The organism is Bradyrhizobium sp. RP6, assembly GCF_003837805.1.
Classification (GTDB): domain Bacteria; phylum Pseudomonadota; class Alphaproteobacteria; order Rhizobiales; family Xanthobacteraceae; genus Bradyrhizobium.
The window spans coordinates 171,271-283,979 of sequence record NZ_RQIT01000004.1 but is presented as its reverse complement, the minus strand read 5'-3'; the positions used below and the strand labels follow the sequence as shown (position 1 = coordinate 283,979).

The 112,709-nt window shown below is 61.9% G+C and carries 104 protein-coding genes, 1 tRNA gene, 3 pseudogenes and 1 riboswitch (1 of these 109 running past the window's edge); of the genes and pseudogenes, 50 read left to right on the top strand and 58 right to left on the bottom strand.

What is annotated here, in order from left to right; genetic code table 11:
* Positions 1–160, top strand: the 3' portion of a protein-coding gene (locus EHH60_RS12280) for a hypothetical protein (RefSeq protein WP_124159719.1). The gene continues 62 nt to the left of window position 1, outside the view; 160 of the gene's 222 nt are visible here — the last part of the coding sequence; the start codon falls outside the window, past its left edge; it ends in the stop codon at positions 158–160.
* On the opposite strand, the gene EHH60_RS12275 is transcribed toward EHH60_RS12280, so the two are convergent.
* Both EHH60_RS12275 and EHH60_RS12270 read right to left on the bottom strand, forming a co-directional pair.
* A complete protein-coding gene (locus EHH60_RS12275; RefSeq protein WP_124159718.1) occupies positions 157–1,644 on the bottom strand; it encodes an HWE histidine kinase domain-containing protein in 1,488 nt (495 codons plus the stop codon). The two genes, EHH60_RS12280 and EHH60_RS12275, sit on opposite strands and share 4 nt — an antisense overlap.
* 13 nt (positions 1,645–1,657) lie before the next feature.
* Positions 1,658–7,954: a HAMP domain-containing protein gene (locus EHH60_RS12270; protein ID WP_124159717.1), complete on the bottom strand. Its 6,297-nt coding sequence runs from the start codon at positions 7,952–7,954 to the stop codon at positions 1,658–1,660.
* A 290-nt stretch (positions 7,955–8,244) separates the two neighbouring features.
* Between EHH60_RS12270 and EHH60_RS37505 the strand changes: the two genes are divergently transcribed.
* A complete protein-coding gene (locus EHH60_RS37505) occupies positions 8,245–8,538 on the top strand; it encodes a hypothetical protein (protein ID WP_199751421.1) in 294 nt (97 codons plus the stop codon).
* Positions 8,539–8,543: 5 nt separating this feature from the next.
* Here EHH60_RS37505 and EHH60_RS12260 read toward each other — a convergent pair whose 3' ends face one another.
* On the bottom strand, positions 8,544–9,056 hold the full coding sequence (locus tag EHH60_RS12260) for a DUF4142 domain-containing protein (protein ID WP_124159715.1): 513 nt from the start codon (positions 9,054–9,056) through the stop codon (positions 8,544–8,546).
* Between the two features lie 93 nt (positions 9,057–9,149).
* On the opposite strand from EHH60_RS12260, the gene EHH60_RS12255 reads away from it, so the two are divergent.
* The 3 genes from EHH60_RS12255 (at position 9,150) to EHH60_RS12245 (ending at position 9,869) form a co-directional block, all read left to right on the top strand.
* The gene (locus EHH60_RS12255) at positions 9,150–9,344 is read left to right on the top strand and encodes a hypothetical protein (protein WP_124159714.1); all 195 of its coding nucleotides are present in this window, start codon (positions 9,150–9,152) and stop codon (positions 9,342–9,344) included.
* A 13-nt stretch (positions 9,345–9,357) separates the two neighbouring features.
* The gene (locus EHH60_RS12250; RefSeq protein WP_124159713.1) at positions 9,358–9,594 is read left to right on the top strand and encodes a hypothetical protein; all 237 of its coding nucleotides are present in this window, start codon (positions 9,358–9,360) and stop codon (positions 9,592–9,594) included.
* 71 nt (positions 9,595–9,665) lie between these two features.
* The gene (locus tag EHH60_RS12245) at positions 9,666–9,869 is read left to right on the top strand and encodes a hypothetical protein (RefSeq protein ID WP_124159712.1); all 204 of its coding nucleotides are present in this window, start codon (positions 9,666–9,668) and stop codon (positions 9,867–9,869) included.
* 146 nt (positions 9,870–10,015) lie between these two features.
* On the opposite strand, the gene EHH60_RS12240 is transcribed toward EHH60_RS12245, so the two are convergent.
* Positions 10,016–10,264, bottom strand: coding sequence for a hypothetical protein (locus tag EHH60_RS12240; RefSeq protein ID WP_158626729.1), 249 nt, complete (start codon positions 10,262–10,264; stop codon positions 10,016–10,018).
* A gap of 169 nt (positions 10,265–10,433) precedes the next feature.
* Here EHH60_RS12240 and EHH60_RS37500 point away from each other — a divergent pair, with 169 nt between their 5' ends.
* The gene (locus EHH60_RS37500) at positions 10,434–10,601 is read left to right on the top strand and encodes a hypothetical protein (protein ID WP_199751420.1); all 168 of its coding nucleotides are present in this window, start codon (positions 10,434–10,436) and stop codon (positions 10,599–10,601) included.
* A gap of 69 nt (positions 10,602–10,670) precedes the next feature.
* Here EHH60_RS37500 and EHH60_RS12235 read toward each other — a convergent pair whose 3' ends face one another.
* From EHH60_RS12235 to EHH60_RS12205, 7 genes are all read right to left on the bottom strand, one after another.
* Positions 10,671–11,156: a DUF3147 family protein gene (locus tag EHH60_RS12235; protein ID WP_124159711.1), complete on the bottom strand. Its 486-nt coding sequence runs from the start codon at positions 11,154–11,156 to the stop codon at positions 10,671–10,673.
* The gene (locus tag EHH60_RS12230) at positions 11,156–11,503 is read right to left on the bottom strand and encodes a DUF3147 family protein (RefSeq protein WP_124159710.1); all 348 of its coding nucleotides are present in this window, start codon (positions 11,501–11,503) and stop codon (positions 11,156–11,158) included. The genes EHH60_RS12235 and EHH60_RS12230 overlap by 1 nt, the downstream gene beginning before the upstream one ends.
* Positions 11,500–12,087 (bottom strand): phosphatase PAP2 family protein, encoded by a 588-nt coding sequence (locus tag EHH60_RS12225; protein ID WP_124159709.1) that lies wholly within the window; start codon positions 12,085–12,087, stop codon positions 11,500–11,502. The genes EHH60_RS12230 and EHH60_RS12225 overlap by 4 nt, the downstream gene beginning before the upstream one ends.
* A 96-nt stretch (positions 12,088–12,183) precedes the next feature.
* Entirely contained in the window at positions 12,184–13,074 is an 891-nt protein-coding gene (locus EHH60_RS12220; protein WP_199751419.1) for an SDR family oxidoreductase, read from the bottom strand.
* A 202-nt stretch (positions 13,075–13,276) separates the two neighbouring features.
* On the bottom strand, positions 13,277–13,828 hold the full coding sequence (locus EHH60_RS12215; RefSeq protein WP_124159707.1) for a DUF4142 domain-containing protein: 552 nt from the start codon (positions 13,826–13,828) through the stop codon (positions 13,277–13,279).
* A gap of 87 nt (positions 13,829–13,915) precedes the next feature.
* The gene (locus EHH60_RS12210) at positions 13,916–14,143 is read right to left on the bottom strand and encodes a hypothetical protein (protein ID WP_124159706.1); all 228 of its coding nucleotides are present in this window, start codon (positions 14,141–14,143) and stop codon (positions 13,916–13,918) included.
* A gap of 8 nt (positions 14,144–14,151) precedes the next feature.
* Positions 14,152–15,939 (bottom strand): thiamine pyrophosphate-requiring protein, encoded by a 1,788-nt coding sequence (locus EHH60_RS12205; protein ID WP_124159705.1) that lies wholly within the window; start codon positions 15,937–15,939, stop codon positions 14,152–14,154.
* Positions 15,940–16,085: 146 nt separating this feature from the next.
* Here EHH60_RS12205 and EHH60_RS12200 point away from each other — a divergent pair, with 146 nt between their 5' ends.
* The 4 genes from EHH60_RS12200 (at position 16,086) to EHH60_RS12190 (ending at position 19,602) form a co-directional block, all read left to right on the top strand.
* Positions 16,086–16,460 (top strand): PRC-barrel domain-containing protein, encoded by a 375-nt coding sequence (locus EHH60_RS12200; protein ID WP_124159704.1) that lies wholly within the window; start codon positions 16,086–16,088, stop codon positions 16,458–16,460.
* Positions 16,461–16,479: 19 nt separating this feature from the next.
* A complete protein-coding gene (locus EHH60_RS37495) occupies positions 16,480–16,638 on the top strand; it encodes a hypothetical protein (RefSeq protein WP_194389111.1) in 159 nt (52 codons plus the stop codon).
* 196 nt (positions 16,639–16,834) lie between these two features.
* Positions 16,835–17,986 carry an HlyD family secretion protein gene (locus EHH60_RS12195; RefSeq protein ID WP_124159703.1) on the top strand — a complete coding sequence of 384 codons (1,152 nt, stop codon included), beginning with the start codon at positions 16,835–16,837 and terminating at the stop codon, positions 17,984–17,986.
* Positions 17,983–19,602, top strand: a complete 1,620-nt coding sequence (locus tag EHH60_RS12190; RefSeq protein WP_124159702.1) for a DHA2 family efflux MFS transporter permease subunit — start codon at positions 17,983–17,985, stop codon at positions 19,600–19,602. The genes EHH60_RS12195 and EHH60_RS12190 overlap by 4 nt, the downstream gene beginning before the upstream one ends.
* A 31-nt stretch (positions 19,603–19,633) precedes the next feature.
* Here EHH60_RS12190 and EHH60_RS12185 read toward each other — a convergent pair whose 3' ends face one another.
* Positions 19,634–20,116, bottom strand: coding sequence for a winged helix-turn-helix transcriptional regulator (locus EHH60_RS12185; protein ID WP_124159701.1), 483 nt, complete (start codon positions 20,114–20,116; stop codon positions 19,634–19,636).
* A gap of 174 nt (positions 20,117–20,290) precedes the next feature.
* Here EHH60_RS12185 and EHH60_RS12180 point away from each other — a divergent pair, with 174 nt between their 5' ends.
* The 5 genes and pseudogenes from EHH60_RS12180 (at position 20,291) to EHH60_RS12160 (ending at position 25,270) form a co-directional block, all read left to right on the top strand.
* On the top strand, positions 20,291–21,028 hold the full coding sequence (locus EHH60_RS12180) for an SDR family oxidoreductase (protein ID WP_124159700.1): 738 nt from the start codon (positions 20,291–20,293) through the stop codon (positions 21,026–21,028).
* A 62-nt stretch (positions 21,029–21,090) separates the two neighbouring features.
* Positions 21,091–22,092, top strand: a complete 1,002-nt coding sequence (locus EHH60_RS12175; protein ID WP_124159699.1) for an NAD(P)H-dependent flavin oxidoreductase — start codon at positions 21,091–21,093, stop codon at positions 22,090–22,092.
* Between the two features lie 109 nt (positions 22,093–22,201).
* Positions 22,202–22,621: a hypothetical protein gene (locus EHH60_RS12170; protein WP_124159698.1), complete on the top strand. Its 420-nt coding sequence runs from the start codon at positions 22,202–22,204 to the stop codon at positions 22,619–22,621.
* A gap of 120 nt (positions 22,622–22,741) precedes the next feature.
* A complete protein-coding gene (locus EHH60_RS12165) occupies positions 22,742–24,307 on the top strand; it encodes an alkaline phosphatase D family protein (protein ID WP_124159697.1) in 1,566 nt (521 codons plus the stop codon).
* A gap of 148 nt (positions 24,308–24,455) precedes the next feature.
* Positions 24,456–25,270: pseudogene (locus tag EHH60_RS12160) on the top strand (aldo/keto reductase).
* A gap of 162 nt (positions 25,271–25,432) precedes the next feature.
* Here EHH60_RS12160 and EHH60_RS12155 read toward each other — a convergent pair.
* The gene (locus EHH60_RS12155; RefSeq protein WP_124159696.1) at positions 25,433–25,663 is read right to left on the bottom strand and encodes a hypothetical protein; all 231 of its coding nucleotides are present in this window, start codon (positions 25,661–25,663) and stop codon (positions 25,433–25,435) included.
* A gap of 97 nt (positions 25,664–25,760) precedes the next feature.
* A complete protein-coding gene (locus EHH60_RS12150; protein WP_124159695.1) occupies positions 25,761–26,213 on the bottom strand; it encodes a hypothetical protein in 453 nt (150 codons plus the stop codon).
* 159 nt (positions 26,214–26,372) lie between these two features.
* Between EHH60_RS12150 and EHH60_RS12145 the strand changes: the two genes are divergently transcribed.
* Positions 26,373–26,645, top strand: coding sequence for a helix-turn-helix domain-containing protein (locus EHH60_RS12145; RefSeq protein WP_124159822.1), 273 nt, complete (start codon positions 26,373–26,375; stop codon positions 26,643–26,645).
* Positions 26,646–26,793: 148 nt separating this feature from the next.
* Here EHH60_RS12145 and EHH60_RS12140 read toward each other — a convergent pair whose 3' ends face one another.
* A complete protein-coding gene (locus EHH60_RS12140; protein ID WP_124159694.1) occupies positions 26,794–28,026 on the bottom strand; it encodes an aminotransferase-like domain-containing protein in 1,233 nt (410 codons plus the stop codon).
* 52 nt (positions 28,027–28,078) lie between these two features.
* Complete coding sequence (locus EHH60_RS12135; RefSeq protein ID WP_199751418.1) at positions 28,079–28,606, bottom strand: DUF3124 domain-containing protein; 528 nt, start codon at positions 28,604–28,606, stop codon at positions 28,079–28,081.
* 67 nt (positions 28,607–28,673) lie between these two features.
* Between EHH60_RS12135 and EHH60_RS12130 the strand changes: the two genes are divergently transcribed.
* The 4 genes from EHH60_RS12130 (at position 28,674) to EHH60_RS12115 (ending at position 34,055) form a co-directional block, all read left to right on the top strand.
* On the top strand, positions 28,674–30,401 hold the full coding sequence (locus EHH60_RS12130; protein WP_124159692.1) for a cation:proton antiporter domain-containing protein: 1,728 nt from the start codon (positions 28,674–28,676) through the stop codon (positions 30,399–30,401).
* 190 nt (positions 30,402–30,591) lie between these two features.
* Positions 30,592–31,668: a 3,4-dihydroxy-2-butanone-4-phosphate synthase gene (gene ribB / locus EHH60_RS12125; protein WP_124159691.1), complete on the top strand. Its 1,077-nt coding sequence runs from the start codon at positions 30,592–30,594 to the stop codon at positions 31,666–31,668.
* A 123-nt stretch (positions 31,669–31,791) separates the two neighbouring features.
* On the top strand, positions 31,792–33,006 hold the full coding sequence (locus EHH60_RS12120; protein WP_036004014.1) for an acyl-CoA dehydrogenase: 1,215 nt from the start codon (positions 31,792–31,794) through the stop codon (positions 33,004–33,006).
* Positions 33,007–33,137: 131 nt separating this feature from the next.
* Positions 33,138–34,055, top strand: coding sequence for an MBL fold metallo-hydrolase (locus EHH60_RS12115; RefSeq protein WP_124159690.1), 918 nt, complete (start codon positions 33,138–33,140; stop codon positions 34,053–34,055).
* Between the two features lie 67 nt (positions 34,056–34,122).
* On the opposite strand, the gene EHH60_RS12110 is transcribed toward EHH60_RS12115, so the two are convergent.
* Both EHH60_RS12110 and EHH60_RS12105 read right to left on the bottom strand, forming a co-directional pair.
* A complete protein-coding gene (locus tag EHH60_RS12110) occupies positions 34,123–34,977 on the bottom strand; it encodes a DUF1499 domain-containing protein (protein ID WP_124159689.1) in 855 nt (284 codons plus the stop codon).
* Between the two features lie 198 nt (positions 34,978–35,175).
* Positions 35,176–36,804, bottom strand: a complete 1,629-nt coding sequence (locus EHH60_RS12105; RefSeq protein ID WP_124159688.1) for a fatty-acid--CoA ligase — start codon at positions 36,802–36,804, stop codon at positions 35,176–35,178.
* 65 nt (positions 36,805–36,869) lie between these two features.
* Between EHH60_RS12105 and EHH60_RS12100 the strand changes: the two genes are divergently transcribed.
* Complete coding sequence (locus EHH60_RS12100; protein ID WP_124159687.1) at positions 36,870–37,952, top strand: extensin family protein; 1,083 nt, start codon at positions 36,870–36,872, stop codon at positions 37,950–37,952.
* Positions 37,953–37,988: 36 nt separating this feature from the next.
* Here the strand turns inward: EHH60_RS12100 and EHH60_RS12095 are convergent, their stop codons facing one another.
* On the bottom strand, positions 37,989–38,675 hold the full coding sequence (locus EHH60_RS12095) for a L,D-transpeptidase (protein ID WP_124159686.1): 687 nt from the start codon (positions 38,673–38,675) through the stop codon (positions 37,989–37,991).
* Between the two features lie 331 nt (positions 38,676–39,006).
* On the opposite strand from EHH60_RS12095, the gene EHH60_RS12090 reads away from it, so the two are divergent.
* Together EHH60_RS12090 and EHH60_RS12085 are read left to right on the top strand one after the other, a co-directional pair.
* Positions 39,007–39,984 (top strand): magnesium transporter CorA family protein, encoded by a 978-nt coding sequence (locus tag EHH60_RS12090; protein WP_124159685.1) that lies wholly within the window; start codon positions 39,007–39,009, stop codon positions 39,982–39,984.
* A gap of 201 nt (positions 39,985–40,185) precedes the next feature.
* Positions 40,186–40,404, top strand: a complete 219-nt coding sequence (locus EHH60_RS12085; protein ID WP_124159684.1) for a hypothetical protein — start codon at positions 40,186–40,188, stop codon at positions 40,402–40,404.
* A gap of 207 nt (positions 40,405–40,611) precedes the next feature.
* On the opposite strand, the gene EHH60_RS12080 is transcribed toward EHH60_RS12085, so the two are convergent.
* Together EHH60_RS12080 and pdxH are read right to left on the bottom strand one after the other, a co-directional pair.
* Entirely contained in the window at positions 40,612–41,364 is a 753-nt protein-coding gene (locus EHH60_RS12080) for an SDR family NAD(P)-dependent oxidoreductase (RefSeq protein ID WP_124159683.1), read from the bottom strand.
* A gap of 50 nt (positions 41,365–41,414) precedes the next feature.
* Positions 41,415–42,056, bottom strand: coding sequence for a pyridoxamine 5'-phosphate oxidase (gene pdxH / locus EHH60_RS12075; protein ID WP_124159682.1), 642 nt, complete (start codon positions 42,054–42,056; stop codon positions 41,415–41,417).
* 113 nt (positions 42,057–42,169) lie between these two features.
* On the opposite strand from pdxH, the gene EHH60_RS12070 reads away from it, so the two are divergent.
* Both EHH60_RS12070 and EHH60_RS12065 read left to right on the top strand, forming a co-directional pair.
* On the top strand, positions 42,170–42,577 hold the full coding sequence (locus tag EHH60_RS12070) for an RT0821/Lpp0805 family surface protein (RefSeq protein ID WP_199751417.1): 408 nt from the start codon (positions 42,170–42,172) through the stop codon (positions 42,575–42,577).
* A gap of 165 nt (positions 42,578–42,742) precedes the next feature.
* Entirely contained in the window at positions 42,743–43,708 is a 966-nt protein-coding gene (locus tag EHH60_RS12065; protein ID WP_124159680.1) for a DnaJ C-terminal domain-containing protein, read from the top strand.
* Between the two features lie 361 nt (positions 43,709–44,069).
* On the opposite strand, the gene EHH60_RS12060 is transcribed toward EHH60_RS12065, so the two are convergent.
* Positions 44,070–44,840 (bottom strand): anti-sigma factor family protein, encoded by a 771-nt coding sequence (locus tag EHH60_RS12060; protein ID WP_124159679.1) that lies wholly within the window; start codon positions 44,838–44,840, stop codon positions 44,070–44,072.
* Between the two features lie 105 nt (positions 44,841–44,945).
* Positions 44,946–45,434, bottom strand: coding sequence for an RNA polymerase sigma factor (locus EHH60_RS12055; protein ID WP_124159678.1), 489 nt, complete (start codon positions 45,432–45,434; stop codon positions 44,946–44,948).
* Positions 45,435–45,606: 172 nt separating this feature from the next.
* Here EHH60_RS12055 and fabI point away from each other — a divergent pair, with 172 nt between their 5' ends.
* The 4 genes from fabI to EHH60_RS12035 all read left to right on the top strand — a co-directional run bounded on the left by fabI (position 45,607) and on the right by EHH60_RS12035 (position 49,545).
* Positions 45,607–46,422 carry an enoyl-ACP reductase FabI gene (gene fabI, locus EHH60_RS12050; protein ID WP_124159677.1) on the top strand — a complete coding sequence of 272 codons (816 nt, stop codon included), beginning with the start codon at positions 45,607–45,609 and terminating at the stop codon, positions 46,420–46,422.
* A gap of 13 nt (positions 46,423–46,435) precedes the next feature.
* The gene (locus EHH60_RS12045) at positions 46,436–47,035 is read left to right on the top strand and encodes a histidine phosphatase family protein (RefSeq protein WP_124159676.1); all 600 of its coding nucleotides are present in this window, start codon (positions 46,436–46,438) and stop codon (positions 47,033–47,035) included.
* Between the two features lie 141 nt (positions 47,036–47,176).
* Positions 47,177–48,265 (top strand): chorismate synthase, encoded by a 1,089-nt coding sequence (gene aroC, locus EHH60_RS12040; RefSeq protein ID WP_124159675.1) that lies wholly within the window; start codon positions 47,177–47,179, stop codon positions 48,263–48,265.
* Positions 48,266–48,327: 62 nt separating this feature from the next.
* Positions 48,328–49,545: an adenylate/guanylate cyclase domain-containing protein gene (locus tag EHH60_RS12035; protein WP_124159674.1), complete on the top strand. Its 1,218-nt coding sequence runs from the start codon at positions 48,328–48,330 to the stop codon at positions 49,543–49,545.
* Here EHH60_RS12035 and clpS read toward each other — a convergent pair.
* The 5 genes from clpS to EHH60_RS12010 are packed head-to-tail and all read right to left on the bottom strand — an operon-like array spanning position 49,523 to position 52,264.
* Positions 49,523–49,828: an ATP-dependent Clp protease adapter ClpS gene (gene clpS, locus EHH60_RS12030; RefSeq protein ID WP_124159673.1), complete on the bottom strand. Its 306-nt coding sequence runs from the start codon at positions 49,826–49,828 to the stop codon at positions 49,523–49,525. The genes EHH60_RS12035 and clpS overlap by 23 nt on opposite strands.
* A gap of 45 nt (positions 49,829–49,873) precedes the next feature.
* Positions 49,874–50,215 (bottom strand): DUF190 domain-containing protein, encoded by a 342-nt coding sequence (locus EHH60_RS12025; RefSeq protein ID WP_124159672.1) that lies wholly within the window; start codon positions 50,213–50,215, stop codon positions 49,874–49,876.
* Between the two features lie 2 nt (positions 50,216–50,217).
* The gene (gene crcB / locus EHH60_RS12020; RefSeq protein ID WP_124159671.1) at positions 50,218–50,646 is read right to left on the bottom strand and encodes a fluoride efflux transporter CrcB; all 429 of its coding nucleotides are present in this window, start codon (positions 50,644–50,646) and stop codon (positions 50,218–50,220) included.
* Positions 50,647–50,652: 6 nt separating this feature from the next.
* The gene (gene crcB, locus EHH60_RS12015) at positions 50,653–51,042 is read right to left on the bottom strand and encodes a fluoride efflux transporter CrcB (RefSeq protein ID WP_245454471.1); all 390 of its coding nucleotides are present in this window, start codon (positions 51,040–51,042) and stop codon (positions 50,653–50,655) included.
* A gap of 16 nt (positions 51,043–51,058) precedes the next feature.
* Positions 51,059–52,264 (bottom strand): MFS transporter, encoded by a 1,206-nt coding sequence (locus EHH60_RS12010; protein WP_199751431.1) that lies wholly within the window; start codon positions 52,262–52,264, stop codon positions 51,059–51,061.
* A gap of 122 nt (positions 52,265–52,386) precedes the next feature.
* Positions 52,387–52,464: riboswitch (Fluoride riboswitch) on the bottom strand.
* 255 nt (positions 52,465–52,719) lie between these two features.
* Between EHH60_RS12010 and EHH60_RS12005 the strand changes: the two genes are divergently transcribed.
* Both EHH60_RS12005 and EHH60_RS12000 read left to right on the top strand, forming a co-directional pair.
* Positions 52,720–53,589 carry a DUF1194 domain-containing protein gene (locus EHH60_RS12005; protein ID WP_124159668.1) on the top strand — a complete coding sequence of 290 codons (870 nt, stop codon included), beginning with the start codon at positions 52,720–52,722 and terminating at the stop codon, positions 53,587–53,589.
* 163 nt (positions 53,590–53,752) lie between these two features.
* Positions 53,753–54,388 carry a hypothetical protein gene (locus tag EHH60_RS12000; RefSeq protein WP_199751415.1) on the top strand — a complete coding sequence of 212 codons (636 nt, stop codon included), beginning with the start codon at positions 53,753–53,755 and terminating at the stop codon, positions 54,386–54,388.
* Positions 54,389–54,392: 4 nt separating this feature from the next.
* Here the strand turns inward: EHH60_RS12000 and EHH60_RS11995 are convergent, their stop codons facing one another.
* Entirely contained in the window at positions 54,393–55,223 is an 831-nt protein-coding gene (locus EHH60_RS11995) for a nucleotidyltransferase domain-containing protein (RefSeq protein ID WP_245454470.1), read from the bottom strand.
* Between the two features lie 127 nt (positions 55,224–55,350).
* Here EHH60_RS11995 and EHH60_RS11990 point away from each other — a divergent pair, with 127 nt between their 5' ends.
* Entirely contained in the window at positions 55,351–55,950 is a 600-nt protein-coding gene (locus tag EHH60_RS11990) for a hypothetical protein (RefSeq protein WP_124159666.1), read from the top strand.
* On the opposite strand, the gene EHH60_RS11985 is transcribed toward EHH60_RS11990, so the two are convergent.
* From EHH60_RS11985 to EHH60_RS38550, 9 genes are all read right to left on the bottom strand, one after another.
* On the bottom strand, positions 55,947–56,873 hold the full coding sequence (locus EHH60_RS11985) for an Acg family FMN-binding oxidoreductase (protein WP_245454469.1): 927 nt from the start codon (positions 56,871–56,873) through the stop codon (positions 55,947–55,949). The genes EHH60_RS11990 and EHH60_RS11985 overlap by 4 nt on opposite strands.
* A gap of 262 nt (positions 56,874–57,135) precedes the next feature.
* Complete coding sequence (locus EHH60_RS11980; RefSeq protein WP_124159664.1) at positions 57,136–58,383, bottom strand: class I SAM-dependent RNA methyltransferase; 1,248 nt, start codon at positions 58,381–58,383, stop codon at positions 57,136–57,138.
* On the bottom strand, positions 58,376–59,110 hold the full coding sequence (locus EHH60_RS11975) for a TlyA family RNA methyltransferase (protein WP_124159663.1): 735 nt from the start codon (positions 59,108–59,110) through the stop codon (positions 58,376–58,378). Before EHH60_RS11975 ends, EHH60_RS11980 begins: the two co-directional genes overlap by 8 nt.
* Positions 59,111–59,137: 27 nt before the next feature.
* Complete coding sequence (locus EHH60_RS11970; protein WP_124159662.1) at positions 59,138–59,692, bottom strand: nucleoside 2-deoxyribosyltransferase; 555 nt, start codon at positions 59,690–59,692, stop codon at positions 59,138–59,140.
* A 181-nt stretch (positions 59,693–59,873) separates the two neighbouring features.
* Complete coding sequence (dxs, locus tag EHH60_RS11965) at positions 59,874–61,802, bottom strand: 1-deoxy-D-xylulose-5-phosphate synthase (RefSeq protein WP_124159661.1); 1,929 nt, start codon at positions 61,800–61,802, stop codon at positions 59,874–59,876.
* A 584-nt stretch (positions 61,803–62,386) separates the two neighbouring features.
* Entirely contained in the window at positions 62,387–62,638 is a 252-nt protein-coding gene (locus EHH60_RS11960; protein WP_008132970.1) for an exodeoxyribonuclease VII small subunit, read from the bottom strand.
* A 73-nt stretch (positions 62,639–62,711) separates the two neighbouring features.
* Positions 62,712–63,641, bottom strand: coding sequence for a histone deacetylase family protein (locus tag EHH60_RS11955; protein WP_124159660.1), 930 nt, complete (start codon positions 63,639–63,641; stop codon positions 62,712–62,714).
* A gap of 121 nt (positions 63,642–63,762) precedes the next feature.
* Positions 63,763–65,412: a bifunctional metallophosphatase/5'-nucleotidase gene (locus tag EHH60_RS11950; protein WP_124159659.1), complete on the bottom strand. Its 1,650-nt coding sequence runs from the start codon at positions 65,410–65,412 to the stop codon at positions 63,763–63,765.
* Between the two features lie 31 nt (positions 65,413–65,443).
* Positions 65,444–65,578 (bottom strand): hypothetical protein, encoded by a 135-nt coding sequence (locus EHH60_RS38550; protein WP_283811822.1) that lies wholly within the window; start codon positions 65,576–65,578, stop codon positions 65,444–65,446.
* A 184-nt stretch (positions 65,579–65,762) separates the two neighbouring features.
* Between EHH60_RS38550 and EHH60_RS11945 the strand changes: the two genes are divergently transcribed.
* Entirely contained in the window at positions 65,763–67,004 is a 1,242-nt protein-coding gene (locus EHH60_RS11945) for an MFS transporter (RefSeq protein ID WP_124159658.1), read from the top strand.
* A gap of 31 nt (positions 67,005–67,035) precedes the next feature.
* On the opposite strand, the gene EHH60_RS11940 is transcribed toward EHH60_RS11945, so the two are convergent.
* Complete coding sequence (locus EHH60_RS11940) at positions 67,036–68,814, bottom strand: acyl-CoA dehydrogenase family protein (protein WP_124159657.1); 1,779 nt, start codon at positions 68,812–68,814, stop codon at positions 67,036–67,038.
* A gap of 267 nt (positions 68,815–69,081) precedes the next feature.
* On the opposite strand from EHH60_RS11940, the gene EHH60_RS11935 reads away from it, so the two are divergent.
* From EHH60_RS11935 to EHH60_RS11900, 8 genes are all read left to right on the top strand, one after another.
* A tRNA-Gln gene (locus EHH60_RS11935) sits at positions 69,082–69,156 on the top strand.
* Between the two features lie 97 nt (positions 69,157–69,253).
* On the top strand, positions 69,254–71,254 hold the full coding sequence (locus tag EHH60_RS11930; protein ID WP_124159656.1) for a site-specific integrase: 2,001 nt from the start codon (positions 69,254–69,256) through the stop codon (positions 71,252–71,254).
* A gap of 432 nt (positions 71,255–71,686) precedes the next feature.
* Entirely contained in the window at positions 71,687–72,283 is a 597-nt protein-coding gene (locus tag EHH60_RS11925; protein WP_158626728.1) for a DUF3102 domain-containing protein, read from the top strand.
* 575 nt (positions 72,284–72,858) lie between these two features.
* Positions 72,859–73,509: a thermonuclease family protein gene (locus EHH60_RS11920; RefSeq protein WP_245454468.1), complete on the top strand. Its 651-nt coding sequence runs from the start codon at positions 72,859–72,861 to the stop codon at positions 73,507–73,509.
* Positions 73,510–73,527: 18 nt separating this feature from the next.
* The gene (locus EHH60_RS11915; RefSeq protein WP_124159653.1) at positions 73,528–74,976 is read left to right on the top strand and encodes a hypothetical protein; all 1,449 of its coding nucleotides are present in this window, start codon (positions 73,528–73,530) and stop codon (positions 74,974–74,976) included.
* Complete coding sequence (locus tag EHH60_RS11910; protein WP_124159652.1) at positions 74,969–75,805, top strand: hypothetical protein; 837 nt, start codon at positions 74,969–74,971, stop codon at positions 75,803–75,805. Before EHH60_RS11915 ends, EHH60_RS11910 begins: the two co-directional genes overlap by 8 nt.
* A 2-nt stretch (positions 75,806–75,807) precedes the next feature.
* The gene (locus EHH60_RS11905; RefSeq protein WP_124159651.1) at positions 75,808–76,827 is read left to right on the top strand and encodes a hypothetical protein; all 1,020 of its coding nucleotides are present in this window, start codon (positions 75,808–75,810) and stop codon (positions 76,825–76,827) included.
* 18 nt (positions 76,828–76,845) lie between these two features.
* Entirely contained in the window at positions 76,846–78,030 is a 1,185-nt protein-coding gene (locus tag EHH60_RS11900) for an OmpA family protein (protein ID WP_124159650.1), read from the top strand.
* A gap of 781 nt (positions 78,031–78,811) precedes the next feature.
* Here EHH60_RS11900 and EHH60_RS11895 read toward each other — a convergent pair.
* Together EHH60_RS11895 and EHH60_RS11890 are read right to left on the bottom strand one after the other, a co-directional pair.
* Complete coding sequence (locus EHH60_RS11895) at positions 78,812–79,363, bottom strand: hypothetical protein (protein WP_124159649.1); 552 nt, start codon at positions 79,361–79,363, stop codon at positions 78,812–78,814.
* A gap of 899 nt (positions 79,364–80,262) precedes the next feature.
* On the bottom strand, positions 80,263–80,877 hold the full coding sequence (locus tag EHH60_RS11890; RefSeq protein ID WP_124159648.1) for a hypothetical protein: 615 nt from the start codon (positions 80,875–80,877) through the stop codon (positions 80,263–80,265).
* Between the two features lie 334 nt (positions 80,878–81,211).
* On the opposite strand from EHH60_RS11890, the gene EHH60_RS11885 reads away from it, so the two are divergent.
* Positions 81,212–81,817, top strand: a complete 606-nt coding sequence (locus EHH60_RS11885) for a recombinase family protein (protein WP_124159647.1) — start codon at positions 81,212–81,214, stop codon at positions 81,815–81,817.
* Positions 81,814–82,038, top strand: coding sequence for a WGR domain-containing protein (locus tag EHH60_RS11880; protein WP_124159646.1), 225 nt, complete (start codon positions 81,814–81,816; stop codon positions 82,036–82,038). The genes EHH60_RS11885 and EHH60_RS11880 overlap by 4 nt, the downstream gene beginning before the upstream one ends.
* An 89-nt stretch (positions 82,039–82,127) precedes the next feature.
* Here EHH60_RS11880 and qatD read toward each other — a convergent pair whose 3' ends face one another.
* The 5 genes from qatD to EHH60_RS11855 form a co-directional block, all read right to left on the bottom strand.
* Positions 82,128–82,862, bottom strand: coding sequence for a Qat anti-phage system TatD family nuclease QatD (gene qatD / locus EHH60_RS11875; RefSeq protein ID WP_124159645.1), 735 nt, complete (start codon positions 82,860–82,862; stop codon positions 82,128–82,130).
* Entirely contained in the window at positions 82,859–84,139 is a 1,281-nt protein-coding gene (gene qatC, locus EHH60_RS11870) for a Qat anti-phage system QueC-like protein QatC (protein ID WP_124159644.1), read from the bottom strand. Before qatC ends, qatD begins: the two co-directional genes overlap by 4 nt.
* On the bottom strand, positions 84,136–84,825 hold the full coding sequence (gene qatB / locus EHH60_RS11865; RefSeq protein ID WP_245454467.1) for a Qat anti-phage system associated protein QatB: 690 nt from the start codon (positions 84,823–84,825) through the stop codon (positions 84,136–84,138). Before qatB ends, qatC begins: the two co-directional genes overlap by 4 nt.
* Positions 84,826–84,965: 140 nt before the next feature.
* The gene (locus EHH60_RS11860) at positions 84,966–86,813 is read right to left on the bottom strand and encodes a KAP family P-loop NTPase fold protein (RefSeq protein WP_124159642.1); all 1,848 of its coding nucleotides are present in this window, start codon (positions 86,811–86,813) and stop codon (positions 84,966–84,968) included.
* Between the two features lie 222 nt (positions 86,814–87,035).
* On the bottom strand, positions 87,036–88,214 hold the full coding sequence (locus EHH60_RS11855) for a Fic family protein (protein WP_124159641.1): 1,179 nt from the start codon (positions 88,212–88,214) through the stop codon (positions 87,036–87,038).
* A gap of 268 nt (positions 88,215–88,482) precedes the next feature.
* On the opposite strand from EHH60_RS11855, the gene EHH60_RS11850 reads away from it, so the two are divergent.
* The gene (locus tag EHH60_RS11850) at positions 88,483–89,892 is read left to right on the top strand and encodes a DUF2130 domain-containing protein (RefSeq protein ID WP_124159640.1); all 1,410 of its coding nucleotides are present in this window, start codon (positions 88,483–88,485) and stop codon (positions 89,890–89,892) included.
* Positions 89,893–90,029: 137 nt separating this feature from the next.
* On the opposite strand, the gene EHH60_RS11845 is transcribed toward EHH60_RS11850, so the two are convergent.
* The 4 genes from EHH60_RS11845 to EHH60_RS11835 all read right to left on the bottom strand — a co-directional run bounded on the left by EHH60_RS11845 (position 90,030) and on the right by EHH60_RS11835 (position 93,167).
* Positions 90,030–90,386: a hypothetical protein gene (locus EHH60_RS11845; RefSeq protein ID WP_124159639.1), complete on the bottom strand. Its 357-nt coding sequence runs from the start codon at positions 90,384–90,386 to the stop codon at positions 90,030–90,032.
* A 133-nt stretch (positions 90,387–90,519) separates the two neighbouring features.
* Positions 90,520–90,672 (bottom strand): hypothetical protein, encoded by a 153-nt coding sequence (locus EHH60_RS37100; RefSeq protein WP_158626727.1) that lies wholly within the window; start codon positions 90,670–90,672, stop codon positions 90,520–90,522.
* Positions 90,673–91,052: 380 nt separating this feature from the next.
* Complete coding sequence (locus EHH60_RS11840; RefSeq protein ID WP_124159638.1) at positions 91,053–92,471, bottom strand: SEC-C domain-containing protein; 1,419 nt, start codon at positions 92,469–92,471, stop codon at positions 91,053–91,055.
* An 18-nt stretch (positions 92,472–92,489) separates the two neighbouring features.
* Positions 92,490–93,167, bottom strand: coding sequence for a hypothetical protein (locus tag EHH60_RS11835; protein ID WP_245454466.1), 678 nt, complete (start codon positions 93,165–93,167; stop codon positions 92,490–92,492).
* Positions 93,168–93,514: 347 nt separating this feature from the next.
* Between EHH60_RS11835 and EHH60_RS11830 the strand changes: the two genes are divergently transcribed.
* Positions 93,515–93,913, top strand: coding sequence for a hypothetical protein (locus EHH60_RS11830; protein WP_124159636.1), 399 nt, complete (start codon positions 93,515–93,517; stop codon positions 93,911–93,913).
* A gap of 293 nt (positions 93,914–94,206) precedes the next feature.
* On the top strand, positions 94,207–95,157 hold the full coding sequence (locus EHH60_RS11825) for a hypothetical protein (RefSeq protein WP_124159635.1): 951 nt from the start codon (positions 94,207–94,209) through the stop codon (positions 95,155–95,157).
* A 3-nt stretch (positions 95,158–95,160) separates the two neighbouring features.
* Here EHH60_RS11825 and EHH60_RS11820 read toward each other — a convergent pair whose 3' ends face one another.
* Complete coding sequence (locus tag EHH60_RS11820) at positions 95,161–98,943, bottom strand: anti-phage protein Upx-like protein (RefSeq protein WP_124159634.1); 3,783 nt, start codon at positions 98,941–98,943, stop codon at positions 95,161–95,163.
* Positions 98,944–99,766: 823 nt separating this feature from the next.
* Between EHH60_RS11820 and EHH60_RS11815 the strand changes: the two genes are divergently transcribed.
* Entirely contained in the window at positions 99,767–100,825 is a 1,059-nt protein-coding gene (locus EHH60_RS11815) for a hypothetical protein (protein WP_124159633.1), read from the top strand.
* 121 nt (positions 100,826–100,946) lie between these two features.
* On the opposite strand, the gene EHH60_RS11810 is transcribed toward EHH60_RS11815, so the two are convergent.
* The 7 genes and pseudogenes from EHH60_RS11810 to EHH60_RS37485 all read right to left on the bottom strand — a co-directional run.
* A complete protein-coding gene (locus EHH60_RS11810) occupies positions 100,947–102,221 on the bottom strand; it encodes a DUF2130 domain-containing protein (protein ID WP_124159820.1) in 1,275 nt (424 codons plus the stop codon).
* A 154-nt stretch (positions 102,222–102,375) separates the two neighbouring features.
* On the bottom strand, positions 102,376–103,950 hold the full coding sequence (locus EHH60_RS11805; RefSeq protein WP_245454465.1) for an AAA family ATPase: 1,575 nt from the start codon (positions 103,948–103,950) through the stop codon (positions 102,376–102,378).
* Positions 103,951–104,008: 58 nt separating this feature from the next.
* Entirely contained in the window at positions 104,009–104,602 is a 594-nt protein-coding gene (locus EHH60_RS11800; RefSeq protein ID WP_124159632.1) for a hypothetical protein, read from the bottom strand.
* Positions 104,603–104,708: 106 nt separating this feature from the next.
* A complete protein-coding gene (locus tag EHH60_RS11795) occupies positions 104,709–105,551 on the bottom strand; it encodes a hypothetical protein (protein WP_124159631.1) in 843 nt (280 codons plus the stop codon).
* 130 nt (positions 105,552–105,681) lie between these two features.
* Positions 105,682–105,930: a helix-turn-helix transcriptional regulator gene (locus EHH60_RS11790; RefSeq protein WP_124159630.1), complete on the bottom strand. Its 249-nt coding sequence runs from the start codon at positions 105,928–105,930 to the stop codon at positions 105,682–105,684.
* 388 nt (positions 105,931–106,318) lie between these two features.
* Positions 106,319–106,498: pseudogene (locus EHH60_RS38775) on the bottom strand (Lrp/AsnC ligand binding domain-containing protein); the annotation flags it as partial.
* Positions 106,492–107,400, bottom strand: a pseudogene (locus EHH60_RS37485) (NtaA/DmoA family FMN-dependent monooxygenase); the annotation flags it as partial. The pseudogenes EHH60_RS38775 and EHH60_RS37485, both read right to left, overlap by 7 nt.
* Between EHH60_RS37485 and EHH60_RS11780 the strand changes: the two are divergent.
* From EHH60_RS11780 to EHH60_RS11770, 3 genes are all read left to right on the top strand, one after another.
* A complete protein-coding gene (locus EHH60_RS11780; protein ID WP_245454464.1) occupies positions 107,387–107,866 on the top strand; it encodes an LLM class oxidoreductase in 480 nt (159 codons plus the stop codon). The pseudogene EHH60_RS37485 and the gene EHH60_RS11780 overlap by 14 nt on opposite strands.
* 1,594 nt (positions 107,867–109,460) lie before the next feature.
* Entirely contained in the window at positions 109,461–110,675 is a 1,215-nt protein-coding gene (locus EHH60_RS11775) for a cytochrome P450 (protein WP_124159629.1), read from the top strand.
* Between the two features lie 562 nt (positions 110,676–111,237).
* The gene (locus EHH60_RS11770; protein ID WP_124159628.1) at positions 111,238–112,647 is read left to right on the top strand and encodes a Do family serine endopeptidase; all 1,410 of its coding nucleotides are present in this window, start codon (positions 111,238–111,240) and stop codon (positions 112,645–112,647) included.
* Positions 112,648–112,709: the final 62 nt, after the last annotated feature.

The following is a 112,709-nucleotide window of genomic DNA, read 5'->3' as shown; positions in this document are numbered from 1 at the left end:
GCGCAAGGCCCGCAGGCTACCGCGCGGAGCAGAGCGAAGCGCGGCGCGCCGTTACGCCAGGGCGTTGCGCGATCTCGCCCGAACGGAAGCCTGGCTGGAAGGGCGGGTGCCGCGCGAAGCGCGGATGGCCCAGCGCATGACGAGCGCGGTGTCCGGTTAGCCGGATGCGCGCTGCAATTCGGCGGAGCCGCCGGTGTCGAACTTGCCGAGTCCGGCCGTCGCCGTCTTTCGCGTCAGCGGCACCTCCAGACGGCACAACAGGCCCTCGGCGCGCCAATCGAACTGCGCCTGTCCGCCAAGCTGGGACTCGACGCTCGCAAGCAGGCTCCGCGTGCCGAAGCCGCGAGATTTCGGTGTCATGACCAGCGGACCGCCGGATTCCTCCCAGCTCAGCGTGAGCAGCTCGTCCTCGACCTGCCAATCGATCGCGAGCCGCCCCGATCGAGTCGAGAGCGCGCCGTACTTGGCCGAGTTGGTGAAGAGCTCGTGCAGTGCGAGCGCCAGCGTCTGGGCCGTCGCGGGCAGCAACTGAACTTCGGGACCTTCCAATCTGATCTGGTCGCCGAGCGAATAGGGCGCAAGCTCCTCGTCGATCAGCCTGGAGAGTTCGGCGCCCTGCCAGCTGGACAGCGACAGAATGGTGTGCACGCGCGCCAGTGCATTGATGCGTCCCTCGACCGCGTTGACATAGTCCTTGACCTCGTCGGCCCGGGTGAGGCGCACGATGGACTGGGCCAGCGCCAGTGCGTTCTTGGCGCGATGATCGACTTCCCGCGCCAGGAGATTCTGCCGCTCCTCGGCGCGCTTGCGTTCGGTGATATCGACGGTGACGCCGCTCACGCGCACCACGCGCCCGCGCTCGTCGACTGTCGCCGCCGCCGTGCCGACGCACCAGCGCACCTCGCCATCGGGCCGCACAATGCGGAATTCCGTTTCATAGGCGCGCGTGCCCTTGTTGAATTCGGCGATCGCCTTGCGCAACTGATCGACGTCATCGGGATGCAACAGCGCCTGGACGTTGGCCGGATTGACCTCGAAACTGTCCGGGTCGACGCCGAAGATGCGGTATTGCCCGTCGTCCCACATCCAATCGCCGCTGCTCCAGTCCCAATCCCAGGATCCCATCTTGCCGGCAGAGATCGCCATGCTGCGCCGCTGCTCGCTCTCGCGCAGCTTCGCGGTGGAGCTCTCCAGCTCCGCGGTGCGTGCGCGGACGCGGTCCTCGAGTTCGTGGTTCAGCCGTTCGAGCTCGCGCGTCTTGCGGTAGAGCTCGGCAAATACCCTGATCTTGGCACGCAGCACCTCCGGCACGACCGGCACAGGCACGTAGTCGACCGCGCCCATCTCGTAGCCGCGCAACCGGTCGATGTCGCTGACCTGGATCGCAGAGATGAAGATCATGGCGGTCTTCTGGAAACGCGGATGCGAGCGGATCATTGCGGCGAGTTCGAAGCCGTCGAGTTCGGGCATGCAGACGTCGACCAGGATCACCGCGATCTCGGTCTTGAGCAGCACCTCCAGCGCCTCGCGTCCCGATGAGGCGATCACGAGGTTCTCGCCGAGATCCTTCAGGATCACCTCATAGGCCAGCAGCTTGGCCGGCTGATCGTCGACGAGCAGGATGTTGACCTTTTCCTGGTCCATACGCGGGCCCAACTCAGCGGTGCAGCCACATGCGGATCGCAAGCAGCAATTGGTCGGTGTTGACCGGTTTGGCGAGGTAATCGGACGCGCCGGCTTCGAGGCATTTCTCCCGGTCGCCCTTCATCGCCTTGGCGGTCAGCGCGATGATCGGAAGACGGGCGAAGGCCGGATTCTCGCGGATCACGCCGATGGTCTGATAGCCATCCATCTGCGGCATCATGATGTCCATCAGCACGATCGCGATCTCCGGATTGGAGTCGACCAGTGTCACAGCCTCGCTCCCGGTCGTCGCCGTCAGCACTTTCATGCCGCGTCGTTCCAGCACACTCGACAGGGCGAATATGTTGCGGGCGTCGTCGTCGACGAGCAGGGCGGTCTTGCCGATCAAGTCCTCGTCGGAACTGTTCAGCTTCTCCAGCATGCGCTGCTTCTCGATCGGCAGCTCCGTGATCACGCGGTGCAGGAACAGTGCGGTCTCGTCGAGCAGGCGCTCCGGCGATTCCACGCCCTTGACCACGATGCTGCGAGCCATGGTGTGGAGTTCCGCGTCCTCCTCCGCCGAAAGCTCGCGGCCGGTGAAGACCACGATCGGGATGTTCGACAGTCGCTCGTCGTTGCGGACTTGGTCCAGCACCTCGAAGCCGCTCATGTCGGGAAGCCTGAGATCGAGCACCACGCAGTCACACGGCTGCTCGCGCAACGTCGAAAGTGCGCCCGCGCCGGTGGCCGTCGTCACGATCTCGATGTCGTCGTGGTGGAGCAGCTCGCGGATCGAAAGCTGCTCGGCCTCGTTGTCCTCGACGATCAGCAGCCGCTTGCGCCGCGGCCGGGCATATTCCTTGATTTGCGTCAGCGCGGCCGCGACGCCTTCAGGCGTGGTCGGCTTGTTGACGAATGAGAACGCGCCACGCGCCAGCGCATGCTGGCGGTCTTCGTCGAGCGTGATGATCTGCACGGGGATGTGGCGGGTCAACGGATTGTGCTTGAGCTGGCTCAGTACGGTCCAGCCGAGCATGTCGGGCAGGAACACATCGAGCGAGACGGCTCTCGGCTGATACTGCTTGGCGAGCTCCAGCGCCTCCGCGCCCCGCGCGGTGACCAGCACCTTGAATCCCTTGTCGCGCGCGAGATCGACCAGCACACGCGCGTAGTGCGGGTCGTCCTCGACGATCAGGAGGATGCTGTCGCCGGGCTCGAGGTTCAACCGGTCGTCGGGAAGCTGCTCGATGGCACGCTGTTGCTCCGGCGCGGCCGGCTGCAGCGCGGGCGGCTGGCTGTATTGCTGCGGCGCCGGCGCGGCCCGCGGCGCGAGCGTCGGACCGGAATATTTCAACGGCAGATAAATCGTGAAGGACGAGCCCTTGCCCGGCGCGCTGCGCAGATGGATTTCGCCTCCGAGCAGGCTCGCGAGTTCGCGGCTGATTGCGAGTCCTAGTCCGGTGCCGCCGTATTTTCGGCTGGTGCCGGCATCCGCCTGCTGGAACGCCTCGAAGATCAGCTTCTGCTTCTCCAGCGGAATGCCGATGCCGGTATCGGATACTTCGAACGCGATCACGGCCGGCGCGGAGTTCAGCACCGGGTGATCCGTTCCCCAGCCGCCGATCGCGCCCGCGACCTTCAGGCGCACTTCGCCTTCGGCGGTGAACTTGAAGGCGTTGGAGAGCAGGTTCTTCAGGACCTGTTGCAGGCGCTTGGAATCGGTGACGATGCTGCGTGGCAGGTTCGGATCGACGTCGATCTTGAACGACAGATTACGGTTGTCCGCCTCGTGCCGGAAGGGCCGCCCGACGGTCTCGAGCAGGTTCGCGGTCAGGATCTCCTCGGCGTCGACCGTCACCGTGCCGGACTCGATCTTGGAGAGATCGAGAATGTCGCTGATGAGGTTGAGCAGATCGGTGCCGGCGCCGTGGATGGTGCGGGCGAACTCGACCTGCTTGGCCGAGAGATTGCCGTCCGGATTATCGGTGAGCTGCTGACCGAGAATCAGGATCGAATTCAGCGGCGTACGCAACTCGTGGCTCATATTGGCGAGGAATTCGGACTTGTACTTCGAGGTCAGGGCGAGCTCGGTGGCCTTTTCCTCCAGAGCGCGCCGGGCCTGCTCGATCTCCTGGTTCTTGCGTTCGACCTCGACGTTGCGCTCGGCGAGCTGCTGCGCCTTCTGCTCGAGCTGGTCGTTGGTCTGTTGCAATTCGCGCTGCTGGGTCTGTAGCTCGCCGGCGAGCTGCTGCGACTGTTTGAGCAGGCCTTCGGTCTGCATCGTCGCCTCGATCGAGTTCAGAACGATGCCGATGGAGTCGGTGAGCTGCTCCAGGAACGTCATCTGCGAGGTCGTGAAGGAGACGAGAGAGGCGAGTTCGATCACGGCCTTGACCTGGCCTTCGAACAGGACAGGCAGCACGACGAGATTTTTCGGCGCGACGCGGAGCAGCGCCGAGTTGATCGGCACAACGTCGGACGGGATGTCGGAAACCATGCGCGGCCGCTTGTCGAGGGCGCACTGGCCGACCAGTCCTTCGCCGAACTGGAGCACGCTCTGGTAGGGATAGATGCCGTCGCTGGCGTAGGACGCGAGCAGCAGCAGCTGGGAATTGTCCTCGTTCTCGACCTGGTAGATCACGCCGGTATGGGCATTCACCAGCGGCGACAGCTCGGTGAGCAGCAGCCGGCCGACGGTGGCGAGATCGCGCTGGCCCTGGAGCATGTTGGTGAATTTGGCGAGGTTGGTCTTCAGCCAGTCCTGCTCGGTGTTCACGTCCGTCGTCAAACGGAGATTCGTGATCATCGTGTTGATGTTGTCCTTCAGCTCCGCGACTTCCCCGCGGGCGTCGACCTGGATCGACCGCGTTAGGTCACCCTTGGTCACGGCGGTCGCGACTTCCGCGATCGCGCGCACCTGCGAGGTGAGGTTGGCAGCCAGAAGGTTCACGTTGCCGGTGAGATCTTTCCAGGTGCCGGCAGCACCCGGCACGTTGGCCTGGCCGCCGAGCCGGCCTTCGACGCCGACCTCGCGTGCCACCGACGTCACCTGATCGGCGAAGGTCGCCAGCGTCTCGGTCATGTTGTTGATGGTGTCGGCGAGAGCGGCGACCTCGCCGCGAGATTTCATCGTCAGGTTCTGCTTGAGATCGCCGTTGGCGACCGCCGTCACCACCTTGACGATGCCGCGCACCTGCTCGGTCAGGTTCGCAGCCATCAGGTTCACGGTGTCGGTGAGGTCCTTCCATGTGCCGGCAACGCCGGGCACCTGCGCCTGGCCGCCGAGCTTGCCTTCGGTGCCGACCTCGCGCGCCACGCGCGTCACTTCGCCGGCGAAGGCGTTGAGCTGGTCCACCATGGTGTTGATGGTGTTCTTGAGCTCGAGGATTTCGCCCTTCACGTCGACGGTGATCTTGCGGGACAAGTCGCCGCGCGCCACCGCGGTCGTCACTTCGGCGATGTTGCGGACCTGCGTGGTGAGGTTCGCCGCCAGGAGGTTGACGTTGTCGGTCAGATCCTTCCAGGTGCCGCCGACGCCAGGCACGACGGCCTGACCACCGAGCCGGCCTTCGGTGCCGACCTCGCGGGCGACGCGCGTGACTTCGGCGGCGAAGGAGCGGAGCTGCTCGACCATGGTGTTCAGCGTGTCCTTCAGGAGAAGGATCTCGCCGCGCACGTCCACCGTGATCTTCTTCGAGAGATCGCCGCCGGCGATGGCGGTCGCGACCTCGGCGATGTTGCGGACCTGCGCCGTGAGGTTCGATGCCATGAAGTTGACGTTGTCGGTGAGGTCCTTCCATGTGCCGGCAACGCCGGGCACTTCGGCCTGACCGCCGAGCTTGCCTTCGGTGCCGACCTCGCGCGCCACGCGCGTGACTTCGCCGGCAAAGCCGTTGAGCTGGTCCACCATGGTGTTGATGGTGTTCTTGAGCTCGAGGATTTCGCCCTTCACGTCGACGGTGATCTTGCGGGACAAGTCGCCACGCGCCACCGCGGTCGTCACTTCGGCGATGTTGCGGACCTGGGCGGTGAGGTTGCCCGCCATCGAATTCACGCTGTCGGTGAGATCCTTCCAGGTTCCGGCGACGCCGGGCACGTTGGCCTGACCGCCGAGACGGCCTTCGGTGCCGACCTCGCGCGCCACGCGCGTCACCTCACCCGCGAAACGGTTGAGCTGGTCGACCATCGTGTTCAGCGTGTCCTTGAGCTGCAGGATCTCGCCGCGCACGTCCACGGTGATCTTGCGCGACAGGTCGCCGCCGGCGATCGCGGTCGCCACTTCGGCGATATTGCGGACCTGGGCGGTGAGGTTGCCCGCCATCGAGTTCACGCTGTCGGTGAGATCCTTCCAGGTGCCGGCGACGCCGGGCACGCCAGCCTGGCCGCCGAGCTTGCCGTCGGTGCCGACCTCGCGCGCGACGCGCGTCACTTCGCCAGCGAAGGCGTTGAGCTGGTCCACCATGGTGTTGAGCGTCTCCTTCAGCTGAAGGATTTCGCCCGACACGTTCACCGTGATCTTCTTCGACAGATCGCCCTTGGCGACCGCAGTTGCGACTTCGGCGATGTTGCGGACCTGGCCGGTGAGGTTCGAGGCCATCGAGTTGACGCTGTCGGTGAGGTCCTTCCATGTGCCGGCGACGCCGCGCACGACGGCCTGACCACCAAGCTTGCCTTCGGTGCCGACCTCGCGCGCCACGCGCGTGACTTCGCCGGCGAAGGCGTTGAGCTGGTCCACCATGGTGTTGATGGTATCCTTCAGCTCCAGGATTTCGCCGCGCACGTCCACGGTGATCTTCTTGGAGAGGTCGCCGCCGGCGACCGCGGTCGTCACCTCGGCGATGTTGCGGACCTGCGCGGTGAGGTTCGAGGCCATCGAGTTGACGCTCTCGGTGAGGTCCTTCCAGGTTCCGGCGACGCCGAGCACGTTGGCCTGGCCGCCGAGCCGTCCCTCGGTGCCGACCTCGCGGGCGACGCGCGTCACTTCGCCGGCGAAGGCGTTGAGCTGGTCGACCATGGTGTTGAGCGTCTCCTTCAGCTGAAGGATCTCGCCCGAGACATTCACCGTGATCTTCTTCGACAGATCGCCGCTCGCGATGGCGGTGGCGACGTCGGCGATGTTGCGGACCTGCGCCGTCAGGTTCGAGGCCATGAAGTTGACGTTGTCGGTGAGGTCCTTCCAGGTGCCGGCCACACCAGGCACCTGGGCCTGGCCGCCGAGCTTGCCTTCGGTGCCGACCTCGCGCGCGACGCGCGTCACTTCGGAGGCGAACGAGTTGAGCTGGTCCACCATGGTGTTGATGGTGTCCTTCAGCTCCAGGATCTCGCCGCGCACGTCCACCGTGATCTTGCGCGAGAGGTCGCCGCGCGCCACGGCGGTGGTGACGTTGGCGATGTTGCGCACTTGTGCAGTCAGGTTGCCGCACATCGCGTTGACGGAGTCGGTGAGGTCCTTCCAGGTGCCGGCGACGCCTGGCACGATCGCTTGGCCGCCGAGCTTGCCGTCGGTGCCGACCTCGCGCGCGACGCGCGTCACTTCCGAGGCGAAGGAGCGGAGTTGGTCCACCATCGTGTTGATGGCTTCCTTGAGCTGCAGGATCTCGCCGCGGACGTCGACCGTGATCTTCTTCGACAGATCGCCGTTGGCGACCGCGATCGTCACTTCGGCGATGTTGCGAACCTGGTTGGTCAGGTTGTTTGCCATCGAGTTGACGCTCTCGGTCAGGTCCTTCCAGACGCCGGTCACCTCCGGCACCTGGGCCTGGCCGCCGAGCTTGCCCTCGGTGCCGACCTCGCGCGCCACGCGCGTCACCTCGGACGTGAACACGCCGAGCTGCTTGATCATGGTGTTGACGATGTTCGCCGACTGCAAAAATTCGCCGCCGAGCGGACGACCATCGACGTCGAGCTTGACAGTCTGGAGCAGGTCTCCTTGTGCGACGGCGGCGACCGCGCGCGTCACCTCGCGCGTCGGCCACAGCAGGTCGTCGATCAGCGTGTTGACGGAACCTTCCATGTCGGCCCAGGAGCCTGAGGCGAGGCCGAACTTGACGCGCTGGCGGGTCTTGCCTTCGCGGCCCACCACCTGGCCGACCAGTTCGAGTTGCTGCGCCATGCGTTGGTTGGCGGCGATGATTTCGTTAAGAGTGTCGGCAATCTTGCCGTCGATGCCGAGATAGTCGCCGCTCATGCGCACCGAAAAGTCACCGCTGCGCATCGCCTGCAAGGCAAGCAACAATTCCGCCCGGGAATCCGGCTCCGACGTACCGTTGGATTTTGGCTTTGGGACGCGACGACCGGAGCGTGATGCAGTTCCGGGATCGAGGTCGCTCATACTGATTCCCCCGCAGGCGTCGGCCGAATCTGCGGCACAACGCGTTTGGTCGAAATGAAATAGAGCGTCAGCCAAATTCGAAATCAAGCGCCAAGGTGCGACGCGAGGAAATGGAACCCGCTTTGCTCAGCCCGATTCAACTAACCCTGATCGGCCGAATTGGTTCCACTCTATTGAGAGGCGCCGTCGTGGGGCCGCCGCTCTGCTCGTCCCCGTGCCCGGCATTCATCATTCGGAACGGAGCGCCGAGCCTGGTGGTTAGCCCCACAGAGAGACAGGGAGAATGGATAATGAAAGCAGAATTTGCCGCCATCGTTATCGCGGTGTTTGCCGCGGGATCGGCTTTGGCGCAGGGCGGTGCGCCCAGCGGGCGCGGCGCCGTGACTGGTGATCCCGCCGCGAGCTCCGCCAGCCCGCGGGCGGAAACACCCACCACCGGAACGGCCAGCCGGTCGAATCCGAGCGGTAGCGGCACGTCGTCTTCGGGCGCCAAGGACGACAACGGCGATGCGGGCCGGGACAAGATGCCGGAGAGCGATCGCACCGTGCGGCCGCAAAGCCAGCAACATCCTAACGACAAGTAAAACGGCTACTTGTCCGCCATGGTACGCTCGGCGTCCCTGACCTGCGAGCGCAACATCGGGAGTTGTTCGCGCGCGAACGCTGCGAGCGCTGCGTTGTCGGGCGCTTTCAGATAGCGATCGAGCAGCTCGATGATCGCTTCATACTCGGGAATCTGCGCGGCATAGAAGCTTCTGACGTAGGTCGGACCATCCGACATCTCGGGCTCCACGAGGCTTGCAGTCGAGGATGTTGCCTTGCCGACGCGAGGTTCCGCCCCGATTGCCTCCTGGATCTTCTTCAAGGTCTTGTCGCGCTTGGCCGCTTCCTCGGCGCGTAGGGCGGCGAGGTTCTTGACCTCCGCATTGCCCTTGAGGTCGGTATTTTCAAGAAGACCCTGTTGAAATCGGCTGAAGTTGTAGACGCCGATGATTACCTCAACCGCAGCCGGTGGCCGTTCGCCCGGCTTTCGCTCGCCGGTACTGTCGGCAAGCGCCGCAGTGCCGATGAATGCCAGGATGATCGCGGCAAGAACTCGCATCCAAACCAATGTCGAGGGGACTGCGAAGTTCCCTAACCCTTACGATCCGGCAAGCGGCTTGCAGCGCGAGAGTTCCGTCCCCACGTCCTCAATATGAAACAGTCCGACATCTTCAGGGATAACGCCGAGAATTGCCTTCAGCTTGCCGAGCGCGCCGAAGGACAACCCGCCCACAAGCGCTATTCGCGCATGGCCGACGCCTGGACGGCGCTCGCCAACGAACAGGATTGGCTCGACGGAGAAGTCCCGCCCGTTGCGGACCTCGCTCCTCCAAAGCGGAAGGTGTGAGCCGCTCGTTCTGGTGAATCTGCCTGTGCGACCGCTCACGGACGGCAAGCGACTGATTGGGGATCATCCAGGAACAGTTGATCACGTCGATTTCGAGTTTCAGAAGGAGGTTTTGTCGATGGCTCCGCGTCTGGCTCTTCTTTCCCTCATTCTCGCTTTTGGCGTCTCGGTCGCGTTCGCGACGGTAACGACGGTGCGGCAGGTGCACCTTGAGAATGCATCTGCCGCTGTCCATGCGGTGCGCAGTTAGCACTGTACCGGAACATTCGACGCCGCGGTGCGTAAGCGCTCCGAGACACCAGTATAAGCGGGAGCCCCATCATGGCCCATTCCGACCAAGGCATCGTCAAGGACAAGCGCGCGGAGGAGCAGCCCCGCGACAAGGAGCGTGCACAGTCCGTGCACAAGACGGATCCGAAAGGCTCGCCTTCGCGTGAAGCGACGCGCGATCCCAAGCTGAACGACAATAGCAAGACGCCAGGCTCCGGCGTGATGCCGGACGGCTCGAACGACGCAACAGGCTAGTTCTCACGAGGAACGAATTCTCGCGGGAAGAGTCGACGGATTGCTTCCGGTTGTCATGCCCCCGGTGCGCCGGAAGCAATCTCCAAGGACGGCCCTGGCACCCACGTGCCAGGGTCGTTTGCTTATGAATGAGCCTCTTCTGTGCGTCAGCCGTCGGTGCCGCTCTCCGGATCCCCATGAGTATGTCCGTCGGGTCCGCGGCCGAACACGCCAAAGCTGCTCGACTTCACGCCGACGGCGGCATCGACGCCAACGGCGCTCAGTCCGAACTTCAGGAGTTCGCGGACCGCGGCCGCCCGCGTCGGCATTCGGTGTTTGAACCGGAAATCGTCGATGGCAGCCAATTCTTCCGGCGAAAGCATGACCTGAAGGCGCTCGGCGCGAAGGTCGTTCATGGCGATCACGCAAATTGAGTAGTTTGAGTAGTTTACTCAACGAACCAACTTGGCGGGAGTTCCGCCAGAGTCAAGAAAGTCTCCTAATGAGTAGAAATTCGCAATAAAACCAATAAGTTAATTGAAACATATTGTGCCATCGCGCATTCTCCTCGAAAGGGAGAGAGCCATGGCGGACCAAGTCAGGTTACCTCGCAAGCTTTCCGAAGAGCCCGAAGCGCCCGAGCCGGTGCGACCAAGCCATCAGAAGGTCATCGAGCAGGTCGAGCGCTGGGCGAACAGCCCGGGCCTCCAGCCGCCGCAATCGCAGACCTCGGCGAAGGCAAAAGCGGGCTAGAAGCATGGTTCGTACAAATGTGCGGCGGTTTTCCGAAACGATCAGGCTCAAACACTATCTTATCGCGCTTTAGGGCTTCACGAAGCGAGAGCCCTCTGCTGATGGCGAATGGGCTGTACGGTGATGGTGCGAGACAATGCGAAGCTTGCGCCTGAGCCACCACGCAGTCACGGAAGCGCTGGCCCAGACCGTCAAGGCCGCGATGAAGCCAAGTGCGATGCTTGTCCCGACGGTGGCATAGAAGACGGCAGCGAACCCCGCGAGGCCGATGCTGCCGAGTGCTGCACCTGCGGCATCGAGCGCTGCGGCCTTCTGCCCGCGACGCCGCCCGCTCAGGCCGGCCTTCTCCTTGGCGTGACGCTCGTGGCTTTCGATCAGCGTCGCGCTGGCACAGAAGATGGCCGGAAGTGCAAGAAAGAGCCCGCCGACAGAAGTGCCGAAATGCGAGCCGATGACCCCCGCGAGAACCGTCGCGCAGCCGCCGAGCACGAAGCGAACGGCGTATTCGTACCACCGCGTCTGTTTCAGCGCCGATGACGACAGCTTCACCAGCATCAGGCGGCACCTCCCAAACCCGCGAGCAGACCGAAGGCGACCACGAGCCATACCGCGAAGGCAAGGATCGTCGCCGGGAGCGCGCCGAGACGGATCCTCATCAGGAGATGGCAGACGACGAGGCTGTAGCAGGCGAGCGCGATGGCGCCATAGATCATCGTCCAGCTCTCGGCCGCAGCATATTGCGGGCCGTGCTGGACCACGGCGATGCCGAGGGTGGCCAGCGCAACCGACGGCGCCGCGCCGAGAAGCCCGGCAAAGCTCTTTGGCCGCAGCATGTCGCCGAAGATTGCGAAGACGGATACGATCAGGCCACCGGCGACGAAGCGCACGAGATATTCCGTCATGGCCGCACCCGTGAAGCTTCGGGCCGCTGCTGCCGCGACCTTGCCAGCGTGAACGGCCTGAACAGTCGCTCGACGACGATGCCGAGCGTGAAGCCTGCCACCACGTCGCTGGTCCAGTGCGCCAGCAGCGCCACACGCGTCAGCGACAACGCTGCGGCGAGGGAGCGGGCCAAGCGGCGCGAGGTCGGCGGCAACAGGCCGGCCGCCGAGGCGAGGGCGCCCATATGCATGGCATGACCCGAGGGAAACGCGTCGCGAGGGCGCCCCGAATAGGGAATGCCATGCCAGTGGCCGCGCACCGTCAGCCGGTCAGGCCTCGTCTGATCGAATACGGATTTCAGGACATGCGGCAAAGCCGCCGTCACCAGCGATACCATCAGGACATGATCGGCCACGGAACGCCGCTGCGGATGCCGGAGATAGGTGTAGAGCCATCCCGCCGCGGCGAGCGCGAGCAGCACATGCTCGTCGGCGCCCCAGGTTATCGCCTGGGCGGCATGCTCTAAGCTTGGGTTGGCGTTGCGTGCGATCTCGTTGGCGATCGCCGTATCGATCCGAGTGGGTTTGACTGTTACGAGCGCCATCGGTCCGCCGGCGAGATATCCTCCATGACAGTTTTTTAAAGCCCGTAGACATAGAAGGTTCCTGAGCTCTATCGGAGCCTCAGCCGCGGCGCCGCATTACGGTTGGCCGGAGCCGCCGGCGGCGCCATAGACCTGTCCCGTCGCATAGCTTGCGTCGGAGGCGGCAAGCTGCACGTAAATCGAGGCAAGCTCGACGGGCTGGCCGGGACGCCCGAGCGGGGTCATACCGCCAAATTTTTCGAGTTTGTCCATCGTGGCACCACCGGAGACCTGAAGCGGCGTCCAGATCGGTCCGGGCGCGACGCCATTGACGCGGATGCCCTTGGAGGCGAGCTGCTTCGCCAGCGACTTCACATAGTTCATCGTCGCCGCCTTGGTCTGCGCATAATCGTAGAGATCCGGCGAAGGATCGTAGGCCTGTTCAGACGTCGTGCCGATGACGCAGGAGCCGGGCTTGAGATGCGGCAGCGCCGCCTTGATGATCCAGAACGGCGCGTAAATGTTGGTCTTCATCGTCGCATCGAAATCCTCCGATGATACGTCGAGGATAGAAGCGCGCGTTTGTTGCCGAGCGGCATTGCAGACGACGATGTCGAGCCCGCCGAGGCCCTGCGCCGCCTGCTCGACCAAGTGCTTGCAAAAGGCTTCGTCCCTGAGATCGCCGGGGATTGCAAGTCCGGTGCGCCCCTCCTTTTTGATCAGTGCGATCACCTCCTGCGCGTCGGGCTCCTCAGCAGGCAGATAGTTGATTGCGACATCGGCGCCTTCGCGCGCATAGGCGATCGCGGCGGCACGGCCCATGCCAGAATCCCCGCCAGTGATCAGCGCCTTCCGTCCGGCGAGCCGGCCGGAACCCTTGTAGCTGGTCTCGCCATGATCGGGCCGCGGCTCCATCTTGCCGGCGAGGCCGGGCCAGGGCTGCGACTGCTTCTTGAACGGTGGCTTCGGATAGCGGGTGACGGGATTGATCAAGTCGGTTTCCGCCATGGACGTATTTCCTTTCGCTGTGGAAGACGCAAGCGAAGCCGCGGCGAGCGTCGCGCTCGCGGCCTGCACGACCTGCCGGCGGGATAGAGAAGGGATTCGATTTGACATCATGCTCTCCGCGATGGTCGAGGCTCAATGCGCGGAGACGCTCGTCGTTGCCAAGCGAAGGACGCCGGGCCGGCCGGCGTCCTTCAGCAATGCGTTACCTGGATTGACCGACGCTCGGTGCCTTGCCGAGGTTCTTGGCCATGTCGAGATGGTGCTTCAACGCGGGAAGGGTCTTGCCGGCCCAATCCTTCAGTTGGGCATTGTCTCCACCCTTGGCGTAACGCTCGAACAGCGACACTGCATCTTCATGCGCGCTGACCTGATAGGAATTGTAGTCCGAGCTGAAGTCCTTGCCGTTCGCATTCTTGAGCTTGTCGAGCTTGCTCTGATGCGAGCTGTCGAGCGCCGTCGGCAGCGTGGCTTGCACCTTGCCGTTACCGACCAGGCCTTTGAGCTCGCTGCTGGTCTTGGTGTGATCGGTGATCATCTGTTGCGCGAAGGTCTTCTCCTCCGCATTGCCCTTCTGCTCGGCAAGCTTGCTTGATTCGATCTCGAACATGTCGCTGATCGCGACCTGCTTGACAAAATCGGCGGTCGTAGGCGCAACGCCGAGCGCCGAATTCACGCCGGTCTTTTCGCCAAGCGACTGGGCGAGCGCGGGGCCCGCGAAAAAGATGCAGGCAAGGGCGATGATAGTGCGTTTCATGGTCAAATCCCTCCGATCGGTCGGCGCGGCAGCTTGCCCGCGACGTTGCGCCGATCAACACGCCGCCGGGCCCGAGGTTCCAAACGGTCAGTCTGTGGGCCTTCTGCCACTGCGAGGATTGATCGGATCGGTCGGCTTTCGCCGGAGCCGCTCCGGAAGGAATGGCTCTGCCGACGTGGGGGTCGCGTCGGCGCGCACGTCCGCATGGTGCTGCGCCTGCTCATGCGGCGTGCGGTTGTCGTTGATCTGCCGCTTGACGTCGAGGCCTCCGACTGGATCGTTGACGCCGTGCTGGATGTCGCGGAAGTCGCTCATTGTTCACCTCATTGCTTCCCGGGCAGGATCGATTCGAACATCTGCCGCGCTGCTCCTTTGATCATCCCGGCTTCGTTCGGATCGCCCTTCATCAACGCCAGCGAGAAATTCTTCGCCTGCTGCAAGGTGATGTGCGGCGGCAGCGGTGGCACCTCCGGATCGGTTTTCACTTCCAGCACAACCGGCATGTCACTCGCCAGCGCCTGCTCCCAGGCCGAGCCGAGCAGCTGTGGGGCGTCCACGAAGATGCCGCGCAGGCCGATCAGCTCGGCAAAGCGTGAATAGGAGACGTCAGGAATGCGCTGCGAAGCCTCGAACTTGGGATCCCCGTTGATGATCCGCTGCTCCCAGGTCACCTGGTTGAGGTCTTCGTTGTTGAAGACGCAGACGATGAAGCGCGGATCCCGCCACGAGCGCCAGTATTTCGCAGCCGTGATCAGTTCGGCCATGTTGTTCATCTGCATGGCGCCGTCGCCGACCAGTGCGATCACCGGCCGGTCCGGCTGGGCGTATTTCGCCGCGAGCGCATAAGGAACCGCGGCGCCCATCGAGGCGAGGCCGCCGGACAGCGAGGCCGTCATGCCGCGCCGCATCTTCAGGTCCCGCGCGAACCAGTTGGCACACGAGCCGGAATCGCTGGTGATGATGGCGCGATCGGGCAGGCGCGGGGATAGTTCCCAGGCGACGAGCTGCGGATTGACGGGCGCCGCCGGTTGATGCGCGCGGTCGTCCAACGTCGTCCACCATTTCGCAACGCCCTCTTCGATGCCCCGGCGCCAGGCGCCGTCGGCTTTGGGCGCGAGCCGGGGCAGCAATGCGCGCAGCGTCTCGGCGGCATCGCCGACGAGGCCGACCTCCATGGGAAAGCGGATCGACATCATGCTCGCGTCGATATCGATCTGCACGCCGCGCGCGCTGCCTTCCTTGGGCAGGAATTCGGCGTAGGGAAAGGCCGAGCCGACCATCAGCAGTGTGTCGCACTCCATCATCATGTTGTAGCTGGGCTCGGTGCCGAGCAGGCCGATGGAGCCGGTGACCCATGACAGGTCGTCGGGCAGGGCGGCCTTGCCGAGCAGTGCCTTGGCGCAGCCGGCAGACAGCCGGTCGGCAATCGCGATCACCTCGTCGGTGGCGTGAAGCGCGCCGGCGCCGACGAGCATCGCGACCTTCTTGCCGGCGTTGAGCACCTCCGCGGCGCGGTCGAGATCGGCCTCACGCGGCATGATGCTGGGTGGGCTGTAGCCGATGCCGGAATGCAGCGTGCCGTGTTCACGGGGCGGATCCTCGTAAGGCTCCTCCTGTAAATCGTTGGGCAGGATGATCACGGTCGGGGTCCGCCGCGCCAGCGCAATCCGCACCGCACGATCGATCAGGTGCCGCACTTGCGCTGGCGAGGATGCCTGCATGACGTAGGCTCCAGCAACGTCCTTGAACATCGAGAGAAGATCGAGTTCCTGCTGATAGTGCCCGCCGAGGGCGTTGCGCGACTGCTGGCCGACAATCGCCAGCACCGGCTGGTGATCGAGCAGCGCATCGTAGAGCCCGGTGACGAGATGCGAGGCGCCGGGGCCGGAGGTCGCAATGCAGACGCCGAGCTCGCCCGAGAATTTTGCGTAGGCGGTCGCCATGAACGCTGCCATCTCCTCATGCCGCGCCTGCACGAACCCGATCCTGCCTTCGGCCCGGTTCATCGCACCGAATACGCCGTTGATGCCGTCGCCGGGATAGCCGAAGATGTCGCGCACGCCCCATTGATGCAGACGCTGGACGATGAAGTCGGAGACGGTCTGGGACATTGCGTGTAGCCCTTGGTTTGGCAGGTGCATGAAACTCAGAGAACGGCTCGTTTGGTGCGATGTTCCTGACCCGCTCAGGGAACATGCTCCGGAACGATCGCATGCCTATCCGGTTGGTTTTGCACGTGGCTGAGTGGAGAATTGCGATGTTGAAGCAAGACGAACTGGATCGCAGCGAGACGGGCCGTTTGATCGGCAGCGACAAGGTCGAGGGAACATCGGTCTATGGCGCCGATCGCAACCGGATCGGATCGATCGAACGCGTGATGATCGACAAGATCAGCGGCCAGGTGTCCTACGCCGTACTCGGCTTTGGTGGATTCCTGGGACTGGGCAACGACCACTATCCGCTGCCTTGGCAGTCGCTGAAATACGACACCGAGCTTGGCGGTTATGTCACGGGCATCACCACGAAGGAGCTTGAAGGCGCGCCCAAATATGGCGCACGAAGCGATTGGAACTGGGGCGACGACGCCGCGGTGCGCGGCATCAACTCCTATTACGGCGTCCCCTTCGCTTGAGATTTCAGGAGAGAGCTCAATGAGCAAGGAACGACCCAACGACGATCCCCGGCAGCAGAACGACTGGGGTTCGCATCGACAGACGGACAAGCCCTGGAAGGGCAATCCCGAGAAGGAGCAGGGATCGGACGAGGTGAAGCCCGATCTCGAGAAGTGGCACGAGACGAAGACGCACTGAAGGTGCGCCCTCGCGGAATATCGAGAGGAGCGCGGTACGAGATGCCGCGCTTTGTTTTTTGACGGCGCGATCACGAATGATCGCGGCGCGTTGGCAGGGCTGAACCAAGTGTCGGCGCCGAAGTTGGGCCGGCGACGCACAAGACGTACCCCAAAGCGTTCTGGCGTCAGCTCAATCCAGAGAAAGGTTGTTGGCCGTGGATGCTCAGACACGGGGGCATAGGCCGTCCGCGGAGCAGCCGCAGAGGGCGAAGCAGGCTCCAAATGCGCCGGCTGATCCGACCCGCAGCGCCGACGGCCAGTCGCACAAACTACCGTCGGCGGGAGAGCGGCTTCGTGAGCATTGGCTGCTCGCAACCGCAGGTGCCGTCGTTCTGATCGCCGCGCTCGTCGGCGGCCTGCTCTACTGGCTCGAGGTCCGACACTATGAATCGACCGACGATGCTTTCATCGCGGCGCGAAGCTTCTCGGTCGCCTCGAAGGTCGGCGGCTATGTGACCGACATTCCGGTCACCGACAACCAGCACGTCAATTCCGGCGATCTCCTCGCCAAGATCGACGACCGCGATTATCGCGTCGCCATCGATCAGGCCGACGCGCAGGTCGCCAGCGCCAAGGCGAACATCGCCAATGTCGAGGCGCAGATCGAGTCGCAGCAGGAGCAGATCAAGCAGGCCGAGGCCCAGCTCGAGCAGGCCCAGGCTCAGCTTCAATTCGCGCAGGAGGAATTCACGCGTGCCCAGGATCTGGTCGAGAAGGGCGCCGGCACCGTGCAGCGCCAGCAGCAGACCCGCTCGGATCTTCAGGCGCAGCAGGCCAACACCGAACGCGCCAGGACGGCCGTGACATCGGCGCAACTGGGCATCAAGACGCTGCAGGCCCAGCTCGAAGGCGCCAAGGCGCAGCTCGGGCAGGCGCAGGCACAGCTCGATCAGGCCAAGCTGAACCTGCAATACACCAGCGTCGTCGCCGCCCAGTCCGGTCGCGTCGTCAAGCTCTCTGGCGCCAAGGGCACGTTCGTCACGGCGGGACAGAGCCTGATGATGTTCGTCCCCGACGAGGTCTGGATCGTCGCGAACTACAAGGAGACGCAGCTGAGCGACATGCGTCCGGGCCAGCCGGTCGAGATCCGCATCGATGCCTATCCCGGCCGCAAGCTCACCGGCCACGTCGATTCGGTGCAGCCGGGTTCCGGCACCGCCTTCAGTCTGCTGCCGGCGGAGAACGCGACCGGCAACTACGTCAAGGTGGTGCAACGCGTGCCGGTGAAGATCGTGGTCGACAGCTGGCCGGCCGGCCTGCCGGTTGGCCCAGGCATGTCGGTCGTGCCCTGGACCAGAGTGAGATGACGGACACAGCGCAAGGCGGCGCGTCAGCGGGCGGCTGGTCGCCTGAGCGCTCGGCGGCCGGCGGGCACAATCCCTATTTGATTGCCTTCGTGGTCTCGATCGCGACCTTCATGGAGGTGCTCGACACCACCATTGCCAACGTCGCGCTGCGTCACATCGCAGGCAGCCTCGCGGTCGGCATCGACGAGAGCACCTACGTCATCACCAGCTATCTCGTCGCCAACGCCATCGTGCTGTCGATCTCGGGCTGGCTCTCGACCGTGATCGGCCGCAAGCGTTTTTACATGATGTGCGTCGCGACCTTCACATTTGCCTCGTTGCTGTGTGGCTTCGCGTGGAATCTGCAGTCGCTTGTGCTGTTCCGCATTCTTCAAGGCCTCGGCGGCGGCGGCATGGCGACGAGCGAGCAGGCGATCCTCGCCGACTCCTTCCCGCCGCATAAGCGCGGCCAGGCTTTCGCCATCTACGGCGTCGCCGTCGTGGTCGCGCCGGTGATCGGTCCGACGCTCGGCGGCTGGATCACCGACACCTATACCTGGCACTGGGTATTTCTGATCAACGTGCCGATGGGCCTGCTGTCGCTGTTCCTGGTCGGCACGCTAGTCAAAGAGCCGTCAGGCGCGGAGGAGGAGAGGACGAAGCTGCTCAGCAAGGGCCTACGCGTCGACTATATTGGCTTTCTGCTGGTTGCGATCGGACTGGGCTCGCTGGAATTCGTGCTCGATGAGGGGCAGCGCAACGACTGGTTCGGCTCGAACATGATCATCATCTTCGCGCTGCTGGCCGCGATCTGCCTGCTCGCGCTGATCCCATGGGAGCTGACGCGGGAGGATCCCATTGTCGACTTGCGCCTGCTCGGCCGCCGCCAGTTCGCCGCCTGCTTCCTGGTGATGCTGGCCACCGGGGCCGTGCTGATCTCGACCACGCAGCTCTTGCCGCAGCTGCTCCAGGCCGAGTTGAACTACACCGCCATGCTGGCCGGCCTCGCGCTGTCGCCGGGCGGCATCGCGACCCTCGTGCTGATGCCGGTGGTCGGCCGCCTCGTCGCTACGGTGCAGCCGAAATATCTCATCATGTTCGGCGCGGCGATCGTCGCGCTCTCGATGTGGCATCTCACCGGGCTTACCGGCGACATCACCTATGGCTATGCAGCGCTGTCGCGCATCTTCCTGGCGCTCGGTCTGCCGTTCCTGTTCCTGCCGGTGACGACCGCCTCGTACGATGGCGTTCCGCCGGACAAGACCAACCAGGCCTCCGCCCTGATCAATGTCGCCCGCAATATCGGGGGATCCATGGGTGTTGCGCTGGCGCAAACGATCTTGGCGCAGCGGCAGCAATTCCACCAGAGCCGACTGGTGGAACACGCCGCGCCCTCCGATCTCGGTTATCAGCAGACCATCGACACCATGACGCGGTACTTCCAGGCGCAAGGCTCAAATGCGAGCGATGCAGCGTCACAGGCCGTTGCGTGGGTCGGTCGCACCTTGCAACAGCAGGTCGATTTGCTCGCCTATATCGACGTGTTCTGGACGCTGGCGATCATAGCGGTGCTGATGATCCCCACGGCGGCGGTGCTTCGCCCGATCAAGCTGGGCGGGCCGGCGCGGGGGCATTGATTGCGTTGCTGTTGCAGGTGGCGAGCTTCGATCACGAAGATGCTGCCACTGACCCCACCGCTTTCTTGCCGCCCGGCCCCGCATGCACATGTACCTGCTTGGCGTGCAGCGGCTCGCCGCATTCTGAGCATACCATCACGGGATCGAACAGCATGCCGCAAATCTTGTGCTCGTGCAGCAGCGGGCGGCCGCGCTCGTCGCCCATATGGGCGTCGCCCCAATGCACCATCGCCATGATGACCGGGTAGAGGTCGAGCCCCTTCTCAGTGAGGATGTATTCGTAGCGCTTCGGCGCCTGGGAATAGGGGACGCGGCGCAGGATGCCGAAGCGGACCAGCTTCTTCAGCCGCTCGGAGAGCAGATGACGTGTGATCTGGAGTGAAGACTGGAACGCCTCGAACCGGCGCACCCGCAAGAAGCACTCGCGCAGGATCAGAAGCGTCCAGCGGTCGCCGACAACGGCGATGGTGCGGGAGAGCGAGCAGGGCTCTTCGTCCAGTGTGTCCCATTTCATGATGCGGTCTCCAGCGACAGTCAGTCTGAAAAAGGAACTAACTTGAATAGTCGGCGCAATTTCGTAGCAACGCTACCACTCTTCATCTGGGTTTGACAGTTCTATTTCAGAACTATAGTCTCGGGCACACTGCCCGCCGCACGCCTATAGCGGCTCAAACGGGAGGAGGCGATCTTGCCCAAGCGAAACGCCACCGCGGCTGTCATCGGGGCCGGGGATTTCATCGGCTCCGAGATCGCCAAGAAGTTTGCCGCCGAAGGGTTCTCGATCTTCGCCGGCCGCCGCAATGGGGACAAGCTCGCGCCGTTGGTGCAAGATATCGAAGCTGCCGGCGGTGACATCCATGCGCGCTCGCTCGATGCGCGAAAGGAGGATGAAGTCATCGCCTTCCTCAATGATGCCGACAAGCACGCGCCGCTGGAAGTCTGCATCTTCAATGTGGGCGCCAACGTCAATTTTCCGATCCTCGACACTACCGAGCGCGTGTTTCGCAAGGTCTGGGAGATGGCCTGCTATTCCGGCTTCCTTGCGGGGCGCGAGGCGGCACGGTTGATGTTGTCACGCGGCGGCGGCAACATCTTCTTCACTGGCGCCACCGCCTCCTTGCGCGGCGGTAGTGGTTTTGCCGCCTTTGCCAGCGCCAAGTTCGGCTTGCGCGCGGTGGCGCAGGCGATGGCGCGCGAACTCGGGCCGAAGAACATCCACGTCGCCCATCTCATCATCGATTCCGGGGTCGATACCGAATGGGTGCGGCAGCGCCGGCTCGAGGCGCTCGGGCCGAATGCTCTGGACAATCCCGACCTCCTGATGCCGCCGTCCTCTGTCGCGAATGCCTATTGGCAGCTCTACCAGCAGCCGAAGAGCGCCTGGACCTTCGAGATGGAGATCCGCCCGTTCGGAGAGAAATGGTGACCGCTGCGCAATACTCCGGCTAGACTGATCTCAACATCAAACAAATTCCGGGAGGTACTTGAGTGAAGACCGCGATCACCGAACTGTTCGGCATCGAGCACCCCATCATTCAGGGCGGCATGCATTTCGTCGGCTTTGCCGAACTGGCCGCCGCCGTCTCCAATGCCGGCGGGCTCGGCATCATCACCGGTCTCACGCAGAAGACTCCGGAATTGCTCGCCAAGGAGATTGCGCGCTGCCGCGACATGACCGACAAGCCGTTCGGCGTGAACCTCACCTTCCTGCCGACCTTCTCGGCGCCGCCCTATCCCGAATACATTGCGGCCATTGTCGAAGGTGGCGTCAAGGCGGTGGAGACCGCAGGCCGCAGCCCGGAAGCATACATGCCGGCGCTGAAAGCCGCCGGCATCAAGGTCATCCACAAATGCACCTCGGTGCGCCACTCCCTGAAAGCGGAACGCATCGGCTGCGATGCCGTCAGCGTCGACGGCTTTGAATGTGGCGGACATCCCGGCGAGGACGACATTCCCAACATGATCCTGCTGCCGCGGGCGGCGGAGGAGTTGAAGATCCCGTTCGTCGCCTCCGGCGGCATGGCCGATGGGCGTAGCCTTGTCGCGGCGCTGTCGCTCGGCGCGGCGGGCATGAACATGGGCACGCGCTTCATCGCCACCAGGGAAGCACCGGTGCATGAGAACGTGAAGAATGCACTCGTTGCTGCGACCGAGCTCGACACCCGCCTGATCATGCGGAGCCTGCGCAACACCGAGCGCGTGCTGAAGAACGCCAATGTCGACCGCCTGCTCGAGATCGAGCGCGAGAAGGGCGACAAGCTCACGATCGACGACATCCACGACCAGGTCGCGGGCGTCTATCCTCGGATCATGCTGGACGGCCAGATGGACGCCGGTGCCTGGAGCTGCGGCATGGTCGCAGGCCTGATCCACGACATCCCATCCTGCAAGGAACTGATCGATCGCATCATGGCGGAGGCGGAGACCATCATCCGCAGCCGTCTGATGGGGTTCCTGGACGGGACGGGAGCGACACGAAAGGTCGCCTGACACCGTCAAACTTCTTAACCACGGCGGCACTTGGCCGCTGGAATTGCGCGTGACGCCTCCTAAATAGGGGTAAATTACCCCTTTAATAAATCAATTTCAGGAGGCGCCCGTGGTCCTGAAAAGCGTTCCCTTCGCAATTGCTCTTGCCCTCGTGATCGTGGGGGGCGGCATTGCGCGCGCCGACGACTACAAGCCTGACGAATATCTCGGCCTCGATCTCTCCAAAGCCGTTCTGTCGCCGAAACGTCTCGGGCCGGAGACGCGGTTCGCACCGGTCGCACTCGAAGCGCGCGGCGGCAACGACGCGCGGGCTCGCGCTGAGCCCGTCGACGTGCCGAAGAAGGTTGCTGCCGAACGCGTCCGCGTGGCCGAGCCGAAGGCCGTGCATGCCAGGAGCGCACAATCGCGCGGCGCGGCGCGCGCCAAGCTTGCGCGCCGCCACAGCAATCCGCTCGACGCGCAGGCGATGGACACACGCATCCAGACCTGGCCATGCCGCTCCGGCGGCATCTGCAACTGGAAGCGCTAGTCTCGAGGACCAAGTCGTCATCCCTGCGTCGCAAAACCGTAGGCGCGGAGTCAAGAAACCGTAAGCTGGAAGTCAAGGAGCGCAGGCACCTTCCGTCGCGATTCGACGAAGGTCTCCTGAATGGCAACGCTCCGCGCCTCCCGCGCATGGACCCGGCGGCAGTTCCTGGTCCGCTCCGCCTCCAGCCTCGCCATCGCCTCGCTTGCGAAGCCCTCCATCAGTCGTGCCGCCGACCGCCCGCAGATCGCGGGCGGGATCCAGTCCGGCGACGTCTCTCACGGCTCGGCCGTGATCTGGGCCCGCGCCGACCGGCCGGCGCGGATGCTGGTGGAGTGCTCGACCGTCGAGAGCTTCAAAACGATCATCGCATCGGCCTCCGGCGATGCACTGCCCGACGCAGATCTCACCTCAAAACTGCTGCTGACCGATCTGCCACCGGGCCAGGATATCTTCTACCGCGTGCGCTTCGACGACATTGCCACTGGTCTCGCCGGTGAAAGCCGCATCGGCCATTTCCGTACCGCGCCGGCAGCTGGCCAGTCGATCTCGTTCCTGTGGTCCGGCGATACCGCGGGGCAGGGCTGGGGCATCGACACCGCCCGCGGCGGCTATCGCAGCTATCGAACCATGCTCGACAACCGTCCGGATTTCTTCATCCATTCCGGCGATCATATCTATGCCGACTGCCCGATTCCATCCGAGTTGAAACTGCCGAACGGTGAGACCTGGCGCAACGTCGTGACCGAGGAAAAGTCCGAAGTCGCGCACACGTTGGCGCAGTTCCGCGGCAACTACAAGTACAACCACCTCGATGAGCACTTCCGCGCCTTCCACGCGGAGGTGCCGATGTTTGCGCAATGGGACGATCACGAGGTCACCAATGACTGGTCGCCGATCGGAAGCTATGACGATGCCGGTTACGAGGACGATGGCACCCCGCGCCTGGTCGCGCGCGCCCGCCGCGCCTTCTTCGACTTCATGCCGATCCGCGACATCGGCGCGCGAAAAGGACGCGTCTATCGCAAGATCGCCTACGGTCCGCTGCTGGACGTCTTCATGGTCGACATGCGCAGCTACCGCGATGAGAGCTGGAACAAAGGCGATGATCACCGCGGCTGGATCCTGGGCGCCGAGCAGCTCGCCTGGCTGAAGCGCGAGTTCGTCGCCTCGCGCGCGACCTGGAAGGTGATCGCGGCTGATCTGCCGATCGGTCTGATCAGCCTGGATGCCGTCGCGCTCGGCGATGGTCTGCCCGACCGGCGCGAGCACGAGATCGCCGACATGCTCTCCTCCATCAAGCGCGCCGGCATCCGCAACGTGGTCTGGCTCACCGCCGACATGCACTACACCGCCGCGCATTACTATGATCCGAACAAGGCGCGATTCCAGGATTTCGAGCCGTTCTGGGAGTTCGTCTCCGGTCCGTTGCATGCCGGCAGCTGGGGGCCTGGCGAGCTCGACGACACCTTTGGCCCGGTCGCGATGTATCAGCAGGGCTGCAGCGCAGCGCAGGGCGAGAACCTCGCGCCATGTTTCGGACTGCAGTTCTTCGGAAGGGTCGACATCGATGGCCGCAGCGGTGTGATGACCGTGACCTTGAAGGATGTGGACAATCGGGACCTCTGGTCGGTCGACATCGTGCCGCAGCCGCAGGGGCGTCCGGCCGTGGTGGCGCAGCATTCCTAGCCGCGAACCCGATCTTGATGATTGGCTGGCCAGCCGCTCGCGCGCTATATAGTCGCTACTCTCGCCGCCTCTTTTCCATCACCGAAGAGTCTGCTCACGCGGCATTGCTGCGCGCATCGGTGGCTGCGATATCTCAGGAGCCTGTTTCATGGACCATCTGAAAACACAGGGCATCAGCTTCCCCAAGCTCGGCCTCGGTACCTTCCGCATGCAGGGCGATGCCTGCCGCGCCGCAGTCGAGAGCGCGCTGTCGATCGGCTATCGCCACCTCGATACTGCCGAGATGTATGCCAATGAGGAGCCGATCGGCTCGGCCATCGCGTCGTCCCGCCGCGAGGCGAGCTGCACGTCACCACAAAAGTCTGGCACGAGAACCTCGCCCCTGACGCGATCCGGCGTGCCTTCGATGCCAGCCTGAAGAAGCTCAGGCTCGACCATGTCGATCTTTATCTCGTGCATTGGCCATCGAAGGCTGCGAACTGGGGCGCGGTGTTCGAGACTCTGATGAAGCTCAAGGAGGAGGGGCGCGCGCGAGCCATTGGCGGCGCCAATTTCACAACGGCACTGCTCAAAATCGCGGTCGAGGACATCAAGGCGCCGATCGCCTGCAACCAGATAGAGTATCACGCCATGCTCGATCAATCGAAGGTGCTGGCCTATCTCCGGGCCAAGTCGATCCCGCTCGTCGCTTATTGTCCTTTGGCGCAGGGGCGCATCGCCTCGGATCCGGTGCTGGCCGAGATCGGCGCCAGGCACGGCGCGACCGCCGCGCAGGTCGCGTTGAAATGGCTGCTCGACCAGGACGGCGTCGCCGCGATCCCGAAGGCCTCGCGCCGCGAGAGCCAACAGGCCAATCTCGACGCGCTCAAGATCGCGCTCGATGATTCCGACCGCAAGAAAATCGCCGCGCTGTCGAAGGACAGACGCTGCGTCAATCCCGGCTTCGCACCGGCGTGGGATTAGCTCGAGTGCCTAAAGCATGATCCTGAGAAGTGCGCAGCGGTTCTCCGAAAAGATCATGCGTAAACAGCGACTTAAAGCGCGTTGACGTTTCATCCTAATCGCATCGCGCTTTAGGCAACAGAAATGGCCCCGTGAGGGGCCATGTCCACATCGCGTCGCTCATTAATCCCAGTGGTGGTGGCGGTGGCTGCGCTTGATCACGACCACGCGGTCTCCGCGATGGTGGCGGTGCCAGCCGCGGTCATGATGGTGCATACGATATTCAGCGCGGGCGCCGTACGGACCGTGATGATGATGACCGCGCTTGATCACCACCGTCTCTGCGCTCGCCAGCGTCGGCGCCGCGATCACGAGCGCACCGAGAGCTGCAACCACATAACCAAGCTTCTTCATGATGTTCTCCTCCAAACGAATGCACATCTAAACCGCAGATAACCGCGAACGTTCCGGAGCAACAGGAAGAGAATTCTGAATGGATGTTCAGGTGCAGCTAATCGCAGCGTTGCTGCGCGGGCGTTGGTGCGCCAGTGGCGACGTATTTGCCGTCCCTGATCGTATACTCGCCGCGCTCGCTGCGATTGTAGATCGCGCGCAGGCTTCCGTCCTTCTGCAACAGAAGTCCGAATTCACGCGTCTGACGCAGCGAGGGGAAGAACACCATCAAGTCGAGCAGGCCCTCGGCATCGACTGTGGCCGACACCACCTCGTTCTCGTCTTTGGCTTCGCCGAAATCGCGCCGGTACATCACCCGGCCATCTTTCCTGATTTCGTAAGTCAGGAGCGCACCCTTGTCGCGGTCGGGCCGAGCGGCGCAGTCGACCGCCCATGAGCCGAGCAGGCCCCATTGCTCGACTGTCGCGGCCAGCGTCTCGGCACCGGCCACGGAGGTAAACGCAACCCACAGCACCACAGCCGCGATCCAGCGGTTCAAACAACGCATCATGTCCTGAAAAAACCCCGCCTCGAAGACTTCTAAACTGTAGCATCGCGCTCGCGGCCGTTCCACGGCGGCCGCAGATCGCTCGCGAATTTGATCCGCGTCAATGAGGCAGCGCATTTGGAGGGTAGGATGGCATTCCCGAAGGCGAACGTGGATAGAGCAATGCTGAATCAAGTCATGGATTTTGCGGGCGAGGTGCTGCCGGGGAGCTGTGCCGTACCGCCTTATTCCGAGGCCGCGTTTCTGACCGAGCTGGGCGATCGCTTGCGGTCCTCGCGCATGCGCTGCGACCTGTCGCGCCGGGAGCTCGCCCGTCGCTCCGGGATTTCCGAGCGCTATATCGCCCAAATCGAGGCCGGCAAAGGCAACGTCTCGATCGTCCTGTTGCTGCGGCTGGCCTCCGCGATTCACGGCAGTCAGCCACAGGTGGCCTGACAGAGCGTGATTTCTCGGCGTGGCATAAGCGCTCTCGCCGGGTCAATGGGTCTGGAAGACCGCGTCGCGTCCACCGACCAGGCAACCACCAGGACGAGAGCGAACGCGATTCCGCTAATCAGGCGAGGATGCGCGCCGCCCGCCTCATCTAGGCCCGCTTCTCCACATTGGCGCTGCGGGCCGGCACCCCGAATTCCTTGCGGCAGACCTCGGCCAGCAGGGCGACGCCTTCCCGGATCTGCTGATGCGTGGGGCTGGCGAAGCACAACCTGAGCCGCGAGCTGGAATGGCTCTTGTTGGTCGACCATTCCGGTCCCGGATTGATCGAGACGCCGGCGGCGAGCGCCGCCTGATACAGTTTCAGCGTATCGACTTGGTCGGGCAGCTTCACCCAGAGGAAGATGCCGCCCTTCGGCTCCTCGAATTCGGCGGCCGTCCCGAACTGCTCGTTGAGCGCCTCCATCAGCGTGTCGAGCTTGGTGCGCAGCGCCTTCGTCAAGGCCGGCACATGGGTCGAAAAATGCGGCTTGCAATAGGTCGCCAGCACCATCTGCTCCAGCGCGCCGGACCCAGCATCCGTCTTCAGCGCCAGCATTCGCGACATCACGTCCCAGGGCGCGACGACGAAGCCGACGCGCAGCGCCGGCGCAATCGACTTCGAGAACGAGCCGATATGGATCACGCCGCCGCTCTCGCTCATCGCGTAGATCGCCGGCGGGCGCTGGCCCGACCAGACGAGGTCCGCATAGCAATCGTCCTCGAAGATGGGCACACCATACTCCATCGCGAGCCGGACGAGTTCGGCGCGGCGGCTCTCGGGCATGACGGTGCCGGTCGGGTTCTGCACCGTCGGAATGGTGTAGATGTATTTCGGGCGGATGCCGCGGCTCTTCAGGTCGGCCAGCGTCGTTGCCAGCGCGTCCATGCGCATGCCGTCCTGGTCGAGGGGAATGCCGACGACGTTGACGCCGAGCCGCGCTAGGCGGTTCAACGACCCCTGATAGCTGTCCTGCTCGAATATGACGGTGTCGCCGCGCGCCAGCAGTGTGGCGTTGACGAGATCGAGCGCCTGCAGCGAGCCGGAGACGATCAGGAGGTCGTCGACCGTGCAGCTGATGCCGGCATCGCGCTTAAGTTTCGACACCAGGAATTCGCGCAGGGACAGGTAGCCCTGCGGACCATGCGCCAGTCCGTAAGTGGCGAGGGAGCGGCCCTCGCGCCGCAGCACCGTGTCGGCCGCTTCGATCAGCTCGTCGAGCGGCACCTGTTCGGAATCGTTGTTGCCGCCGACGAAGCTGTACTTGGCAAGACCCGCCCAGCGCGCAGAGGGGGCCGGCAGCCCTGCCGGAAACAGGGGCGCGAAATCGAAGCTGGACGTCATGGGAGCGTTCCTCGTTTTGTTTTTGTTGAGCGTCGGCTTTGCACCGGTCGCCTTACCTCGTGCCGGCCGTCCTGGTCGGACGGCCCTGGCTGATGAAAGCGTAATGCGCATTGGCGATGCCGCCAACCATCAGGGCCTCGATCACCGGCTCGGCGATCTCGCCCGTGGCGGCCCAGTCGACGAGGAAGTTGGCCCCGGTCCCGCCGCGCACGTCATCGGTCGGAATGAAGATCGAGACGGTGGCGAGCGGTTTCAACGCCACCGGCGCCTTCAGATAGCTCTCAACCTGCTTGCCTGCGGTGTCGAAATAGGCGATGCGTTTGACGACCAGCGGCTGGGTCTCGGAGGCGTTGTGCACGTTCAACGTCACCGAGAAGTCGACACGCAGCTTGCCCTGGCTCATCGCGACGCTGGAATAGGCGGGCACGTAGAACCCCCCGGAAACGGCGAGATCCTCCTTCGGCAGCGCGGTGAGCGAATCGGCAAAGCTTCGTTCGATATTGACCTTGGATTGCGCGGCGGCGGGCACGGCAAAGGCGAGGGGACCTAGCAGCATGGCTGCGACGAGCCCTCTGCGCATGTGACGAATTGCTCGCTTGCCGCACCGCAACCCGCTTCTAGGGTGCGGCAAAACGGACCAATTTGGCATGCACGAGCTCATTCGCGACATCACTCTTTCTATCCTGTTTGCCTGGATGCTGGGCCTGCTCGCCCATTTCTCCCGGCAACCGCTGATCCTGGCCTACCTTATCGCCGGCTTCTGCATAGGTCCATTCGGCGCCGGCTGGGTCCATTCGCAGGAATCGATCAGCGTCATCTCAGAGCTTGGCCTGATCTTCATGCTGTTCATGATCGGGCTCGAGATCGACCTGAAGAAGATCGTGCGGGCAGGGCGGGTGATCCTGTTCGCGGCGGGCAGCCAGCTGCTCGGCGGCTGTCTGCTCGGAGCTCTGTTCTTCGTCGGCATCGGCCTGTCGCTTGGCGGCGGGCATTTCGATGTGGTCTATCTCTGTGTCGCTTGCGCGCTGTCGAGCACCGTCATCATCGTCAAGGTGCTCTACGAGAAACGCGAGCTCGATACGCTGCCGGGCCGCATCACCCTCGGCATCCTGGTGCTCCAGGACATCTTCGCGATCCTGTTCCTGGCGGTGCAGCCGAGCCTAGCCAATCTGCAGGTCAGCGTCATCCTGCTCTCGATCGGCCGCGTCGCGGTGCTGGTCGCTGCCGCGCTTCTGGTCAGCCGCTACGTACTGCCGCGCCTGTTCCACCAGATCGCCCGGCGGCCCGAGCTGATCCTGCTCGGAGCGCTCGCCTGGTGCTTTCTCGTCGCCGAGACTGCCGAGCGGCTCTCGCTGTCGCGCGAAATGGGCGCGCTGATTGCCGGCGTCTCGCTCTCGACCTTCCCTTACGCGCTCGACGTGACCGCCAAGGTCACCACGCTGCGCGACTTCTTCATCACGCTGTTCTTCGTTGCGCTGGGCATGACCATCCCCGTGCCCGGCCTATCGGTGATTGGCCTTGCCCTGATGATCGCGGGGTTCACGGTGGTGAGCCGCCTCGTCACCACGTCCACGCCGCTCTATCTGATGAAGCAGGGCTTGCGCGCCAGCCTGTTGCCGGCGCTGAACCTCGCGCAGATCTCCGAGTTCTCGCTTGTGGTGATCCAGACCGGTGTCGCCGACCACCATATCGCAGCGGAGACGGCAAATGCCACCTCCTTCGCCTTCGTGGTGCTGGCGGTGCTCTCGACCTTCGTGATGACCCGCAGCGACGAGATCACCCGCTGGGCGATCGGCCCCTTGAAGCGGATCGGCCTGCGCGACCTCGACCATGGCAACGGCCATGCCGAGGAGCACGGGGGCGGCCATGGCGAAGCCCGCCGTATCGTCATCCTCGGCTTTTTCCGTGCGGCGAGCGCGCTTCTGGCGGAGATCGAACGGCAGACGCCGGTGTTGCTGGAGCAGATCACCGTGGTCGATTTCAACCCAAATGTGTACCAGACCCTGCTTTCGCGCGGCTTGCATGTGATCTATGGCGACATCAGCAATGTCGATACGCTGCTCCACGCCGGCATCGGCAAATCCGAGATGATCATCCTCAGCGTGCCGGATTCGCTGCTGAAGGGCGCCACCAACGAGAAGCTGGTCCGCCACGTCCGCGCGCTCAATCCGACCGCGCTGATCGTCGCCACGGCCGACCTCCTGGCCGATGTCGGCGCGCTCTACGAGGCCGGGGCCAGCTATGTCACCGTGACCCGGCTCAGCGATGCCCATGAGCTGTTTACCGTGATCGAAGCCGCCCAGGCCGGCCTGCTCGCCGACAAGCGTGCCGAGCTCGATCTGCGGCTCGGTGAGCGGCGCGAGGTGCTGCCCTGACGGCGTCCGGCCGCCTTCCTTGCGGGCCGTGTGCGCCTATATCCCTGGTATCTTCGGTGCAAGCCTGAAAACCGCTTGGGACAGGCCTGCCCCGGGCATATGCGGTTGCGTCCAGGACACTAGCGTCCCGGGCCAAGTCCAGCTAAGGCGTCCGGTTAAGCCTCCGGCCCATAACCGATAGAGATTGGGAATGCCCGATACCGTCCAGGAAGTCTTGCAGGCCTTTGCCCGGGGTGAGCTCGTCGTCGTCACCGACGACGAGGATCGTGAGGGCGAGGGCGATCTGATCGTCGCAGCCTCGCTCTGCACCGCCGAGAAGATGGCCTTCATCATCCGCCATACCTCCGGCATCGTCTGCGCGCCCGTGACGACCGAGGACGCGCGCCGTCTGCGGCTCGACCCGATGGTCGCGCACAACGATTCCGCGCACACCACCGCGTTCACGGTCTCGATCGACTACAAGCCCGATGGCGGCACCGGCATCTCCGCCGAGGAGCGCGCCTCGTGCTGCCGCGCGCTCGCCAATCCCAATGTCGGTGCCAACGACTTCGCCCGGCCCGGCCACATCTTCCCGCTGATCGCCAAGGACGGCGGCGTGCTTTTGCGCTCCGGCCATACCGAGGCCGCGGTCGATCTCTGCAAGCTTTCGGGCCTGCCCCCGGTCGGCGTCATCAGCGAGTTGATGAACGACGACGGCAGTGTGATGAAGGGCGAGCAGGTGGCGCGCTTCGCCGCCCAGCACAAGCTCAAGCACGTGACCATCGCGGATATGATCGCCTACCGCCAGGCGCGCGAAAAACTGATCGAGCGGGTCTCGACCTTCGTCACCGAGAGTCCGATTGGTCCCTTGCAGGGCTATGCCTACCGCTCGCCGTTCGATTCCATCGCTCACGTCGCCTTCGTCTATAACGGCGTCGGCGACGGCAAGAACGTGCTGACGCGCTTCCACAAGCCGAACATCGTCAAGGATACCTTCACCGGTCACAAGCGCATGGCCGTCGTGCTCGAGCATTTCAAGAAATCGGGCCGTGGCGTGCTGGTTTACTTGCGCGATGGCGCGGCCGGTGTCCCCGTGGCGCCGCTGCCGGACGAGTCATTGACGGAAGCCGACCGCAACCGGCAGTGGCGCGAGGTTGGCGTCGGCGCGCAGATCCTGCGCGATCTCGGCGTCACGTCGATCCGGCATCTCACCTCCTCGGTGCACGACTACAAGGGTTTGTCGGGCTTCGGCATCGAGATCGTCGCCAACGAGCAGCTCGAAAGCTGACCACAACGTTTCCAGGCTCACGCCGTGGCGCAAGCCGGAAACCAGGATGCAATTGAACTTGTTGCCGCGGCGCTTTAGTTTGTCGGGCAATTATCGACGGAACCAGACGCGAAAGGACGTTTCATGAGCGTGCGCCCTCAGGCCAAGGACAAGCCGGCTGCGGCTTCTTTCCAGTGGGACGATCCGTTCCTGCTCGACGAGCAGCTGACCGAAGACGAGCGCATGGTGCGCGACACCGCCCGCGCCTACGCCCAGGACAAGCTGCTGCCGCGGGTCTCCAAGGCCTATCTCGAAGAGAAGACCGACCGCGAGATCTTCAACGAGATGGGCGAGCTCGGCCTGATCGGCATCACGCTGCCGGAGGAATATGGCTGCGCCAATGCGAGCTACGTCGCCTATGGCCTCGTCGCGCGCGAGATCGAGCGGGTCGATTCCGGTTATCGCTCGATGAACTCGGTGCAGTCCTCGCTGGTAATGTACCCGATCTACGCCTATGGCGACGAGAACCAGCGCAAGAAGTACCTGCCGAAGCTCGCCAGCGGCGAGTGGGTCGGCTGCTTCGGCCTGACGGAGCCTGACGCCGGCTCCGATCCGGCCGGCATGAAAACCCGTGCGGAGAAGGTTTCGGACGGCTATCGCCTCACCGGCAGCAAGATGTGGATCTCGAACGCGCCGATCGCCGACGTGTTCGTGGTGTGGGCCAAGTCGGCCGCGCACGACAACCAGATCCGCGGTTTCGTGCTGGAGAAGGGCATGAAGGGCCTCTCCGCTCCGAAGATCGGCGGCAAGCTGTCCTTGCGCGCCTCGATCACCGGCGAGGTCGTGATGGACGGCGTCGTGGTTCCGGAAGACGCCCTGCTGCCCAATGTCTCCGGCCTGAAGGGCCCGTTCGGCTGCCTCAACCGCGCCCGTTACGGCATCTCCTGGGGTGCGCTTGGTGCCGCCGAGGACTGCATGCATCGCGCCCGCCAGTACACGCTCGATCGCAAGCAGTTCGGCAAGCCGCTCGCCGCGACCCAGCTCGTGCAGAAGAAGCTCGCCGACATGGAGACCGAGATCGCGCTCGGCCTTCAGGGCTCGCTTCGCGTCGGCCGCCTGATGGATGAGGGCAAGTTCGCGCCCGAGATGATCTCGATCATGAAGCGCAACAATTGCGGCAAGGCCCTCGACATCGCCCGCACCGCCCGCGACATGCACGGCGGCAACGGCATCTCGATCGAATATCACGTGATGCGCCACGTCCATAATCTCGAGACGGTCAACACCTACGAGGGCACCCACGACGTCCACGCCCTGATCCTGGGCCGCGCGATCACGGGCATTCAGGCGTTTTTCTGATTTGGTTCTCCGTCATTCCGGGGCGATGCAACCATCGAACCCGGAATCTCGAGATACTCGGGTGCGCAAGCGCGCATCTGAGTTCGCCCTTCGGGCGCCCCGGAATGACGTCAAAGAACAAAGAAGAAGCCATGTCCGACAACGACGACGTCCCGTTCAACCGCAACTTTCCGCTGAAGCCCGGCCTCGTCGAGGAGGTCCGCCCCGGCGTGCGGCGCGTTCTCTGCAACAATCCGAGCCCGTTCACCTTTACCGGCACGGTCAGCTACATCGTCGGCAGGGGCAATGTTGCGATCATCGATCCCGGTCCGGACGATGAGGCGCATGCGGCTGCACTGCTCGATGCCGTGCGCGGCGAGACGGTGAGCCATATCTTCGTCACCCACACCCATCGCGACCATTCGCCGAACACCGCGCGCATCAAGCAGGCGACAGGTGCGCCGGTCTATGCCGAAGGCCCGCATCGCGCCTCGCGCCCGCGTTTCGAGAGCGAGAAGCACAATCCGGAATCCGGCGCCGACCGCGATTTTGCGCCAGACGTCAACCTCGCACACGGCGACGTCGTTGAAGGCGACGGCTGGCGGCTCGAGGCCGTGGCGACGCCCGGCCACACGGCCAATCATCTGGCATTCGCCTGGCCCGAGCGAAAGTTCAACTTCGTCGGCGATCACGTGATGGGCTGGTCGACCTCTATCGTGGCGCCGCCCGACGGTTCGATGATCGACTACATGGACTCGCTGGACCGGCTCGCGGCACGCGAGGAGGATCTCTATTTCTCGGGCCACGGCCCCGAGATCTCCGAGGGCCAGCGCTTCGTGCGCTTCCTGATCCGTCACCGCAAGGCGCGTGAGGCCTCGATCCTGCACCGCCTCGCCAAGGGCGAGGCCGACATCCCGACCATGGTCCGCGCGATCTATATCGGTATCGATCCGAGGCTGACGACGGCCGCCGGCTACTCCGTGCTGGCGCACCTCGAAGACCTGGTTGCGCGAGGGGTGGTCGCGACCGATGGCGATCCCGTGATCGGCGGGACGTATCGGCTGGCGTAGGAGCGAATGGCGAATAGGGAGTGGCGAATTGCGTTTCTCCATTCGCTATTCGCCACTCGCCAGTTCGCTATTTTTTCACCGTCTTTGCCGGCGCCTTGGGCGGCGCGACCGGCGTCTTCTTCACGGGCTTGAGCGCGTCGGCATCGGCGGCGGTGTTGAGATCGTCGATGAATTTCTTGATGCGCGCGGCGTTGCTGCCGAGATCGCTGTCGAAATTGCGCGAGGCGGAGCGCATATCGACCCGTGAATCATCGCCATCCGGCACGACTCTTATCGAAACGTCCTCGCGAAGACCCATGATCGGCGTGCGCGCCACCGCCTCGATGCGGCCGATGCGGCGCGGCGGCTGCGGCGCGCGCTCGTCGATGACGAGCCATTTGCGTTTGTGCACAAGCTTGAGCGCGATTGCATAGGCGCGGTCGGCGGAAATCTCGAGCTCGACGGGCTCGATGTCGGGATAGAAGTGGCGCTGCTGCTCCGCCGAGTAGAGGCCGGCATAGACCGCAGTGTTGGTGCCCTCGCCGGTGCGCAGGCGCGCCAGCGCGTCGAAGCGCGGCGGATCGATCGGGTCGGTGGTGATGTCGTAGATCGACGGCAGCTTGCGATATTGAAAGGCCAGATAGGCGGGGTAGGCGAGGATTGCCCCGTCGATCAGGAAGGCGAGCAGGATGCGCGCCAAGCCCCGCGAGCCGTTCTGCCAGATCGCGGCAAAGCCCGCGAGCCCGAACAAGATCGACAGGCTGGTGATTGCGAGCCCGCCGAAGAAAGTCGCAAGCGCCGGCTTCGGCTCCAGGAAATCGAAGCGCACGACGATGACCGACACCACCACCGCCACTACCGCGAACACGGCCAGATTGCGCGCCCAGTTCGCGAGGCTGGACACGGGCTCCGACTGATAGGGAGCGGAAAACCTGCGGGCCATCGGGTGAAGCTCTGCCGGGGTTGGCGATGCCGGCCGATCTGGCGCGACGATGGTTTGTTGAGACCACGGCGCGGCGGCAAATTCAAGGGAGACGGACGGTGAGTGCCCGTCATTCCGGGGCGCCCGAAGGGCGAACCCGGAATCTCGAGATTCCGGGTTCGATGCCGTTGCCATCGCCCCGGAATGACGTGTGGGGTGTTACGCCGCCGCGTTCGGGAAGCGATAATCCTTGAACTGGTCGCGCAGCGCCGTCTTCAGGATCTTGCCGGTGGCCGTATGCGGAATACCTTCGACGAAGGCAACGTCGTCGGGCATCCACCATTTGGCGATCTTGCCCTCCATGTATTTGAGAATGTCCTCGCGGGTGGCCTGCTGGCCCTGCTTGAGCTGCACGATCAGAAGCGGCCGTTCGTCCCATTTGGGGTGGAATACGCCGATCACGGCGGCCTCGGCCACGGCCGGATGGCCGACTGCGAGGTTTTCGAGGTCGATCGAGGAGATCCACTCGCCGCCGGACTTGATCACGTCTTTGGAACGGTCGGTGATCCGCATGTAGCCGTCCTCGTCGATCGTCGAGACGTCCCCGGTGTCGAAGAAGCCTTCCTCGTCGAGGATGTTGGTGTCGACCCGGTAATAGGCCTTGGCCACGGCAGGCCCGGAGACCTTGAGGCGGCCGAAGGTTTTGCCGTCCCAGGGCAGCTCCTTGCCGGCATCGTCGGTGATCTTCATCTGCACCGCGAAGGGCGCATAACCCTGCATCTGGAGCACGTCGAGCTTGGCATCGCCCGTCGCATTGTGGAACGGAGGCTTCAGCGCCGCGACGCTGCCGATCGGGCTCATCTCGGTCATGCCCCAGGCGTGACGGACGTTGGAGCCCATGTCGAGGAAGGCCTTGATCATCGAGCGCGGCATCGCCGAGCCGCCACAGATCACCATCTTCAGATCCGGCAGCTTGAGATTGTTGGCGGCCATGTGCTGAAGCAGCATCAGCCACACGGTCGGCACGCCCGCGGTGTGCGTCACCTTCTCGGTCGAGAGCAGCTCATAGACCGAGGCGCCGTCCAGCTTGGCGCCGGGCATGACCAGCTTGGTGCCCTGCGAGGGCGCGGAAAAGGCGATGCCCCAGCTGTTGGCATGGAACAGCGGAACCACCGGCAGCATTGTCTCGGACGCGCTCGTGCCGAGCGCGTCGACATTGTTGGCCATCAGCGCGTGCAACACGTTGGAGCGATGCGAGTACAGCACTCCCTTGGGATCGCCGGTCGTGCCGGAGGTGTAACACATCGCGGCTGCCGTGTTCTCGTCGAACTCCTTCCATTTGAATTTGCCGTCGGCCTCGGCGATCCAGTCCTCGTAGGCGACCACGTTCTTCAGCGTGGTCTCGGGCATATGCGCCTTGTCGGTGAGCACGACGTAGCGCTCCACGCTCGGCAGCTTGTCGGCGATCTTCTCCAAGATCGGAACGAAGGTGATGTCGGTCATCACGATGCGATCCTGCGCATGATTGATGATCCAGGCGATCTGCTCCGGGAAAAGGCGCGGATTGACCGTGTGGCAGATGGCGCCGATCCCCATGATGCCGTACCAGACCTCGAGATGGCGCCAGGTGTTCCAGGCGATCGTTGCGACCCGGTCGCCGAGCTTGATGCCGTCTCGTTCCAGCATCTGCGAGACCTTGAGGGCGCGCTTGTGGATCTCGGCGTAGTTGGTGCGGTGGATCGGTCCCTCCACCGAGCGCGTGACCACCTCCTGCTTGCCATGAATCCTGGCGGCGTGTTCGATGATCCGGTGGCAGAGCAGGGGCCAATCTTGCATCAAACCGAGCATTCCGACGTTCCTCCGAAAAGTCGCTGGGCGCGTTGTCGCTCTCAGCATTGGGCCAAAGACTTGTCATGACTTTTAGCGTGCTGGACTTTCGCCGCAAATGGTCTTGTCGCGGCTATATGTCCGTCGGCGCGGCAATGGTTACCGCCGCGCTCGGGCTGTTGCTTGTGCCCCCCGAGAGGGCAGAGGCGCGAAAACATGGTGCGCCGATGGACATCTTTGGCTTTGTCGCACCACGGCCGCGTGCGGTGGTTCATTCCGTCAAGATCCCCTTACCGAGACCCCGTCCCGAGGAGGCGCCGAAAGCTTCTGACGAGGCTCCGCCGGAGGCCGCGGGAAAGCCGTCTTCCGATCAGCCGAGCGCCGGAAAACCTGCCGAGGCTGCGCCGCCACCCGAGAAACAGGCCTCAGCCTGCCGCCTCGCACTGACGGAGGACATCGCGATCGCGCCCTCGATCCCGGACATCCGCGGCCCCGGCGCCTGCGGCGGCGAGGATCTGGTGCGGCTGGAAGCGGTCGTGCTGCCGGACAAGCGCAAGGTAACGGTCAAGCCGGCGGCCATCCTTCGCTGCACCATGGCCTCGGCGATCGCCGATTGGCTGCGCAAGGACATGGTGCCGGTGGCCACCAGCCTCGGCTCGCCCATCAGCGACCTCGATAATTTCGATTCCTTCGAGTGCCGCGGCCGCAACCGCGTCGCTGGCGCACTGCTGTCCGAGCACGGCAAGGCCAATGCCATCGACATCCGCGCCATCAAGCTCGCCAATGGGCAGTCGATCGGCCTCACCGACCGCACCCTGTCGCGCGACGTTCGGGAGCGTGTACTGCACTCGGTCTGCGCGCGCTTTTCCACCGTGCTCGGTCCTGGCTCGGACTGGTACCATGAGGATCACGTTCATCTCGACCTGGCGCAGCGGCGCAACGACTACCGCATCTGCCAGTGGAACGTCTGGGATCCGCTGCCGCAGATCGCCCCGCTATTGCCGGCGGAGCGCCCCGAGGAGGCGCCGCCACGCGAGGTCGCTGCCAAGCCAGAGGCGAAGGAAGGTGCTGACAACGAGCCGGCGGAGAAATCGTCTTCACCTGAAGAGAAATCGCTTCCTGCCAAGAAGCCTCAATCGTCCAAGCAGGTAACAAAAAAGCGCCGGTAAAACCGGCGCCTTTTGTTGTCCAGAGGTCGGAGGCGATCAGTAGCTGGCCGCCTGGCCGGTTTGGCTGTTGCCGAGCGCCAGTCGCGAATTGTACGGCGAGTCGCCGTGCTTGGGCTCGAGCACCACGACCAGGGTGCCAACCTTGACGCGATCATAGAGATCGATCGCGTCCTCGTTGGTCAGGCGGATGCAGCCCGACGAGATCGAGGCGCCGATATATTCCGGCTGGTTGGTGCCGTGGATGCGGAACAGCGTGTCCTTGCCGCCTGAATAGAGGTACAGCGCGCGGGAGCCCATCGGATTGTCCGGGCCGGGGGCGACATAGGTCGGCACGCCCAGACGCGAAATTTCGCCGGGGGTGGGGTGCCAGGCCGGCCACTCGGTCTTGCTGCCCACCTTGGCGATGCCCGACCAGGCCATGGCCTCTTCGCCAACGGTGATGCCGTAGCGGATCGCCTTGCCGCCATCGAGCACGTAATAGAGGTAATGGTTGTCGGAATCGACCACGATCGAGCCCGGCGATTCCTTGCGGTGGTATTCGACGATGGCGCGGCGGAACGGCTCTGCGACCGGGGTGTTCTCGTATCTGACCTTGGCGAGGAGTTCCTTGTCCTTCGGCTTGAAGGCCTTGGTGTCGGTCGCCTCATAGTGAGTGGCCTGCATGCAGCCCGACAGCATCAGGCCGGCGGCCAAAATCCCCAACATAACTTTCAGCGACGACATGGTTTGGTTCCAATCAAAACAATACCGTGCGGAAGGCTTGAGCTTGACGCCCAAGTTCCTCGACTCCGTTAATCTCATTATCGTTGAAATCTGCCACAATTCCAGCTCTGAAGGGCTTTTCCCGCGCTACGAGAGCCCAGCTGTGGCTTTTCTGCCGCAAAATTTGCGGTGTTGTGCGGGTTTTTCGGCTGGATACGCCGAACTGTCGATTCCGTGTCACAGTTGAGCCTCGGATCGCCACAAGTCCAAACGCTCCGTTAATGTTGTTGTCATCGTGAACCTGCCAGAATCGCGCTAAGGGCTGGCTGTCGCAGGATCTCTGGAGCTTTTCATGTTTTCGGTATTTGTTCCCTCGGAGTCCGCCCTCAAGAAGGCTGTCATCGAGGATCTTGCGGCCGTGCCGGAGAACGCGGTCTGGATCGACCTGGTCAATCCGACCGCGGCTGAGGACAAGGCGGTGGAGCGGCTCGCGGGCATCGCGATCCCGACCCGGGAAGACATGCAGGAGATCGAGATCTCCAGCCGCCTCTACATGGAGAACGGCGCGCGTTACATGACTGCGACGCTGATGTGCCACTCCGATACCGACATGCCCAGGACCACGGCGGTGACGTTCATCCTCGGCGACCACCGCCTGGTGACGGTGCGGTACGACCTGCCGAAGCCGTTCGCCCTGGTCGAGGCCAAGCTCTCCCGCTCCTGCACGCCTTCGATCACCGGCGAGATGGTGCTGATGGAGCTGCTGGACGCGGTGATCGACCGCTGCGCGGACATTCTGGAGCGATGCGGCGCCGAGATCGACCAGGTCTCGCATGACATCTTCGAGCCCGAGAGCGAGCGCCATGGGCAGGCAAAAAGGTACTCCCAGATCCTGATCTCGATCGGCCGCAAAGGCGATTTGACCTCGAAGGTTCGCGAGAGTCTGGTGTCGATCGGTCGCGTCGTGACGTTCCTGTCCGCGGTGGTCGAGGGCGTGAAATGGTCGAAGGACATGCGCGAGCAGCTCAAGACCATGCAGCGCGACGTCGCCTCGCTGACCGACCACGCCTCCTATCTTTCCAACAAGATCACCTTCGTGCTCGACGCCATGCTCGGCGTCGTCAATCTCGAGCAGAACAACATCATCAAGTTGTTCTCGGTGATGGCCGTCGTTCTGATGCCGCCGACGCTGATCGCCTCGGTTTACGGCATGAACTTCAAGGTGATGCCGGAACTCGAATGGGTGCACGGCTATCCGATGGCGCTGGTGATGATGCTGATCGCCGCGGTCGTCCCGTACTGGATCTTCAAATGGAAGAAGTGGCTGTAGGAGTCTCGAGCAAAAATCCCTACCGAGACCTTTCGCCGCTCGCAGAGACACGGTGGATCGTGTCGCAGAATAGATCGGGATTGAGGCGGCGCGGTGATGTCCGCGTTGTGCCGCAATTCCTCCGGTAAAATTTGAGCGGTGGGCTGAACGTTTGCGCGAAACTTGTCTGCGATAAGCAGTGCGTAGCCGCGAGGAACAGCCATGGTTGAAAAACACATAACGTCGCCCCGCAACGTCATCGATCTGGCGAACTATCGTCAGGTCGTGGCGAGCGGCAAGGCGCCGTCGATGTCGGCACGCATGTGCCGGCACTGTGGTGCTCCGCTGCTCGATGGTGAGAACGACGACGACTGCTCGACTGCATTCAGCACGGCCGCTCCGCGGCCGCGCGAGAGGTCGCGTCGGATTCGACTCGATTGAGGAACGGAAGGTAAGGGCGATCCAGGCCTTGCGGCGGCGTTGTCTGGATCGCCTGACTTCCGGCCCAAGCTACGGCGAAATCAGCTGATCAATTCATCCGTCATTCCGGGTCGTCCGCAGGACCGAACCCGGAATTTCGAGATTCTCGTATGCGCAAGGGCGCATCGGAGTTCGGTGCTTCGCATCGCCCCGGAATGACGCTCACCGCTAAACGTGCTGGCCGCCGTTGATGTGGATTTCGGCGCCGTTGACGTAAGAGCTGGTGTCCGTGCACAGCACGTAGATGATTTTTGCCACTTCGTCGGGCGTGCCGAGGCGGTGCATCGGGATCTGCTGCTCGACGATCTTCTCGGTGCCTGGCGACAGGATCGAGGTGTCGATCTCGCCCGGGGCGATTGCGTTGACGCGCACGCCGACGCGGCCGAAGTCGGAGGCCATCTCGCGCGTCAGCGAGGCGAGCGCCGCCTTCGAGGTGGCGTAGGCGGCGCCCGCGAAGGGGTGCACGCGCGAGCCCGCGATCGAGGTGACGTTGACGACCGAGCCCCTGGCCGCCTTCAATTCCTCGATCAGCCCGCGTGCGATCATGATCGGCGCGAAGAAGTTGACATGGAAGACATGCGTCCAGGTGTCGAGGTCGGTGTCGACGGAGCCGAGTCGGGAGCCGCCCGGGCCCTTCGGCGAGATCGCGGCGTTGTTGACCAGAGCATGCAGCGTGCCGCCCTCGAGCCGGTTGCGGATTTCGGAGATCGCGCGCGCAGTGTCCTGGGGATTGCCAAGGTCGACCTGGATGTGGTCCTCGGGCCCCGCGTCCCACGGGCAGTCCTCCGGGAAGGGATGCCGCGAGCAGGTGATGACGCGCCATCCCGCCGAGGAAAAGCGGATCACGGTGGCGTGGCCGATGCCGCGGCTTGCTCCGGTCAGGAGCAGCGTACGACGCGGCGCGTTGGACGAATGCGGCATGGACATCTTTCAGGTCGGCCCAAAGCTCGAAGCAAGGTTCAACATGGGGATCAAGGGTACATCCGCGTCTTGGACCATTTCTGGTCGGCGGCGTCACGGCGAAATTCGATACGGTCGTGCAGACGGAAGGGGCGGTCGTGCCAGAATTCGATGCGCAGCGGCGTGATGCGCCAGCCGCTCCAGCCCGGCGGACGCGGCACTTCGCCGATGACATATCTGGCTGCGACCTTGGCGATGGCCTGCTCGAAGGCGAAGCGGCTCTCCAGCTCCTGCGACTGCTTGCTCGCCCAGGCACCGATCTGGGCCTGCTTGGGGCGGGTGGCGAAATAGGCGTCGGCCTCGGTGTCGGTCACCGGCGTCACGTTGCCGCGGATGCGGACCTGACGGCGCAGCGACTTCCAGTGAAAGAGTAACGCTGCCTTAGGATTTGCGGCGAGTTCGCGGCCCTTCTGGCTGGCGATGTGGCTGTAGAAGACGAAACCTTCGGTATCGAAGCCCTTCATCAGCACCATGCGGACGTCAGGCAGCCCGTCAGGGTCGACGGTTGCGAGCGCCATGGCATTCGGATCGTTCGGCTCGCTCTTGGTCGCCTCGTTCAGCCAGGCCTCGAACAGCGCAAATGGCTCGTCGGCGGCGGTGAAATCACCGGATGTTAAGGATGTCTGGTGTTTCATCGAGGTCGTGTCGGTCATGTCTGGAGTCCGAGTTGCGTCCCGCGGCCCAAAATGCGTCCTTGTCCGCTACCGCCCTATATAGGGCATGGGAACGCGTTGGCCTATCGGCGATCCGGCCCTCCGGCCTCGTCATGACGATGATTCTGATCGGGCTCGGCGCCGGCGGCTGCAGCTTCTCCCGCAACGACACGAATGCCTACGTTAAAACTGACGACAGCGATCTCACCGGCTCGATCGCGGGGCCGGCGAGAGACGCGGCGCCGACCGAGACCGATCTCGCCTTCGCGCGCAATGCCGCCTCCGACGTGCTCAGCAAGGGCGACAAGGATTCCAGCCAGCACTGGGAGAATCCCGAGACCGGGGCGCGCGGCTCGGTGACGCCGATCGCCCAGTCCTATGCCGCCGAGGACGGACGCAGATGCCGCGACTTCCTGGCGAGCTACGTCAACGGCAGCACCGAAAGCTGGCTGCAGGGCGCCGGTTGCCAAAGCAGCCGTGGCCGTTGGCAGATTCATACGCTAAAGCCGTGGCGGAGCTGAGCATGATCCGGAAAAGTGGGAGCCGGTTTTCCGACAAGATCATGCTCCAAACGTAGAGCTTCAGCGCGCTCCTAGTTGCAAAAATGCCACTCTCTTCCCACATGATCCGCAGGTGGGGCCGGGGAGCCCTTTGAACAATTCGATTTCTTGAAGGAGACGTGACGAATGCGCGACCCCTATGAGGTCTTGGGGGTGCCGCGGGGCGCCAGCGCTGCCGCGATCAAGAGCGCCTATCGCAAGCTGGCCAAGAAGCACCATCCGGACAGCAACAAGGGTGATCCGAAGGCTGCCGAGCGCTTCGCCGAGATCAACTCGGCCAACGAGATCCTCGGCGACGAGGACAAGCGCAAGCAGTTTGACCGCGGCGAGATTGATGCCGAGGGCAAGCCGCGCTTCCAGGGTTTTCCTGGCGGCGGGGGGCCGCGCGGCCGCGCGGGACCCGGCGGGTTCGAAAGCTATACGTTCCGGAGCGGCGGTGCGGGTGGCGGCCCGGGCGGCGGCGCGTTCGAGGATATCCTCAACAGCATGTTCGGCGGCGGGGTGCGCGGCGCCCGGCCTGGGGCCGGCGGCGGCGCCCAGTTCGAATTCGATACCGGCGGCATTGGGCTCGATCTCGATGTGAATGTCGCCATGTCCGTCTCGCTGGAAGAGTCGGCCAAGGGTGGCGAGAAGCGCGTCCGGCTGCCGACGGGCAAGGAGCTCAACGTCAAGATTCCGGCCGGCGTCACCGAGGGCCAGCAGATTCGGCTCCGGGGGCAGGGCGAGAGCGCGCAGGGCCATCCGCCCGGCGATCTCCTGATCACCATCAACATCGCGCCGCACCCGTTCTTCAAGGTCGAGGGCGCCGACCTCAGGATCGACCTGCCGGTGACGCTGTATGAGGCGGTCCTCGGCGGTAAGGTGCGCGTGCCCACCCTGGGCAATGCCGTGGAGCTTTCGGTTCCGAAGAACACCTCCAGCGGCCGGACGTTCCGCCTCAAGGGCAAGGGCTTGTCGAAAGCTGGTGGAACCGGAGATCTCTTCGTCACCATCAGGATTATGCTACCGGACGGGAACGACGCCGAGCTCGAAGCATTGATGGAGAAGTGGCGGGACCACCACCCCTACAATCCGCGGAGCGGGCTCGGCTAGGGCGCTATCCGAGGCCACCTCGGCGATCAGAGCATTCTCTTCTCGAAAGGATGATGCTCAACTTGCGCCTGAAGCGCATCGCACGTCGATGCTGACTTCAAGACGTGTCGGCTGTCCAGCGGGCAGCCGAGAATAAGGTGCGGCCTCGAGAGGGGGACCAGCGCGGTACCAAAAGCCCCAATCGAGGCCGCCCGCGTCGATCGGCGGATCGAACGCTGCTCATTTTCGCGTGACCATCCGGTGCGATAATGAGACGCGCCGATGTCTTGATTCCAAATTTTCAATGTCGGAATCGAGGCATGCGTCTCGAAGCACGCCCAAGAAGCACGCCCAAGGCGTGGCTTCGGCCATCGCGCTGCTGTCAGGTGCCGTTCTTCTCTGCCTGGTCGTACACGGCCTGCGCCACCTTGGTCAGCCGCTCGCGATCACCGCCGCCGCTGACGACGTAGCCGACGCCGCGTTCGGCCCAGAACAGCGCTCCGTCCTTGTCCGTTCTGGCGTAGCGCATCTGCGTCGCACCATTGTCGGTCCTGGTGGCGTAGATCGTGTACCGCTCACCCGAAGCGCCCTCATACATCAGGAACGACGCCGGACCGTTCGGCCCGGGCAGAAGCCGGCCGCCGACGAGCTTCAGACCGCTCGCCTCCAGGTTCGGAGCGAACACCGTCCAGCCGCAGCGCCGGGTCAGCCAGGCCTGAAGATGGTCACGCTCGTTGCCGCCGACTTCGACGGGATGGCGGACCTCGACGACATAGAGGCGGTGGGCATCGAGCGCGTCCGCCGTAAGGCTCTGGAACGTGGAGGGCGCATTGGCGGCGCCATGTGCCACCCAGCCGGCCGTGCCGCCGGCGACGAAGGCCACCAACGCCGCCGCGGCGGCGCCATAGAGCCATTGCCGCGGGCGGCGTTCCAGCCGCTCCAGCTCAAGCCGCGCCGGCACCGGCTCCTGTGCGACGGAATCGTAGCGGGCGTGCAGCATCTCGGCCATGGTCCGCCAGGATTGAACCCGCTCGGCATCGTCAGGGTGGGCGGCGAGCCAGGCCTCGACGTCGGCGCGACGTTCGGCCGGCAGCTCGCCGTCGACATAGGCGTGCAGCTCGTCTTCGGTGATTGGAATGTTGCGGTCGTTCATATCGGTCGTCTCTGGCTCTGCGGCCCAAAAAATCGTTTGTGGCTCAACTTCGCTCGCGCCCTCGGCAGGTTGCGGGCGCACGATGTGAGATGCATCACGCTGTCCTCATTTCACCCGCCTGAGCGCCGGGCGCTCACCTTCCAGCGAGGCTTTCACGTGGGCCCTTGCGCGTGCCAGGCGCGACATCACGGTGCCGATCGGCACGCCCTGGATGTCGGCGACCTCGCGATAGCTCATGCCTTCCAGCATCACCAGGAGCAGCACCGAACGCTGTTCCTCGACGAGGGTGGCCAGTGCCCGCTCGATGTCACGTCCTTCGGCCTCTGTCCCGCTGGCATCCGGGTTGTTCTCTGTCAGCGGCATGAATTGCGGCCGCCTTGCCAGTGAGCGTCGCCGGTTCTTGTTGAGGTTGGTCAGGATCGTATAGAGCCAGCTCCTGACATCGCCTCCGAGAAACAGGCGTTCCGAACGCAGCGCGCGCACCAATGTATCCTGCACCAGATCGTCGGCCGCATCGGCATCGCGCGTGAGCCCGCGGGCGTAGCGGCGCAGCGCCGGGATCATGACTTCCACACTCTGCCGAAACGCGTTCATTGTGATCTTGAAGTCCCAACGTTCGGCGCGAGCGCCTATAGCGATCATAACACCCGAGCGGAACGGCTATTCCGGCACTCGAAACAGCGTTAACGCCGCGTATTAGGGCTGTACCGCAGGGGAGGGCTGGTGTACCTCCAGACCTCAACGAGAGTTCGACGGGACGGTCAAAATGGCGCAGAATTCAGGTCTGATGCAAGGCAAGCGCGGGGTGATCCTCGGCGTCGCCAACAACCGCTCGATCGCCTGGGGCATCGCCAAGGCATGCCACGCGGCCGGTGCTGAGCTCGCCTTCACCTATCAGGGCGATGCGCTGAAGAAGCGCGTCGAGCCGCTTGCCGCCGAGATCGGTGGGCTCGTGCTCGGCCATTGCGACGTGACGGATGCCGCGACCATCGACGCCGCCTTTGCCGTGCTGAAGGAGAAGTGGGGCAAGATCGACTTTCTGGTGCACGCGATCGCCTATGGCGAGCAGCTCGACGGCCGCTACGTCGACACCACGCAGGAGAATTTCTCGAAGTCGATGCTGATCTCCTGTTACTCTTTCACGGCCGTGGCGCAGCGCGCCGAGAAGCTGATGACGGATGGCGGCTCGCTGATCACGCTCAGCTATTACGGCGCCGAGAAGTGGATGCCGCACTACAACGTCATGGGCGTGGCGAAGGCGGCGCTGGAGGCCAGCGTGCGCTATCTCGCCGCCGATCTCGGCGAGAAGAACATCCGCGTCAACGCCATCTCGGCAGGTCCGATCAAGACGCTCGCCGCGTCCGGCATCGGCGACTTCCGCTATATACTGAAGTGGAACGAATACAACGCGCCGATGCGGCGCAACGTCTCCACCGAGGACGTCGGCAACAGCGCGCTGTATTTCCTCTCCGACCTCTCGCGCGGCGTCACCGGCGAGGTGCATCATGTCGATTCCGGCTATCACGTGCTCGGCATGAAGCGGCCCGACGCGCCGGACATCTCGCTGGGTGGGAAGGACTAGCCTCGAATCTGGAATGGCCGTGCCCACGATCTACTTCCTGCGCCATGGCGAGACCGAATGGAACGCGCTCGGCCGGCTCCAGGGCACCAAGGACGTCCCGCTGAACGCCCGCGGCCGCGGTCAGGCCGTGCACGCTGCCGGCGTTCTGGCCGATCTGTTCAAGCGTGAGAGCAAGGACAAGGCGGCGCTGCCTTACGTATCGAGCCCGCTCGGCCGCGCGCGCCAAACCATGGAACTCGCGCGCGCCAAGCTCGAATTGCCTCTTTCGGACTATTCGCTCGACGATCGCCTGCGCGAGATCGGCTACGGCACCTGGGAAGGTCTGACGCTTGCCGAGAGCGAGGCTTCCGATCCCGACGTCTATGCGAGGCGTCTCGCCGACAAATGGACGGTCGCGCCCGCAGGTGGCGAGACCTACGCGGCGGTGCAGCTGCGCATGCTGGACTGGTACGAGTCGCTCCTGGTCGACACCGTCGCGGTTGCCCATGGTGGCACCTGCAGGGCACTGATGGTGGCCCTAGGCATCGAGACCCCTGCCAGCGCAGCCGAACTCTTTATCGAGCAGGGCGCCGTCTACATGTTCCGCGACGGGCGGCTGGAGAAGTTTAGCTAGGCCTGAGTTCTTCGTCATTCCGGGTTCGCCCTCCGGGCGCCCCGGAATGACGGGAACGGGGTTGAACGCCATGCCCCTCAGGGCTACGAACGTTGACAAACAACGTTTATGTAAAACGTCAACGCTAGGCGGCAGTTCGGCATGTCCTTCAACACCTTCGGCCACATGTTCCGCGTCACCACCTTCGGCGAGAGCCACGGGGTGGCGATCGGCTGCGTGGTCGACGGCTGTCCGCCCATGATCCCGCTCACCGAGGCCGACATCCAGAAGGACCTCGACCGCCGCCGGCCCGGACAGTCGCGCTTCACCACCCAGCGCCAGGAGGCGGATCAGGTGAAAATCCTGTCCGGCGTGATGGCGCATCCGGAAACCGGCGCGCAGGTGACGACGGGCACGCCGATCGGGCTCCTGATCGAGAACACCGACCAGCGCTCCAAGGACTATTCCGAGATCAAAGACAAGTTTCGTCCGGGCCATGCCGACTTCACGTATGAAGCCAAATACGGCCTGCGCGACTATCGCGGCGGCGGTCGCTCCTCCGCACGCGAGACCGCGATGCGCGTTGCCGCCGGCGCGATCGCGCGAAAAGTCCTGCCCGACGTGAAGGTGCGCGGCGCGCTGGTGCAGATCGGCCCGTACAAGATCGATCGCGGCAAGTGGGACTGGGACGAGGTCGCCAGGAATCCGTTCTTCTGTCCCGACAAGGACAAGGCCGCATTCTTCGAGACCTATCTCGACGGCATCCGCAAGAGCGGATCCTCCATCGGCGCGGTGATCGAGGTCGTCGCCGAAGGCGTGCCGGCGGGGCTAGGCGCGCCGATCTACGCCAAGCTCGACTCCGATCTCGCGGCCGCGATGATGAGCATCAACGCGGTGAAGGGCGTCGAGATCGGTGCCGGCTTTGGCGCGGCAGAGCTCACCGGCGAGGAGAACGCGGACGAGATGCGCACCGGCAATGACGGCACGCGCTTCCTGTCCAACCATGCCGGCGGTGTGCTGGGCGGCATCTCCACCGGACAGCCAGTGGTGGTTCGCTTCGCGGTGAAGCCGACCTCGTCGATCCTGCAGCCGCGTCTCACCGTTGATCGGCAAGGCGCCGAGACCGAGATCTTCACCAAGGGCCGCCATGACCCCTGCGTCGGCATCCGTGCCGTCCCGGTCGGGGAGGCCATGATGGCTTGCGTGCTGGCGGATCACTTCCTGCGCGACCGCGGGCAGGTCGGGCGTTGATGTCGCGGTACTAGCCCACCGCGCAGCTTGACGGGCCATCGACTTCGTCCGCAAATGCGGCCATGAACAGCTCTGAGCTTCAGCACATCTGCAACTGGCTGATCGACGGCGTTTGGGCGGCTCAAGAGCCGGCCGTAGGGATTGCCGATTTCTGCGAACGTCTGGTCGCGGCCGGCCTGCCGCTGTGGCGGTTCGGCATCTTCATCCGTACGCTGCATCCCGAAGTTTTCGGCCGCAACTTCATCTGGCGGCAGGGCGAGGGAGTCGAAATCGGCAGCGTCGATTTCGAGATCCTGGACACGCCCGAATTTGCCCGCAGTCCGCTCCGAGTCGTGTTCGAGCAGGGCATCGAGGTGAGGGGACGCGCAAGCGATCCCGACAGCAAGCGGTTTCCGTTCCTCGACGACATGCGAGCCGAGGGCGCGACCGACTATGTCGCGGTGCCGGTGCCGTTTCTCGACGGCTCCATCCACGCGACGAGCTGGATCACGCAGCAGCCCGGCGGCTTCAGCGACGACGACATCGCGGCGATTCGTTCCCTCGTGACGCCGCTCGCGCGCATCAGCGAGATCATCAGTCTGCGCCGCACCGCCGAGATGCTGCTCGATACCTATGTCGGCAATCGTGCCGGCGCGCGCATCCTCGGCGGCCAGATCCGCCGTGGCCACAACGACACCATGCAGGCCGCGATCTGGCTGTCGGACCTGCGCGGCTTCACCGCGCTGTCGGACCGGCTGCCGCCCGAGACGGTGGTCCAGATCCTCAATCACTATTTCGACTGCCAGGTCACGGCGATCCGAGGCCATGGCGGCGAGGTGCTGAAGTTCATGGGTGACGGCCTGCTCGCGGTGTTCCCGATCGACGAATATGTCGGCGATGCCGCTCATGTCTGCGCGCACGTGCTGGAGGCGGCGCGCGAATCCCGTGCCAGCGTCGAGGCGCTGGCGTTTCCGGTCGGCGAGGCCGTCGAGCGCTTCCGCTTCGGCGTCGCGCTGCATGTCGGCAACATCCTCTACGGCAATATCGGCGGCGGCAACCGGCTCGACTTCACCTGCATCGGCCCGGCCGTCAACCTCGCCGCGCGGCTGGAGAAGATCACGGGCCGCCTGGCGCGCACCGTCGTCGCCTCGGAAGCTTTCGCCAATGTCTGCCAACACGATTGGCAGAATATCGGCGAATTCCCGATTGCGGGATTTTCCAAGGCGCAACGCGTGTACGGGCTCGCCGAAGAAGCGCACGTGCAGGCCGGCCGAACCGCTATTCCTCCGGCTCCGTCGTGAACAGCAGCGGGTAGCCCTTGGCGCGGCCGGCGTCGGTGGCGCGCGTGGCCTTGGTCTCAGCGACGTCCCTGGTGAACACGGCCACCACGCAGGCGCCCAGCTTGTGAGCGGTGATCATCACCTTGTAAGCCTGATCCTCGGTCATGCGGAATTCGGCCTTCAGCACCAGGGTGACGAACTCGCGCGGCGTGTAGTCGTCGTTGATCAGGATGACCTTGTGCAGCTTCGGCCGCTCGACCTTGGTCCTGGTCCGGGTTTTCGGCTTGGTGACAGTGTCGTTCATTCCGCCTCCTGGACACGGCGGGCTTTGGGTTCCCTGCCCGAGTGATCAGCTCGTGGCCTTCGCACCATATTGCAGGACCTGCACCTTCTCCAAGGTGATCAGCCCGCTCGACATCATGCCATCGAGGATGGGCAGGAATGCATTGATGTTGTCCTCGCTGTCGACGATCTCGATCAGCAGCGGCAGGTCTTCCGACAGCCGCAGGATCTTCGAGGTGTGCAGCCGGCTCGACTTGCCGAAGCCCATCGGTCCGCGCAACACCGTGGCGCCGGCCAGGTGTCGCTCGCGCGCCGTCATCACGATCGCTTCATAGAGCGGCTTGCCGTTGAAATGGTCGCTCTCGCCGATGAAGATCCGGAGCGAAACTGCCTGATTGGGGATTTGCATGTTCAGCTCCTTGTCAGCCGATTGTAGCGGCTCGCCATCATATGCCCTGCCCATACCGATACCAGCCAGCAGATGACGGACGCCGCGACATAGGCGAGCGCCGTGTACTTCATGCCGCCGTGGAGCAGGCGGAAGGTCTCCAGGCTGAAGGCCGAGAAGGTGGTGTAGCCGCCGCAAAACCCGGTCATGACGAATTGCCGGTGCTCGGGCAGCGCCAGCACGCGGCCGTCGGGGCCGGTCAGCGTCGCGTAGAAGCCGATGATCAGGGAGCCCGTCGCATTGATGAACAGCGTCGCGACAGGAAAGCCCGGCCCGGTGTCGAGCGCGATTCCGACCAGATAGCGCGTCAGACCGCCGACGATGCTGCCAGCGGCAACCCAGGCGTAGAGCATCGCGCTACGCCAGCGATCGGCGGAGGACGGAGCGTTCATTCGCCTCTACCCTCCAAAGCTGTCGGCGACGAGGAAGCCGCAGCTGACGGCAGCGAGGCCCAGCCCGACCGAGAATGCGACATTGCCGAGCGCCGAGAGCGGCTCGCCGCTCCGCGCGAGTGTCAGCGTTTGCAGGCTGAACGAGGACACGGTGGTATAGCAGCCGAGAAACCCGGTCACCGCGAACAGCCAGGGATTGGGTGAGGCGAAGACAGAGCCCGGATGGGTCGCCAGCGCGCCCAAAACGCCGATGAGGAAGGCGCCCGAGACGTTGATGGTCATGGTGCCCCACGGAAACGTCTCGCCCAGCCGCCGCGCGATCGCGCCGGAGACAAAATAGCGCGCGCAGCCGCCCAGGGCACTGCCGATCACGATCGCAAGCACTCCGCTCAGCACGATCAACCGCCTCCCATCATCGGTTGTCCTTCGCCGCCAGCCCGTTGCCGACCGTGAGCAATCCCACGAGCGACACCAGCGCGAAGCCAAGCCCTGCGAGGAACGTGCCTTCAGGACCAAATGCGTCCCAAAGCGCGCCGGCGATCACGCTCGCGGCCAGCAAGGCAAGCCCGGTGAACAGGTTGAAATAGCCGAATGCGGTGCCGCGCAGGCTCGGGGGGGCTGCGTCGGCGACGAGGGCCGAGAGCAGTCCTTGCGTCAATCCCATATGCAGCCCCCACAGCGCGACCCCGAGCGCGAGGCCAGCCAGATTCGGCAGCAGCGCCAGCGCGAGGTCGGCGCTGGCGAGGAAGACCAGACCGAGTGCGAGCAGGCCGGTCCTGTTGATCCGGTCCGACAGCACGCCGGCCGGATAGGCCGACAGGGCATAGACGATGTTCATCAGCACCAGCACCGCCGGCACCCACATCGCGTTGAGTCCGATGTTCTGTGCGCGCAGGATCAGGAAGGCCTCACTGAAGCGCGCGAGCGTGAAGACGATGCCGACCGCGACGACGCGCCAGTACACCGTTCCGAGTTGTCGCATCGCGGCCAGATTGAGCGGATTCTTCGCAGGCTCCCGGCTCGGGTCCGGCTGTGGCTCGTTCACGGCGAAGGCGATCAGTCCAAACGACAAGAACGCCGGCAGCACCGCCACCCAGAACACGATCGTAAAATTGTCCGCCGTCCACCACATCAGGCCGATCGCCGCGAGCGGCCCGACGAAGGCGCCGATGGTGTCGAGCGACTGCCGCAGGCCAAAGCTCGCGCCGCGCAGGCCGACCGGGGCGATATCGGCAATCAGCGCATCGCGCGGCGCACCGCGAATGCCCTTGCCGACGCGGTCGATGAAGCGCGCGGCCACCAGCCATCCGACGCTGGGCGCGAGCGGAAACAGCGGCTTGGTGAAGGCGGCCAACCCATAGCCGAGCGCGGCGAGCAGCTTGCGGCGGCCGAGCCAGTCCGACAGCGCGCCGGAGAAGATCTTGGTGATCGAGGCGGTGGCCTCCGCAATGCCCTCGATGAAACCGACGGTGAGCGTGGAGGCGCCGAGCACGGTGACGAGATAGATCGGCAGCAGCGCATGGATCATCTCGGAAGAGATGTCCATCAGCATCGAAACGAATCCGAGCACCCAGATTCCTCTGGGCAGCGGCGTGCGCGCAGTATTCGGTGTCGGCATCGTCACGTCTTCGTCTTCTCCTGGCGCTTGCCGGCGAGCCTTCGTCACAAGGCAACAAAAAACCCGCCATCGGCGGGTATGTCCATGCTCCCGCCAAAGGCAGAGGCCTTGAGATTGCCTCTCCTCGAGCAGGAGTCATCAGCCCACCACGGTCATCGACCGCCGGGCGGTTCTCGGGGGACTCCATCCCCATCTGTTCGACCAACCTAGCATGGAAATCGGGCCGGACAAGTGGGCGGGGCGCTCTGTCCCGCGCCTCGTTGTTTTCGGTTCTCGCATCGCGCGCCCCAGGCTGCGCGGGATCGGCCGTGTTTCTGCGGCGCGGCCGCGGCAACACGGCGGCGGTTTCGCGCCGGCACGCAAATGCCTAACTCGAATGTGAAGCGCAAGCGATCTTCGGCCTTTGCGGCAAGGCAATTGCATGTCACCATCGCGTCATACGACGGGAGACCGCGATGCGTTTGCTGTTCTCGATCGGGGCTGTGCTGGTGGCCGGCATGTTTGCCGGAGGGGACGTCGCGGGCATCGCGGCACCAGGACCCAAATTCGAAGCGCCGAAGAGTCGATCGCAATCGCAGCGGCTTGCCGCCGACAAGGACGCGCAGACGGTCGATGTCGAGCTGATCCTCGCGGTCGACGTGTCCTACTCCATGGACATTGACGAACTCGCGGTCCAGCGCGAGGGCTATGCGCAGGCGATCCAGTCGAAGGAGTTTCTGCAGGCGCTGAAGTTGGGCCCCAATGGCCGGATCGCGGTGACCTATTTCGAGTGGGCTGCCTCCAGCGACCAGAAGATCATCATCCCCTGGCGCCTGGTCGACGGACCGGAGACGGCGGACGCGGTCGCCGCCGAGATCATGAAAACGCCGATCCGGCGCGCCTCGCGGACCTCGATCTCCGGTGCAATCGCGTTCGCGATGCCGCTGTTCGACGAGGATCCCTATCGGGGCTTGCGCCGCGTCATCGACATTTCCGGCGACGGTCCCAACAACAATGGCGGTCCGGTCACGATCGCGCGCGATGCCGCCCTGGAGAAGGGCATCGTCATCAATGGCCTGCCGATCATGGTCAAGGAGCCGTCCTACTCGACCATGGATATCGACAATCTCGATTTATACTATGAGGACTGCGTCATCGGAGGTCCCGGCTCCTTCGTCATCACGATCAAGGACCGCGACAAGTTCAAGGAAGCGATCCGCACCAAGCTGCTGATGGAAGTCGCCGGCCGCACGCCGGAGCGCTTCGTGATGCGCGTTGCCGACAAGGAACCGCGCGTCAACTGCCTGATTGGCGAGAAGATCTGGTCCGACCGCTGGGGACGTTAACGCCTCCGCCGAGACCTTTTGCCCATCCCAACCAGCAGTTGTGTTAACTGCTCGTTAACTGGTGCAGGGCCCTAATCAGACTGTTTCCTTCTGTTTCCAGTCAGCATCCCGACATTGCTGGAACGAACGAAAGCGGGTTGTCCAACCTGCCTTTGAGCAAACCATGGCCATCGTCACCTCGAGCACTAACCAGATTTCGCCCGCGAACGAGCGGATGTATCGCCAGAGTGCTCTGGTTGGTGACTGGAAGGGCAATTGGGTGGGCAACAACCAGCCCGTCGGTTTCAAGGTCGTGAACATCCGCGGTGCCCGGGCGCAGGTCGAGTACACGCATAACGGTCGCACCGAGCGCGGCTTTGGCGAGGTCAAGGGCACGCTCATCACCTTTGGCGGAGTCACGGTCGGCACCAAGGACGGGAAGAGTATGGTGCTGCTGTTCTCAGTGGGCGGCGCTGGCAAGCAGACCGCGAATCTCGAGAAGCAGGCGCCGCCGGCCTCCGACAGCCGCCTCATGGGAAGCTGGGGCGGCTATTCCAGCGACAACGGCAAGAGCGCGAGCTTCAAGGTGCTCTCCGTCAACGGCAAGGAAGCCCAGGTCAGCGTCACCACCGACGGCATCACCCGCCAGGGCACCGGCATCGTCTACAAGAACGTCATCATGTTCGGACAGACGCAGATCGCGACCGACGACGGCAAGAACGGGAAGGTCATCTACCAGGTCGGCACGAAATCATTCGTGGTGCCGGTGACGAAATATCCCCCGGCGGATTCGTCGTCGTCCGTCGACAAGACGGTATAGCCGTTCACAGCGGCGTCCCGCCGGATCGCATCACCGCCTTCAATTGGCAATTGACCTGCCGCAGGACCGCGCAGGCCTGCGCCAAACCGCCATCTCCGATCAGCCGCCAGATTTCGTCGGACTGTTCCACCAGATGGGGAATCGTGAGGGGCAAGCCGGCCGCCTCGATGAGTGCGCCCTTTTCGTTGATGAGATATCGACGGTTGAGTGCAAACAGCACCTGCGCGATGCACGAGAGTGCTCTGTAGACGCAGCCCGCGACGTGGGTCCGCTCGTTGCGAGCTGTCGCCAGTTCCGCATTGTCGATGCTGAACAGGATTTCCCATTGAAAGCGCCGCAACAAGGCGCGGCCCAGATCCTCCGGATAGGGGAGCGCGATTGTCTTGAGCCGCGCGATCAGGCCTTTCGGATCGTGCAGAGGCTGACAATATGCGATCTCGCCCATCCAGATTGCCGAGCAGAAGCCGTGTGGATGGCCGGGCTGGTAGGCCATGAGGACCGTACCGTTTCGGCAGTCCATCATGACTCGCTCGACATCGTCGGCGTGACGGTAGAGCAGATCGACCTTTTGTCTCTCGACCGACAGCCATGCGCCGCCGACGATCCATGGCCCCCATTCGCCATATCTCGTTACGGTCGCAGCGCCGGGATCGTCGGCGATGTCCTTCGCGGCGGTCAGGAGCCGATCCGTATCGAGCGCGCCTGCACCAGAGCAATACAGGCCGATGTCGTAGTCGGACGAGGGATGCGCGCTGCCCCGCGCGCGTGAGCCGCCGAGCACGACGGCCTGAACGCCCGGTACCTCGGCAAGAACGGATGTCAGGCGGGCGAGCAACGGATCGTGCGGCATCAGGTGCAGTTCCCTCGGGAGGCCTGCAGCCGTGACACCCGGCGCCGTCGCTCCACTGGCATTGATGATGTTCGAGGAGTATAATTTGCAGGGATTGTTGACGGTAATCTGAATGTTCAAACCTGCACTTTCATGTGCTCTTGCAGCTCTCGCACTGCTCTGCCTCGGCGGAGAGCCGGTTCATGCGCAGGTCTCGCCGCTGAGATATTGGATTCCCGGCGGACCTTTCGGCCTCGGTGGTGGTGCCGGCCAGAGCTCCGACACCTACGGCAACTTCGCGAGCTTCAATGCCGGCGATGCTGATTGGCGCAACAGCTCTGCGAACGGATTCTTCGTCGGCAGCCAGCACGGCAATCTTGGTTTGAGCGGCTTCAGTCAGGCGGGCTCGGTCGGCAAGTTCAGCGCGCTCTCTTATGACAGCACGCAGTTCGGCTATAACGTCAAGACCGCGGGTGGCATGCCCGTCACGTTCTTCGCCGGATTCAACACGTTGAAGTACGGCAACGGTATCGGCAGCTCGCTTGCGCCGCTCACCTCCAGCACTGCGCCCGGCTTTGGCGGGTTTGCGGGTGTCGAATTCAAGCCGACCTCCAACCTCAGCCTGTCGTTCGGGGTCGGCTATACCCAGCAGCAATCGGGCCGCATGGACAGCGACATCAACTCGTCGATGCTGCCCGGCGAGTCGCCTGTGCTGGGCGGTCTTCAGCGTTAGGACTGCATCACCAGCTCCGGCGGACGCCGCAGCGATCTCGGCAGATCTGGACCGGTTCCGAAGCGCATCACGATATCGGGACGCCGTTCGCCGAGGCCGAGTGAGGCCCCGAATTGCTGCCGCAGCGCCGCTACCTCGACCGGCTGGTTGATGAAGGAATATTTGAGCCCCAGCGCGGTCGCCTGCAAACCGAAACGCTGGCAGGCGCGGCCGACCGCGATCCAGTGCGACTTGTCGCTGCGATCGGCAGCGAGCACGACGACGCCCGCAGAGCTCTCGAGCTCTTCACGGTATTTCTTGTTCTCGCCGCCCTCGGTGAAGAAGAGTTTCAGAAGCGGCCGCGCCACCCATGAGGGCAGCGAGGGGTTTCCAGACGCTGGCGAGAACAATCCATCCATGGTCGCGACTGCCTCCGCCTCGTTGAAGCGAATCCAGCTGACGAGCTCGCGCATGAAGGCCTTGTCGTGCATTTGCGCCGAATTGCCTTCGAGTACGTAGTCGGTGACCCCAGCGATCGCGGCGCGTTCGGTCATCAGGATCGCAGCGACGTTCGGTTCGCGACAGGCATCCTCGAGCCGACGCAATGTCTCCGGTGCGGCCGGCCTGCCGTCGAACGCAGCGCGGGTGCATTGCCTGAGCGGAATCGCGGCCGCCAATGCCGATGTGTCCTGCGGGCCTTCCTCGAGCGTGATCACGATGCGATCGCCGTCGACGGCCGCATCGGCGTGCCAACCCAGCGTGGACGCGGCGAGGATGAGGTTTTCGGCGGCACAGCCGAGGCTGACGAAGAGATGATGATCGTCCGGATCGACGGCCGGACAGCGGCGCGTGAGGTCAGGCGCGATCGCGATGACATTGCCGCGAACCGAGAAGATCCACGGTTGGGTGTTGTGGCTGTTGGCCGCGAGAGTGGCAAAGCGCACGAGCTCGCGATCCCTCGGCGCAGCTTGCAGCGGAGCCCGTGACGACTTTACCGCTTCGTCATAGGTTTTCGCCGCGGCTGCGGCAGAAGGGCCCGCGACGGCCGTCGCGGAAAGCCCGAGCGCAGTCGCTATGAATTGTCGTCGGTCAATCACGAACGTCCGCTCCGCGTTCAATTGCACAGGACGCTTTTAGACTAGCGTCAGCGAACGGCAGAGCGCTTGACTGGTGTCAAGATTGCCCGCTCGATTGGGAGTTCGCAGCCTATCGCGCGAACCGCGCCACCAGCTCCACATGCGGCGTGTGGCGGAACTGATCGACCGGCACCACCGCCTCCAGCCGATAGCCGCCGTCGATCAGCAGCCGCGCGTCGCGGGCGAAGGTCGCGGCGTTGCAGGACACCGCGATCACGACGGGTACCTTGCTCGCGGCGAGCTTGAGCGCCTGAGCCTGCGCGCCCTGGCGCGGCGGGTCGAACACCACCGCGTCGAAGTCGCGCAGCTCCGGCGGCACCAGGGGGCGGCGGAACAGATCGCGCGGCTCGCACCTGATCGGCTTCAGGCCCGGTGTGCGCGCAGCCTTCGCAAGAGCCGCGACGGCGCCGGCGTCGCTGTCATAGGCCGTGATGCGGGCCTTCTCGGCAAGCCGCAGGGCGAACGGGCCGACACCGCAGAAGAGATCGGCGACCTCCTTGGCCTTGCCGATGCGCTCGGCGACCAATTTGGCGAGCGCTTCTTCGCCCGCCACCGTCGCCTGCAGGAACGAGCCGGGCGGCAGCGTCACCTCGGCGCGACCCATCGTCACCGTCGGCGGCAGGCGTTGCAGCACCAGCTCGCCATGCCGCGTCAGCCGCGCCAGGCGGTGTTGCTCGGCGACGCGGGACAGCGCCGTGACCAGCGGTGTCGGCAGCGGGCCGGAGCCGCGCACGTCGATATCGAGGCCGTTTGCGGTGGCGGTGACCTGGATGTCCAATGGCTTGGTCACCGGCATCTTCGACGTCAGCGGCTCGGCCAGCGCCCAGGCAGCGTCGAGCGCCCCCTCGAGCGCGGGATCGAGGATCGGGCAGCGATGGATCGGGATGACGTCGTGTGAGCTCGCAGCCGAGAAGCCGACCTTGAGGATGTCATGCGTGCCAAACCGGCCGTGCAGCGTGATGCGCCTGCGACCGGCACCGTGGGCGTCGACCAGCGGCGCCACCTCGCAATCAATGCCGGCCTGCGCCAGCGTTTCCACCACGATATTGCGTTTCCAGGCGCGATACGATTCAGCCGCCCAATGCTGGATGGCGCAGCCGCCACAGACGCCGAAATGCGGACAGAATGGCTCGACGCGTTCGGGACTTGCGACCTCAACCGCGAGCAGCTTGCGGCGGTCGGGATGATGGCCCGGGACGTGATCGACCTCAACGGTCTCGCCGCCGAGCGTATAGGGCACATAGATTGCTTCGCCGGCGTCGTGGCAGACGCCGTCACCGCGATGGCCGACATGGTCGATCTTGAGGCGCTCAACCACGGCGGGCCCCGAGGAAGAATTCGATATTGCCGTCGCCGCCCGTGATCGGCGAGGGGAATATCTCGATGTCGGTGCAGCCGAGCGACGCGGCAAAGGCTGCGATGTCGTCGCAGATCTCCCGGTGAACGGCGGTGTCGCGGATGATCCCCTTCTTGTTGTGCTTCCGATCCGCCTCGAATTGCGGCTTGATCAGCGCCAGCAGGCTCATCGACGCGGCCGCCAGCGACAGCGCCACCGGCAGCACCGCCTTCAGCGAAATGAAGCTGACGTCGATCACGACGACATCGGGCCGCGCCGGCAGTCGCTTGCCCTCATAGCTGCGAATGTCGGTCTCCTCCATCGACACGATCCTGGGATGATCGCGCAGCGAGCCGTGCAACTGGCTGCTGCCGACATCGATCGCGAACACCAGGCTCGCACCGTTCGCCAGCAGCACCTCGGTGAAGCCTCCTGTGGAGGCGCCGACGTCGAGGCAGACGTGGTCCTCGATTTCGATTGGATAGCGCTCCAGCGCGCCGGCGAGCTTGACGCCGCCGCGGGAGACGTAGGGATGCGCAGGCTCGGCCTGGATCACCGCATCCTCGGCGATCGTCTCCGATGGCTTTGAAACCTGCTTGTCGTCGGCCGTGACGAGCCCGGCTTCGATGGCCGCGCGTGCCCGCGCCCGGCTCTCGAACAAGCCGCGCTCGACCAGCAGGACATCCGCGCGCTTGCGGGGAGGGGACATCGGATCTCCGAACGACGACTGAAGAGCTTATGTAGCGATCAATCGCGCGGCCGCCATCCGGACGCAAGTCTCGAACGCGGCGAGATCGTGCCAGACGTCGATCGGCATCGTGGCCGGTGTTACCAGCGGACAGCCGTGCAGCTCCAGCGCATGGATCATCATGAGGTTGTCGACGAGGCCAAAGTCCTCGACTATCAGCCCCTGTGCATCGATCAGCTGTCCGTCCTCGGACGTCACGGCCATGAAGCGGCCGACGCGGTCGGAATAGACGGCGCCGTCGTTGGAATAGGCGAGGCAGAATTTGTGGCGCCCGGCCATGTAGCCGAGCTCGTAGACGGTACCGGGATCGGCGCCGGCGCCCCGGAACGGCGTGAGATTGGCAATGATGGCGTCGGCCGCCTCCATCATCGCCTCGTTGCCGCAAAAGATCTGGCGTGAAACGTCGGGCGCGGAAAGGTCGATCTCATTGTCGAGGGGATAGAGGCCGGTGAGCCCGTGCGCCGCGCAGATCGCGACCTTCTGCCGGCCGATCTCGACCGCGTCCGGCAGGAACACGTCAGGGCCTGCCAGGTAGATTTTCATGACGTGAAGCCGAAGGATTTTGAACCGAAGTGTGCGCCACGGTGGGAGCTACGCTCCCTCCCCCGCCTGCGGGGCAGGGTTGGGGAGAGCATGTCTCCGCAAGCGAGAACCCCCAAGAGGCGAAAGCCCTCACCCGACGCTTCGCGTCGACCTCTCCCGCAAGCGGGAGAGGTGGACCAGCTCAAGCCAGCTTGACCGTCTCGGCCTTGACGTCCTTGCCGAGCGCCTCGAACACCTTGGCGACGATGCCCTTGGCATCGAGACCGGCGCGGGCGTACATCGCGGCGGGCGTGTCGTGGTCCTGGAACACGTCGGGCAGCACCATCGCGCGGAACTTGAGCATGCCGGTGTCGAGCGCGCCCTGATCGGTCAGGTACTGCGCGACATGCGAGCCGAAGCCACCGATCGAGCCTTCTTCGATCGTGATCAGGATCTCATGGTCGCGCGCGAGCTTGAGTACCAGCTCGGTATCTAGCGGCTTCATGAATCGCGCATCCGCGATCGTGGTCGACAGCCCGTGGGCGGCAAGCTCGTCGGCGGCCTTCTCGCATTCGGCAAGACGCGTGCCGAAGGAGAGCAGGGCGATCTTGCTGCCCTGGCGGATCATGCGGCCCTTGCCGATCTCGAGCGGAACGCCGACATCGGGCATCTCGACGCCGCGGCCTTCGCCACGCGGGTAGCGCAGCGAGCTCGGACGGTCGTCGATCGCGACCTGGGTCGCCACCATGTGCACGAGTTCGGCCTCATCCGCCGCCGCCATGATCACCATGTTGGGCAGGCAGCCGAGATAGGCGTTGTCGAACGAGCCGGCATGGGTCGCGCCGTCGGCGCCGACGAGGCCGGCGCGGTCGATGGCGAAGCGGACGGGCAGGCTCTGGATCGCGACGTCATGCACGATCTGGTCGTAGCCGCGTTGCAGGAAGGTCGAGTAGATCGCGCAGAACGGCTTGTAGCCTTCGGTCGCAAGACCGGCGGCAAAGGTCACCGCGTGCTGCTCGGCGATGCCGACGTCGAAGGTGCGGTCGGGGAAGGCCTTGTTGAAGATGTCGACGCCGGTGCCCGACGGCATCGCCGCGGTGATGGCGACGATCTTGTCGTCCTTCTGCGCTTCCTTGACAAGGCTCTGGCCGAACACGTTCTGGTAGGCCGGCGCATTCGGCTTGGCCTTGGCCTGGGTGCCGGTCGCGACGTCGAACTTGACGACGGCGTGGTACTTGTCGGCGGAAGCTTCCGCCGGGCCATAGCCCTTGCCCTTCTGCGTCACGACGTGGACCAGGATGGGGCCTTCTTCCATGTCGCGGACGTTCTTGAGCACCGGCAGAAGATGGTCGAGGTTGTGGCCGTCGATCGGGCCGACATAGTAGAAGCCGAGCTCCTCGAACAGCGTGCCGCCATCCATCATGAAGCCGCGGGAATATTCCTCGACGCGGTTGGCGCGGTTGGCGAGGATCTTGGGAAGACGCTTGTTGATCTGCTTGGCCGCATCGCGCAAGGTGCGATAGGTTTTGCCGGAGTAGAGGCGCGACAGATAGGCGCTCATGGCGCCGACCGGCGGCGCGATCGACATGTCGTTGTCGTTGAGGATGACGATCAGGCGCGAGTTCATCGCACCCGCATTGTTCATGGCCTCATAGGCCATGCCAGCCGACATCGCGCCGTCACCGATCACGGCGATAACGTTGTTGGTGCCGCCGGAGAGGTCGCGCGCCACGGCCATGCCGAGGCCGGCGGAGATCGAGGTTGAGGAATGCGCCGCCCCGAACGGATCGTAATCGCTCTCGCTGCGCTTGGTGAAGCCGGACAAGCCGCCGCCGGTGCGAAGCGTGCGGATGCGGTCGCGCCGGCCAGTGAGGATCTTGTGCGGATAGGCCTGGTGGCCGACGTCCCAGATCAGCCGGTCGCGCGGCGTGTCGAATACGTAGTGGATCGCGGTGGTGAGCTCGACCACGCCGAGGCCCGCGCCGAAATGACCGCCGGTCACCGAAACGGCATCGATGGTCTCCTGCCGCAGCTCGTCGGCGACCTGGCGAACCTGCTCGACCTTGAGCTTGCGCAGGTCTTCCGGCGTCCGGATGGTGTCGAGAAGCGGCGTCTTACTGTATGCGTTCACGGCGATTTCCAATTTGTCAGCGCCGGAAGGTCATTCCGGCGCGCGATGGGTTTGCACAATATCGGCGCAGCGCGAGTCCTCAAACCGTCGGAGCCACCTGCATGGGGCAAGGCCCCGTCTTCAAGCTTAGGTAAGCTTAGGTGCGCTCCGGTTCAGTCTCTGTGATCCCTGTCACTTAGATCGGCTTCGTCCGTCCCAGCCAATTTCATTAGCAGTTTGAAGCACTTGTCGTCGGCAATCGGTGCCCACGCAAGGCTTGCAAAAAGCCACACTCCGCGCAGCTTTACACCAAAGCTTGGGCCAAAGCCAACCCGGCGGACCGATGAGGGGTATGCAAGTGCAACTGGCGGGCCGGATTGGTTAACCCTGGCCAGGAAGGAGGAGTTCCGGTCTTGCTCGGTTCCGCGGCAGGCTTTTTTCGCCTGAATGACGGCTTTTTCGCCCTTGGTGGATGCTGGGACGGGAATGGCATTGGCCCGCCCCCACGAATCCGCAGTGCTTGGTAGAACAGCCCCGTGCGATCACGAAAGCGGTGCGAGCCCGTGTGTCGTCAGGGGGCCGAGCAGGATAGTTCCCGGCTTCACTTACTGGACGTCGAGCGGGGCAGTGCCGGTGGCCTGGCCGCTGGCATCGGTGGTGATCTTGTCGACGCGCGCCTCGGCCTGGCGCAGCAACTCCTCGCAGCGCCGCTTCAGGGCCTCGCCGCGTTCATAGATCGTCACGGATTCCTCGAGCGGGACCTTGCCGTCTTCGAGCCGCTTCACGATCGTTTCGAGTTCCTCGATCGCGCGCTCGAAGGTGAGCCTGGAGACGTCGACTTGAGTATTTTCGGCCATATCCGTTTCCGATTGCCCGATTCGCTTGCTTCCAGTGAAGGCGGGTTTTGCGGGCTTAATGTGGCGGGCGCCATCAGGCGCCCATCAGGGCGCCAACATGGGCCGTCACAGATTCTTTCAGTCCTTGCAGGTCATAGCCGCCCTCGAGCACGGAAACAATGCGGCCGCCGGCGGTCTTGTCGGCGAGATCCATCAGCTTGCGCGTCACCCAAGCATAGTCCTCTGCGCGCAAGTTCAGTGAAGCCAGCGGATCGCGGTAATGCGCGTCGAAGCCGGCGGAGATGATCAGGAGCTCGGGGCCAAATGTCGTCAGCTGCGGCAGGATCAAATTCTCGAACGCGGAGCGGAATTCCGGCCCGCCGTCTTCGGAAGCGAGAGGCGCATTGACGATGGTGTCGTGATCGCCGCGCTCGCTTCTAGCGCCGGTGCCTGGAAATAGCGGCATCTGGTGCGTCGAGCAGTACATCACGGTCGGGTCCGACCAGAAGATGTCCTGCGTGCCGTTGCCGTGATGCACGTCGAAATCGACGATGGCCGCGCGCTTGATGCCATATTTACGCTGCGCGTGGCGCGCTGCGATCGCGACATTGTCGAAGAAGCAGAAGCCCATCGGCTTGCCGATCTCGGCGTGATGGCCGGGCGGGCGGACCGCAACGAAGGCGTTGCGGTGCTCGCCCGCCATCACCGCTTCGGTTGCCGCAACCGCGCCGCCGACGCCGCGCATCACCGCTTCCCACGTGCCCGGTGACATCGAAGTGTCGCCGTCGATATAGATCTGCCCGCTGGTCGGAGCGATGTGGCGCAGCTCGGTGACGTAATGCTCGTTGTGGCAGAGCGTGACGAGGTCGAGATCGCCCTCCGGCGCCTCCTCGCGCACCAGGAACTGGAAACGCTCATGCGACAGGGCTTCTTCCACCGCGCGTAGACGATCCGGCCTCTCAGGGTGTCCCGGCGGCGTGACATGGTCGAGGCAGGCCTTGTGGGAAAGGAGAAGCGTGCTCATCAGGTCGGCCTCATGGGATGCGGACTTTTGACGTCGTTGGCGCATCCAGCGCCAAAACGCAATGCAAAACCAATCTAAGCGCTTGGCCGGGAATGGCAAAGTGCTGGCTGTTTGATCCGGATCAATTCACGCGCAGGATGCGGGTCGGCGGCAGCGGACCGACCGGCCCGTGTGCCCGGAAGAAGGCGAACAACGCGTCCGCGTCGTAGCCGCCGTATTGTGGCGCCGTGCCCTGTTTGGCGACGGTAAACCCGTCTCCGCCGACGGCGAGGTAATCGTTGAGCGTGACGCGATAGCCGCTTCCAGGCTCGATCGGCCTGCCGCCCAGCGTCATCCTCTCGAGGCTGACGCGCTCGCCGAACGGCTTTGAAGCATCCCAAGTATAGCTGAACCCGTTCGACACCTGGAGAATCCGCGGCCGCTTCGGGTCCAGCCATTGCTGCTCGAGCATGTCCTTGAGCTGGCTGCCCGTCAGCGTCATCGTGACCAGCCGGTTGCGGAACGGCTGGCTGGCAAAGACATCGCCGAACGTGATCGCGCCGTTCTCCTTCGGAACGATGTCGGTGCGGATGCCGCCGGGATTGGTGAGCGCGATGACAGCGCTGCCATCCTTCGTATCGCGGGTTGCGAGCAATTGCGCGTCGGCAATGACATTGCCCAGCGCGCTCTCGCCGGCCTCGTTCGGCACGCGCGACAGCGTCTGCGTCACCGAGCCGGCCGGCCGGTTGGCGATCGGCGCAGATAGCCTGTCGTAGGCGTCGATCAATGCGGTCTGCTCGGGATCCTTGGCCAGCGAGGCATTGGCGACGATCACATTCTCGGCCTTGGCACTGATGATGTCGCGCGTTGCGGAATCGAGCTTGAGGTCGATCGCGGTGACCAGCGTGCCGTATTTGTCGCCGCTGGTGACGAGCCGCCCGTCGATATCGCAGACATACGCGCGGTGGGTGTGGCCGCTGACCACGACGTCGACGGCACGGTCGAATTTCTTGACGATATCGACGATCGGGCCCGTGATGGCAGGGCATTCGTTGTAGTCGCCGGCGGGCTCGCCGCCCTGGTGGATCAACACCACGATCGCTTCGACGCCGCGCGCTTTCAGCTGCGGCACCAGCGCGTTCACCGTCTCGGCCTCGTCGCGGAATTCGAGCCCGGCAATGCCCGCTGGCGAGACGATGCCGTCGGTCTCCCTCAAGGTCACCCCGATGAAGGCGACGGGAACGCCGTCGAATTCCCGGATCTCGTAGGGCGGCAGCACGCTCTTGCCGGTCGCGGTCTCGATGGTGGAGGCCGCGAGATAGCGGAATTTGGCGCCCGTGAAGGGATGCGGGCCCTGGCAGCCGTCGACGGGATGACAGCCGCCGTTCTGCATTCGCAAGAGCTCGGTTTTGCCCTCATCGAATTCGTGATTGCCGACCGAGCTGATCGCAAGGCCCATCATCGAGAGCGACTCGATCGAGGGCTCGTCGTGGAACATCGCCGACAGGAACGGACTCGCGCCGATCAAATCGCCGGCGGCGACGAAGATGGTGTTCTTCCGCCGCTCCCGCAGCTGCTTCACAAGCGTCGCCATGTACTCGGCGCCGCCGGCCGCCACCATCACCTTCTTGCTCTTGTCTTCAGGGTCATTGATGCGGATGCCGCCCGGTGGCGGCCGCAGATTGCCGTGGAAGTCGTTGATCGCGAGCACGCGCAGCTCGACCGGAGCGTCGGGCTGCGCCGAGGCAGGGACGGCGGCGAGGATGGTCAGGATCAGAAAGACGTATCGCATGGGACAAGACTAGACGCAGCGCACGAAGATTTCACGATGCTTTGTCGTGAACACGCGTGTCCACACGCATGAAATCCTTGATGTCGGCGGTAAAGACCCCGGGGCCGCCGGCGATGGTCATGCAGCGGTATCGCGCGCCGCGACGCTTGCCGCTCTTGGGAAGCATCAGCCTATATCTGGCAGGCGTGCAAATGCGCCGCTCAACCTTTTCGACGCCGACGTCCCGCAATTTTGATGCAGGTTACCCGACACCGTCACGCGTCGCAACAATTAGCTACAATGTTTCATTTGAATAACCCCTGGTTGTGGTGCATGATCTCGCGCCGTTCCATGGCCGACCCGCCCGATTGATGATTGCCACAACCGGTATCGACGAATCCTCGCTGCATTATCGTGGCTGGCGTGTCGTGCTGGCCTGCTTCCTGATGGCCTTCTTCATGTTTGGCTTCGGTCTCTACGGCCAGAGCGTCTATCTCGCCGAGCTTCAGCGCGCCCACGGCTGGTCCGGCACGCTGGTCTCCGCGGCCAGTACCTTCTCGTTTCTCCTGAGCTCCGTCCTCGTCATCTTCACCGACGATCTGCTCGAGCGCATCGGGCTGCGCTCGCTGATCCTGTGCGGCTTGACGGCGCTCGGCGCTTCGACCGTGCTGCTGGCGTTGATGCAGACGCCTTGGCAGCTCTATCTCGCCTATGCGCTGATGTCGGTCGGCTGGACCGGCATGGGGACCGTGGTGATCGCGACCGTGCTGAATTCCTGGTTTGAGCGACGTCGCGGGCTCGCGCTCAGCCTTGCCTTCAACGGCGCGACCTGCGGCGGCATCATCCTCGTCCCGCTGCTGCTGTTGCTGACCGGCAGCATTGGCTTCCGTTCCGCCATGCTGACGGCGACGCTCGCGATGATGGTGCTGCTGTTGCCGGTGGTCGTGACCTTCATCGGCTGGCCGGTCCGGATGTCACCGGCATCGGACGGAGGCCGGACCGCTGGCGGCGCGGCCGCGCCAGGCCATTCCCGCAAGGCGCTGCTCGCCAACGCGGCGTTCTGGACCATGGTGCTGCCGATCGCGATGGCGCTGCTGGCGCAGGTGGGCTTCATCATCCACCAGGTGACGTTTCTCGAGCCGCTGGTTGGCCGCTCCGCGGCGGGGCTCGCGGTCACCATCATGGCGGCAATGGCTGTGGTCGGGCGCCTGTCGCTTGGCCTGTTCGTCGACCGGCTCGATCCGCGGCTCGCCTGCGCGGCGTCGATGACGAGTCAGGCGGCGGCGCTGTTCGTGCTTCTCCAAAGCACGAGTCCGACGGTGCTGCTGGCGTGCTGCGCCGTCTACGGCTTCTCGATCGGCAACATGATCACGTTTCCGCCCTTGATCATCCAGCGCGAGATCGGCTCGACCGCCTTCGCCGCCGCGATGGGGTTGGGCACATCGATCAGCGGCATCGTCAGCGCCTTCGGTCCCGGCATCATCGGTCTCGTGCGGAGCTTTACGGGCAATTACAGCACGGCGTTAGCGCTGTGCGTCGTGCTCGATCTCGTCGCGGCGGGCATCGTGCTGTGGCGGCCGAAGAAGAGCGTCGCCCGAATCTCCGCGAGCTAGGGGAGACGGTCCGCGCGAGAGTAGATCCGACTTACCCGAGCAGCACCGCATCCGCCGCCGCGACGGACTCTGCGCTTTCCGTGACCGTGCGCTCGAGCGCGGGCGCCTGCACCGTGATGTTCTCGGCAAAGAAGCGCGCCAGGGTGACGTAGCGCGCAGCGTCTGCGTTGCCTTCTGCCTTGGCGGCGAGCGCCTCGGAAGCGAGCAGGCAGCCGCCGAGCGTGGCGCCGAACTGCTGCAGATAGGGCGTTGCGCCCGCAAGCGCCTCGTTCGGTGCGGAGGCAACGCGCTCCAGGACCCATTTGCTGGTGCGCGTGAGCGACTCAATCGCCTCGCGCAGCTTTGCGCCCGTGGTGCCGAAGCCGGGATCGTTGGAGGCTTCGACTTGGCTGACGGTCGCTGTGAGCTCGTCGAGCAGCGCCCACACCGACGCGCCGCCATTGGCGGCGAGCTTGCGCGTGACGAGATCGATCGCCTGGATACCGTTGGTGCCCTCGTAGATCGCGGTGATGCGGGCATCGCGGTAGTGCTGAGCCGCGCCGGTCTCCTCGATGAAGCCCATGCCGCCATGCACCTGCACGCCGAGATAGGCGACCTCGTTGCCGATATCGGTGGAATAGGCCTTGGCCATCGGCGTCAGCAGCGCCGCGCGTGCGGCCGCTTCAGTGCGCACCTTCGCGTCCTTGGCGCGCGTCGAGACGTCGATCGCGACGGCGGTCGCATAGCAGATGGTGCGAGCGGCCGCAGTCTGCGCCCGCATCCGCATCAGCATGCGCTTGACGTCGGGATGCACGAAGATCGCATCGGAGCCGTCGCCCTTCTTGCCGACCGCGCGGCCCTGCTTGCGCTCCTGCGCATACGACAAGGCCTGCTGGTAGGCACGGTCGGCAACGCCGACGCCCTCCAGGCCGACACCAAGGCGGGCCTGGTTCATCATCGTGAACATGCAGCGCATGCCCTGGTTCTCTTCGCCGATGAGGAAGCCGATGGCGCCGCCGTGATCGCCCATGGTCATGGTGCAGGTCGGGGAGGCGTGCATGCCGAGCTTGTGCTCGACGCCGGAGGCATAGATGTCGTTGCGCTCACCCAGCGAGCCGTCCGCATTGACCATGAACTTGGGAACGAGAAAGAGCGAGATGCCCTTGGTGCCGGGGGGCGCATCCGGCAGACGCGCCAGCACGAAATGCACGATGTTGTCGGTCATGTCGTGCTCGCCATAGGTGATGAAGATCTTCGTCCCCTTGATGCGATAGGAGCCGTCGGCCTGCCGATCGGCCCGGGTGCGCAGCGCGCCGACGTCGGAGCCGGCCTGCGGCTCGGTCAGCTGCATCGTGCCGGTCCATTCGCCGGAGACGAGCTTTCCGAGATAGATTCTCTTCAACGCGTCACTGCCATGGGCGTCCAGCGCCTCGATCGCGGAGGCCGTCAGCAGCGGGCAGAGGCCGAAGGCGACGTTGGCGGCACTCCAGATCTCGGTGCAGGCGGCGTTGATCGCGATCGGTAGGCCCTGGCCGCCGAAATCTTCGGGGCCGGACACCGCGTTCCAGCCGCCCTCGGTCCAGCGCTTGTAGGCGTCAGGCCAGCCCGGCGCGGTCGTGACCTTGCCATCGTCGAGCTTGATGCCATGCTCGTCGCCGACCTTGTTGAGCGGCGCCAGCACGTCGGATGCGAACTTGCCGGCTTCCTCCAGCACGGCGGCCGCGAGATCGGCGTCGAAATCGCCATAATGGCCGGCCTCCACGGCGGCCTTGAGGCCCGCGCCATGGTTGAGCGACAGCAGCATGTCAGAAATCGGCGCGCGGTAGGTCATGGCTCACTCCCGGGGGATAGATATTGGCGCCGTATTCTCACGAAACGGGGGCAGCCTCAACAGGGCGCGATTTGGGGGCGGTCGGAAACGCTGCGTTCGCCGGGCGTCCAATGTCGGGGCCTGATGGAGCGTGTGCCACCCCAAGCCGGCACCCCCCGGGTATTTTGCCTCTGCAGGCGGTTGAAATGCCGCGCCTCTCCCTATAGACCGACACCACCCGAGGGAATTTGCGGTAGCCCGTGCCTCCGCCGTTCCCCGAGGACCTGATGGGGCGTAGCCAAGCGGTAAGGCAGCGGATTTTGATTCCGCCATTCGGAGGTTCGATCCCTCCCGCCCCAGCCAGGCAGCCTCTAACCCCTTGAAATTATGCAATTCGCCGGATTTGGCTGGGGAGTTGTCTCGCGACTGTATCACGCGCCTGTACCACAGGAGTGTCTACGTGCGCGTGGTCCAACATGTCTTCAGGCGAGGCGCTGTCTACTGGTGGCGTCGGCGGCTCTTCAAGAAAACCGGGGAGAGAGAACTTGCGCCGATTGCGATTAGCCTGAGAACGCGGGACCTTTTCAAGGCGCGCAGCATCGCAGCTCATTTGGCCGCAGCGAGTGATGGCATCTTGCGCCGGCAGGAGGGAAGAGAAGTGCTGTCGTCTGTTCAGGTCCGGTCGATGCTGGAGTCAGTGGCGCGAACCCATTTGGCCAAGCTCGATCGACTCGCCGTCTTGGAGACGGCCGACGGCATCACTGCGGATGAGGGCCGTAGGTCTGACCGGGTCATGGGGTGGGCTCGGCGCCTCCAGGCCTCTCAGGGCATCGCTGCGGCTATCGGCGAAGCTGAGCGCGGCCTGTTGGCGGCGAACGGTCTCAGTCCGGACGAAATCGAAGAGGTGCACTGGACGCTGGAACTGCTGCGTCAGGGTTCTATGGGCAGTTTTCCGCGTCAGAAGTTGATGGCGTTGTTGGAAGCCTGCGGGGCGTCCCAGGGAGAAGGCGATCTTCGGCAGGCAGAGCGCATTCTCTACCGCGGGCAGGCCGCGGCTTTGTTGTCAGTTGATCGACGTTGGACCGGGGATTATCGCGAAGACGATAAGTTGGTCGACCAGCTTCTTTCCGACCATGCCGTTGCGCCTGGGGTGACAGCCTCGACCCCTGTCTCGCGCGAGCATCCAGCATCAAGCGCCGTGGGAATTGGGGCGGTCGCGCACGACAGTCCTGCTCTCTCGCAGTGTCGTCCAGCGCCTCTTCAGAGCGTTGCTGGGTCGACTCACAAGGAAACCTCCATTACGAAACTCGCCGAAAACCTGATCAAGGAAAAGGCGCAGCTGGGCGAGTGGAACGAAAAAACCCAGCGGCAGGTCCGTTCAGTTGTCGCGACGTTCGTCGAAATGATCGGCGAGGACCATGTTCGGGCCCTCGCCCAGGGCCGCATTGCGGAGTATCGCTCGCTTCTGCTCGCTCTTCCGCGAAGCTACGGCAAGGGCCAGAATGACCGCGCCAAGCCGCTTTCTGAATGGTTGGAACGATCGAAGAAGCTGCCTGACGACAAAGTCGGGCGCGCATCCGGTACGCTCAATCGCCAACTTACGCAGCTTCAAGAAGTGCTGGTCTACATCGAGGCTTGCGGGCACAAGATTCCTGAGTTCTCCGGGGTTTCGAAGCTGTTGTCGAAGAAGAAGGGCCGCGCCCGCGACGAACGGCATCCTTTCTCTCCAGAAGACCTGACCTCGATCTTTCGACAGCCGCCGTGGACGGGATGCGAAAGCCTCAAGAAGCGGATGGTCCCGGGCGAGGTGATCTATCACGACGCTCTATCTATCGTGCCCTATCTCGCAAGATACACGTTGGCACGTCGCGAGGAACTCTGCGGCCTCGATGTCGATGATGTGTTGGAGGAGAGTGGGATCCCCTACATCTTCGTTCGCCCAAACGAACACCGCACGCTCAAGAATCCGCAGTCCACGCGAAGAATACCCCTGATCGGCGAAGTGGTCCGTCTCGGGTTTCTTCGCTACAGGGCAGAAATCCAATCGCTCGGACATAAACTGCTCTTCCCGGAGCTCCGCGCCGCAAGTGATCGCACGCCGTTGGGCGACGTCTTCTATGGCGACTGGATCAAAGTTCAGGATGCGGCAGTCCCCAACGCTGCCGAAGAGAAAAAAACTTTCCATTCGTTCAGGAAAGTTGGTGGTGCCGATCTGAAGGACGTCGGGGTCCCCTCCGAACTTCGAGCGGACATTCTGGGCCATGGCGGAGACAACGTCACGGAAGAGCGCTATTCCAGCAGCGCCAAACTGCGGCAGATGCTTCAGGCGCTCGAAAAGCTTCCGATCGTGACAGCGCAGATCGAGGCACGGGAGATTTGCCTACGTCCGGATGTCTTGCAAAAGCATCGGCGGCCGTCCGCTCGTCCAAGACGGCAAACGCTGGCGAAAAGGAAACCGTAGCCATAAGCAGGCTCGTGCTGGCGCTTGCCCTCAATGTCCGCCTAGCGGATACACTACTCAAATTCCTCGCTTTCGTTTCCAGCAAGGACTGCGCCGCCTAGCCTTCTTGTCTCCCGACGAGCCTGAGGCTCAGCAAATGCGAAACCGTTTCGCATTTGTGGGAGTTCGGGGGGCGGCCTTGGGCAATCTCATCGGCGTACATCGAATGTGAAGCTAAGGCGCCTTAGCTTCCTCTCCACATAAAAAACCTTCGGCTGGTTGGTTTTCAGTTGCAATCCTATCTTTGCTTTCCAGAATAATGACATCCAGCCTCGATTGCCCAGTGCGATTTTTGGCCTCTCGTTGAGCGTTGTAACGGCGTCGTTCCAGGGTCCAGCGTCCGTTCGCGCCTTTGCGATGATTCCCGCAATGCGCCGCTCATCTGAGGTCATCATGGCTTTCGACTATTCAGGCATTCCTTCGTTTGAGGCGGTGCAGTTGCAGCGGATCGCCCGACGCGTCAACGAGCTTCTCCCTACCGTTATTCCGATCATCGTCCAGATCGGTGAGCATTTGGCGGAAGCAAAGGCGATGATCCCGCACGGCCATTTCGGCGCCTATTGCAAAGATGAGATGGATATCTGCAATAAATCAGCGCAGAACTACATGAACCTGGCAAAGCTTGCACGCACCCGGGACCCCGGCGATTTGGCCAAGTTGCCTGCTCGTGCCGCATACAAACTCGCCGCGAAGGATACACCCGAAACGGTAATTTCGGAGGTTCTTTCCGAAGTTCGTGCTGGACGTTCAATCACCGAGGAGGAGGTGAAGGAACGAATTGGCCGAGCGAAGGGCAAACGACCGACCTTGGACACGCTCGAAGTCGATAAGATTGCTGCTCTGCTGCTCGAAAGCCTGGATGCCGGCGGTGTTCGGGAGGTCGAATCCTTTCTTCGCTGCGCGAGCAAAGCGACAATCAAGGCTCTTTCTGGTAGGCTGAGGGAAGCATTGGATGTTGACAACGGACCTCCTACCCGCAACGCGCACTAGCGCGGATTTGACGCGCCCCATTTCGTCGCGGATGAACCAACTCAACTTGTGAGAGGATCGCAGGTAGAGGAATGTTGGCTCCGATCGGCGTTGGCTGAAGCTCAACTCGTCGCTGAAGTGGCGATTGGGATGCCGGCCGACCCGGAATTCCGGCAACGCTTTGCCGCCGCCTTCATACTCTTTGCGAAATGCTGAAGGCCCTCCACTCGGAGGGCCTTTTCAGCAGGCAATACCAATCCAGAAGGTCTTCCATTGCTTTTGGGTTTGGCCCTGCGGCCTTGAGGCGGCCCCTTCGAAAGCCAGCTGCAGGTCACTCAAGCGGCGAAAAGGTACCCAACGACCGCGGCTTGTCTAACGCTCCATCTTTCTAGCTGCATTATGCGCCGAATTAACTATGTCACCGGGCATCGTGTCCGACAGATTGTCCTTTCCTAGTTCTCGCCAAGAAAGTGTAATAGATTGTTAACTATCGGTTTTTCCTCATATTTGAGTGCGGTGCAGCAATGCGGGCTGCTGTTGTCATCTTGTGTTGCCTTTTTGGTCTCTCCCACGCGACTGCCAGCGAAGTGAGCGGCGTGCCGCAGATTGTCGACGCGGACACCGTGTACGAGGGGACCGTCAAAATTCGCCTAAGCGGAATCGATGCCCCTGAGACAGACCAGATTTGCTTGGACTCTGCCGGCAAGGCTTGGGATTGCGGCATCGAAGCCAGAGAAAAGCTTAGAAGCTTTGCGCGTGAACAACCCTGGACGTGCGAGTTGACCGGCCAGGACGTCTACAAGCGCCATCTCGGAACTTGCACGGTCGGCGGAGAGAACGTCTCGCGTTGGTTGGTAAGAAACGGCTGGGCGCTCGCGTTCCGCCGCTATTCGTCGGACTATATTGCGGATGAGGATTTTGCACGGGAGCAGAGGCGCGGCCTTTGGAGCGGTGCCTTCGTTGCTCCCTGGGAATGGCGGCACCGAAGTAATAGCACCGTAATCCTCGGTGCGGTCGCTGTGCCTGTTCAGGCGCAGCGGATGCTGATGGCCCCGGCTACCGTGGCCGAGCCGCCCTCACCGAATTGTCTCATCAAAGGCAATCTCAAAAGCGCCCATCAATGCATCTATCACGTGCCTGGAGGCAAGTTTTACGATCGACTTTCGATGGATCGAAGCTCATCTCGCAGGTGGTTCTGCTCAGTGGCGGATGCCGAAGCCGCCGGCTGCCGCAAATCCAAGCTCTAGTTCCAGGCCGAAAACCGTATGAATCCTTCCGGCAAGCGTCAATCAGCCCTCGCTCGAATTATGGGCTTCCTCAGCCAGCCCGTTCATCACTACCAGCCGGCAACCAACATCTTTCTGGATCTCAACGTGGACCGCCTTGCGGATGAGATGCGGATTGTCGAACAAGGACGAGAGCGGGGCGCCCAGAACCATCCCGCGTCTGATGCGCAAACGCTCGACGATATAGAACATCAGATCATTGAAAGGATTGAGCGCCACAAGCAGGACTCGCACTCTATATACCTCGATCACCTTCATACTTACGATGAACGGGTGACGGCGCTCAGTTTCGAGGAGCGGTTCGCGACTATTCAGCAGGCCGCCCCTGAGGCCGTTGGTGATTTTCGCGCTGAGGCCACCGTCGGTCGCGATGAACTGTTCGCTTTGCGACGCCGGCTGAATGAGTCCGAGATTGAACGCGACAGCTTCCGCGCCCGGCATCGGATCGAACGGCCCGCGAGGCTCGCCAGTCCTGGGAAAATCATTCTCAAGGTCGGCATTCTAGCCATCCTGTTTGTCATCGAAGTGATAGTGAACGGCAGCTTCCTCGCCAATGCTAACATCGGCGGTCTGCTCGGCGGCTTGGTCCAGGCTGTGGTGTTCGCTGCCTTGAATATCTTGGCAAGCTTCCTTTGCGGCATGGTGCTGATACGCTTGGTCAACCGCCGGAACTATTTCCTCAAGCTGATTGGCGTTTTGTCCTGCCTTGCCTATCTGGCTCTCGCGGTCGTGCTAAATCTCACCCTTGCTCACTTGCGCGAAATTCCACCGACCATCAGTGGTGACGTCGGGCAGGAGGTGCTGCACCGCCTCCAAACGGCGCCGCATGCGCTCACGGACATCAATTCGTGGGTTTTCTTCAGTATTGGCCTGATCTTCTCCTTGGTCGCGATGGTCGACGGCTTAATGTTTTTCGATCCATACATCGGCTATGCCGGTCTCGAACGTCGATGGCTTGATGCCAGCAATCAGTTCGCGAGGGTACGCAGCGAGCTGATCGACCGTCTTCGCGACATCCGCGAGGATTGCACCGAAGCCATGAACGGTGCGGCGAGGGACCTTTCGGTCCGTCGTGGCGAATACGATTCTCTGCTTCAGGGACGGGGCCGGCTCGCCCAACGCTTCAGCCAACATCAGAACCAGACTGAGCAGGCCGGCCGAGCCTTGCTCGAGATCTACCGCGAGGCGAATCGCCGGGCACGATCGACGCCCGCGCCGAGCACCTTCTCGCGCAGCTACTCCATGGAACGCATCATCTATGCCGGCGGCGAGCCGGATTCGACGGCCCGGGAGCATCTGCGGCAGATGATTGCTGAGACGCAGGAACTTCTGAATCAGCAGATCAAGGCCATTCACGCAGCCTTCGACGACGCCGTGAAGACCTATCGCGAAATTGACGAGCTGCTGCCGGAGAAGAAGAGTGGTTAAGAAGCGTCCAAGGCGGCAGAGCGCATCTGGCATCGGTTGGGCTGGTGTAGGAGGCATCGCGCTGCTTCTTGTGGCGCTCGCATGCGGTGGTGCTCTGGCGTATTTCTACTTCTCCACCCCCAAGCGCCCGGTTCTTGACGCGCAGAGCCTGTGCCCGGTCGACGGCCCTCACGGCATTAATGTCGTACTGGTCGACACCTCTGACGATTTGCCCGAGACAACGCGGCGGGAAGTCCAAGTTATCCTCGACGACCTGATTGCGACGCTTCCAGCCTTCTACAGGCTTGATATCCGGGTATTGGATATCGCTGGCGCCCGGAGCCGGTCCGTGTTTTCCAAATGCAATCCCGGCGATGGAGCCGGCCTGAACGAATGGACCGATAATCCCCGTATTGCCCGGCTGCGCTGGATCGAGAGCTTCCGCAAGCCAGCTGCAGACGCGGTGAAGAACAGCATTGCCTCGGCCAAGGCCGCCAGCTCGCCGCTCATGGCTGCGATCCAAGACATCGCCATCGATCAGTTTTCAAGCGCGGCCAATCAGAATGCGAAAAAGACACTGATCGTCATTTCCGACATGATCGAGTACACGCGAGAGTACAGTCAGTACCCAGCCGCGGGCGACCTCTCCTTCCAGCGCTACAAGCAATCTCCGGCCTATTTGAAGTTCCGTACCGATTTGCATGGTGCTGGGGTGACGATTCGCTATGTCACTCGGCAGCCGAAAGGCCAGCCCTTGCTCAACGACCTTAAGCACGCCGAGTTTTGGATCCAATGGATGAAGGATAATGGGGCTTCGTCCGTTGAGGTCAAACGACTTCAAGGAGCCTAGGCGTGACCATCCAGGACACCATGCGGCGTACGCCGCCCGGGTTAATCAGCGGATTGCTTTTCTTCATGGTCGTTGCTTTGGGCAGTGGCTATATCGTGGCTTCCAAGCTGAATGATTTGCCCGCGTTTTATGTCACGTCCGTTCCGGTCCTGATCATGATCGGATATGCTCTCATGCTGGGCATCGCGCGGCTTTTTCGGCTCCGCGACGATCAATCGGGTGACAATCTCTACTACATGGGATTTCTGTTTACGCTGACGAGCCTTGCCGTCTCGCTGTACCAATTCAGAGCGGAAGGCGCCGCGGAACAGATTGTTCAAAACTTCGGTATTGCCATTGCCTCGACAATTGCCGGGATCACCTTGCGTATCTTGTTCAATCAAATGCGGCGGGACCCGATTGAAGTAGAAGCGACCGCCCGGTTGGAGCTGGCGGACGCTTCTCGGAAAGTTAAACGCGAACTAGAGAGCACGGTGCTGGAATTTGGCTACTTCCGGCGGATGACGCAGCAGTCGATCACCGATGCCTTGGACGAGATAAACGAGACGTTAGGTAGCGCGAGTGACAAGCTGGCCACGGAGATCCGGACGTTCGCACAAACGGCAGGAAAGCCCTTGGAGGAAGCATCACAAAGGTCAGGTAAAACACTCGATACTCTGAATGAGAAAGTTGTCGGCACGCTCGACACGGTTTCTGCCCGCTTGGTGAGGGAGTCCGACCAGTTGTCGCGAAGCACCTCCACCATCGTGAAAGCCATAGATGGCCTTGCGGCCAAGTTGGCGGCAATGCAGACGCCCGAGCAGATTATTGAGATAAAGCTCGCACCCGTTGTGTCCGGTTTGACCAAAGCGATCAATTCATTCAGCAAAAGTGCCGAGGTGCAAGCCAAGACGATTGACGCCAGTCTCCGTCAAACGCAAGCCATGGGGGCCGCCGTCGACAGGCTGATGCAGACAATTCAGGCAGCTGAGGCCGCGCGCGCGGCTGCTGGGCCCTGGGGGTCCAGTAATCGTGCTCCCTAGCCCTGAAAGGCATATGGCATGGCTATGAATGGCGAAATCATCCAGCAGCGCTCGTCCTACCGGCAAGGTCTTGTGCTCGGGCTTACAATGGCTGAGATCATGCTGTTGCTGGTGTTTTGCCTGCTGATCGTCCTGGCCACCTTTTTGAAGCGGGAGCAAGACAAGCGGGTAGTTGCTGAACAGAAGCTGCAACAGCAAATCGCGCAAAATCAACGCGACCGGGACACGGTCGCGTCCCTGCGCGAGAATTCGGCCGTTGCCGAGAGGCTAAGAAGCCTTTCGGGTCTTACCGATCCCCAGGAAATCGATAAGTATTGGCGGGAGCTGGTCGATAGCCAAACCGCGGTGGCCGACCTTGAGAAGAGCGGCGTGTCGATCAAGGAGGTCCGCAATCGAGTTGCAGATCTCGATAAACTGAAGGCGAGCGGGCTTGATGCGGACAAGGCCATCAAGAACGCCGACGCCATGAACGCAATCAACCGGGCGATGTCTAGACCTGGGAAGCTACCGGCTTCCACGTTGGAGATTCTAGAGGCGATCGAGCGAGGGCTGGTCTCTGCGCCAGCCGCCGGCGCCGCCGGTCACCAATGGCCGCCGATCATTACGTTGAGCGACGCTGCCGGTTATTCATTCAAAAGTGGGAGTGCGGAGCTTTCACAAAAGCTTATGGATGCGCTGACTGGAAAAACTCCTGAGGAAATCCTCGGCTACATCAAGAAATATGACGTCGACGTTATCGAGGTTGTCGGTCACACCGACGAACAGCCGTTGGGTGTTCGACCCACGAACCTAGACCGTGATCTCCCGTCAGTCCTCAAGGGCGCTTCGACTATCTCGACCTTAATTCCCGCCGACAACGCGGGGCTTGGGCTGGCGAGGGCCGTTTCAGTCGTTAGTGTGCTGCGGCAAAGCCAGTTACTGGCGCCCTATAAGCTCTTGCCGCTGTCGGGAGCTCAACTAGTCAACACCGACGAGACGTTAGCGATTGAGGGCGCCCCGCGCGACGACCCACAACGCCGACGCATTGAGATCCGACTGCGGAAGTCAGCGCTACGCGAGGTTACTTCAGCTATCCCGCTGGAGCCTGTCACTTCAACGCCGCCGCCTCTTCCGAGGCCGAGGCCTGTTCAAAAGCCACAGCCACTATCCCTTACGCCTCCTCCTAAGCCCGTCCGGGCTCCGTTGTGGACGCCCGGTAATTGATGATCTGGCGTGGCCTCCGGCCGGGCTTTAGGCTTCGCCCGGAGCCGCTGCGTCGTCTCCGCCCATCGAGGTGACAATCCCTCACGCGAGCCATTATGCACTCCTCGCCGGAGGCACTCGGTCAAGCATCTGCCTGCGGCACCGCTAGCACTGATGCGTGCGCCGGGTGCCTTCTTAACCGGTCTCGTCGTTGCAGTCGGTCCCGCGTCCCGCTTCGCGGCGCTATGCTGACGCTCTTGCGGCTGCATTGTTGCCGGCCTTCGCCCTGGCGCCGGCCTTCGCGGTGCCAAAGGTCGGAAAATAATTCGTCCAAGTGAACTAGCGCAGCCGATTTTTCGGTGATTATTAGTAGGCCCTCAATTGGAGGCTCACATGATCCAGATCAGCGTGCTTAGGTATCTTGTCGAGAGAGGCCCGGGCAGGACCGAGATCGAGCTGGCACGTGCCATACATGGCGAAAGCGCGTACCAGCAGCAGGTGAACCAAGACCTGCGGATGCTGGTCGATAGCGGAGATGTTGAACGCCGTGGCGGAGGGCCTGACGGATCCTATCGGTACTTTCCAGGTTAAGCTCAGACTTCTTCGCGATTTCACGCCGTCGCAACCGCCTCAAGGCCAAGCCTTCGGCGCTTCGCGGCCTTGACCCGGCTACGACGGCGAAACAGAGGCTCGCCATCGCAAGCCGGAATCCGGCTTAGCGATGCCACACACAGGCCGGGAAATTACGCGGCCGGCGATTCAGTTGAGCGTCAAGCTCACGGGCGCAGACTTCGGTGCATTGTCAGAAGCCGCGTTGCCATTTGTCGAGGCCAAAGATCTTGTCGCTTAGTTTGTGCATCTCAGAAATCCGCTTGGTCAGCGAGCCATCATCGAGCAGCCCACGTGCAAGTTTCTCAACGCGGGACAATTCTGCCTGATAGCTCGGTGAGGTCACCTGCTCCACGACCTTTTGGAAAGCAGATGACGTGACATAACCCATCGCCGCTTTGCCAACAGCAGAGTCCAACCACCTTTGGTGACGTTCGAAATCGGAAATCGGCGGCCAGCGGTCGCTGGTGGCGACGGGCCTAGTCGGGAAGTTCACACGCGCAGCCCGCTCACGTGCCGCGTTCAAGAGCTTTTCACTCTCGTTCTTCCATTTGCCTTGCAGCCGTCGCAGGAGAGTTGCCTCTGTGGCGTCCCACCCGCTCTGGCCCCTAATGATCCTGAGCATCGCGGTGGTCGGCTTCAATTGAGGATCTTTAACGATCGCGTCGGCCACGCGATCGAGAATCGGCCCATCATTCTTACCTGAGCCTTTGGGGCGCCCGCGTCCGCGCTTCGCATTGGTCATGATGATTCTCCTGTTCCATCCGTGCCTCAGATTGACGCGCGCGTTCCTGGACCGCCAGCGAGATGATTTGAGCAGAGCAAAGATAATAGCGAAGAATAACAACGAGCTGGGATCGGTCTGCGAGGATAATTCCTAGCCGCTCAAATTATTCTCGTTCGAAAATGGCTGTGCTGCCCAGGAAAGGCCTAGATCCACTCGCCCGATTGGATCCAGTGATTCGTCGGTCATATTTTGAGGAGGTTTAGATGCGCCGGTTTACCGTCCGAGAAACATCGCCTGGGATCAATCACATGGAGCCGGGCAAGCCAATCTATTGGCATTGGTCGGTTGAAGCACCCACCGCAGCGGCGGCAGAGGCCCTGATCCGGCAAGCGAACACTGGCGGCCGAGATCAAACGGTTGTGCCGCGCTTGGGCTAAAGGCCTCTCGACGGCCTAGCGTTCCTCGGTCGGGTGGACCCATTTGTAGGGCGTAATGCTCCGCGCTTCAGTAAGTTTGATCATGTGCACCGGCGGGGCATAGCGACCCTTACGTCACGATCGGCACTTGAGGGAAGCTTCAAGCTTCCAGATCGGCGTGTCGCCTGGCCGGCGGATCGCAACGAAGGTTTGCGCCCTCTGATTGGCGACGAGCTTCCTGGTGGTAGCTCTGCAATGTGGTTTTCCGATCTTGCCCGTGCACTTAATGCGCGGGAAAGATACCGCGAGAACGTACGCAGCATTTATCCAAAGATGCAGTGGCCTCGCGACAAGGTCGTTTGACTCGCAGAGCTATGTTCGCATAACCAAAATCGGGCTTACCTGTATCGAAGAACAACGGGTGTCGCTTGATTTACAAACTGCATTTTTCTTGGCACCATAAAACTCGAGGTTTGCCTTTTTCCTTCATTCCCTAACACGTTAGCTGAACAAGGCGAGCAATGGAGCCCAGACTCCCGAGCTGGCCACGGCATTTCCAAGAGCTCCGCCAAGTGCGCCTTCAATAATAGTTTTCAGTGATTTGCCAGCAGCTGTTACAATTCCGTTGTCTGGTTCGTTATCTACTAACTGCGCTTCGATCGTGGCGATAGCCTTGTCTGCTTTTTGACGATTCGATGCATCCAGTTGAAGGTCTCCGACATGCTGCTTGTAAAGATCGACGATCGCTCGGAGGTCGTTAGCTGTCATATTGTAGTTCGTTGCCTGAACGCCGTGACCACCCGCAGCAATGTGCTGAAAAGGCGAGTTGTGGACCGAGCCGATGTTGTAAGTAGTCGAGCCACCCGGGTTCTGGCCTGCTCTCGCCTGAACTCGTTGGCGTGCTGTCGAAGCCAGGTCCACAAACATGACCGCCCCGGTTACATTGAGAATGTCGCCCGCGTCCTCAAGGGCCTGCGCGGCATCGAACAATCGATCCCGACCCCACTCGGGCAAAAAATGCATCTGAGCTTCCCAAATCGAGGGCCGCTTGCCTGTCGAGAGCTGCCGCGCATGGAGCGCATCGAGCAGTGTTTCCTTATCTTGATCAACGGACATGCCGCTCCCCCATCTGGCAGAAGATCTACCTCCGACACTAACAATCGAATTGTGGGAATCAAGAGATATCAACCTTGAGTTAAACTCATCTGATGGACTCGGTCATTCCGCACTGCACCCGCACGGCGGGCTACTGACGTTTGTTGGCGGCCCCGCGCGCGTAAGAACTGCGATCGGTGGAAGTGACGCCTTGCCCACTAGTTCCTTTGAGGTGCACTCTAATGACACACTGCGGAGCCTCAAAGAATGTGTGTCATTAGAGTTTATTTCGGAATTTCTTGACAGGTGAGTCATCAAGTCTCAGACTTCCTGCCACAGAATGAAAGCGTAGGAGTTGACGGGACAGATTGTCGGTTATGTACGGGTCAGCACACTCGATCAGAAGACCGATCGTCAACTCGTCGGCATCGAACTCCACCGCACGTTCAGTGACCGCGCCTCGGGCAAGGACACCGATCGGCCAGAGCTGGCGCAGATGGTTGCCTATGTACGGGAAGGGGACACTGTCGTGGTCCATTCAATGGACCGCCTGGCCCGTAACCTCGAAGATCTCCGTCGCCTGGTCCGGGAGCTAACCGGGAAGGGCGTCCGGATTCAGTTTCTGAAAGAGGGCCTTACTTTCACGGCTGAGTCGTCGCCGATGTCGCAGCTCCTTCTCAACGTCATGGGCTCGTTTGCGGAATTCGAGCGGGCGCTCATCCGGGAGCGCCAGCGCGAGGGCATCGCCATTGCAAGGGCCAGGGGCATTTGCAAGGGGCGTCAAGCTGCATTGAGCCGGGCCCAGGTCGAAGAGTTGCTCATTCAGGTCAAGGCCGGCAGCAAGAAATCAGCGCTCGCGCGAGAGTTTGGCGTGAGCCGCGAGACCGTTCATCGCTATTTGCGCGAGGCCAAGTCCGCAGCGCAGGTCAACCAGAAACAAGAAGAGGAGGAAGTGGCATGACCGCTCTAATGCTCACTCGTGGGGACAAACTCCGCAACGTCGCGCGGTTCTACAAATTGGACGTTCAGCCGACGCTGTTCGGCGAATGGTCCCTGGTAAGGGAATGGGGGCGCATCGGCCGCGCCGGCAGAGTGTATATCGAGACCCATTCCACGCGTGGACTAGCGGACATTGCTGCTGTCTCGAACAGGACGCGGAAGCTCAGGCGTGGCTATCGCTAATTGCAGAATCGCAAAATCGTGTAATCGCATTTGTGGCGGACACGCGATGATCGTGCCCGATCGACGTGAGGGTAGTGCGACTTAATCGACTAACGGACCGGTGCAACGAGTTCTCGGAAATTGCTGAGAAGAATTGAACTAGCTTCCTCTGGCGAGACTTGCCAGATTTTGGCTATTTCACCCTCGGCTTCACAGACGTCCCAGGGCATCAATGGCGTTGCACCGCGTTGAGCAAATGGGCTGTCCGTCTCGGTGAGCACCCGATGCCGCGGCATCTCGGCAACCAGTTGCCGTCCTTTCTTGCTGACGAGCATGGCTGGTCCGACACTGAACCAAAGGTCCATGTCTACCGCTCGTTTTAGCTCGCTCATCGAGCCGGAGAACCAGTGTAGAATACACGGTCCGGCAGAGGGATGAGCTGCGATCGCGTCCAGAACAGGCGTTGCTGCGCGACGGCTATGAACTGAGATAATTTTCCCGCCCGCTCTTCCGCAAGCTTTCAAGATGTGGTCGAAAACCCGCTTCTGATGCTGTTGATGTTTTGCGAGTTCGGGGCTGCCATCCAGCCCAACCTCTCCAACGTACTTAGTCTGGGGCAAGAACCGGTCGAAAAGCCCTAGCTCATTTTCGCGTTCGTGAGCAATTTGAGGATGAAGGCCCAAAGCGACTCTAATGCGATCCCCGCCGTAGGAAAGTTCTCGGGACCGCGGCCAAGCGCTTGGCGTCGTTGTGACGGATAGGACATACAAATTGTGGGCTCGGCACTTTTCGGCGATCGCAAAAGGTTCGGGGAACAGATCCAGATGACAATGGAAATCTATCACTTTACCCCGGCTACCTTCAGAAAACGCCCTAGCTCACTCAGGCCCCGACGTACCACATCCTTGTAAGGAGATGTATCAGGAATAAAGCGTGACGAGAGACTGCTTCCCAGCCATGCGTCGAGACCATCCGCTTTGACTGTCGCTACGGCTAGGCCGGCCGCACGCACGTCGTCAAAGCCCGAATGATGCAAGTCCGCAGGCGAAAGATCGTCATAGACGTAGGGTGTCTTGTCCGCCTTTTTCCATTCGCGAAACGATGCCCGTCTTATGAGACAAGGAACGCAACGCCCGCAATGTGTGAAGCCATTCCTAGCATATCGTCCGCAACTCGTCGTATTGCTAGCAAATTTCCGCAAAAACACCTGATCAGCGCATTCTTTGAGCATCTGCCCTTTTGTTTTGAACTGATAGGGATTCTCCAGCTTCACCGACATGCCGGCAGCGTCCAAAAGTGTTTGCAGAAGCGTCATATAGATCGGATGCGTTGTTCGTGTGCTGAGGCTTCCAAGGCGCATCGGGGTTAAAGGCGGATTGATCGATATAAAGCCGTTCTCACAAACGTATAGCGTGACACGCTTGCCTAAGTGATACTGCTTCAGAGAAGTCGCAAGCAAAATGCCATACGCAAAGAAAATGATTGAGCGCGCCCGCTGCGAACGTTCATTCTCTTGCGGGCAGGTTATCACGTGATTGAGCTGAAGATGGCTGAGGCCGCCTGCAATCTTCGACGCAAAGTATTTCTGTTTTTGCTTGTCGCCTACCGAGACCTGACTGACGAGATATGGTCTCTTGCCATTTTTAGCGGTGAGATCGATCGCGCCTATAAAGCTATCCAAGCCGCCTGACAACAGTGCCACACAATCTTCGTCGGGCATTTTGGGAGTTTTGGGCGGGGCAGGTAAAATGCCGCCTGGAAGGAACTTCAATGACCAAATATCGGTAGTCAAAAACTGTAGTGCTTGATGTAGGAGATCGAGATGTTTCGCCCAGAATTTGGGGTCGGCTACAGCGATCTGGATTTCAATCTCTCGTGTCCAACCGTCTGGGCTTGTATCGCGGCGGACGGCGGTATCGGCAGCCAAGACTGCAAGTGCAATCGTCAGGAAATCCCATGCACGAGGCTCCGGCTTCAACTCCAGCCTTTTGAAAATCTCCTTGATGTTGGCGCCAGCGCCCCCGCGTCTTTGCGTGTCTGGATGACCGTAGAGAACAACTTCCAAATCGCGCACTGACCCGACTTTGAAACCCAAATCCAGCGGCGCGCACAGCAACCTCATTCTTCCGCCTCCCCAAAAACCTCAAAAGTTTGTTGGATCGCTTGCCGAACGATGCCAGCCACAGTGCGGGGATTGAGGCTAGCTCCGGCCTTTCTGATCTCACGAAAGCGAGCAGCAACGGTCTGCTTCACGTAGTTTTTGACCTCGCGAAGCCGACTTAGGTAAGTTGTGATATTTGGAGCATTGTTCTGTATAGCCTTACCTACGTTGAGTTCGAGCTGATTAAAAACATCAAGCGCGGTGTACCGCTCGACAATAAACAGCCGTTCCTCCTCTGAAAGATTCAGCAGGTCCGCATTCGGATATTGATCCAGAAGGTCGGCTGATAAGGCGCCCTGCAGCGCATCTCTTGCGGTTTCGGCATCTTGGGTGCCATCAACAGGGCGGACGCTTTCAACGATCGCCGTAATGATCTGTTCGACCGAACGCCCTTGAAGCGAATTGCGGTCTTCGCCCGAAGCAAGGGCATTGGTTTGCCCCGAGGCAAGGCCCGACAATGCGCCGTAGAGAGCCCCTCCAGTTCGGGCGGTCGCGCCCATCCGCTGCGCAGCGACACTGCCGCCACCTATCCCCTTGCGCGCATAGTGTCCAATGCCTCGTCGCATGTCGGCCGCCGAACCGGTCTTGGCAAAGCTGCCGAGACTTGTACGAGCCGCGCCGAAGCGCCTTGCGGGTGCGATCAACACATTAGGCGGCTGTGGGGTGTTCGGAACGGGTTGTGGTGGCGACGTCTCTGATGCTCCCGCCGGGGCCACCGGTTCGGGAGCCCAGGGAGGCACCATCGGTACATTGCTTGGAGAGCCCGTGCTGGATTTAGAGGTACCCATCAGCGTTTGCCCTGGGCGGTGATTGCCCGCTTTACGTTGGACGCGACGCTGGCGCCTTGCCAGTGAGAGAATAGCTCCCGCGACCATGTCTGGTCGGCGATCTTCGGGATAAGGCTTGGTGTGATCTGCGATGACGGTCTTTCCCTTAGAAACGCTGCAAGGCGGCTTCCTAACGCCGGATCTGCATCTGTTACGGCCAGTGCTGCTTCGAGAATGGCGGGCGTACCCCAGGATTGCTCTTGGAGAGCCTTTCCAAGAACACGGTCCATGAGAATGGCTGTTTCCGTGCGGGGGAGCTTAACAAGCCGGTCGCCTATCGAGCCTGCCATATCTGGATTTTCGAGCAGGGCCGTCAAAAGGTCTGCACCCTCAGAAGACAGACGGTCCTCTGGGAGAATTAATGGAGCATGCTCTCTACCAACATACAGGATGCCTCGTAGGTCCATGTCCGCAAGGGGCGGGTCAATGGCCAGCCACTCGGTAACGAATGGATCATCCCAGGGTATTTCTAGTTTTAGCTCTTCTCCGCCGCGAGCCTTGTCTTCCCACGGTTTGAGGAAGCTTGGCCTTCCACCACCGTCAGATGTGACAGCTTGGGTGAGCTTCGAATACGCGGCCGGTGCAGCGCACCGCTCGAATAGCAGGACCTTTGCTAATGCAGCCTCGTCAACGCCCACACCGTGGGCCTTCGAAATGGCCATGCGGATAGACAAAGCGTTGAGGACGCGCTTGATGAGACGCGGGTTTCCAGCAATTTGCGATGCGGATGTCATCAACGGCGCGAGCCGATCGGCCGCGTCTAGCCGCGCCACGAGGTCCTGAGGAAGATTTGAGTGAATCGTTTGCATGAAAGCGCGATCAACGCGTCGTCCTCGCCATGTTTGGCTGAGTTGTTCGCAGACCCTCTTCCGTATTGCTTCTTTATCCTCCTTCGACAGACTGCTATTCTCTACAAAGAGAAGCATAAGATAGGCTCGGACTTCTTGAGTGCCGAGTGGGGGAACACGGATTGGGACTTGGATGAGTTTGTCGAAGTAGCTGGTGACGAGAGCATCGTCGACGCCGTCAAAGTGCTTTTTGACGGCGTGTCGGATCATTGCGTCATCCGCCGCAATGACGAACGCCGTATTCTGAAGAAAGAGAAAGAGGCGAATGGCTTCGAGTGTTGATATTGTCGTTTCGGGGAGGCATCGATCGAGGTCGTCAATCAGAACGACGAGTGTCACGCCCATTTCCCTGAGCGCTTCCTCGAAACATTTGCGGATCGCATGAATTTCTTTTGGCGGCGAAGTATCGCTGTGGGGCTTGAGAAAACCTGAGGCGGCTTCCGCTACCTGCAAAGCGTCGCTAGCAACTGTCTTGGCGTCGGCAGCCGAGAGATTGCCACTTACGGCCTTCTTTCCCAGTTCGAAGATTTCGCCAATCAGGCCCGGCGGCACCCCTCCAAGCGCAACTGAGGCAGCTGTCCCGATGCCGGCCTTGGCTATCCGAAGCCAATCAACGCGCTTCAGCAATTCGACGGTTTTATCAACACCTGTCTTTCTTGTATCGGCTTCCGATCGCAGGGTGCCGGCAATGACCTCCAGTAATGCGGCGCGAGCATCATCGTACCCCTGATAGAGCCAGGCATTGAATTCGACGAAGACGAATTTGCCCGTCTGTCCCTCGGGCCGCTGTTCAAGTGCGTTTCGGACAAGTCGTATCATTGACGACTTGCCACTTCCCCACGCGCCGGAAACGCCGATCGATATAGGTCGTCCTTGCGCTTGTACGATGATCTCAGCGACAGTATCGGAAACGCCGGTAAAATTTAAAAAATCGCGGTTAGTATCGTTGTCAGCCCACATGTGATTTTGAACGGCTTTTGCCCCATTGCAATGCCTGCACGGTCCCGACCAATTTCGTCGACCTGCTCTCGGTTGATGCCGTCCTCCCCCGACAGTTAGTAGATCACACGGGGGGGTTGTATTGCAATCCGGTATTGTGCAGAGGACTTGCTGCGGTGCACGGCGGTAAAACGGCTGCTTAACCCAACCGGATGAATTGATGTAGTGTAGGTTTTGAGGCGTCTAAGTTGCGGATGTCTCGGTGCCTTGATTGAGGATGTCGAGATATCGAACGTAAGCGTAGATGCGGCGCCGTTGCTTGGCGGTGATCTCGCGGACGATCCCTAATTTCTCCAAATGCTCCATTGCCTTTGCCACGGTGGGTTTCGAGAGACCCAGTTCTTTGGTGGTTGCGGGCACAGACAGAAGGGGGCGCTTTTGCAGTAGTTCGTGCACGCGTAACGTTGATGCTGCGGGGCGGCCGAGCGCAGATATAGCGCGGCGATCCTTCTCGAACAGTTCGAGGAGCTGGCGGGCGGTCTCTGTCGCCTGGGTTGCGGTTTCGACCACGCCTTCGAGGAAGAATATGATCCAGCTTTCCCAATCGCCGGTCTCGCGGACGCTCTGGAGAAGCTCGTAATATCGCTTTCGATGGGTTTTGAAGTAGAGGCTCAGATAGAGCACGGGCTCTTTGAGCGCACCGGCTTCGCAGAGCAGGAAGGTGATGAGCAGGCGACCAAGACGGCCGTTGCCGTCTAGGAACGGGTGAATAGTCTCAAACTGGACGTGGGCCAGGGCGGCTTTGATCAGAAGGGGAATGCCTTGGTGCTCGGCGTGGAAAAAACGCTCCAGCTGATCCAGGCATTGCATCACCAGGTGCGGAGGAGGAGGGACGAATGTCGCGTTACCGGGGCGCGTGCCGCCAATCCAGTTCTGGGACTGCCGAAATTCGCCTGGCTGTTTGGTGCTTCCTCTTCCGGAGCGCAGCAGAACGCCGTGGATTTCTTTGATCAGCCGCAGCGACAGGGGGAAATGATCCGAGCGCAGGCGCCTCAAACCGTGATTGAGAGCGGCGACATAGCTCGACACCTCCTCGACGTCATCGATCGGAGCGTGAGGAAGTTCGTCGGCTTCGAAGAGCAGGAGGTCGGAGAGCGAGGACTGCGTGCCTTCAATTTGGGAGGACAGGACCGCCTCCTTCTGAACGTACATGTAGATAAAGAGAGGCGGGGCAGGTAGAACGGTCGTTACGCCGTCCAGGCGGCCCAAGGCAGCCGTCGCCCGATCCAATAGGTCGACGAGCTTGACCAGATCAATGGGCGGGACCGGCGGGAGCGGGGGTGGTAGGAAGGCGCGAACGACCTCGCCGCTAACCGCGCTTTCAATAAAAGTACCCAGACGGGTTCCCGTCTCATTGGCCAAGCAAGCTATCCTTTCCTTACGATTCACGTAAGTAAAGGATAATGACTTTTCCTTTCCTTAGATACCTTGGCGCTTTTGGTTTAGGCAGCTTTCTCTGCGATCCCGCCGCATAGGGCATGAAAGCCGGGGAAAATGCCCGGAATGCCGGCTCCTTGCTTGACCGCGAAAACAGGCGCGTTCTAATTTTGTTCTCAGTGACGGGACCGATTCTGTCGGCCCTTAGCTTCATTTGAATGACAACAGCAGCGCCTTTAGCCGGCCAGGACCTATGCACGAGATCATCTGTCCCCACTGCGACAAGGCCTTCAAGGTCGATGAGTCCGGCTACGCAGATATCCTGAAGCAGGTCCGCGACGCGGATTTCGCACAGCAGCTTCACGAACGGCTGGAACTGGCCGAGCGCGATAAGCAGAGCACGGTGGAATTGGCCAAAGCCCAGGTCCGCAACGATCTGCAGAAGACTGCGGCCGCCAAGGACGCCGAGATTCTGGAGTTGAAGTCCAAGCTTGAGGGAAGTCAGGTCGCCCAGAAGCTTGCCGTCAACGAAGCGCTCAGCGCCGTGGAAAAGGAGCGGGACAGGCTCGCGAGCGCGCTGGCTGAGTCCGAGCGCGAAAAGCAAGCCGCCTCGGAGCTCGCTGAAGCGCTCCTTGCCACTGAGCAGCACAAGATCAGGGCTGCCAAGGAAAAAGAAATCCAGGAATTGAAGTCCAGGCTTGAGGCCGCCGAGCTTCAGAAGAAGCTCGCCGTGACCGAGGCGGTCGGCGTCCTTGAGAAGGAGCGCGACGAGCTGAAGAACGGGATCAAGCAGGCCCAGCTTGAGAAGCAGCTTTCCGAGCAGTCGCTCAAAGACAAGTACGAAACGCAGATCAAGGATCGCGACGACGCGATCGAGCGCCTGAAGGACATGAAGGCCCGCCTATCGACCAAGATGGTGGGTGAGACCCTCGAACAGCACTGTGAGACCGAGTTCAACCGCGTGCGGTCGATGGCCTTTCCGCGGGCGTATTTCGAGAAGGACAATGACGCGCGGACCGGCAGCAAGGGCGATTACATCTTCCGTGACTCGGACGAGGCGGGGACTGAGATCATCTCGATCATGTTCGAGATGAAGAACGAAAGCGATAGGACCGCCACGAAGAGCAAGAACGAAGACTTCCTTAAGGAACTTGACCGGGATCGGGCCGAGAAGGGCTGCGAGTATGCCATCCTGGTTTCATTGCTTGAGCCGGACAACGAACTCTACAACGCCGGCATTGTTGACGTCTTCCACCGCTACCCGAAAATGTATGTCATCCGGCCGCAGTTTTTCCTGCCGATGATCACGCTTCTGCGGAATGCGGCGAGCAATTCGCTTAAGTACAAGAGCGAACTGGCGCTCGTGAAGGCGCAGAATATCGACATCACCCAGTTTGAGAACCAGCTTGAGACCTTCAAGACGGCGTTCTCGAAGAACTACGATCTGGCCTCCAGGCACTACCAGACGGCGATTGCCGAGATCGACAAGTCCATCGACCATCTTCAGAAGACGAAGGATGCCTTGATAGGTGCAGATCGCAACCTGCGCCTCGCAAACGACAAGGCGCAAGACGTGACGATCAAGAAGCTGACCCGGGGCAATCCGACCATGGCGGCGAAGTTTGAAGAGCTTAAGAACCCGCCCGCTGAAGCCGCGGAGTGAGGCTTCAACCGTCAGGTAGAGATAGCGCGCCGTAAAACCGTATCGCCGCATTCACGATTTTCAGCCCTGAACTCCGGACAGTTGAAATGCAGCGGGTCAACAGAGGGGCGCTTATTGACGGGCTCAAACTTGAGATCTCAAACAGCTTTCCCTTTCTTCAGGGCGAAACATTCGATGAGTGGATATCCCGGGCGAACCAGCTGCTGAATCCATCTCAGCGCGCCATGCTCGCGGCCAGCATTGGTAAAGTGCAGCGCAAGCTGGTTGCGGCGCGCTCCACGCAGAAGCGGACGTGGATCGCCACGGCCCGCCTGGAATTCCAGCCAGGGCGCCGGCACGCCTGCTTTATTTGCGGAGAATTCGAGTCGATCGTCCAGGCGCACCACGTTGTGCCCTTGAACGAGCAGTTCGAGCACGGCTTCGACAAGGCCGATCATGAATTCGAGTGGCTTTGCCCGAACCATCACGCCATCGTGCACCTCTGCATCGATCATAGCGCGTCGAGCCAAAGCTTGGGGCGTCGGGTCGCGCCCAGCATGGCCGACGTGCCCCTAGGGCACTTTGACAAGCTGTGGGATCTGATTGGCCGTTCCGGACGAACGACGCCGCGGCCTCACCAGCTTGGTGCTAGCCGGTCGGCGGCCTCTCCGAGATCATCCGCGAGAACGCCGTAATCTCCTCGAGATCAGGGAATTCGTCGCTCTCACGACCCCACCAGCTCTGCGCGTCCTTATAAAAGATATGCAGGAACTTGTGATGGCGGTCATAGAATTCCGACATATTCAGCTTCGGTCGCTTGATCCCGGCATGCGCGATCGCAATGTTTCTGGCGCGGCGAAATTCTGCAGGTAACGTCGGTGGAATTCTCTCTGGAAATGCACTGATGTGATTTTCCCAACCCGGGGCCGTTCCGTCGAAGATCGCATCCCGCCTCTTCTGTAATGACCTCTGCAGATAGCTAGCGATATGCGATATACTTGTCAGCCTCGACAGCTTGCATCGAACTGGCATCATTCCGGTCACGGGCAATGGCGCAAAGCGCAAACTCATACAGGTGATGGACGAATCTCGCGTAGGCGTCATAGGCCTTGTAAGCCCGGCGCCGATCCTGTCCCCGCATGATGAGGTCTTCTCCGGCAGAGGCGAATTGCCTGAGGGCCTCATCGCATCTTCTCAGTCTCGGGCTTCTTCTTGGCCTTCTTGCGCGCGAAATAATTGATGATGGCGTTGAAATTAATGCCGATACCCGCGATGTTCGGCTCCAGCAGGAAGAAGTTGGACACCGTCGCGAGCCCGCCGTCTGGCGTGCTGTCAGCTTTCGCCTCAATCGAGGCTTTGCCGCTTGCGAGCGTCTCGGTCACACGGAGCAACAGGTTGAGTCGCCGCTCATTGAACAGCGGCTCGGCCGTTCCCAGCGACTGGAGCAGGGTCCTTGCCTCGGTCAGCCGCTCCGGTGCGGCCGACCAGATCGCAATCGCAGCATAGGCGAAGACGAAATCCTCGAATTCATGACGCGGCAGGGTCTCCCGCTTGACCGCGTCGATCTCCTTGCTCGCGGCCTCGATCTGCTTACGGTAGAGCAGGCACTCCGCCAGATGGACCTTGTCGAGGTCAGAGGTTCCGAGCTGAACGGCTTCCCGGTAAGCGCGCTCCGCCTGCTCCCACTCATCGGCGTACCGGTAGCTGTCGCCCAATTCGCGCTGCAGTGCGGCCCTGCCGGCCTGCGTCCAGTTGTCCTCAAGCAGCAGCGCGTGAAACTGCGCTGCGGAGTCCTTTAGCAACCGCTTGTCGCGCCGCAGGTTACCCTGCAGCTGTAGGAGAAGGCCGAAGAGGTGCCGCTCATATGGTCCAAGCGGGTCATCGGCCTCGGTGTCTTTCACGATGTCGAGGACCTCGGCCAAGATCTGCTCGGCCGTCTCGGTGTCTCCGATCATCAGGTATTGAACCGCCTTCGCTCCGCGATACTGGAGCTGATTATCGCGGTCCTCGTCGAGTTCGAGAATGCGGTCGAGGATCTCCATTCGCGCCGCGAACGGCTGATCGTCGAACTCAAGGTCGACGTATAATTGCAGCAGCTCAAGGTCCGTTTCCGTCTTCGTGATCGGACCCGCCTTCGCCAACTCCCGCCGGGATTCCTCCCGGTCCTCGCCGGGAGTGAGATAGTACATGGCTCGGTAGTAGATGATTTTCCTGTACCACGACGCGTGCTGAATATTGGTGCGCAGCCGGTCCAGCGTCGCCAGCCAATCCTTCGTGAGGCCGAGGCGGAAATACAGCCACGACAGGCGAGAAACGTAGGCGCCGAGGGCATTCACATCGATCCGCAACAGCTCAGGCCCGACGCTGATCCGGCCCAGCGCGGGCGCGGTATTGGTCTTGTGCCAGATTGTATATTGCGTGATGTCCGCGCGCGTCGCGATCAGCGCCCGCTCCAGGTTGTTGTCCTTGATCGCCTGATCGTAGGCCGTGCCGATGTCAAAGCCTTGCAGCCGTTGCCAGCAGCACTCCTTGTACTTCTTCCCAGACGCACAGGGGCATGCCTCGCTCCATTTTGGCTTCCACATCGGGCGTTTCGGCATTCTGCGGCTCGCCTACAGCTAAGTCGCAGCTGGGGATTCTAAGCCGGCATCGAGCTGCCGGAGCACCCGATGCGACGCGGTTACGCCTCCGATCACCCTCAGCGCCGCCTCTGGCTCGTGCGGGTCACCGCTGGTCCGGATGCCGCCGAATATCCGGAATACCCAGATCGACATCTCAGGGAAATCCACGCCTTGGGCACCCTCATATACAAGTGCGCCGGCACCGAGATCGCCGGTGACGCGGGAACGAGCGTTGCCGGCGAGCAGCTGCTTGTACATCTGCTCGCCTTGTCGATTGAGGAATCCCGCCCGAACGGCGTGCTTCTGCCGATCGAGCATCGCCCCGAAATGGTGGAACAGTAGCCCCTGCGTGATGAACTTGAACAGTTCGTCAACCCGAGTGGCGTCGAACGGCAATGTCATCGACGGAACGAACATTCCGTTTTGAAGGATCAGCTCCTGCCGCTGCCCAGAGGATAGTTGGCCCTTCAGCTTCGCGTTCTTCGCCAATCGCGGTTCGACCATTGTCGACAGGACGCCAAGCGCATCTTGATGGCCGCCGGCAAACGGCAATACCGCGGTGAGATAGTGTTCATGGCTGCTCTTGACGCCGTTGCAGGCGCCACAGGCCGGGACCTTGGGCAGGTTGTCCCGGCGGCTGATCGGCAGAAACTCGCGCGCCAACACATGGTCCATGGTCGCCGCAGGTGCGGTGCCGCAATAGACGCAGATCTTTCCAACGTGTCGCTTGCTCATGAGCGCAGTATACCATGTCACCGCGTCGACGACGATTCCGAACGCGGAGCCGTCCAGGGCAGTAAAGTTTCAGTGCCCGTCGCTCGTCTCCCGTGAACGTCAGCCCACCGGGCCGGTAGGGTCGGGTGAATAGGCCAGCAGCGCAGCCCGGCAAGGCATCCTCCCGTCTCCCGGAGGGGCCCTCGGGCGGAGCCTCCTTGCCTGGCCGCTCACTCTGCCAGCCTTGAATTCTCCCGACCGGCGCGGATGGCGCAGCCGAGGGGCGCAGGCCGTTTCTGAAGCAACTGGTGGAGCTAGTCGATTACCACAAAGATGTCTTGCCGGCCGAAAATGCGATGATCCTCAGAAGTGTTCTGCGAGCCGGCCGATCCTTGAAAACTCTGGATTTCATCGAAGGGTATCCGTCCAATCTTCTAATCGAGGAGTTCAGCACCTTCTATTTAGCGCGCATAGCGGTGTTCAAGCACTCCAGCCATGTCTTCGACATGGAGGACAATATTCGCGATCTCCTCCTGAAGAGCCCTCTGACCAGCAATGGCCAACCCGTGACGAACTTTCGCTTTGCCGATTCCATGCACGAGCCCGGCATTCAGCCGTCAGATGTTGTTGTTGGCGTACTCGGGAAGATGCATAGCTATTTCACCATACGGAACGAGATGAGGTGGCCGAAGATCGGACGGCACTGAACGAGGTGAGCCTAGAGAATACCGTTCTCCTTCGCGACCTGATTTCTAGGTCACATGAGGCTAATATCGGCTTCCTAAATCACGTCGCAAATGCGCACGACTTAGACAAGCTCAATCTCTTCCTTCGATTCCTGGATGGCATCTACGCATGAGCAGCGGATGATGATCGCCAGGACAGCGTCGTAACCAGGCGGATTCAATCCTGCTCCGGTGGTCATGTGGTGGTCAATAAGGCCCCACGCGGTTCTCTTCGTTCCCAGGGCTCAGGGCTTCGGCAAGATAGGAGATGGCGCTTGAAACCGGTGGTCGTTGACACGAACAGTCTCAAGTCGGATGAGCTGAAGGAATACCTGTCTGATCCGACGAATGTGGCCGTGCTTCCGGACTTCGCGATCCTGGAAACGCTTAAGATCGGTGATGCCAAGGGAATCTCTGATCAGCTTGCGGTATGTGCTGAGCGTCCAAAGCAGGTTAAGGCGTTGAAACCTACTTACGCCGTGGCTGGACTACGTGCGAAGCGCCGTAGCCGAGGTCTGCAGCGACGGCTAGTCGATAAGGGCCAAACGGCGTCGTTCAAGGCATTTTGTGACAAGGTCGACGCCGCCAAGAATGGCGACCAGATGTTGCAAAAGCAGCTCGGTAGGAAATGCGAGGCGGCAACATTTGATCTGAAGAAGATCGTCGAGAACCAAGAGACGTTTGCAGCCAACCTCGCCGAGCACGCCAAGGACTACTCGGAGGCAGAGCTAAAAATCCTTCGGAAGGGAGAACCGATAACCCCCGAGCTCTTCAACAAGATCACAGGACATATCTTCAAATTGGCTTTCTGGTTGGCTCTCACTCATCCTCATTTCAAGAAGCGCCCGGATTTCAGGACCCTTCCAAATGCCTTTGTGTTCCGTTTCGCGGTTGCCGGTTATGTCGTTGCTCTCCGATGCATAAAAGAGGGCGGTGCAAAGGGCGCTTCGGCGGAGAACATTGGCAGCCAGATGGTTGACGCAATGTTTGCTACCTATGCTACGTACTTTGACGGCATCCTTACTAAAGATCGCCGTTGCCAGGAGATCTACGAGACGACCGCCGATGTGCTTAAGACCATACGGAGTGGTTTCGAGAAGTTGAAGGCCGATGGTTGGCCCAATGAGGCTCTCATGGAAGCCGGCAAGATGGAGGCGGGCAATTCGGAGCAATCTAAGGCCAAGCTGGCGGAGTATAGCCAGGTTCACCGCCGGGTTGATGCGTAGGCATCATGAGACAGGCCAGCCCCGATCCCATGGTACATTGGCAATTTCGCTTAGCATCACGACAGTTGAGTCACGAACGTATCGATGAACCATATGCGTCATCGGTTGAGGAGCGTTGACTATTACGGCACCGAATACAGTCGGCACACTTTCCAGTTTCAGTTGTTTCGCAAGATGTAAGGCGTTTGCGCGCATATATTCGACACGTCTCAGATGCCGTAGAAGCTTGTCTGGTTTTCGGTCTTTCATCGCCCCCTGATAATCAGAAAGCCGTTGGGCTGCTTCACCGATTGTGCGGCAAAGCTTTAAGTCCTTCGCTTCACAAACCCAGACGATCGTCCCTGCCTGGTTGATGGCGAGTACGTCGATGTCGCCGAGCTCCTCCAGTTCCTTTGTCTTCTTTTGGTTTAAACATGCCCAAGGCTTCACGGAAGCAGAGGCATTTAAGCCGAGTTGCTGCAGACCTTCTGAGACCGCCTCGTTGAAATCGATTCCAGTCTGAGATCCTGACGCCCCAGCGTATGCGATCATCTGTCGGCTTAGCCAGAACTGCCCCTGAAGGGCTCCAGATAGAGCGCCGCTTACGTTATGGGCTATTGTTCGTTCAATGAGTCCAGGGGCAATTGCCAGAAGAGGGTCGTCGTCGTTAGACAGAGAGACTATAGGCCTCGCTATGAGGGATATCCGTCGGTCATACTTTGATAGGTCTATGTCGCGTTGGCCAAATCCTTCGGGGATTTCTGCAAAGCTACGACGACATGGCAAAGTGAGGCGATCGATAAGAGGCAGGAAATCCATGTCGGAGACAATTTCGATTGTCTTGAGATGGTCGCGAAGCTCTGATCGTCTCAGAACAAAGACTCCTTGTTTTCTTTCACGAGCTATCCGCGCGGTTGCATCCGAGAATTCTCTGAAGACCTCGATCGGTACGCCATATTCCGCCTGAATCGCGTTGCTGAAATTCTCGTCCAGTGCTTTGCGAGATGGCGTCTTGCTGAACCGTGCAATGTATTCATTGCTAGACTGCGCCCTGTCTTCGGCGTGCCGTTTTTTAGCCCCCTCTTCGATCGCGGCTTCGTGAAAATCGTGGTCGTAGAGGATATCGCCAGTGGGACTAAGATGGATTTCGGGAGCGATGTGATCCGCTGCGTAGGCCGGCACCATATCTGCAGTTTGGAAGAGCTGAAGTGCGCGTGCCTGAAAGTCTTGGAGGTCCATGGTGCCGATATCCAGCCCTCCAACCGGTTGCGCTTCGGCAGCTAACTCGATCAGCATGGAGCTGGCGCGTAGAACGCCGTTGGCGCTCATGACTTTGCCCATACTCATATTGAAGTCTTCCTCAACGCCGTGAATTGCCCTGAGAGCTCTTGCCGAACGCCTCCAGTGGGCTTCCTCGGCAATGGCTGCTTGTAATCCCTCCATATTGGTGAGGATGAACTGGGTTCTATGGTAGGGCTTGATGTCGGCAATCAGCCGTCGAGTACAGTCTTCGATAAAGCTCTTCAGAAAGCGTAGACACTCTGTCTTGTTTGTGAGCTTTGTGCCGTCTTCGCGGCTGCGTACTCGCCAAGCGGAGCCACACTTGGCGAGAGCCCCTGCAGATATCGAAATTCCCTTGAAGGAGCGAACGAGGCCGTCGGCTGAGAGTTGCTCAATAACCCTCTTGATTTCAAGCGCGTGGCGATGACGGAAGTCAGTTGAGCCGACCGCCGCAAGAACCAAAGAGCTTAGTTCGTCTGCGGGCTTTTCAAGCCCGAAAAGCAAGCTAGCGCCGAGGAGGAGGTTTAGTCCTAGGCAGCGTTCGGCGTAATTATCTGGCCTGAAGAATCCCCGGAACCAATCGGTCTTGAGGGTCAAAGTCGCCAAACTGCTCGATGTGTCAACCTCCAGATCAATCGACGCATCAATTTCGGCGTCAGTCAGGGGCTTGAAGTCAAACCCGCTAGGGGACGGCTCTAGCTTGATCAGGAAGGCTATTGTCGGTCGGATTTTCCATTTGCTGATGGAGTTCAAGTATGGGGCCATCACTTGACCGGCCCACACGAGTACCGTCTTCCAGGTTTCGTAAATGTCCCTGCTTTTCGAGTGAAGCGTGGTGTCGAGGCGCACCCACCAATTTGATCTGTCCTCGTCAACAATTACGCCGGTTAAGTTGCCTTTTCGGACATCATCAAAAGACGCGTACGCTTTTTTGAGCGCGGCATAACTGCCTTCTTGCTCCAAGCGTCCAACAATGTGCCATCGCCCTTGTTCGTCTTGAAGGGCTATTCGGTCAAAGGCGTCACGAGCCTCCTTTCGTGCCTCCAGCAGCAGGCTTGAAGGAAAGTTCACGACCAAAGGAGGCGTCGCATCAATTTGGTTGGGCGGAAATAACGCGTGATCAGTAATCCGCCACCAGTGGAACAAGTTAAGCAGTCCATTGATAAGCGAGAATTCAAATCCCTGATTCTCGACTTGCGTTTGCTGCAACCTTAGACGCCAGAGATCAGCCGGCTTACCGTCCTTGCAGGCATTCATTGTTGCGAGGTCGGCCGGCTCGGCAGCAACAAACTCCCAGTCGTTGAGAGTGTCAGTTGGTGTGAAACCGAACCGCCGGCCGGCCCCCCAACCCGCGCACATCCAGAGCGTCATTCCACTAACGAAGTTTGGAGATGCTTTGGCGACCGACTGGGCCTTAAGCATCGATGCCTCGAGCATCTCGATCCAACTAAGGTCCGTGTCCTTGATGCTCGCAAATGCCTCGTCCGGCCAACCGGCAAACCCATCCACCGAGAAAATTACGTGAAGGAATCTTCCGGTTGAAATTTCAAAGAGTTGCTCACAGTACAGCTGGTCATCGCAAAACGCAGTTTTGCCTTTTGGGATATATGGAAAGTTGGATTGATAGAGGTATTCGGCCTCTGCGTTAAGAAAGTTGAATTGAAGTTGCCGAGCTAGGCCGTATTCGACTGTTGTGCTAATCAGAATCGATCGGATAGCCGTCGAAAGGTTGGCGGGAGCGCCGATTACGATGCCATGCTTCGCCTTAATCAGGGGACGAGATTCTAGCGGCGAATTCCCAGGTGGGCTGAAAAGTATGGGGCCGGAATCCTCCTCTCGGAAGAACAGAGGTTCGAGGTCATCAATATTGATGTTTAAGCTGGCAAGTTCCTCTGTAGAGAAGCGAACCCGCCGTGCCAACGCTGACAACCGGGCGTCAAAGGGAATCTCGATCGTTCCATAAGGAGCTCCATCTCCAACTATTCCGCGTTTGAGCTGAGACCTTTCAACGAGAGCGGTAGACAATCGAAGCAGCGCAATCGCGCTTTTCCACGCTCGTCTTTTAGGAGGACCATCAGGTAGGGCGGAAAAGGCGCGCAGGAGTAGCTCTGTATGAACAGATGCTTTTTCCCAGGTTCCAGAGAAGATCAGAAACTGGCCATCGCGGGTAGGAAGAGATTCAACGAAAAAGTCTTCTATGGGGTCCTCAAGCTGAGCGACACGCGCGACTTCTAATTGATTGTTCAACAGTTCGATGAGTTCGTCTCTCTTTGGCCGGCGGGTGCCTTTACTGGTTCCTAAAATTATGCGTACGGCGAAATCGAGCCTGACCTGGTTTGCCTGAAATTTTGGGTCGGTCATCAGCCCGGCAATCACGTCGATTGCCTTGAGCGGATCGAGCCCTTCTACCAGCCCGGCCAAATCTTTAGCGTACTCCAGAGCCTCTGCGGGCGTACCAGCAGATGCCATACGCGCCAAAAGCTCTTCAATATTAGGAATTGGACCTGCTTGCGAACTATCGCTCATAGGTTGATTTTATGAGTATCCGGTTGGCAGTCAAAGGTTTGAGTGAATGTATGCAGGCGTACTTTCGTCCAGCGCCGTGAACGCCGCTTCGGCTATGCCGGGACTTACGGCATCCCACCGCGTTCGAGATGTGGCAACAGCATATGTCGTGGCAGTAGCGCGGCCGGCGCGACGTGGAAAAAAGGGGCTTGGCAACTAAGCGGAGGCATTCTCCGGTTGGTGGTCCCTTGCCATTCTTCGGGTGCCCAACCGCATCTCATACAAAGGCCCTTAAATCCTTCGAGCGCGCTTTGCCACTCCCATTCGCAATCCTTCACAGGACAGGGAGCTGCTGCACGCTGCATTGGGTACTCGTCATCGCAAATAAATCATGGCCCTCGGCCATCCCCTACGGCATAGGCCGTTGGGGATGTGCCCGCTCATTTGCACTGGCCTAGTTCGGTTGAGCAAAAATATGAAGCTAAAGTCACAGACCGGGGAGATCAGGAGTCTCCGGTAATGGCCCGTTATCACCGACGAGACGGTGACTCTCCGCATATGCTCAAAAGTGCCATTTGGCACGGGTATCTTGTAAATCTATCGCAGTGTGTGTTGAGCCTCCGACACACTGCGATAGGTAGCTCTGAACACTTAGCTTCCCATTCGTAGGAGTGCAGCCAAGCGATTTCGACGTGCGGACGGGCAGCTGAGTGACGATCTGAGCAATCGCTTGTCAGGTCCAATCGGTACCTGGGCAGACCAACGCATTCGGCAGCTATTGCGTCTTGCGCGATTGTCCTCATGCTGGGGCCAAGGAGCTGTAATATAACCCAGGTAGTCTTAAATGCGTCGCTTCCCCGAGTGCCTTGAGCGGTCCGATCTCGCCGGCATCGTGCGCTCTAGGACGCCTGAAACCGAAGCTGCGTATCGTCAGCGACACGCGGGAATGGAGCGAACTCTTGCTCGCAAACTCAATCGCGCCGTATCCTTAGTTGATTTGATTGAGGATATTCGATCGCGTGCTGCGAACCTGAAGGTTCGTTCATTCTATCTCTATCGAGCCACTATTCTTCAGCATTGTCGCGACGAATATGAAGCCGGTCGGCTCGATCAACAGGAGGCCGAAGCCCTGGTCGCGCGCCTGATGCCGGAGGGAGGTTGGCCGTCAATCGGTTCTAACGTTTCTGAGGTCCGAACCTCCGCCCAATCGCGAAAACATGTAAAGCCGGAGAGCTTCGGCACGTTGGCCAGCTTGGCGTATTCAAAAGAACACCGTACCTACCAAATCGTGGGTGGGTTGCTGGAATATGGCCCAGAACTTCTGACCCGACCGCGGGAGCTTCTTGGCGCCCAGCTGATCGGAAGGCATTTGATCGTCCGGTCCGCAAAGTGGTCGCCGACCAATAGAAAGGGGACCGGGGAATTCAGAAAGATCGGCCTAATGGACGCAATTCTGGATTGGGAGCTGCCCGATTTCAGAAAGCTGCTCGCCTTGCTTCAGCAGGATCTGGACCAGGTCGGGGATCCCACGCGACTGGTCAGGCGCTACGGTGGCGCGCTTCGGCGATTGCGCCGAGGCGTACCTTGGGCAATCGGTATCACCCTAAAATCGACCCGTTCGCAAGGTCGCGCGACCTTGGCTCGCGCAGGTTACACCCCATTCGAAATCGCGTCGATCATGGGCCACGCTTCGGCCGAAACCGCGGCGTCTCACTATGGAAAGGCCAACAAGGGATGGAAACCCGTTCCCGGACGCTCGCCCCTCGCCATTTGCGTTGAGGAACTGGCGAAAGTGCGAGCCGGTGCACGAGCCAAGTCGAAAATCGCACGCCAGCAGCCAACGACAGTTACCGCGGCTCGAAGCGCCTTTTGGGCTCCTAAGTCTTCGAATTCGAACGTTTGATCGAAGTGTGCGGTTAAGTGTTTGATCGTTATCCGTCTTGTACTGACCGACACTGATCCGTCAGGTGGACTCTTCGGGTTTCGGTACAAAGCTAAGTAGCCGCTTCCTGGGCATGCGACATTCACTCCGCCGCTTTCTCCTCCACCTCGATCATCAGCACGTCGAGGCTCTCGATCTCCTGCATCGCTCGGCCGGCGATACCCTGCAGGTCGCCGTAGAGGCCCGCCGTCGAGTCCAGCACGCCGCGGAGCTGCTCTTCGCGCTTGGCCCAGAGGCGGGTCATCGTCTTCCGCTCGCGGTCGAGGTCCTGGTGCATGTCGGTGAAGCGCTCGACGATGGCGTCGATGCGCTGGCGGAAGCGGGGGCCCGTCAGGTAGGCGTAGACCAACTCCATCTTGGTCTGCTGACCTTCCTGAGCGGCGCGGCTGGCCGCGACGTCGATTAGCCATTGGCGCAGGACGGTGGCGAGAGGGATCGAGAAACGGGGGGCCGCGACCCAGACGTTGTCGATGACGTCGAAGGTTTCGAGTCCCTTCGGCAGGGCGCTGGAGACGATCAACGAGATTTCCGCCCTCGCGGCACGCTGGTCATTCCTGACCTTGGCGAGCCAGTCGTGGCTCCAGTTTTTGGTGCGCTTGGATTCCCAGAGGATGGTGCCGCACACCTGGCCTCCGGGGCCAAGCACGCGATGCAGCAGATCACCACCGTTCTGGCCGGTGAGGACAGGCTCGATGAGATCGCCGGGGAAGTTCGCGCGCAGCAGGGCCTCGAGTTCGAGCTCCGAAGTCTCGCCCTGCAACTGCTGCGATCCTTGCTCGGCCCTGCGCTTCAGATCCTCAATCTGCCGCTGCATGCCTGCGATCTGCGCCTCCTTCTCGGCGACCCTGGCCCTGAGAGCGTCTTCTGCCTCCAACCTGGCCTTGTCACGCACGCCGGCGAGGCCGTCCTGGATCCGCTTTTCGACGGTGAGATCGAGCTCCCGCTTGGCGTCGTCCAGCTCGCGCTCCTTGCGCAACACATCCGCCTGGGCCTTCTGCGCCACGGCCAGCTTCTCCGCGTTAGTCGCCAGCAGCTGCTGCATGTCCGTCAGCTGCTGGTCGCGCGCCGTGATTTCGTCGGCCAGGGCAAGTCGTGCCCTCTTGGCCTCGGCTGCCGCGATGGCGGAGCGCTCCGCCTTCAGTTTCGCTGCCACCTGCTCGTCGATGGTCTCGCGCGCCCTGCTGAGCTCGCTCTGCGCCTCGCGCAGCTGAGCCTCACGGCGGCCGAAGGCCGCTTCCTTGTCCGCCAGCTGCTGCTCGAAACGTCGGCGTGCGTCAGCGACGAGAGGTTCGGCGAGCGCGTCCGTCACGGGGATCTGCGTCTTGCAGTTGGGGCAGACGATCTGTGGGGCGGTCATGGTATCGGTCCTGATGCGGTTGTCGGGGATGGTATCGGCATTTCGGACCGCTCTTGCGACGGTCGGCGGCGTTATCCCCGGCAATCGCATCGGACGCGGCGGCAAGCGCTTGGACGGCGTCGGCTTGGAGTTCGTGTCAGTGTTGTCGGGCATATCAGTTCCTCGTGGCATGGAGATCGCGCTCGCGCAGGATCGCCTCGACAATGCGGCGCAACCGTCGGACCGAGCCGCCGCGCCAGTTGCGTGTGACGGCGGCGTGTTCGGCACCGTCGAGCGGCGGAACCCAGCTCGCATCGAGGCCGCGCTCCCTGGCGAGATCGGCGATCACGGCCGGCAACAGCGCATCGAGATCGCCGGCGGTCGGTTTCGGAAAGCTCACCACGCGAAACCGGTCGCGGATGGGCGAGGGCAGGGGATCGAGGCTGTTGGCGGTGGCAATGTACGAGACCTGGGAAAGGTCCAAGTTGGTCTGGAGTGCCGGATCCGGATAGCGGGCATTTGTCTCGGGCTCGAGAAATCCGAGCAAACAATCCCAGAGGCGACCATAATCTGATCGCGTTGCCGCCTTCTCAATTTCATCCAGCAGGATCAGAGCGCTCGCGGTCTTGCCCTGTGCGATCGCGAGAAACGGATGACAGGGCTCGGCCGAATACCAGCGCCGGTCGGTACCGCCGAACGCGGCGCCGTCGCTCCGGCTGGCGTCAGTGCGCCAAACCGGCAGGCCGAGTACTTCGCCGAGCCGCCGCGCGAACCTGCTCTTGCCGCCGCCAACGTCGCCAACCAGCAGCAGCGGACGAAGGCGGACCGTGGCCCGGCCAACCAAGTCGGCCAGCGCAAAATCGATGACTTCGAGTGCATAGGGGAATTCGAACAGGAGCTTGGATCGGACCTCGTACAGCGGGGGCACCTCGACCAGCGGCAGCGGCGTGTTGATGACACTCTTAAGCGGACCGAGGATGTCCTTCAGCTTCGTGTTCTTCATCGCTTCGCTGCTTAGGCGAGCGACCACCAGCTCACGTCCGGGCACAGCTTCTGCGACAACTGATGCAGCTTGCTCCTCGCCTTCGACGGCCTCTTCTTCGGCCTCCTCCTGCCTCCTGCGCTCCTCCTGCTCCTTGGCCCTCCGCCAAGCCGTCTTTTCCGCCGCAGCAACGCGGCACGCTGCCATTCGGTTACCCAAGAAGGCGGCGTTCCGCGCCGCGGAAGCTGTCTTCGACAGCAGGTCGGTGCAAGAAGGCAAGGCCGCCCAGCCAAAGACAAAACGCTCGAGGTCGCAGCAGAGCTCGTCCTCGACGTGCCGCGAGGCGGCCTGGAAAGCCTGGATCAGCGCCTTGCCGACCCTGCGATAGTCCGCGAAATAGGTCCGATCGCTGGGCGTCGGCAGGCACACCAATCTCGCGCAATCGGCGAGGCTGCGCAGGTTCGGCTCGTTCTGGACGACGGCGCGGTGGTCGAGTTCGGCGGCGAGCGCGAGTCCGGGATCGACGCCGGACGCTTTGGCCCAAGCCGTATTCTGAGGGAGCTGCGGACACAACTCGTCGATCTCGGCGATCAGCCGCTGCTCAATATGGTCAGCACTGTTGGTGACGAGCATGGCATAGCGGAGCAGCCGGGGAAGATCCTTCAGACTAGCGTTCGTGTCGACCGAATCCGCCGCTGCGCCGGTCGAGACCGCGTCGTTGGCCTCTGCCGAAAGGCCGAGATCATCGGCGTCCTCGCTCGTGCTCATGCTTCGTTCTCCGAACCGTCGTTATCGTCAACATGCAGGTCCGAGAACACCTGAAGCTTCATGCGCCATGGTCCCCGTTCTGACGCTGCCGGAACGCGATAAGAAGGACGTCTTCCGCCAGGTCGAACTTGCGTGGATCGTCCGAATGTCGGCGGCCGTATTTGAACCAGGATCCAGCGAGCTCGATCGCGAACCCGTGGCCGAGATCGGTGAGGCCAGCGATCTGCGACATCACCAGCGCGGCCGTCGCATCCTGCTTGAGTGCGGTGTACAGGAGGCACGACATGGTGACGTCGACCGGCAACGTGACCTCCGTGATCGGCATCAGGCCCAACGCGGCGCCGACGGCGGCGACTGCATCGCCTTGAAGAGCGGCGGCGAGGTCATTCCCGCCGCGGAGGACGCGGACATCTCCGAGCGTCGCGCGCAACAGCGAGCGTTCGGCATCGTGAAACGAGTCCGGCGGCAACCGGCGCCACCACGCCAGGGGGGAAGTGTCGTTGGGTTTATACGGCCAGGGAGACAACCGCGTCAGCCCCCACGCCGGGTCGAGCGGCAACGTCGGGCCAGCTTGCCCTGCGACGGCGAAACGCGGGCCTTCCAGGGGGCGACCATTCCGCTCCTGCGTGTTGTCGGCCTTCGCTTCATCCATCGTTGAACTCCTACGCCACGAATCGCCTCGTGCAAGGCCGAGGCCGCTGCCGCTAAGGAGGCGGCGTCGTCCTCGACATACGGTCAGATTGCGATTTACGCGCTGCCTAACGCGCGAAACCGGCCTGCCACTGATCGGGGCCGCGGGGCCGGGCCTGCAGAATATCGGCGACCCGGACGGCGCCCTCGGCCGTCGTGCGCACGGGCTGTTCGGTGGCGACCTTCGTCTGCGACGCGGACAGCTTGCGAATGACCGGGTCGAGAATCTGGAGCAGACCGGCGTGCACCTCGTCGCGGAGGGCCACCGTCATGTTGTCGATCTTGTCGGTGATGGGAACGCCAAAATGGCGATCGAGCTCGCCGCCGCTGATCTTGATGTTGCGGGGAAAGCCGGAGGAGCCGTAATAGTCGATGACTGCGGAGTCGACGTGGTCGACGTCGTATCCAAGCTTCTTGAGATGCGACTGGAGGACCAGACGCGCCGCGCGCAAATCATTCTCGATCGGCTTGCGCGTCTTCCAGGTCGTCTCTCCATTGCCTCTTTTCACGTCGTAGACTCCGGCCCAACGCTTGGTCTCGTCGATGACGACGATGTCCACCATAACCGAGCGCTCCACACGGGAATCCGACTTGAGCTTGATGCTGGAGAGATCCTTCTCGGAGTTTTCCGACGCCAGCAGATCGAGAGCGGCCGCGGTGATCGGGATGGGGCTTTCCATCAGCACCTCGAACCGGCCGCTAGAGGCCAGAGTATCGGCCAGCACCCGCTGGATGAGGAGGCCATGGCGCTGCACGACCAGTCCCGCGAAGGAGAACGCGCGCGAGAATTCGGCGCCGATGATCGGATCGATCGAAGAGGTCGCATCGAGCGCGCTGGCGACGACCTGCTTCGCTGCGCGCGAGATGGCTTCGTCGGTGGTCAACAGACCGAGGGTGGGATCAATCGGCATGTCACTCTCATTCGGACGCGGCACTTCGTCTTGATTTATACGATATAGCGTATAGAAGTAGGAATGTCAATAGGCCGCCCAATGGCGCTGCCAAGTTGAGATTACGATCTCGCCAGGGGAGGCCAGCCGACTATCGATCGTGGCTGAACAGATCGGTCAATCGCACTTTCAGCGCATCGGCAATCTTCGTCAGCGACTCTAGCCGGGGATTCGCTTCGCCGCGTTCGATTTCGCTTATCAGAGCCTGGCGAAGATCGGCAGCTTCAGCAAGCTCTTCTTGTGACAGCTCTGCCAATTGCCGCAGCCGACGCACGTTTTCGCCCAAGGTCCGCGCATTACGGGCGAGGTTGGCGGGAGGCTTCTTGCTGGGTCGACCCATCGGGGACCAGTTGTCTGATTGCGGGACCTCGACTCTTGTCTGTGATTCTCGTGTCTTCGTCCAATTAAGACACCGGGGAGAGCGGGCTGGAATCACAGGTGGATAGTTCGACGCCGCCGGTATCTGAGGTAGCGTGATGCTTAGCCGTTGACGGCGCCATTCGCAGGGTGGCGGAGGCCGAAGAGCGCGAGAAAAAAGGGCTGTCGCGCCGGTCTCGCTTGAATCTGCCTCCTCACTGCCGATCATGGCAAGCAGGCCAAAGATCTTCCACAAGGCATGGCCGCGAGCGGTCTGCAGGTGATCGCCTATGGTCTGATCGCCAGGAGCTGCGCTCCTGCGACGCCTGTTTTTGACGCTATGAGTATTTTCGTGGGTCAAGCGGTGAGGCTTAGTCCACGGCCGGAGCTGGCGGCACTGGCAGCGCCGTGATCGACTTGATCTTCTCCATCGCGAAGCGCGAGGTGACGTTCTTGAGCGGGACGGCGTGGATCAACTTCTTGTAGAACACGTCGTAGCTAGGCATGTCCGGAATGACGACACGCAGCATGTAGTCGACGTCGCCGGCAACGAGGGCGGCATCACGTTGAAACCGTCGGCCGCGCCGCTCTCGAACCAGGTCTGGATGTTGTCGGCGATCTTTTCCGGCGTGCCGGCAATGACCCAATGGCCCCGCGCGCCGGCAAGGCGCTGGACGAGCTGGCGGATGGTCGGTGTCTCGCGATCGACGATGTCGACAACGAGCTTGAAGCGGCTGGCGACGCCGCGCGCGCTGGCGGTGTCGATCAGATGGCGCGGCACCGGACCATCGAGATCGTAGCCGGTGAGGTCGACGCCGATCATCTGGCGCAGCTGCGTCAGGGAATATTCCGGCTGGATCAACTCATTGAACTCGTCCTGGAGGCGGTCGGCCTCGGCTTGCGTGCTGCCGATGAAGGGGCTGATGCCGGGCAGGATCTTGATCTCGTCGGGGGCGCGATCGAAGGTGCGGGCCTGCCGCTTGATGTCCGCATAGAAGGCCTTGGCGGAGTCCAGCGTCTGGTGCGCGGTGAAGATGGCTTCCGCAAAGCGCGCGGCGAAAGCACGGCCATCGTCGGAGGAGCCAGCCTGCACATAGACCGGCCGGCCCTGCGGCGTGCGCGAGATGTTCAACGGGCCGCGAACCCGAAAATGCTTGCCGACATGGTCGAGCGTATGGATCTTGCTGGTCTCGGCGAAGACGCCGGAAACTGGATCGTTGACGAGCGCGTCATCCTCCCAGCTGTCCCAGAGCCGCGAGATCACGTCGAGATACTCGCGGGCGCGCTCGTAACGCTCGTGGTGAGGCGGGTGCTCGGGCAGGCCAAAATTCTGCGCGGCCTGCGGCGCGCTGGTCGTCACGATATTCCAGCCGGCGCGGCCCTTGCTCAGGTGGTCGAGCGAGGCGAACAGGCGTGCGAGATTGTAGGGCTCGGTATAGGTGGTCGACACGGAGAAGCAGGCGAAAGCGCTGAACGACCAGCTCCACGAACTCTCGCATCCCGTGTCGGGCCTCTCGATGCTGTCCTATCATCTCGGTGTCGATCTCTCGCGCTTTCCGCAGGATCAGGTTCTGCCCGAGAATCTCGATGTGCCCGGTGTTGAAGGGCACTACCGCGAGGTCTCCGAACTGACGCGGCGCTCGGGCATGAGCCTCGCCGAACTGGGACAGCGCTACGGTGCGGGGCGAACCACCAGCGGCTTCGCCGGCACCGCCGGTACGGTGGCCGATCGCATGCAGGAATGGTTCGAGGCGGGTGCCTGTGATGGATTCATGCTGCAGGTCCCATACCTTCCGGGCGGCCTGGAGGTGCTTGTTCACGGGCTGGTGCCGGAGCTACAGGGTCGTGGCCTATTCCGGACCGAATCCGAGGGTCCGACCTTGCGAGATTCGTTGGGCCTGCCTCGTCCAAGAGGCTGAGGCGTTGCTTGGCCATCCGAGCCGGCGCTCCTCGATTTGGTTAGTCACTTGATTATTGGTCGAAGTGGTCCCGGATGACGCTTCCTCAGCTCTGCGCCTGGTTGTCCCTCCCGTGCGATCTCAATGCCTGCTTGGTCGGCGGCCGGCGACTTGCGAGGCCTCACGGCTCGAATTGCGCCTTCCATAGCTCTGATGCCGGCATCTCATGCCGCGATGCCGAGGGCGTCCCTCGGGCCGATTACTTCGCCCAGCTCCTAAAGCTCCGAAGCCCTTTGGCCGTCCCGACCACCAGCGTCGATCCGCGTGTTCCTCGTGCTTCCGAAAAATCTTCTGCAAACACCCTCCGCTTCCACTGGCCGGCGTGTCCTCGTCGGCGGCGCGAGCGTGGGTCGACTAACGAATTTAGCAAAGGCGGTCGTGGGAATCGGAGTAGGCGAGATTTACCCCGACGCCCCCCGTTACTACCCCCGAAATGTAACGCGCAATTACGGGAAAAGTAACGCGCTGTTCGAGATTTGCACGACGACTAGTAACGCTCAGTTTGGGAAATGTAACGCGAGAATGTCCGAAGTCGCCAGGCTTGGCGTTCAGCTGAAATAGAATTTCTTGCTCCTAGCCTGGTTCCTATCACGCCACTTCGGCCGCATTAAGCGCGACGGAAACTTCGCCTTATGGACGGCTCGCTATCACCAATGTGAAGGAGCTCCGTTCTACGAGCTCACCGTTACCAACATCGGGCATCGTTTGGGATTAGCGCCCTGCACCTGGAGGTGCTCCATTCCAGCCCGGCTGGTCTCCGATCGCAGGATGCGTGAGGTCTAACATAGCGTGCGATGCGGCGGCATCGAGGGCGATAAGCTCGGAAGGTCGGCGCAGACGCAACCTTGCGCCCTGTCTCACAACAGTGTAGCACATCCTCAGCAATGGCACGTGAATATAGCGTTTTTTCAACGGGTTAGCGCCTTTGGCGTGGGAGGTTCGATCCCTCCCGCCCCAGCCAGATTGCCCGCCCAGCCTGAATTGCCTCGCGAAACCGGTCTGGCTGCGGCGCTGCTGCACAGCGCCGCGACCCACTGCTGCAGCACAGGGTGTGCTTTGCAATGGCTGTCCACATTTTTCGCCGGGATGCCGTGTACTACTGGCGCCCTCGACCGCCGCGCGCGCTTGCCAAGATGCCGATCTCGACGCCGTGCATCATCTGATGACGCTCCCTTTCAGGGCATTGTCCCGACCAACGAGCATGTCGGGGACTTGAACGCGCTGGCCGCGGAACGCCAGATCGCAAGAGGCGGCCAACCGACCATCCGCGCCCTGCTTGTCGTCCTGTCTTCTGGCCTCTAGCAACCAGCGTGCCGGGCGTTTGATCAGAGGATCGATAGTTTAGGTATTGCATTTCGATCGAAAATATTCGTCCAAAAGAAGGTCTCCATTGCGACCGCGATTGCTGTTGTCGGCATTGGCTGCAGACTACCGCGGCTTCCCATTGGATTGCCTAAACACCGTGGCCGTGTAGAATGAGTCTTCGGGTGTTCGCTGCACGAAGTGGCGACAGGTCAAGCGATGGTCGGGCCGCCACGCGGGAAGTGCGCGCCCAATGGACCACCCACCGTTTGACATCATTTCGTCGAGCTTCCACGCAGATCCGTTTCCGGAACTTGATCGCATGCGGGCTGAAGGCCCCGTCGTTTCGATCAAGCTGCCGATCGTCGGGCGCACCTGGCTTGCCGTGACGTACGACGCCTGCGCCGAACTATTGAAGGACCATGAGAACTTCGCGCGCGATCACGCCAATGCAGGAAGCAAGACCCAAGAGCGAGTCCTCAGATTCCTGCCTAGAACTATCGGGCTTCTGGCGTTGAACATGCTCGGCCATGACGATCCCGAGCACCGCCGACTGCGAGGCCTTGTCGACCAGGCGTTCCAGCGACGCTCGATTACAGCACTGAGCCCAATGATCAATCAGATTGCGGATCGGCTTCTCGATAGGCTGGAAGGACAATCCGAAGCCGAGCTTATGGCCAAGTATTGCCGCTATGTCCCGCTTTCTGTCATTTGTGCGATGCTCGGCCTGCCGGAGAAGGACCATGATCGTTTCAAGAGCTGGCTTGGTGGACTGAGAGACACGGCGAATATAGGCACCGTTATCTTGGCCATACCCGGGGTAATCCAGGTCGTCCGCTATCTGCGCCGAACCTCGAGACCGCGCGGTGGCGCGCAGCCTGAAGGTCTCATCGCGACGCTCCGCGAGGTCCAGATTGATGGCCAAAGGCTGAGCGAAGACGAACTCGTGTCCATGATCTTTCTCCTGTTTGGAGCAGGGCAGGAAACGACGACACACCTCATCGCGGGCGGTCTTTTGGAGTTGCTCTCACGTGAGGATCAGTTGCGGCTGCTGCGCAGCGATCCGGGGCTGATGCCAAGTTGCGTTGAAGAATGCCTTCGCTACGTATCGCCGATTCAGATGACCAAACCACGTTTCGTCACTCGCGACATGGAATGGATGGGGCGAAACTTCAAGCGCGGGAACATGATTGCGGCGTTGCTGGCGGCGGCAAACTGCGATCCCGCGAGATTCGAACGTCCACAGGTATTCGACATAGCGCGTCATCCGAATCCGCATCTCTCGTTCGGCACCGGGGTGCATTTCTGTCTGGGCTTTCAGCTCGCCCGGGTAGAGGCCGCTGTTGGAATTGAACGGCTCCTTTTGCGCTTCCCGAATTTGCGGCTCAATCGCGGAGTGAGCATCCGGTGGCACAAGCGCCTCGGCATTCGTGCTCTGACCGCGTTACCGGTACGATTAGAGACATAGAAGGCAGTACTTCAAAGCTGCAAGAGCCATCAAGCCGGTCCATACGTTGAAGCTGTCACGTTCAGAGGCAACGGCTGCAATGCAGTTGCCCACGTCTCGAGAGTCCGCTCGGCACCATCTCTTACTGCGCGTGTAAGTCCTCATTTCGGAAATCAGTCTTGGATCGGACCGCCCCGGTAGCCAGCTAGACAACTTCTCTGACCGCAGCCGTGGTCGAGCTCGGAGCGCTAGCCCGTGACGGTTCTTTCCATCGATCCCGCTATGGCGTGAAAGTGCGCTTTGCATCATCAGCATGCGCGACCACGGCGTGACGCGCCGGGTCGATGCGTTCGCATATGGCAGTCCCGATGCGAGGGGCCTGCTCGCCCGCGGGCGGGAAGGGAGTCCAACGGCCGCCCCCGAGCTGATCGTCCGCAAGATCGGCGATTGACGCAAATCAAGATGATGATGTGAAAGCCGGTCAAGTTCCTCGAGCATTTGCTTACGAGGATGAGGTGCGAGAGTGATCCCTGGGCCCCTTGGCGCGCGTGTTACGGCCGCTCGCGCCGGTAGAGCGATCGTCTTGGCCCTGTTCAGCGCAATGATGGGAGCGGCGCTCGCGCCGGTGGGAACGAAGCGAGCGCTCGCCGCCGAGGTCGATGCGGTCGGCGCCACGGCTCCGATCGGATTTGCCGAGGTCATCGAACGGGTGAGGCCGGCCGTCGTCGGCATCCGTGTGAAGACCGATCAGAGGGGGCTTGATGTCGAGCGCCGGCAATCGATCCCGCCGGGATCGCTGCTGGATCGGTTCTTCAAGCAGTTCGGCGTACAAATTCCCGGAGATCCGCTTCCCGGGTCCGATGTGACCGTTGGGTCGGGCTTTCTCGTTTCCGGGGACGGCTATATCGTCACGAACGAGCATGTCATTGCGGGTGGCATCGAGATCGAGGTGACGATGGACGATGGAAAGGTCCATTCCGCCAAGCTCATCGGCGGGGATCCGCAGACCGATCTCGCGCTCATCAGAATCTCCGCACCGGACGATTTGCCTTACGTGCGTTTCGCCGAGGCGGAGCCCCGGATAGGCGAATGGGTGCTGGCGATCGGAAATCCATTCGGGCTGGGCGGCACGGTCACCGCCGGGATTGTCTCGGCACGCGGTCGCGACATCGGCGAAGAGCCCTACAATGATTTCATTCAGATCGACGCTCCGGTCAACAAGGGCAATTCCGGCGGGCCGACGTTCAACGTGAGGGGGGAGGTCATCGGGGTCAATACCGCCATTTATTCGTCTTCGGGCGGCTCAATGGGGGTGGCGTTCGATGTTCCGGCGGAAACCGTGAGGTCCGTTGTTCGCCAGCTTCGAGAGAAAGGTCACGTCACGCGAGGCTGGGTTGGCGTCTACCTCCAGGAGGTCACGCCAGGAATTGCCGACGCGCTGAATCTGAAGAACACCCGGGGTGCCCTTGTTGCGCAGCTGGACGAAGGACCGGCAGCCAGGCAGGGTGTCGAGGCTGGTGACGTGATCACGTTCGTGAACGATCATGAGCTCAAGAATCCCCGCGATTTCGCCAGGACGGTGGCGGCGATCGCTCCCGGTACCGTCATCAATCTTCGCCTCCTGAGAAATGCGCAGGAGATGTCGCTTGATGTGACCGTGGGTGAACACTCACGCACCGCGAACGCTCGCTCGGAAGAGCAGCCGGAGCCGGGAGAGAAGTCCGCGCTCGGGCTTACGCTTGCACCGGCACGCTCCATCTCAGGCGCCGGTGACGAAGGTGTGGTGATTCTCGACGTCAAACCGGGTCGCGGTGCGCTGGATGGCGGCCTTCAGGTCGGTGACATCATTGTCGCCGTCAGTGGTCGGGGCATCAGTACCGCAGCTGACCTGAATAGCATGGTTGACGAAGCGCGAGCGCGAGCCAAGCGCACGATCCTGGTCCGCATCAAGCGCGCCGGAACGATGAGCTTCGTGGCCGTTCCGATCACCTGATTGGTACGCGGGTCAATTCTGCGGGACACGCGACCGACACCGCAATCGGCATAGCCGTTCGC

Bases quoted from the DNA above. Each gene is read 5' to 3' on its own strand.
- EHH60_RS12275 (WP_124159718.1), bottom strand. From the start codon at position 1,644: ATGGACCAGGAAAAGGTCAACATCCTGCTCGTCGACGATCAGCCGGCC.
- EHH60_RS12270 (WP_124159717.1), bottom strand. From the start codon at position 7,954: ATGAGCGACCTCGATCCCGGAACTGCATCACGCTCCGGTCGTCGCGTC.
- EHH60_RS37505 (WP_199751421.1), top strand. From the start codon at position 8,245: ATGAAAGCAGAATTTGCCGCCATCGTTATCGCGGTGTTTGCCGCGGGA.
- EHH60_RS12260 (WP_124159715.1), bottom strand. From the start codon at position 9,056: ATGCGAGTTCTTGCCGCGATCATCCTGGCATTCATCGGCACTGCGGCG.
- EHH60_RS12255 (WP_124159714.1), top strand. From the start codon at position 9,150: ATGAAACAGTCCGACATCTTCAGGGATAACGCCGAGAATTGCCTTCAG.
- EHH60_RS12245 (WP_124159712.1), top strand. From the start codon at position 9,666: ATGGCCCATTCCGACCAAGGCATCGTCAAGGACAAGCGCGCGGAGGAG.
- EHH60_RS12240 (WP_158626729.1), bottom strand. From the start codon at position 10,264: ATGAACGACCTTCGCGCCGAGCGCCTTCAGGTCATGCTTTCGCCGGAA.
- EHH60_RS37500 (WP_199751420.1), top strand. From the start codon at position 10,434: ATGGCGGACCAAGTCAGGTTACCTCGCAAGCTTTCCGAAGAGCCCGAA.
- EHH60_RS12235 (WP_124159711.1), bottom strand. From the start codon at position 11,156: ATGCTGGTGAAGCTGTCGTCATCGGCGCTGAAACAGACGCGGTGGTAC.
- EHH60_RS12230 (WP_124159710.1), bottom strand. From the start codon at position 11,503: ATGACGGAATATCTCGTGCGCTTCGTCGCCGGTGGCCTGATCGTATCC.
- EHH60_RS12225 (WP_124159709.1), bottom strand. From the start codon at position 12,087: ATGGCGCTCGTAACAGTCAAACCCACTCGGATCGATACGGCGATCGCC.
- EHH60_RS12220 (WP_199751419.1), bottom strand. From the start codon at position 13,074: ATGGCGGAAACCGACTTGATCAATCCCGTCACCCGCTATCCGAAGCCA.
- EHH60_RS12215 (WP_124159707.1), bottom strand. From the start codon at position 13,828: ATGAAACGCACTATCATCGCCCTTGCCTGCATCTTTTTCGCGGGCCCC.
- EHH60_RS12210 (WP_124159706.1), bottom strand. From the start codon at position 14,143: ATGAGCGACTTCCGCGACATCCAGCACGGCGTCAACGATCCAGTCGGA.
- EHH60_RS12205 (WP_124159705.1), bottom strand. From the start codon at position 15,939: ATGTCCCAGACCGTCTCCGACTTCATCGTCCAGCGTCTGCATCAATGG.
- EHH60_RS12200 (WP_124159704.1), top strand. From the start codon at position 16,086: ATGTTGAAGCAAGACGAACTGGATCGCAGCGAGACGGGCCGTTTGATC.
- EHH60_RS37495 (WP_194389111.1), top strand. From the start codon at position 16,480: ATGAGCAAGGAACGACCCAACGACGATCCCCGGCAGCAGAACGACTGG.
- EHH60_RS12190 (WP_124159702.1), top strand. From the start codon at position 17,983: ATGACGGACACAGCGCAAGGCGGCGCGTCAGCGGGCGGCTGGTCGCCT.
- EHH60_RS12185 (WP_124159701.1), bottom strand. From the start codon at position 20,116: ATGAAATGGGACACACTGGACGAAGAGCCCTGCTCGCTCTCCCGCACC.
- EHH60_RS12165 (WP_124159697.1), top strand. From the start codon at position 22,742: ATGGCAACGCTCCGCGCCTCCCGCGCATGGACCCGGCGGCAGTTCCTG.
- EHH60_RS12155 (WP_124159696.1), bottom strand. From the start codon at position 25,663: ATGAAGAAGCTTGGTTATGTGGTTGCAGCTCTCGGTGCGCTCGTGATC.
- EHH60_RS12150 (WP_124159695.1), bottom strand. From the start codon at position 26,213: ATGATGCGTTGTTTGAACCGCTGGATCGCGGCTGTGGTGCTGTGGGTT.
- EHH60_RS12145 (WP_124159822.1), top strand. From the start codon at position 26,373: ATGCTGAATCAAGTCATGGATTTTGCGGGCGAGGTGCTGCCGGGGAGC.
- EHH60_RS12140 (WP_124159694.1), bottom strand. From the start codon at position 28,026: ATGACGTCCAGCTTCGATTTCGCGCCCCTGTTTCCGGCAGGGCTGCCG.
- EHH60_RS12135 (WP_199751418.1), bottom strand. From the start codon at position 28,606: ATGCGCAGAGGGCTCGTCGCAGCCATGCTGCTAGGTCCCCTCGCCTTT.
- EHH60_RS12130 (WP_124159692.1), top strand. From the start codon at position 28,674: ATGCACGAGCTCATTCGCGACATCACTCTTTCTATCCTGTTTGCCTGG.
- ribB (WP_124159691.1), top strand. From the start codon at position 30,592: ATGCCCGATACCGTCCAGGAAGTCTTGCAGGCCTTTGCCCGGGGTGAG.
- EHH60_RS12120 (WP_036004014.1), top strand. From the start codon at position 31,792: ATGAGCGTGCGCCCTCAGGCCAAGGACAAGCCGGCTGCGGCTTCTTTC.
- EHH60_RS12115 (WP_124159690.1), top strand. From the start codon at position 33,138: ATGTCCGACAACGACGACGTCCCGTTCAACCGCAACTTTCCGCTGAAG.
- EHH60_RS12110 (WP_124159689.1), bottom strand. From the start codon at position 34,977: ATGGCCCGCAGGTTTTCCGCTCCCTATCAGTCGGAGCCCGTGTCCAGC.
- EHH60_RS12105 (WP_124159688.1), bottom strand. From the start codon at position 36,804: ATGCTCGGTTTGATGCAAGATTGGCCCCTGCTCTGCCACCGGATCATC.
- EHH60_RS12100 (WP_124159687.1), top strand. From the start codon at position 36,870: ATGACTTTTAGCGTGCTGGACTTTCGCCGCAAATGGTCTTGTCGCGGC.
- EHH60_RS12095 (WP_124159686.1), bottom strand. From the start codon at position 38,675: ATGTCGTCGCTGAAAGTTATGTTGGGGATTTTGGCCGCCGGCCTGATG.
- EHH60_RS12090 (WP_124159685.1), top strand. From the start codon at position 39,007: ATGTTTTCGGTATTTGTTCCCTCGGAGTCCGCCCTCAAGAAGGCTGTC.
- EHH60_RS12085 (WP_124159684.1), top strand. From the start codon at position 40,186: ATGGTTGAAAAACACATAACGTCGCCCCGCAACGTCATCGATCTGGCG.
- EHH60_RS12080 (WP_124159683.1), bottom strand. From the start codon at position 41,364: ATGCCGCATTCGTCCAACGCGCCGCGTCGTACGCTGCTCCTGACCGGA.
- pdxH (WP_124159682.1), bottom strand. From the start codon at position 42,056: ATGACCGACACGACCTCGATGAAACACCAGACATCCTTAACATCCGGT.
- EHH60_RS12070 (WP_199751417.1), top strand. From the start codon at position 42,170: ATGACGATGATTCTGATCGGGCTCGGCGCCGGCGGCTGCAGCTTCTCC.
- EHH60_RS12065 (WP_124159680.1), top strand. From the start codon at position 42,743: ATGCGCGACCCCTATGAGGTCTTGGGGGTGCCGCGGGGCGCCAGCGCT.
- EHH60_RS12060 (WP_124159679.1), bottom strand. From the start codon at position 44,840: ATGAACGACCGCAACATTCCAATCACCGAAGACGAGCTGCACGCCTAT.
- EHH60_RS12055 (WP_124159678.1), bottom strand. From the start codon at position 45,434: ATGAACGCGTTTCGGCAGAGTGTGGAAGTCATGATCCCGGCGCTGCGC.
- fabI (WP_124159677.1), top strand. From the start codon at position 45,607: ATGGCGCAGAATTCAGGTCTGATGCAAGGCAAGCGCGGGGTGATCCTC.
- EHH60_RS12045 (WP_124159676.1), top strand. From the start codon at position 46,436: ATGGCCGTGCCCACGATCTACTTCCTGCGCCATGGCGAGACCGAATGG.
- aroC (WP_124159675.1), top strand. From the start codon at position 47,177: ATGTCCTTCAACACCTTCGGCCACATGTTCCGCGTCACCACCTTCGGC.
- EHH60_RS12035 (WP_124159674.1), top strand. From the start codon at position 48,328: ATGAACAGCTCTGAGCTTCAGCACATCTGCAACTGGCTGATCGACGGC.
- clpS (WP_124159673.1), bottom strand. From the start codon at position 49,828: ATGAACGACACTGTCACCAAGCCGAAAACCCGGACCAGGACCAAGGTC.
- EHH60_RS12025 (WP_124159672.1), bottom strand. From the start codon at position 50,215: ATGCAAATCCCCAATCAGGCAGTTTCGCTCCGGATCTTCATCGGCGAG.
- crcB (WP_124159671.1), bottom strand. From the start codon at position 50,646: ATGAACGCTCCGTCCTCCGCCGATCGCTGGCGTAGCGCGATGCTCTAC.
- EHH60_RS12010 (WP_199751431.1), bottom strand. From the start codon at position 52,264: ATGCCGACACCGAATACTGCGCGCACGCCGCTGCCCAGAGGAATCTGG.
- EHH60_RS12005 (WP_124159668.1), top strand. From the start codon at position 52,720: ATGCGTTTGCTGTTCTCGATCGGGGCTGTGCTGGTGGCCGGCATGTTT.
- EHH60_RS12000 (WP_199751415.1), top strand. From the start codon at position 53,753: ATGGCCATCGTCACCTCGAGCACTAACCAGATTTCGCCCGCGAACGAG.
- EHH60_RS11990 (WP_124159666.1), top strand. From the start codon at position 55,351: ATGTTCAAACCTGCACTTTCATGTGCTCTTGCAGCTCTCGCACTGCTC.
- EHH60_RS11975 (WP_124159663.1), bottom strand. From the start codon at position 59,110: ATGTCCCCTCCCCGCAAGCGCGCGGATGTCCTGCTGGTCGAGCGCGGC.
- EHH60_RS11970 (WP_124159662.1), bottom strand. From the start codon at position 59,692: ATGAAAATCTACCTGGCAGGCCCTGACGTGTTCCTGCCGGACGCGGTC.
- EHH60_RS11960 (WP_008132970.1), bottom strand. From the start codon at position 62,638: ATGGCCGAAAATACTCAAGTCGACGTCTCCAGGCTCACCTTCGAGCGC.
- EHH60_RS11955 (WP_124159660.1), bottom strand. From the start codon at position 63,641: ATGAGCACGCTTCTCCTTTCCCACAAGGCCTGCCTCGACCATGTCACG.
- EHH60_RS11950 (WP_124159659.1), bottom strand. From the start codon at position 65,412: ATGCGATACGTCTTTCTGATCCTGACCATCCTCGCCGCCGTCCCTGCC.
- EHH60_RS38550 (WP_283811822.1), bottom strand. From the start codon at position 65,578: ATGCTTCCCAAGAGCGGCAAGCGTCGCGGCGCGCGATACCGCTGCATG.
- EHH60_RS11945 (WP_124159658.1), top strand. From the start codon at position 65,763: ATGATTGCCACAACCGGTATCGACGAATCCTCGCTGCATTATCGTGGC.
- EHH60_RS11940 (WP_124159657.1), bottom strand. From the start codon at position 68,814: ATGACCTACCGCGCGCCGATTTCTGACATGCTGCTGTCGCTCAACCAT.
- EHH60_RS11925 (WP_158626728.1), top strand. From the start codon at position 71,687: ATGGCTTTCGACTATTCAGGCATTCCTTCGTTTGAGGCGGTGCAGTTG.
- EHH60_RS11915 (WP_124159653.1), top strand. From the start codon at position 73,528: ATGAATCCTTCCGGCAAGCGTCAATCAGCCCTCGCTCGAATTATGGGC.
- EHH60_RS11900 (WP_124159650.1), top strand. From the start codon at position 76,846: ATGGCTATGAATGGCGAAATCATCCAGCAGCGCTCGTCCTACCGGCAA.
- EHH60_RS11895 (WP_124159649.1), bottom strand. From the start codon at position 79,363: ATGACCAATGCGAAGCGCGGACGCGGGCGCCCCAAAGGCTCAGGTAAG.
- EHH60_RS11890 (WP_124159648.1), bottom strand. From the start codon at position 80,877: ATGTCCGTTGATCAAGATAAGGAAACACTGCTCGATGCGCTCCATGCG.
- EHH60_RS11880 (WP_124159646.1), top strand. From the start codon at position 81,814: ATGACCGCTCTAATGCTCACTCGTGGGGACAAACTCCGCAACGTCGCG.
- qatC (WP_124159644.1), bottom strand. From the start codon at position 84,139: ATGAGGTTGCTGTGCGCGCCGCTGGATTTGGGTTTCAAAGTCGGGTCA.
- EHH60_RS11860 (WP_124159642.1), bottom strand. From the start codon at position 86,813: ATGTGGGCTGACAACGATACTAACCGCGATTTTTTAAATTTTACCGGC.
- EHH60_RS11850 (WP_124159640.1), top strand. From the start codon at position 88,483: ATGCACGAGATCATCTGTCCCCACTGCGACAAGGCCTTCAAGGTCGAT.
- EHH60_RS11845 (WP_124159639.1), bottom strand. From the start codon at position 90,386: ATGATCGATGCAGAGGTGCACGATGGCGTGATGGTTCGGGCAAAGCCA.
- EHH60_RS37100 (WP_158626727.1), bottom strand. From the start codon at position 90,672: ATGTCGGAATTCTATGACCGCCATCACAAGTTCCTGCATATCTTTTAT.
- EHH60_RS11840 (WP_124159638.1), bottom strand. From the start codon at position 92,471: ATGCCGAAACGCCCGATGTGGAAGCCAAAATGGAGCGAGGCATGCCCC.
- EHH60_RS11835 (WP_245454466.1), bottom strand. From the start codon at position 93,167: ATGGACCATGTGTTGGCGCGCGAGTTTCTGCCGATCAGCCGCCGGGAC.
- EHH60_RS11820 (WP_124159634.1), bottom strand. From the start codon at position 98,943: ATGAGCGATAGTTCGCAAGCAGGTCCAATTCCTAATATTGAAGAGCTT.
- EHH60_RS11815 (WP_124159633.1), top strand. From the start codon at position 99,767: ATGCGTCGCTTCCCCGAGTGCCTTGAGCGGTCCGATCTCGCCGGCATC.
- EHH60_RS11810 (WP_124159820.1), bottom strand. From the start codon at position 102,221: ATGACCGCCCCACAGATCGTCTGCCCCAACTGCAAGACGCAGATCCCC.
- EHH60_RS11805 (WP_245454465.1), bottom strand. From the start codon at position 103,950: ATGAGCACGAGCGAGGACGCCGATGATCTCGGCCTTTCGGCAGAGGCC.
- EHH60_RS11800 (WP_124159632.1), bottom strand. From the start codon at position 104,602: ATGGATGAAGCGAAGGCCGACAACACGCAGGAGCGGAATGGTCGCCCC.
- EHH60_RS11795 (WP_124159631.1), bottom strand. From the start codon at position 105,551: ATGCCGATTGATCCCACCCTCGGTCTGTTGACCACCGACGAAGCCATC.
- EHH60_RS11790 (WP_124159630.1), bottom strand. From the start codon at position 105,930: ATGGGTCGACCCAGCAAGAAGCCTCCCGCCAACCTCGCCCGTAATGCG.
- EHH60_RS11775 (WP_124159629.1), top strand. From the start codon at position 109,461: ATGGACCACCCACCGTTTGACATCATTTCGTCGAGCTTCCACGCAGAT.